General features: G+C 74.6%; 66 protein-coding genes (2 of these 66 cut by a window edge). 27 read left to right on the top strand and 39 right to left on the bottom strand.

Annotated elements, in window-relative coordinates:
* From O7628_RS27605 to O7628_RS27560, 10 genes are all read right to left on the bottom strand, one after another.
* Positions 1–494, bottom strand: partial view of a thioesterase domain-containing protein gene (locus O7628_RS27605; RefSeq protein WP_278135017.1) — the 5' portion only. It extends 529 nt beyond the left edge of the window; 494 of the gene's 1,023 nt are visible here — the first part of the coding sequence; it begins with the start codon at positions 492–494; its stop codon lies off the left edge, out of view.
* 8 nt (positions 495–502) lie between these two features.
* Positions 503–1,600, bottom strand: coding sequence for a class II histone deacetylase (locus tag O7628_RS27600; RefSeq protein ID WP_278135015.1), 1,098 nt, complete (start codon positions 1,598–1,600; stop codon positions 503–505).
* Between the two features lie 100 nt (positions 1,601–1,700).
* Positions 1,701–2,006 carry a hypothetical protein gene (locus tag O7628_RS27595; protein WP_278135013.1) on the bottom strand — a complete coding sequence of 102 codons (306 nt, stop codon included), beginning with the start codon at positions 2,004–2,006 and terminating at the stop codon, positions 1,701–1,703.
* Positions 2,007–2,103: 97 nt separating this feature from the next.
* Entirely contained in the window at positions 2,104–6,129 is a 4,026-nt protein-coding gene (locus tag O7628_RS27590; RefSeq protein ID WP_278135011.1) for a bifunctional SDR family oxidoreductase/pyridoxal phosphate-dependent aminotransferase family protein, read from the bottom strand.
* On the bottom strand, positions 6,126–7,247 hold the full coding sequence (locus O7628_RS27585) for a DNA alkylation repair protein (RefSeq protein ID WP_278135009.1): 1,122 nt from the start codon (positions 7,245–7,247) through the stop codon (positions 6,126–6,128). The genes O7628_RS27590 and O7628_RS27585 overlap by 4 nt, the downstream gene beginning before the upstream one ends.
* Entirely contained in the window at positions 7,244–13,591 is a 6,348-nt protein-coding gene (locus O7628_RS27580) for a type I polyketide synthase (protein WP_278135006.1), read from the bottom strand. Before O7628_RS27580 ends, O7628_RS27585 begins: the two co-directional genes overlap by 4 nt.
* 37 nt (positions 13,592–13,628) lie before the next feature.
* A complete protein-coding gene (locus O7628_RS27575; RefSeq protein ID WP_278135004.1) occupies positions 13,629–22,886 on the bottom strand; it encodes an SDR family NAD(P)-dependent oxidoreductase in 9,258 nt (3,085 codons plus the stop codon).
* Between the two features lie 10 nt (positions 22,887–22,896).
* Positions 22,897–32,436 (bottom strand): polyketide synthase, encoded by a 9,540-nt coding sequence (locus O7628_RS27570; protein ID WP_278135002.1) that lies wholly within the window; start codon positions 32,434–32,436, stop codon positions 22,897–22,899.
* Complete coding sequence (locus O7628_RS27565) at positions 32,433–33,593, bottom strand: aromatic ring-hydroxylating dioxygenase subunit alpha (RefSeq protein ID WP_218107376.1); 1,161 nt, start codon at positions 33,591–33,593, stop codon at positions 32,433–32,435. The genes O7628_RS27570 and O7628_RS27565 overlap by 4 nt, the downstream gene beginning before the upstream one ends.
* Positions 33,594–33,691: 98 nt before the next feature.
* Positions 33,692–34,927: an NAD(P)/FAD-dependent oxidoreductase gene (locus O7628_RS27560; RefSeq protein ID WP_074476073.1), complete on the bottom strand. Its 1,236-nt coding sequence runs from the start codon at positions 34,925–34,927 to the stop codon at positions 33,692–33,694.
* Between the two features lie 1,779 nt (positions 34,928–36,706).
* Between O7628_RS27560 and O7628_RS27555 the strand changes: the two genes are divergently transcribed.
* Complete coding sequence (locus O7628_RS27555) at positions 36,707–37,942, top strand: S8 family peptidase (protein ID WP_278135001.1); 1,236 nt, start codon at positions 36,707–36,709, stop codon at positions 37,940–37,942.
* Between the two features lie 68 nt (positions 37,943–38,010).
* Positions 38,011–39,225, top strand: a complete 1,215-nt coding sequence (locus O7628_RS27550; protein ID WP_278134999.1) for a S8 family peptidase — start codon at positions 38,011–38,013, stop codon at positions 39,223–39,225.
* A 63-nt stretch (positions 39,226–39,288) separates the two neighbouring features.
* Here O7628_RS27550 and O7628_RS27545 read toward each other — a convergent pair whose 3' ends face one another.
* Together O7628_RS27545 and O7628_RS27540 are read right to left on the bottom strand one after the other, a co-directional pair.
* Positions 39,289–40,245, bottom strand: coding sequence for a hypothetical protein (locus O7628_RS27545; RefSeq protein WP_278134998.1), 957 nt, complete (start codon positions 40,243–40,245; stop codon positions 39,289–39,291).
* 164 nt (positions 40,246–40,409) lie between these two features.
* Entirely contained in the window at positions 40,410–41,666 is a 1,257-nt protein-coding gene (locus tag O7628_RS27540) for a family 16 glycosylhydrolase (RefSeq protein WP_278134996.1), read from the bottom strand.
* 205 nt (positions 41,667–41,871) lie between these two features.
* Here O7628_RS27540 and O7628_RS27535 point away from each other — a divergent pair, with 205 nt between their 5' ends.
* The gene (locus O7628_RS27535; protein WP_278134994.1) at positions 41,872–42,954 is read left to right on the top strand and encodes an SRPBCC family protein; all 1,083 of its coding nucleotides are present in this window, start codon (positions 41,872–41,874) and stop codon (positions 42,952–42,954) included.
* 16 nt (positions 42,955–42,970) lie between these two features.
* Here the strand turns inward: O7628_RS27535 and O7628_RS27530 are convergent, their stop codons facing one another.
* On the bottom strand, positions 42,971–45,400 hold the full coding sequence (locus tag O7628_RS27530; protein WP_278134993.1) for a glycogen debranching N-terminal domain-containing protein: 2,430 nt from the start codon (positions 45,398–45,400) through the stop codon (positions 42,971–42,973).
* A 155-nt stretch (positions 45,401–45,555) separates the two neighbouring features.
* Here O7628_RS27530 and O7628_RS27525 point away from each other — a divergent pair, with 155 nt between their 5' ends.
* Positions 45,556–46,341, top strand: coding sequence for an alpha/beta hydrolase (locus O7628_RS27525; RefSeq protein ID WP_278134990.1), 786 nt, complete (start codon positions 45,556–45,558; stop codon positions 46,339–46,341).
* 27 nt (positions 46,342–46,368) lie between these two features.
* Here O7628_RS27525 and rpsD read toward each other — a convergent pair whose 3' ends face one another.
* The gene (gene rpsD / locus O7628_RS27520) at positions 46,369–46,977 is read right to left on the bottom strand and encodes a 30S ribosomal protein S4 (protein WP_278136424.1); all 609 of its coding nucleotides are present in this window, start codon (positions 46,975–46,977) and stop codon (positions 46,369–46,371) included.
* Between the two features lie 46 nt (positions 46,978–47,023).
* On the opposite strand from rpsD, the gene O7628_RS27515 reads away from it, so the two are divergent.
* Together O7628_RS27515 and O7628_RS27510 are read left to right on the top strand one after the other, a co-directional pair.
* Positions 47,024–47,758 carry a DUF2470 domain-containing protein gene (locus O7628_RS27515; protein WP_278134988.1) on the top strand — a complete coding sequence of 245 codons (735 nt, stop codon included), beginning with the start codon at positions 47,024–47,026 and terminating at the stop codon, positions 47,756–47,758.
* 47 nt (positions 47,759–47,805) lie between these two features.
* Positions 47,806–48,186 (top strand): YccF domain-containing protein, encoded by a 381-nt coding sequence (locus tag O7628_RS27510; protein WP_178064749.1) that lies wholly within the window; start codon positions 47,806–47,808, stop codon positions 48,184–48,186.
* A gap of 76 nt (positions 48,187–48,262) precedes the next feature.
* On the opposite strand, the gene O7628_RS27505 is transcribed toward O7628_RS27510, so the two are convergent.
* The 6 genes from O7628_RS27505 to kdpF all read right to left on the bottom strand — a co-directional run bounded on the left by O7628_RS27505 (position 48,263) and on the right by kdpF (position 56,496).
* The gene (locus O7628_RS27505; RefSeq protein WP_074476083.1) at positions 48,263–48,949 is read right to left on the bottom strand and encodes a response regulator; all 687 of its coding nucleotides are present in this window, start codon (positions 48,947–48,949) and stop codon (positions 48,263–48,265) included.
* Positions 48,946–51,570 carry a DUF4118 domain-containing protein gene (locus O7628_RS27500; RefSeq protein ID WP_278134985.1) on the bottom strand — a complete coding sequence of 875 codons (2,625 nt, stop codon included), beginning with the start codon at positions 51,568–51,570 and terminating at the stop codon, positions 48,946–48,948. The genes O7628_RS27505 and O7628_RS27500 overlap by 4 nt, the downstream gene beginning before the upstream one ends.
* A gap of 81 nt (positions 51,571–51,651) precedes the next feature.
* Positions 51,652–52,533, bottom strand: a complete 882-nt coding sequence (locus O7628_RS27495) for a potassium-transporting ATPase subunit C (protein WP_278134983.1) — start codon at positions 52,531–52,533, stop codon at positions 51,652–51,654.
* A complete protein-coding gene (gene kdpB, locus O7628_RS27490; RefSeq protein WP_278136423.1) occupies positions 52,533–54,719 on the bottom strand; it encodes a potassium-transporting ATPase subunit KdpB in 2,187 nt (728 codons plus the stop codon). The genes O7628_RS27495 and kdpB overlap by 1 nt, the downstream gene beginning before the upstream one ends.
* Positions 54,720–54,751: 32 nt before the next feature.
* A complete protein-coding gene (gene kdpA / locus O7628_RS27485; RefSeq protein ID WP_278134982.1) occupies positions 54,752–56,407 on the bottom strand; it encodes a potassium-transporting ATPase subunit KdpA in 1,656 nt (551 codons plus the stop codon).
* Positions 56,407–56,496, bottom strand: a complete 90-nt coding sequence (gene kdpF, locus O7628_RS27480) for a K(+)-transporting ATPase subunit F (RefSeq protein ID WP_278134980.1) — start codon at positions 56,494–56,496, stop codon at positions 56,407–56,409. Before kdpF ends, kdpA begins: the two co-directional genes overlap by 1 nt.
* Before the next feature lie 519 nt (positions 56,497–57,015).
* Here kdpF and O7628_RS27475 point away from each other — a divergent pair.
* Both O7628_RS27475 and O7628_RS27470 read left to right on the top strand, forming a co-directional pair.
* Positions 57,016–59,556, top strand: coding sequence for an alpha-L-arabinofuranosidase C-terminal domain-containing protein (locus tag O7628_RS27475; RefSeq protein ID WP_278134978.1), 2,541 nt, complete (start codon positions 57,016–57,018; stop codon positions 59,554–59,556).
* A gap of 22 nt (positions 59,557–59,578) precedes the next feature.
* Complete coding sequence (locus O7628_RS27470; RefSeq protein ID WP_278134976.1) at positions 59,579–61,033, top strand: family 43 glycosylhydrolase; 1,455 nt, start codon at positions 59,579–59,581, stop codon at positions 61,031–61,033.
* Between the two features lie 124 nt (positions 61,034–61,157).
* Here O7628_RS27470 and O7628_RS27465 read toward each other — a convergent pair whose 3' ends face one another.
* The 4 genes from O7628_RS27465 to O7628_RS27450 are packed head-to-tail and all read right to left on the bottom strand — an operon-like array spanning position 61,158 to position 64,318.
* Positions 61,158–61,520 (bottom strand): hypothetical protein, encoded by a 363-nt coding sequence (locus O7628_RS27465; protein WP_278134974.1) that lies wholly within the window; start codon positions 61,518–61,520, stop codon positions 61,158–61,160.
* A complete protein-coding gene (locus O7628_RS27460) occupies positions 61,517–62,380 on the bottom strand; it encodes an extradiol ring-cleavage dioxygenase (RefSeq protein ID WP_074476092.1) in 864 nt (287 codons plus the stop codon). Before O7628_RS27460 ends, O7628_RS27465 begins: the two co-directional genes overlap by 4 nt.
* A 16-nt stretch (positions 62,381–62,396) precedes the next feature.
* On the bottom strand, positions 62,397–63,197 hold the full coding sequence (locus tag O7628_RS27455) for a citryl-CoA lyase (RefSeq protein WP_278134970.1): 801 nt from the start codon (positions 63,195–63,197) through the stop codon (positions 62,397–62,399).
* Positions 63,182–64,318 carry a CoA transferase gene (locus O7628_RS27450; protein ID WP_278134968.1) on the bottom strand — a complete coding sequence of 379 codons (1,137 nt, stop codon included), beginning with the start codon at positions 64,316–64,318 and terminating at the stop codon, positions 63,182–63,184. The genes O7628_RS27455 and O7628_RS27450 overlap by 16 nt, the downstream gene beginning before the upstream one ends.
* Before the next feature lie 280 nt (positions 64,319–64,598).
* Between O7628_RS27450 and O7628_RS27445 the strand changes: the two genes are divergently transcribed.
* Positions 64,599–66,047 (top strand): amidohydrolase family protein, encoded by a 1,449-nt coding sequence (locus O7628_RS27445; protein WP_278134966.1) that lies wholly within the window; start codon positions 64,599–64,601, stop codon positions 66,045–66,047.
* Between the two features lie 56 nt (positions 66,048–66,103).
* Complete coding sequence (locus tag O7628_RS27440; RefSeq protein WP_278134964.1) at positions 66,104–66,907, top strand: IclR family transcriptional regulator C-terminal domain-containing protein; 804 nt, start codon at positions 66,104–66,106, stop codon at positions 66,905–66,907.
* 7 nt (positions 66,908–66,914) lie between these two features.
* Here O7628_RS27440 and O7628_RS27435 read toward each other — a convergent pair whose 3' ends face one another.
* From O7628_RS27435 to O7628_RS27420, 4 genes are all read right to left on the bottom strand, one after another.
* Positions 66,915–69,575: a DUF6493 family protein gene (locus tag O7628_RS27435; RefSeq protein ID WP_278134962.1), complete on the bottom strand. Its 2,661-nt coding sequence runs from the start codon at positions 69,573–69,575 to the stop codon at positions 66,915–66,917.
* Entirely contained in the window at positions 69,572–70,906 is a 1,335-nt protein-coding gene (locus tag O7628_RS27430) for an SWIM zinc finger family protein (RefSeq protein ID WP_278134961.1), read from the bottom strand. The genes O7628_RS27435 and O7628_RS27430 overlap by 4 nt, the downstream gene beginning before the upstream one ends.
* A gap of 63 nt (positions 70,907–70,969) precedes the next feature.
* Positions 70,970–72,178, bottom strand: a complete 1,209-nt coding sequence (gene manD / locus O7628_RS27425) for a D-mannonate dehydratase ManD (RefSeq protein WP_278134960.1) — start codon at positions 72,176–72,178, stop codon at positions 70,970–70,972.
* Positions 72,175–73,215: an acetylxylan esterase gene (locus O7628_RS27420; protein ID WP_278134959.1), complete on the bottom strand. Its 1,041-nt coding sequence runs from the start codon at positions 73,213–73,215 to the stop codon at positions 72,175–72,177. Before O7628_RS27420 ends, manD begins: the two co-directional genes overlap by 4 nt.
* A 226-nt stretch (positions 73,216–73,441) precedes the next feature.
* Here O7628_RS27420 and O7628_RS27415 point away from each other — a divergent pair, with 226 nt between their 5' ends.
* The 9 genes from O7628_RS27415 (at position 73,442) to O7628_RS27375 (ending at position 87,108) form a co-directional block, all read left to right on the top strand.
* Positions 73,442–75,847, top strand: coding sequence for a glycoside hydrolase family 3 N-terminal domain-containing protein (locus tag O7628_RS27415; RefSeq protein ID WP_278134957.1), 2,406 nt, complete (start codon positions 73,442–73,444; stop codon positions 75,845–75,847).
* A 29-nt stretch (positions 75,848–75,876) separates the two neighbouring features.
* Positions 75,877–76,875: an ABC transporter permease subunit gene (locus O7628_RS27410; RefSeq protein ID WP_278134955.1), complete on the top strand. Its 999-nt coding sequence runs from the start codon at positions 75,877–75,879 to the stop codon at positions 76,873–76,875.
* Positions 76,872–77,804, top strand: coding sequence for a carbohydrate ABC transporter permease (locus O7628_RS27405; RefSeq protein ID WP_278134953.1), 933 nt, complete (start codon positions 76,872–76,874; stop codon positions 77,802–77,804). Before O7628_RS27410 ends, O7628_RS27405 begins: the two co-directional genes overlap by 4 nt.
* Positions 77,805–77,854: 50 nt before the next feature.
* Positions 77,855–79,492 carry an extracellular solute-binding protein gene (locus O7628_RS27400; protein ID WP_278134950.1) on the top strand — a complete coding sequence of 546 codons (1,638 nt, stop codon included), beginning with the start codon at positions 77,855–77,857 and terminating at the stop codon, positions 79,490–79,492.
* 93 nt (positions 79,493–79,585) lie between these two features.
* Positions 79,586–81,202: a xylan 1,4-beta-xylosidase gene (locus tag O7628_RS27395; protein ID WP_278134949.1), complete on the top strand. Its 1,617-nt coding sequence runs from the start codon at positions 79,586–79,588 to the stop codon at positions 81,200–81,202.
* Complete coding sequence (locus O7628_RS27390; RefSeq protein ID WP_278134948.1) at positions 81,199–81,891, top strand: hypothetical protein; 693 nt, start codon at positions 81,199–81,201, stop codon at positions 81,889–81,891. Before O7628_RS27395 ends, O7628_RS27390 begins: the two co-directional genes overlap by 4 nt.
* Positions 81,888–84,032 carry an alpha-glucuronidase gene (locus tag O7628_RS27385; protein WP_278134946.1) on the top strand — a complete coding sequence of 715 codons (2,145 nt, stop codon included), beginning with the start codon at positions 81,888–81,890 and terminating at the stop codon, positions 84,030–84,032. The genes O7628_RS27390 and O7628_RS27385 overlap by 4 nt, the downstream gene beginning before the upstream one ends.
* A gap of 170 nt (positions 84,033–84,202) precedes the next feature.
* Positions 84,203–85,279 carry a hypothetical protein gene (locus O7628_RS27380; RefSeq protein WP_278134944.1) on the top strand — a complete coding sequence of 359 codons (1,077 nt, stop codon included), beginning with the start codon at positions 84,203–84,205 and terminating at the stop codon, positions 85,277–85,279.
* Between the two features lie 254 nt (positions 85,280–85,533).
* A complete protein-coding gene (locus tag O7628_RS27375) occupies positions 85,534–87,108 on the top strand; it encodes a DHA2 family efflux MFS transporter permease subunit (protein ID WP_278134942.1) in 1,575 nt (524 codons plus the stop codon).
* A gap of 104 nt (positions 87,109–87,212) precedes the next feature.
* Here O7628_RS27375 and O7628_RS27370 read toward each other — a convergent pair whose 3' ends face one another.
* The 9 genes from O7628_RS27370 to O7628_RS27330 form a co-directional block, all read right to left on the bottom strand.
* Positions 87,213–88,577 carry a glycoside hydrolase family 43 protein gene (locus O7628_RS27370; protein ID WP_278134940.1) on the bottom strand — a complete coding sequence of 455 codons (1,365 nt, stop codon included), beginning with the start codon at positions 88,575–88,577 and terminating at the stop codon, positions 87,213–87,215.
* Positions 88,578–88,655: 78 nt separating this feature from the next.
* Positions 88,656–89,930: a multidrug effflux MFS transporter gene (locus O7628_RS27365; protein WP_246384618.1), complete on the bottom strand. Its 1,275-nt coding sequence runs from the start codon at positions 89,928–89,930 to the stop codon at positions 88,656–88,658.
* Between the two features lie 171 nt (positions 89,931–90,101).
* Entirely contained in the window at positions 90,102–91,181 is a 1,080-nt protein-coding gene (locus O7628_RS27360; RefSeq protein ID WP_278136422.1) for a cellulose binding domain-containing protein, read from the bottom strand.
* 455 nt (positions 91,182–91,636) lie between these two features.
* A complete protein-coding gene (locus O7628_RS27355) occupies positions 91,637–94,774 on the bottom strand; it encodes a M48 family metalloprotease (RefSeq protein ID WP_278134937.1) in 3,138 nt (1,045 codons plus the stop codon).
* Positions 94,756–95,220 carry a hypothetical protein gene (locus tag O7628_RS27350; RefSeq protein WP_278134935.1) on the bottom strand — a complete coding sequence of 155 codons (465 nt, stop codon included), beginning with the start codon at positions 95,218–95,220 and terminating at the stop codon, positions 94,756–94,758. Before O7628_RS27350 ends, O7628_RS27355 begins: the two co-directional genes overlap by 19 nt.
* A gap of 200 nt (positions 95,221–95,420) precedes the next feature.
* Entirely contained in the window at positions 95,421–96,590 is a 1,170-nt protein-coding gene (locus O7628_RS27345) for a hypothetical protein (RefSeq protein WP_278134933.1), read from the bottom strand.
* A 50-nt stretch (positions 96,591–96,640) separates the two neighbouring features.
* The gene (locus tag O7628_RS27340; protein WP_278134931.1) at positions 96,641–98,149 is read right to left on the bottom strand and encodes a PQQ-dependent sugar dehydrogenase; all 1,509 of its coding nucleotides are present in this window, start codon (positions 98,147–98,149) and stop codon (positions 96,641–96,643) included.
* A gap of 96 nt (positions 98,150–98,245) precedes the next feature.
* Positions 98,246–99,289 carry a hypothetical protein gene (locus tag O7628_RS27335; protein ID WP_278134929.1) on the bottom strand — a complete coding sequence of 348 codons (1,044 nt, stop codon included), beginning with the start codon at positions 99,287–99,289 and terminating at the stop codon, positions 98,246–98,248.
* Positions 99,253–100,404, bottom strand: a complete 1,152-nt coding sequence (locus O7628_RS27330; RefSeq protein WP_278134927.1) for a transporter substrate-binding domain-containing protein — start codon at positions 100,402–100,404, stop codon at positions 99,253–99,255. Before O7628_RS27330 ends, O7628_RS27335 begins: the two co-directional genes overlap by 37 nt.
* 226 nt (positions 100,405–100,630) lie before the next feature.
* Between O7628_RS27330 and O7628_RS27325 the strand changes: the two genes are divergently transcribed.
* A complete protein-coding gene (locus tag O7628_RS27325; protein ID WP_278134925.1) occupies positions 100,631–102,271 on the top strand; it encodes a hypothetical protein in 1,641 nt (546 codons plus the stop codon).
* Here the strand turns inward: O7628_RS27325 and O7628_RS27320 are convergent.
* Positions 102,264–102,746, bottom strand: a complete 483-nt coding sequence (locus tag O7628_RS27320; protein WP_278134924.1) for a hypothetical protein — start codon at positions 102,744–102,746, stop codon at positions 102,264–102,266. The two genes, O7628_RS27325 and O7628_RS27320, sit on opposite strands and share 8 nt — an antisense overlap.
* A gap of 171 nt (positions 102,747–102,917) precedes the next feature.
* Between O7628_RS27320 and O7628_RS27315 the strand changes: the two genes are divergently transcribed.
* Complete coding sequence (locus tag O7628_RS27315; protein WP_074476115.1) at positions 102,918–103,151, top strand: hypothetical protein; 234 nt, start codon at positions 102,918–102,920, stop codon at positions 103,149–103,151.
* A gap of 54 nt (positions 103,152–103,205) precedes the next feature.
* Here O7628_RS27315 and O7628_RS27310 read toward each other — a convergent pair whose 3' ends face one another.
* Positions 103,206–103,598 (bottom strand): hypothetical protein, encoded by a 393-nt coding sequence (locus O7628_RS27310; RefSeq protein WP_278134922.1) that lies wholly within the window; start codon positions 103,596–103,598, stop codon positions 103,206–103,208.
* A 239-nt stretch (positions 103,599–103,837) separates the two neighbouring features.
* Between O7628_RS27310 and O7628_RS27305 the strand changes: the two genes are divergently transcribed.
* From O7628_RS27305 to sthA, 6 genes are all read left to right on the top strand, one after another.
* Positions 103,838–109,402 (top strand): pentapeptide repeat-containing protein, encoded by a 5,565-nt coding sequence (locus tag O7628_RS27305; RefSeq protein WP_278134920.1) that lies wholly within the window; start codon positions 103,838–103,840, stop codon positions 109,400–109,402.
* Between the two features lie 78 nt (positions 109,403–109,480).
* Positions 109,481–110,161: a hypothetical protein gene (locus tag O7628_RS27300; RefSeq protein ID WP_278134918.1), complete on the top strand. Its 681-nt coding sequence runs from the start codon at positions 109,481–109,483 to the stop codon at positions 110,159–110,161.
* Positions 110,158–110,925 (top strand): methyltransferase domain-containing protein, encoded by a 768-nt coding sequence (locus tag O7628_RS27295; RefSeq protein WP_278134916.1) that lies wholly within the window; start codon positions 110,158–110,160, stop codon positions 110,923–110,925. The genes O7628_RS27300 and O7628_RS27295 overlap by 4 nt, the downstream gene beginning before the upstream one ends.
* A 107-nt stretch (positions 110,926–111,032) precedes the next feature.
* Positions 111,033–112,523, top strand: a complete 1,491-nt coding sequence (locus O7628_RS27290) for a TIR domain-containing protein (RefSeq protein ID WP_278134914.1) — start codon at positions 111,033–111,035, stop codon at positions 112,521–112,523.
* A 429-nt stretch (positions 112,524–112,952) separates the two neighbouring features.
* Positions 112,953–114,962, top strand: coding sequence for a family 43 glycosylhydrolase (locus tag O7628_RS27285; protein ID WP_278134912.1), 2,010 nt, complete (start codon positions 112,953–112,955; stop codon positions 114,960–114,962).
* Between the two features lie 137 nt (positions 114,963–115,099).
* A protein-coding gene (sthA, locus tag O7628_RS27280; RefSeq protein ID WP_074476121.1) for a Si-specific NAD(P)(+) transhydrogenase crosses the window boundary here: on the top strand, positions 115,100–115,343 show its 5' end (the start). The gene runs 1,160 nt beyond the window's last position; 244 of the gene's 1,404 nt are visible here — the first part of the coding sequence; it begins with the start codon at positions 115,100–115,102; its stop codon lies off the right edge, out of view.

Genomic DNA, 115,343 nt, shown 5'->3' with positions numbered 1-115,343 from the left:
GCCCGGTGCAGCAGGTCGGGGGCGATGCCGCCGATGTCCACCAGGTGTTCCAGCAGCTCGGCGTCGGTGCGCCGGTGCCCGTACGGCGGCTCGCTGGGGAAGCAGGGCGGCTGCCGGGCCGACACGACGAGGTGCCGCGGCGGCAGTCCCGCCCGCTCCATCGCCCGGGTCAGCTCGTAGCCGAGCACGCTGCCGAAGCTGTGCCCGACGATCACGTACGGCAGGGGTGCCCGCTCGGCGAGGGCCCCGGCGAGGCCGTCGACGAGCGGCCCGACCCGCCGCAGCGGCGGTTCGGCGGCGCGCAGGCCCCGGCCGGGCAACTGGGCGACCAGGAACTCGACCCCGGCGGGGACGACCCGCGTCCAGGACCGGAACGCCGAGGGCCAGCCGCCGGCGTGCGGCAGCGCCACCAGCCGCGCCCACGGGGCGTCCGGCCCGGCTGCGGCGGCGGCCGGTCGCGCGCCGCCGCCCACCTTCAGCAACCAGGGGTTCATCGTCGTCCTCACGCCAGCAACGGATGGTGGGCTTCGAGGTGGGCCAGCACCCGGTTCTGGTGCGGTCGCAGGCGCTGCCCCGGCAGGTGCTCCAGCGAGTGCAGGAAGGGATCCGGCGGCTCGGGCAGGCCCGCGAGCGCCGACGCGACGGCCAGCACCAGCGTCGGCTGGTACCACGCCGAGTAGCCGCCCTCGTGGGCCAGGACGATCCGCCCGCCGGTCAGCTCGTCGGCGAGGGCGCACATCCGGGCCGTCATGGCGTGGAACGTCCGGCTGGTGCACATCATCCGGCCCATCGGGTCGTGGCCGCCCGCGTCGAGGCCCGCCGCGACGAGGATCAGCTCCGGGCCGAAGGCGCGGGCCGCCGGCTCGACCAGCCGGGTCAGCGCCGCCAGGTACGCCTCGTGCCCCGAGCCGGCCGGCAGCGGCACGTTGAGGGTGCGGCCCGCCCCGGCGCCCTCCCCCGTCTCGGTGACCAGGCCCGAGGCGGGCGGGAAGAGCCCCTCCTGGTGGATCGAGACGTAGAGGACGTCCGGGTCGGTGTAGAAGGCGCGCTGGATGCCGTTGCCGTGGTGCACGTCCCAGTCGAGCACCAGCACCCGGCGTGCGCCGTGCCGCTGGGCCGCCCGCGCGGCGATCGCCACGTTGTTGTAGAGGCAGAGGGCCATCGCCCGGTCGGGCTCGGCGTGGTGCCCGGGCGGCCGGACGAGGCAGTACGCCCGGTCGTGCCGCCCGTCGAGCACGGCGGTGGTGGCCTGCACGCAGGCGCCCACGGCCACCCGGGCGGCGTGGGCGCTGTGGTGGTTGACGTGCGCGTACACCCCGGCGTCGCCCGCGCCGAGCGCGGAGGCCGCCTCGACGCGGTCGACGTGCTCCCGGGTGTGCACGAGCAGCAGGTCGTCGTCGCCGGCCGGGTCGGGGGTGACCTGGGTGAAGTGGTCCAGCACCCCGGCCATCCGCACCAGCCCCTCGGCGCGGCGCAGGTCGGGGTCGACGGCGAACTGGCGCAGGGGTTCGATGCCCGGGCCGACCGGCAGGTAGCCCGACCCCTGGCCGGGGTCGTGCCAGAAGCAGACCTCGTGGCTGTACCAGGCGAGATTCGGCATGTGCGACGTCCTTGGCGCTCGGGTCGGAGGGGGCGGGTGGTCGCCGGCCGCGACGCCGACGGGGGGTGTCGACGCCGCGGCCCGCTCGGGGGGCGACCGGTTACGCGGCGACGGCCGCCCGGTCCCGGGCCTGCCCGGTCACCTCGGCGACGCGGCGCAGGTAGTGCTCCCGCTCCTCGGCCGGGGTGTGCTTGGTCCGGAACGTGGAGTCGAGCCAGGCGAGGACCTGGTCCACCTCGGCGGGGCCGAGCGGCCGGTCGCCCAGCTCCTTCTCGAACTCGCGGATGCGGGCCGTGGGCGCGAGCACGCCCTCGGCGTAGCCGGACTCGTCCGGGTTGTGGTTGCGGGTGCAGGCGATGGCCTTCAGGACGGCACCGAAGAAGGCCCTGCTGTCGATGTCGCTCACTGTGGTCTCCTCTCGACGGGGTTTCTTCCGCCGGCGCGCCCGCTGCGGGCGGCCGGCTACACGGGTGGTGTCGCGACCGGAACGCTCCCGGCTGCCCTCAGGCGATGAGCCCGACCCGCCGGCCGGCGTCGGCGAAGACGGCGACGGCGTGGTCGAGGTCGTCGACGGAGTGGCTGAGGTTGACGATGGTCCGCAGGCGCGGCAGCGCCTTGGGCACGGTGGGATAGACGATGGGCTGGACGAAGACGCCCTCGCGCTGGCAGAGCCGGGCCATCTCCTGGGCCTGGCCGGCGCTGGCGCAGATGATCGGCACCACCGGCGTCACGCTGCCGAGGGTGTCGAAGCCGAGGCCGCGCAGCTGCGCGCGGTACCGGTCCGTGCGCTCCCGCAGCTCGCCGGTGAGGTGCGGGGCCGCCTCCATGACCTCGACGGCCGCCCGCGCGGCGGCCACCTGCATCGGGGTGCCGGCGGCGGAGAACATCCAGCCCCGGGCGTTGTTCTTCAGGGCGAAGATCAGGTCGCTGGAGCCCGCCACGTAGCCGCCGGTGCTCGGCACCGTCTTGGACAGCGTGCCCATCTTCACCGCGATCCGGGCCGGGTCGATGCCGAAGTGCTCGGTGATGCCCCGGCCGGTGGCGCCCAGCACGCCGAGGCTGTGCGCCTCGTCGACCATCAGCGGCGCGTCGTGGCGCTCGCAGAGCTCCAGGATGCCGGGCAGGTCGGCGACGTCGCCGTCCATGCTGAACACCGCGTCGGTGACGACCAGCTTGCCGGCGTCGCCCGCCCGGCGCAGGGCCCGTTCCAGGTCGGCCAGGTCGTTGTGGGCGTACGTGATGACGGTCGCGCCGGACAGCCGGTAGCCGTCGAGGATGCTCGCGTGGTTGTAGACGTCGCCGATGACCACGTCGCCCGGCCCGACCAGCGCGGCGACCGTCGCCACGTTGGCCATGTAGCCGCTGGTGTAGACGATGGCGTCCTCGGCGCCGACGAACCGCGCGATGGCCAGCTCCAGCTCGCGGTGCAGGTGCAGGGTGCCGGCGAGCAGCCGGACGCCGTGCGCGCCGGTGCCGTGCCGCTCCAGGGCACGCTGCGCCTGGTGGTTGATGTAGTCGTGGCCGATGAGCCCCAGGTAGCTGTAGGAGGCGAAGTTGAGGAACCACCGCCCGTCGAACTTGATCCAGGCGCCCTTGGACTCCTCGATGACCGGCTCGTAGAAGTAGTCGTCCCGCGCGATGACGAGCCGGTCGTCCACCGACAGCGCGTCGATCCGCCGGTCGAGGAACGTGCCGTCGGGGCGGTCGGCGAGCCGGCCGGGCAGGGTGCGGCGGGGCACCGACCCGCCGGGGGTTGCGGCGACACCGGGCGGGCCGGCGGGCCGGGGCGCGGCCGGCGGCGGCCCGGCCGGCGCCGGGCGGTGGCCGGCGGCGAGGGCGGGCGCGGGCCGCCCGTTCGCCGCCGGGGGCTGCGCGGCGGCGGGCCGCCCGTTCGCCGCCGGGGGCTGCGCGGCGGCGGGCCGCCCGTTCGCCGCCGGGGGTCGTCCGTCGAGCGCCGCCGGCTCGGCGGCGCGCCCGGCCGGGCGGCGCACGACGGCGTCGGCGTCGGCGTCACGGAACCGGTCCCAGTCCGGGACGAACGCGTGTGCCGCCGGCCCGCCCGACCCGACGGCCGCGGGCGACGCGGCCACCACCGGGGGTACGGCGACCGGCGCGGACGGCGCGGTGGGGCCGGTCTCCGCAGGCGCGGCGGGCACGGCAGGGGCGGGCACGGGCGCGACGGGAACGGGCGACGCGGCGGGACGCGGGAGCCCCTCCAGGTGGCGCAGCAGTGCGCCGACGCCGGGGTGGTCGAAGAAGGTGGCCGGGTCGATCTCGACGCCCGCGCCGGCCAGCGCGGCGGAGACCTCGACCGCCATCATCGAGTCCAGCCCCAGGTCCAGCAGGTTGTCCTCCGGCGACACCTGGGCGACGTGCAGGGTCCGCTTCAGGATCGCCGACAGCTCCGGCCACAGCCGGCTGTCGGGATAGGTCACAGGGGTCGTCATCTCGTCGTCCTTCGGGGTGTCGACTGCGGACAGGACGTAGTTGCCGGGCGGCAGCCCGAGGGTGTGCCGCAGGAGCGCGACGCCGTCGTCGGCGGCGAGCGCCGGGATGCCACGCGCCGCCGCCGCGTCGGCGACCCGCTCCCCCATGCCGACGGCCCACAGGCCCCAGCCGAGGCTGTACCAGGCCTCCCCCTCGGCCCGGCGGCGCGCGGCGTAGCCGTCGAGATAGGCGTTGGCGCAGGCGTAGGAGCTCTGGCCGAGGTTGCCGTGCGTGGCCGAGATCGAGGAGAACAGCACCACGTAACCGGGGCGCGCCCGCGCGCCGAACGCCGCGTCGAGCGCGTGCACCCCGCCGATCTTCGGGGCGAACACCTCGTCGACGCGCTCGGGCGACAGGCTGCGCGCCAGCCCGTCGCGCAGGACGCCGGCGGCGTGGAAGACCCCGTCGAAGGGCTCCGCGTCGGCCAGCGCCTCGGGCAGGTCGCGCACGTCGGCGGCGAGGAGCCGCAGGTCGCAGGTGGCGGCGAGCTTGTCCAGCCGGTCCCGCGCCGGCCCCTGCGTCGGCACCGTCCGGCCCACCAGCGTGAGGTGGGCGCAGCCCGCGCCGGCCAGGGACTCCGCCACGTGCAGGCCGATGCCGCCCAGGCCGCCGGTGATCAGGAACCGGCCGCCGACCGCCCGGCCCGCCGGCTCGCCGGGGGCGGCGTCCACCGCCGGGTGCGCCGGGGCGTACCAGGTGCCGTCGCGCCAGGCCAGCTCCGCCTCGCCGTGGCGCACCTCGTCGAGCGTCGGCGGGGGCGTGGCACCGCCGAGGCCGAGGTCGACCAGGCGTACGCGGACCTGCGGGTGCTCGATGCGCAGGGTGCGCGCCAGCCCCCACAGCGCGGTCTGCACGGGCTCGACCGGCTCGCCGCCGGTGACCTGGTGGGCGGCGTTGGTGACGATCGTGAGCGCCGGCATCGGCGGCTGCGCGGCGAGCCGCCGGACCAGGGTGAACACGCCCTGGAGGACGGCGGCGGCCTCGTCGGCGTCGCGCACCCCGCGCGGCGCGACGTAGACCACCTCGGCCGGCGGGGTCTGCGCGCGCGCCCGGTCGACGTGCTCGTCGTGCAGGTCCGTCGGGTCGAGCAGCACGGGCCCGTCGTCGGGCGACCCGCCGGACAGCTCGCGCGACACCAGCCAGGTGTGGCCGCCCGTCGGCTCCGGCTCCGGGGTCGGGGTGACCGGCTGCCAGGTGACGGCGGTGACCGACCCGGCGGGGACCGGCCGGTGCCGGGCCGGTGCCCCCGCCGGGCGGTCGGATCCGCCGGCCCGCCCCGGCGCCTTCAGGACGATCCGGTCCAGTTCGAGCAGCACCTCGCCCTGCTGGTTGCAGACGGTGGCCCGCCCGCGCACCGACCCGCCGGACGCGCCCGGCGGGTCGGTGCGCTCGACCAGCGCCAGGACCGTGCCGGTGACCCGCCGCCGCACGCTGACCCGCCCCACGTACCAGGGCAGGCAGGGGCCGGCGGCGCCGTCGTCGAGCATCCCGAGGCACTGGAAGACGCTGTCCAGCAGCGCCGGCGGGACGAGGTGCGGGTCGGTCAGCCCGCCGGACGCGCGGAGCAGCGCCAGCATCCGGCCCGGCCCCTGGTGGGCGGCGCGGATGGCGTGGAAGGTCGGGCCGTACTCGATGCCGCTGCCCCGCCGCCAGTCGGCGACGGCGGCCAGCGGCACCTCGTCGACGCAGCCGGCGCGCAGCTCGGCCACGTCCAGGTAGTGCGGGGGCGGCAGCGCGGAGCGGGTGGCCCGGGCCCGGCTGTGCGGCGTCGGGCTGGACGCGCCCGGCGCCCACGAGCCGAGCGCGCACTCCCCGTCGTCGGTCAGCGTCGTCTCGACCTCGACGGTCGTGCCGGGCGGCACCCGCAGCGGCGCGAGGAACGCGACCTGTTCCAGGCTCCAGCTCCCGCCGGGCCGCGCCGCGTCGCAGGCGGTGAGCATGGCGTCGACCTGCGCCGCCGCGGCCAGCACGGGCGTCCCGCCGATCCGGTGGTCGCGCAGCACAGGGTCGTCGGCGGCCAGCGGGGTCCGGTGGGCGCTCACAGCCGCAGGTCGAATCTGTCGGTGGCCAGGACCTGGCCGTTGACCTGGATGTCGACGAGGTGCTCGCCGGGGTAGTAGCGCCGGGTGGAGACCTCCCGCACCGGGTGCGACTTCTCCACCGTCCGGCGCTCGCCGGGGGCCAGTTCGAGGGTGGTGAGCTTGAAGACCTTCGGGATGCTCTGGCCGTTCTTGCGCACGTGGTGCACGACGTAGTCGACGGCGACGGTGTGCCGGCGGCTATCGGTGTTCTCGACGTCGAGGCGGATCAGGGTCGACTCGCCGAGGGTCAGCGACCGGGGCGACAGCCCCATCGACGGCACCCGGATGTGCTCGCCGCCGGTGACGCCGACGATCGCGAGGGCCTCCTGGTTGCCCTTCTTGACCAGGGTGCGCAGCGCGTGCCGGACGATCCAGGCGGTCTCCGGCGTCGGGCTCTCCTGCTGCCAGCGCAGCGCGGTGGCCAACGCGACGTCGGGGGCGTCCTTGGAGATGTCGTTGAGGTTGTTCGCCACGGACTTGCGGACGTACTCCGACGGGTCGCTGCGCAGCGGTTCGAGGATCTCCAGGACGGGCTGCGGGTCCCTGACGAACATGGTGAGCGTGCGCGCCCAGGGCAGGCGGGGGCGGGTGCCCTCGCTGGCCATCCGGCGCACGTTGTGGCTGGGGTCGCGCGCCCAGTCGGCCATCCGCTTCATCGTCAGGTCGTAGTGCTGCTCGATGTACGGGCGGATGGCGTACTCCGCGGTGTGCCGCTTGGTGATCTCGACGAGGGCGTCGAGGGACACCTCCGGGTGGTCCAGGCCGTACTCCTCGACGAACCGGGCCACCGGCATGAGGTACCAGCTGACGTTGAACATCCCCTCCCCCTCGGCGAGCTCGTCGCCGAGGATCGACACGAGGATGCGCACGCTCTCGGGGTAGTCCTGCGGGAGCCGGCTGCGCAGCCCCTCCGCCAGGACGAGGACGCGGTCCTTCAACTCCTTTCCGGGGATCCGCCGTTCGACCTCGACGGCGTAGTCCTCGACATCGAACTCCGGGTGGACCTCGCGGATCTTTCCACCGATGAGGCGGGCGGCGTCACCGTTGAAGTGGCGCTTGAGTCCGTATTCGCCAGTCATTGCATCCGGTCCTTCACGACAGAGATTCCCTCAGCGGGCGGGTAGAGGTGGATCTTAGGTTTGCGTGTTTCCTCCCTCAAGGAAGGGGGACGGCTCGTCGCGACAATTTTCGACTCGTCCCGTCCACTGGGGACCCAGTACGTCCGGCGTTCGAACGGGTAGGTGGGAATGGTGGTCGTGCGATGCCCCTTGCCGGCGTGCACCCCGGCCCAGTCCACCTCACCCAGACCCCGGCTGTAGAACTCCGCCACCGCCGCATGCAACTGCGCCTGATCCGAACGCTCCCTACGCAACGTCGGCAACCACACCAACCCCGGATCCGGCAACACCTGCTTTCCCAGACCCGTCAACACCGGATGCGCACCGATATCCCAGAACACCCCACCACCAGCCGCACCCACCAACCCCAACGCCTCACCGAATAACACCGGCCGACGAATCCCCCCACCCCACAACCCGGCATCCGCCACCGACCCCGCGTCATGCCACCCGCCCGTGATCGACGACGCGAAACCAACCCGCGGCGCCGACACCACCACCCGCGACACCACCTCCGCGAACGGCTCGACCGCACCCGCCATCGCCCCCGAATGAAACGCATGACTCACCACCAACCGCTGACACCGCAAACCAGAATCCACACAGAACGCCTCCACCACCTCCGCCGGACCCGACACCGTCACACTCCGCGGCCCATTCCACGCCGCCACCTCCAACCCCGGATAAGAACCCACCGCCAACCCCACCTCGGCCGCCTCGGCGAACACCGCCGCCATCGCCCCACCCGACCGCTGCCCCTGCATCAGCGCACCCCGCGCCACCGCCAAACCCAACACATCCCCCAACCCGAACACCCCCGCCGCCCACCCAGCCGACAACTCACCCACACTGTGGCCCACCACCAACCCCGGCCGAACCCCCCACGACTCCAACAACCGCACCAACCCCACCTGCACCGCCACAATCCCCACCTGCGCAAACCGCGTCTGCACCAACTCCTGGCCCCGACCACCAAACAACAACTCCAACAACGGCACACCCAACGACGACACCAAATCCGCACACTCATCCAACGCCGACCGGAACACCGGCTCCACCCCATACAAACCCCGAGCCATCCCCGCATACTGCGAACCCTGACCCGAAAACATGAACACCGACACCGGCGCCGCATTCACCAACCGACCCACCGACCGAGACCCATCCGCCACCGCCGACAACTCCCGCGCCACACCCACACCATCCGCCCCCGACACCGCCACCCGGAACCGATGCGACGCCCGACCCACATTCGCCGTAAACCCGAAATCCCCCACACCACTCCTGTCGGCGCCCGACAACACCCGCGCATAATCAGCCGCCAACCGCCGCACACCCTCCTCACCCGACGCCGACACCCGCACCACAAACGACTCCTGCGGCACCAGCTCACGCGAAACCACGACCGGCGGCTCCTCCAGAATCACGTGCGCATTCACCCCACCCATCCCGAACGCCGACACCGCACCCCGCCGCGGCACACCCGTTGTCCGCGGCCACGGAAGGGCCTGATCCGCCACGAAGAACGGCGACTCCTCAAACCGGATATGATCATTCGGCCGCTGCACGTGCAACGTCGGCGGAATCAACTCCCGCTCAAACGCCAACAACACCTTCACCACACCAGCCAAACCCGCAGCCGGCTCCAAATGACCAATGTTCGACTTCACCGAACCAATCGCACAAAACTGCGTCCGCGACGTGAACTCCCGCCACGCCCGCGTCAAACCCTCCACCTCAATCGGATCACCCAGACTCGTGCCCGTCCCATGGGCCTCCACCATGCCGATCCCCTCCGGACCCACCCCCGCATCCCGCAACGCCGCCAGAATCACGTCCCGCTGTCCGGCGGGGCTCGGGGCGGAGTAGCGGGTGGTCCGGCCGCCGTGGTTGACCGCCGCGCCCTTGATCAGGCCCCGGATCCGGTCGGCGTCCCGCTCGGCGTCGGCGCGGCGGCGCAGCACGACCGCGACCGCGCCCTCCCCGGGCACGAAGCCGTCGGCGTCGACGTCGAACGCGCGGCACCGGAAGGTGGGCGACAGTGCCCGGAGGTCCTGCATGGACCGGAAGTACTCGGGGCTGATCGCGGCGTGCACGCCACCGATGACCGCCGTGTCGATGTCGCCGGCGCGCAGGTGCTGGAGCGCCGTGTGCAGGGCCACCAGCGACGACGAGCACAGCGTGTTGACCACGACGCTCGGTCCGTGCCAGTCCATCAGGTACGACAGCCGATTCGGGATCATCGCCTCCAGGCCGAGGCCACGCCCGTCGGGCACCCCGTGCCGGGACCGCTCCTCGTGGTAGTGGTCGTGGCTGTAGGCGATCCACAGGCCGATCCGGTTCTCCCGGTCGCCCCGCCCCATCCGCCCGGCGTCCTCCAGGGCCGCCCAGATGGTCTCGTACACGATGCGGGCCTGCGGGTCGATCAGCGGCGCCTCCCGGGCGGAGATCCGGAACGGCACGGGGTCGAACTCGTCGACCCGGTCCAGGAAGGACGCCTGCGGGACCGGGCCCTCCTCGGCGCGCTGCCAGCGGCCCTCGGGCAGGGCGCGGACGGTGTCGCGCCCCTCGGCCAGCAGGGACCAGTACCCGTCGAGGTCGTCGGCGGTGGGCACCCGGATCGCGGCGCCGACGACGGCGATGTCGCGCCCGGTGTCCGTACGCTCGGCGGCCCCCGGCGTGCGCTCGGCGGCTGGCGCGTTGTCGACGGCCTCGGGCGCGGTGGTGACCGGCGGCGGACCGGCGGGCGGCGTCGCCGCGACCGGCTCGGGGACCTCGACCGGCCGGGGGGCCTCGGCCGGCTCGCGGACCTCGGTCGACCCGGGGGGCGGGGCGGTGGCGGCAGCCGGGGCGACGGGTGGCTCCGGGGTCGGATCGGGGGCGCTCGCCGGACCCGCCGGGCCCGCCGGCGGTGCCGCCAGCGAGGCGACGAAGTCGGGGGCCTCGTCGACGAGGTGCTGGGCGAAGCTGCGGGGCGTCGGATACTCGAAGAAGACGGTCGGATAGAGCGACAGGCCGTGTTCCCGGGACAGCCGGTCGCTCAGCCCGACCAGGCCGACCGAGTCGAAGCCGGCCGAGAGGAACTCGGTGTCGGCGTGCTCGGCGTCCGTGCCGGACAGGGCCAGGAACCAGGCGAGCGCCCGCGCGACGGGCGACACCGACGCGACACCGCCGGCACGCGCCGCCGGGGGTGGTGCAGGAGTGGCGGCCGGAGCGGGCGGGGCCGCGGCGGGCTGACCGGCCGGGACGGCCGGGACCGGGGGCACCGGAGGCCGGGCCGCCGCGGCCGGGGCCGGGGCGGGCGCGACGGCCGCCGGGGCCGGGCGGGGCGCGGCGGGGGCCGGCGGCTGGTCGCTGAAGGCGAGCAGGGGCACCCGCTTCGACGAGATGTCGCCGAAGGTCAACAGGGGCACGCCCCGCGCGTCGAGGACGACCTGGGTGACCCGGCACGCCTCCTCGTTCCAGAAGGAGACCTCCGTGCGGACGTAGGCGGCGTCGTCGAGCGGGCCGTGCACGCTCACCCGGTCCGCCGACAGCGGGATGAACGCGGACGCGTGCTCGGTGCCGAAGACGGGGTTGTCCGGGTCGATGGCGGCGATGGTGACGCTGTCCAGCAGGCCCGGGAAGAGCTGGACGTCCGGCGGGTTCAGCGCGCGCTGCCGGCCGCCCTCGATGCGGGCGAGCGTGCCCCCGCCCGCGAGGCCGGCCACCCAGGAGATGTTGCGGTAGTACCGGCCGTGGTGGTAGCCGATGCGGCGCAGCCACCGGTAGACCGTGGAGCCGGCGTGCAGCCGCGAGCAGGCGGCGAGCAGCTCCGGCAGCGGCTCGGTGGTCGGGGCCGGGTCGGGCTGCGGGGCGTACCGGCCGGTGACGAAGGGCGTGCCGTCGGCGTCGGCGACCGTGAACCGGCCCTGCCCGTCGACCCGGCACAGCACGCGGTGCGCGCCGGTGGGGATCAGCGGCCGGTGGAACAGCACGTCCCGTACCCCGTGGAACGCGTCGCCGCGCAGCAGCGCGCCCTGGCGCAGGAAGTCGAACCAGGCGACGCCGGGGAGCATGATCCGGCGGTACACGGAGTGCTGGGCGATGGGCGTCTCGCCCGCCCCGAACACGCGGGAGAAGGCGTATCCGGCCGGTCCCTCGTCGGCGTCCAGGGTGGTCGGGCCGCCGGGCTCGGCGGAGCGCAGGGGTTCCCGCAGGTCCAGCGCGGGCCCGCGGGCCTGGGCGGCGGGCAACAGCCGCTTGCGCCACCCGGCCGGCCCCTGGAAGGCGGCCCAGTCGACGTCCGCGCCGGCCTCGTGCAGCTCCGCCGCGACGGCGGCGAGCAGCGCGGCGACGTCGCGCTCGGCGGTGGCGTCGGCCAGGCGGGCGCACAGCTCCGGGCCGGCGTCGGGGTCGGCGGCCGGCTCGACGTCGGTCGCCGCCGGGCCGGTCAGGACCGCGCTCAGCGCCTGCTCCAGCGTGGTACGCCCGTGCGCGAAGTCGGCGATCGGCGCCCAGCCGGGCGGCAGGTCCACCGCCTGTTCGGGGACGCCGGTGTCGCGCAGCGCCACAGCCAGCACGACCCCGGCGCAGATCCGCAGCAGCGGGCCGGAGAACGTCGTCACGGGGCTGCCGACAGCGGCCTCGAACCGGGCGACGATCTCCCGTACCGCCGGCACGGCCCCGGTGAGCGCGAGCAGCCAGGCCGGCGGGGCCGGCGCGGCGGCCGGGCGCACGGTGACGGCGGGCCGCCGCCGGGGGGTCTCGCCGAGCGGGGCGTCGGCGGCGAGCAGGCGGGCCCGCAGGGCGGCGGCGAGGCCGGCGGCGTCGGTGCCGGTGACGGCGCACCGCACGGCGCGGTGGGGCCGCCCGAGCCGGGCGGTGGCCAGCACGTCGGGCAGGTCGTCGGCGACCGTCGGGAGGAACTCCAGCCACTGCGCGGCCAGCTCGCGCAGGCCGTCCGGGCTGTCGGCGGACAGGAGCAGCACCTCGGCGGCGCGCCCGACGCCGGCCGGCGCGGCGGGCGGGCCGGCCGCCTCGGCGACGACGTGCGCGTTGGTGCCGCCGAAACCGAAGCCGCTCACCGCGGCCCGCCGGGTCGACGCCGCCGGCCAGGGCGCGGCGCGCGGCGGCAGGTGGAAGGGGCTGGCGTCCAGCCGCAGGCGCGGGTTGACGGCGGGCACCGGCACGCCGGGCACCACCCCGTCCCGCAGGCAGAGGACGATCTTGGCGAGCCCGGCCAGGCCGGACGCCGAGTGCAGGTGCCCGATGCGCCGCTTCAGGGAGCCCAGCGCGACGCTGCCCCGGGCGACGCCGTGCCGGCCGAACACCTCGGTGAGCGCCCGCACCTCGATCGGGTCGCCGATGGCGGTGCCGGTGCCGTGGGTCTCGACGTACTGGACGGTCGTGGGGTCGACCCGGTCGTAGACGCGGGTGAGGAGCTCGACCTGGGCCTCCAGGTTGGGGGTGGTCACCCCCATGGTGCGGCCGTCGTTGTTGACGCCGGTGCCGGTGATCGCACCGAGGATCACGTCGCCGTCGGCGACGGCCGCCGCCATCGGCTTGAGCACCAGGGCGACCGCGCCCTCCCCGGGGACGTACCCGTTGGCCTTCTCGTCGAAGGTCTGGCACAGCCCGTCCGGGGAGAGCGCGCCGGTGCGGGACAGCAGCACGAAGGTCAGCGGGTCGACCAGCAGGTCCACCGCGCCGACCACGGCGATCTCGCAGCTGCCGGCGGCGAGGCTCTGGCAGGCCAGCCAGACCGCCGTCAGCGACGACGAGCATGCGGTGTCGACGACCAGGCTGGGGCCGGCGAGGTCGAGCCGGTCGGACAGCCAGGCCGCGACGAAGTTCTGCGAGCGCCCCCAGAGGGCCGCCGGGACCGGCGGGCCGGCGGCCGGGGCACCGGCCCGGCCGGCGGGGGCGACGCCGCGGCCGTGGTCGAAGCCGTAGGAGTTCATCCGCGCGCCGACGAAGACGCCCGCGTCGAGCCGCCGCCGGGCGGCCAGGTATCCGGCGTCCTCCAGGGCGCGGGCCCCGACTTCCAGCATGACCCGCTGCTGCGGGTCGAGCAGGACGGCGTCGGCGGCGGTGAGCCCGAACGCCTCGTGGTCGAAGGAGAACGGGTCCTGGAGGAAGGCCCCCCGGTGGTGGGTGCCCTGGTGGTCGCCGTCGCCGAGGTAGAGGTCGCGGGCCCAGCGGCTGGGCGGGACCTCGTCGACCTCGACCGAGTCGTGGGTCAGCATCCACCGCAGGTCGGTCACGTCCTCGGCGCCGGGAAGCCGTACGGCCATGCCGATCACCGCGATCCGATTGTCCGTCATGGTCGCGTCGCTCCTTCCGTCCCGCTCGGTGGGCATGTCAGTGGCCCTGCTGCTGGCCGTGGACGAGCAGGGGCCGCAGCAGCGCGCCGAGGTCCGGGGCCGGCGCGGGGGCCGGTCCGTCCGCGTCGGGCGTCGGCGTGCCGGACCCGGCCGCCTCCTGCGGTGCGGCGGGCTGCGCGCCGGCTGCGCCGGGCAGCCGGGCCGCGAGGTCGGCCATGGTGCGGGCCCGCATCACCAGGGACGGGTCGACGGTGATCCCGCCGAGCCGTTCGATGGCGTTGGTGAGGTCGACGATGACCAGCGAGTCCAGGCCGAGGTCCGGCAGGGGGCAGTCGCCGGGGTCCTCGCCGAGCACGTCGACGAAGGCGTCGCGCACCAGCGTGTACGTGGGGCCGGGCGCGGCGGCCGGCGCGGGCTCGGCGGCGGGTCGCGCGGCCGACGCCGGTCGCGGTGCCGCCGGGCCCGGTGCTGTCGGAGCAGGGACCGCCAGGGCCGGTGCTGTCGGGGCCGGCTGGGCGGATGCCGTCGGGGGCGCGGTCGGCGGCGCGCTGTCCGGCGCGGCGGTGCCGGGGAACACGACGCCCCCGCCCGTGCGCAGGTGCGCGGTGAATCCGGTCAGCGCCTGGTCGAGGATGATCGAGTGCCCGGCGGCCACGGACTCGTCGGCCTCCATGCCGATGCCGACCCAGTTCGGCCAGGCGTGCGCGGTCACCGTCGTGCCGTCGTCGCCGGCGGCCTCGGCCAGCGCCAGCTGGTAGGCGTTGGCCAGGGCGTAGTCCACCAGTCCCCGGCCGGCGTGCGGCAGCGCGCCGGCGATCGAGGAGACCAGGGCGACGTAGCCCGCGCCCTGGGCGCGGGCGAGCCGCGTCACGTTGCGGGAGCCGGCGACCTTCGGCGCGGCCACCCGGGCCGCCTCCGACCAGGGCCGACGACGCAGCGACCCGAACGGGTTGACCCCGCCGGAGCAGTGCACCACGCCGAGCAGCCGGCCCCACCGGCTGCCGAAGGACGCGGCGGCGTCGGTGAGCGCGGCGGCGTCGGCGACGTCGCACCGGAGGTAGTCGACCTCGGCGTGCGGCCGCAGCTGCGCCAGGAACGCCTCGGCGCCGGGGTCGGCCGGGGACCGGCCGACGATGCCGACGCGTCGCGCGCCGCCGTGCACCAGGTGCGCGACGAGCCGCCGGCCGATCGCGCCGAGACCGCCGGTGACGAGGTGGTACCCGTCGCCGTCCAGCGGGGTCGCCGGGCCGGGCCGGGCCGGGACCTGCTCCGGGGCGTACCGGATGCCCCGCCGGTAGGCGACGGCGGTGTTGACGCCGGGGCGCAGCGCGGCGAACTCGGCGGCGATCTGCCGGGCGCGGGTCTCGGCCGGGTCGCCGGCGTCGAGGTCGAGGGCCGCGACGGCGAACCGGTGCTCGGCGGCGGCGGCGCGGACGGTGAACGCCCGCGCGGCGGCCGCCGGGTCCAGCAGGGCCCGGTCGGCCTCGTCGACCGGGACGGACCGGTGCTCGACCCAGACCACCCTCGCCTGCGCCGGGAGGGTCGCCGTGACCTCGCGGAGCTGCTCCCAGAAGCCGCTCAGGTCCGGTTCGGCGTCGGTGGGCGCGGCCGGGGCGGCGACCACGACGAGGGCGCGGGCGGGCGCGCCCGGGGCGGCGATGTCGGCGCCCTGGGCGGACAGCGCGGCGGAGACGACGCCCTCGATGGCCCGGTCGGCGGCGACCACCCGGACGGTGACGCCGTAGGCCGACCCGCCGGTGCGGGGCGCGGTGGCCCGCCACCGCGTGCACAGCGCCTCGGGCGCGGCGGCGGTGGCTGTAGGAGCGCCGGCAGACGCGGCGGGCTGCGGCGCGGTGGACGGCGGTGCGGCCGCCGTCGTCGCCACGGTCGCCGGGGCGCTGCGGGTGTGCCAGTAGTGGCCCCGGGCGAACGGGTAGGTGGGCAGCGCGACGATCCGGGAGCCCGGCGCGGACAGCGCCGCCCAGTCGATGCCGGGGTGGCCGCGCCGGGCCAGGTCGGCCAGCGCCTCGTGCCAGACGTCCGGCGGCCCGTCGGGGGTGGCCGGCGGCGCGGCGGCGGCCAGGGCGGTGTCGACGCGGGCCACCGGGAGGTGGCCGTCGGCGACGGCCCGGAGCTGCTCGGCGAGGGCCGGGCCGGTGGGGCCGGTGACCGCGCTCTGGTAGCCGAGGGGGGAGCGGCCGACGTTCGCGGTGTGGCAGAGGTCGGCGGTCCGCCGGTCGTCGTCGGAGGCGGCGAACACCTCGGCGTACGCGGCGGCGAGCCGGCGGACCGCCTCCTCGCTGGCGGCGGAGACCCGGACCAGGTGCGATCGCGGCGGCACCGGCTCGCGCGGGGCGGCGACGGGCGGCTCCTCCAGGATGACGTGGGCGTTCACCCCACCCATCCCGAACGCCGACACCGCACCCCGCCGCGGCACACCCGTTGTCCGCGGCCACGGAAGGGCCTGATCCGCCACGAAGAACGGCGACTCCTCAAACCGGATATGATCATTCGGCCGCTGCACGTGCAACGTCGGCGGAATCAACTCCCGCTCAAACGCCAACAACACCTTCACCACACCAGCCAAACCCGCAGCCGGCTCCAAATGACCAATGTTCGACTTCACCGAACCAATCGCACAAAACTGCGTCCGCGACGTGAACTCCCGCCACGCCCGCGTCAAACCCTCCACCTCAATCGGATCACCCAAAGACGTGCCCGTCCCATGGGCCTCCACCATGCCGATCCCCTCCGGACCCACCCCCGCATCCCGCAACGCCGCCAGGATCACGTCCCGCTGCGCCGAACTGCTCGGCACCGTCAACCCGCTCGTGCGGCCACCGTGGTTCACCGCCGTTCCCCGGATCACCCCACGGATCCGGTCCCCGTCACGCACCGCATCCGCCAGAGGCTTGACCACCACCGTGACCACACCCTCCCCCGGCACGAACCCGTCCGCCGCCGCGTCGAACGCCCGCGACGCACCCGTCGGGGACAGCGCGCGCAGGTTCCGCATCGCGGTGTAGTGCAGGGGCGACATGGCGAGGCGTACGCCGGCGACGATGGCCTGGTCGCACTCGCCGCTGCGAATGCTGCGCACCGCCGTGTGCAACGCCACCAACGACGACGAACACAACGTGTCGATCGTCATGCTCGGACCCGACAGATCCAGGAAGTAACTCACCCGGTTCGCCAGGAAGGCGTTGTGGTTGCCGAGGCCGGCGGCGGCGTCCAGCTCCGGCGGGATGTTGTAGTCCTTGTAGTGCTGGTAGCTGGCGCCGACGAAGACGCCGGTCGAGGCGGGCGTGGACAGCGGCGCGGTCCCGGCGGACTCCAGCGCCTCCCACGCGGTGCGCAGCAGCCAGCGGACCTGCGGGTCGAGCACCTCCGCCTGCTTGGCGAAGAAGTCGAAGAACCGGGCGTCGAACTCGTCGATCTGCGCGAGGAAGCCGCCCACCGGCGTGCCGTCGGGGTCGCCGGCGGCGGGCCAGCGGAACGCGGGCGCCGGGCCGACGCCGCTGCCCCCGCCCGCCAGCAGGGACCAGAACCCCTCGGGGTCCGTCGCGCCGGGCAGCGCGCAGGCGATGCCGACGATCGCCATGTCGCGGGCGTCCCCGCCCGTCGCCGCGGCCGACCCGGTGGAGGCGGAGTCGGGGGTGGGCGGCGTGTCGGGGGCGGCCGGCGCGGCGGGCTCGGCGGGCACGAGGGACGCCACCACGGCGGTGAGTGCGCGGCAGTCGCGTGCCTGGAGCACGTCGACCGGGCTCAGCGTCGCCCCGAGCCGGTCCTGCACCTCGGCGGCGACCATGGTGGCCAGCATGGAGTCGATGCCGGCGGCGGCGAGCGGGCTCGTCGCGCTGACCTGCGGGTCCCGCAGCACCGCCCGGACCAGGTCGACGACCGTCTCCTCCGTCACCCGGGGGCGGGACGGGGCCGGGACGGCACCGGCCGGCGGCTGGTCGACGGCGGGGCCGCTGGCCGGCGGGACCCGGTCGGGCGTGGGGGCGGCGGCCGGCGGGGTGACCCGGCCCGGATCGGGCGCGCCCGCCGTGACGGGCCGGTACACGACGTCGTCGAGGAGCACCAGGGCCCGGCCGGCGGCGTCCAGGAGGGTGGCGGCGGCCCGCCGGCTGCCGTCGGCGTCCTGCCCGGCGAGGCGCAGGTGGACGTGGCGGGTGCCGGCCGGGTCGCCCCAACGCACCGCCCGGCCGATCGAGACCGGCAGGTAGGTCAGCGTGGACGCGGCCGGGTCGGCCAGGGTCAGCACCGCCATGGTCTGCAACGCCGCGTCGAGGGCGGCCACCGCCCGCACGCCCGGGTCCGCGTCGGCGAGGTCGACCTGGGTGAGTACGCCGGTGGCGCCGTACGCGACGTGCCCGATGACGCGCAGCGGGGCCCCGAAGTCGACGTGCTTGGCGGCGAACCACGCGTACAGGCCGGCGGGGTCGAGCGTGCGGGGGTAGCCGGCGCGCAGCGCGTCCAGCGCCACCGGCTCGGGGGCGGGGTCGGCGGGTTCGGCCGCGCCGACGGTGAGGTGGCCGACGGGCCGCCCGCCGTAGGAGAAGATCGTCGTGTCGCCGGAGGCGTCGCCGGTGAGCCGGTGCCGGCCGGTGCCCCGCGCGGTGAACGCGAGCCGGCGCAGGACGGCGGCGCGGGCGAAGCCGCTGGCGACGAGGAACGCGGCCGGCAGCGTCTCCTCGCCGAAGACCCGGTGCGCGCCCAGCAGCCGGTCCAGGACGCGGTCGTCGGGCGCGGCGGGGCTGGCCGGGCGGGACGGGCCGGCGGGGCCCGGCTGGGCGGGGCCGGCGAGGTCGCGGAAGGGGTAGGGCGGCAGCGGCACCCGGCGCTGCCCGCTGCCCGCGTGGAACCGCCGCCAGTCGACGTCGCGGCCGGCGACGTACAGGTGGGCCAGGGCGGCGGTCGGCGAGCCGTCGGGGGTGCGCAGCTCGGCGGCGATCCGCTCGGCGGTCAGCGGCACGTACGCGGCGAGCCGGCCGGCGAGGTCGGGGCCGCAGGGCACCGGGTCGCCCGCCAGGACGGTCGCGCCGCGCAGCACCGTCGCCGACGGGTCCGGCCCGAGACGCAGGGCCTGGCGCAGGCCCGCGCCCAGCTCGTCGGCGGTCGCGCCGAGCACGGCGATCCGGTGCGGCAGGTGGGCGCGCCCGACCGACGCGGAGAAGCACAGCGCCCCGGCGTCGATCGACCGGTCCCGCCCGATCAGCCGCTCCACGTCGGCGATCCGCCGGACGAGCAGCTGCGGGGTGTGCGCCGAGAGGACGAGCAGGTGTTCGCGGGCGGGCTCGTCGGGGCGGGCGGCGACGCCGGTGGGGTCCGGGACGTACTCCTCGACGACGACGTGGGCGTTGGTGCCGCCCATGCCGAAGGCGCTGATGCCGGCCCGGCGGGGGCCGGCGGAGCGCCACGGCCGGGGCTCGGTGGGGATGGCCAGCCGGCCGGCGGGCAGCGCGATGTGCGCGCCGAGCGTCTCGAACCCGGCCAGCGGTGGGATCTCGCCGTGCCGCAGGCAGAGCAGGACCTTCACCAGGCCGGCCAGGCCGCTGGCGGGCTCCAGGTGGCCGATGTTCGCCTTGACCGAGCCGACGTGCACCGGCTCGGTCCGGTCGCCGGCGAAGACCTCGGCCAGGGCGGCGATCTCGATCGGGTCGCCCAGCCGGGTCGCGGTGCCGTGGGTCTCGACCAGGGAGATGTCGGCCGGGGCGAGGCCGGCGTCGGCCAGCGCGGCCCGGATCACCGCCACCTGCGCCTCGCTGCGCGGCACCGGCAGGGCGCTGCCCCGGCCGCCGTGGTTGACCGCCGCGCCCCGGATCACCGCGTGGATCCGGTCGCCGTCGCGTTCGGCGTCGTCGAGCCGCTTGAGCATGACCGCGACCGCGCCCTCGCCGGGCACGAACCCGTCGGCCCGGTCGTCGAACGGCCGGGGGCGGGTGGGCGACAGCGCGCCGAGCTGGCTGAGGCTGCGGTAGTACCAGGGGGTCAGTCCGACGTGGCAGGCGGCGACGATGGCCGCCCCGCACTGCCCGGTGCGCAGGCTCACCACCGCCTGGTGCAGGGCGACCAGGGACGACGAGCAGAGGGTGTCGACGGTCTGCGAGGGGCCGGTCAGGTCCAGCGCGTAGGAGATGCGGTTGGCCAGGACGGCGTTCATCGAGCCGAGGGCGGTGTGCGGGCCGACGGCGTCGAGGCCGGTGGCGTCGCGGTGGTGGGTGTAGGTGGCGCCGACGAAGACGCCGACGTCCCGCCGCCCGGCGCAGCCGCTGTCGTCGACGACGGACCAGGCGTGCTCCAGCAGCAGCTTCTGCTGCGGGTCCATCTCCTGCGCCTCGCGCACCGCGATGCCGAAGAACCTCGGGTCGAGGCGGTCGATCCCGGTGACGAACGCGCCGGTGCGGCAGTAGGTGCCGGTCATCTCGGGGCCGCGCCGCTGGAAGTGCTCGTCGATGTTCCACCGGTGGGCCGGGATCTCGGTGAAGGCGTCCGCGCCGGAGCGGAGCATCGGCCACAGGTCGGTCAGGTCGCGGGTGCCCGGCAGGTCGCCGGACACGGCCACCACCGCGATGTCGCCGCCGCGCGCAGCGGGCCCGGCGGCCGGCTCGGGGGCGGGCATGGACACCGACGCGGGTGTGGACACCGGCGCGGGCGCGGGCTCCGGCTCGGGAGTGGCCGGCGTGGGGGTGGCCGGCGCGGGCGTGGGGGTGGCCGGCGCGGGCGTGGGGGTGGGGGTGGCCGGGACGGTGGCCGGCGGCTCGGGGGCGGCGGGAGGTCCGGCCGCGTAGCGGGTGGCGAGGGCGGCGGCGAGCTCGGCGAAGTCGCCGTACTCGAGGAAGAGGGTCGCCGGGAGGGTGACCCTCCAGCGGCGGGACAGCTCCTCGGCCAGCTCGACGCTCATGATCGAGTTGATGCCGTAGTCGGTGAGCGGCGCGGTCCGGTCGAAGCCGTCGACGCCGAGCCGCTCGGCGAGGAACTCGGCGAGCCCGTCCTCGGTGCGCCCGGCGTCGACGTCACCGGCCGGGGCCGGGCCCGTCGCCGTGGCGGGCGCGGGGACCGGGGCCGCCGGGGCCGGCGGCGCCACCGGGGCCGGCGGCGCGGCCGACGCCGTGCCGGCCGCCGCCTCGGCCCGGGTGCCGGCCGGGGCGTCGGGGTGGGCGATGACGACCTGCCGGACGTCGTCACGCAGCACGGTCATCAGGGCGTCGAGCGCCTCGACGGTGCCCAGCGGCCGGACGCCACGACGGCGGAGCTGCTCGGCGACGCCGGTGCCCATGCCCACCTCGCCCCACAGTCCCCAGTCGACGCTGGTCCAGGGGGCGCCCCGCGCGTGCGCGTACGCGTCGAGGTAGGCGTTGGCGGCGGCGTACCCGCCCTGGCCGAGGTTGCCGAACGTCCCGGAAACCGAGGCGAACAGCACCGCGAAGTCCAGGTCGGTGCCGGCGACGGCGGCGGTCAGCTCGTGCAGCCCGTCGACCTTGGGGCGCAGCACCTGCGCCACGTCCTCGGCGGTGGTGCCGCGCAGCAGGCCGTCGCGGAGGGCGCCGGCGGCGTGCACCACGCCGTGCAGGTCGCCGAAACGGCGGCGGATCTCCTCCACCACGCCGGTCAGCGCGCCGGGCGCGGCGACGTCGGCGGCGAACGAGGCGATGCGGCAGCCGTACGACTCGATCCCGGCCAGGGCGTCGGCGTCGGCTCCGGTCCCGCCGGAGCGGCTGACCAGGGCGACGAGGCCGGCCCCGTCGCCGGCGAGGCGGCGGGCGACGGCGAGGCCCAGCCCGCCGTGCCCACCGAGGATCAGGTACCGGCCGTCGCGCCGCACGGGCGGCCGACCACCGTCGGACGCGCGCAGCGGGGCGCGGACCGGCACGTGCCGCCGGCCGGCGCGGTAGCCGACCTCGACCGGCCCGTCGCCGCCCAGCTCGGCCGCGAGCGCGTCGGCGGAGGCGGGGTCCAGGTCGAGGTCGACCAGGCGGGGCCGCAGCCCCGGGTACTCGATGGCGGCGGTGCGGACCAGGCCCCACAGGGCGGCGCGCGCGGGCTCGGGGGCGTCCCCGGCGGCGACCGGCTGGGCCCGTTCGGTGACGACGAGGAAGCGGCCCGTGCGCTGCCGCTGGCCGAGGGTCTTCAGGGCGGCGAGGCAGGCGTAGAGGCCGCCGCCCAGCTCGGCCTGCTCCGGTCGGGCCGGACCGGTGTTCCACAGGTGCACGACGCCCTCGACGGGCGTGGCGAGCTCCTCCCAGAGCTGCCGGAACGCGGCCTCGTCGGGCCGGGGCACGACCCGCAGGTCGGCCCCGGCCGCCGGGGCGGGCCCCTCGGGCAGCACCTCGACGACCCGGGCGCCGTCGGCGCGCAGGGCCCGCACCGTGGCCGCGCCCGCGGCGTCGGCGCCGCCGTTGTGCAGGACCACCCAGGTGCCGGTCGCCGGGCGGCGGGGCGCGGGGGCGTCGACGGCGGTCCATTCGATGCGGGTGAGCAGCCCGGGAGCCGTGGCGGACCGGTGCGCCGGCAGCCGGCGCATGCGTACCCCGGTCAGTTCGGCGACGACCTGGCCGGCGGGGTCCAGCAGCACGGCGTCCGCGACGGACCAGGCGTCCTGCACGGCGGTGCGGCGCACCCGTACGGTCACCCCGGTGGTGAGCGCGGACAGGTTCGCGTACAGGGTGAACCGCGCGACGCCGATGGGCAGCATCGGGCCGGGCGCGTCGCCGTCGGCGAGATCCTGGAGGGCGCAGCTGACCACCTGGAAGACGCCGTCGACGAGCAGGGGGTGGGAGTACCAGGGCACCGGCTGGGCCACCGTGGCGAGGCTCGCCTCGGCGGTGCCGGCGCCGACGGAGAGCCGGCGCACGGTGTGGAAGTCCGGCCCGTAGGTCAGGCCGGCCTCGGCCCAGCCGCGGTAGATCCGCTCGGGCGGGACCGGCACCGGGCAGGTCACCTCCCACGCGGCCGGCGGCCGGGCGTCGGCCGGCAGCGGCCCGCCGGTGCCGGTCGAGACGGCCTTGCGGCCGTCGGGGGTGGCCGCGCTCAGCTCGAAGCGGGTCCGCTCGGCGAAGGTCACGTCGAGTCGGCCGGTGACCCGCTCGCCGTCGGCGACGGTGAACGGCCGGACGAAGGCGACGTCGACGAGTTCGAGCGGGACGAAGGCCCGGCGCTGGGCGACCCCGAGCAGGGCCATCTCCAGTTGTACGGACGCGGGCAGGATGCCGAAGCCGGAGGAACGGTGCTGGGCGATGAACGGCTCGTGCCCCGCGAAGGTCTTCTCGTAGGTCTCAACCCGGTACGTCACGTTCCCTCGCTCAGTGCTCGTAGTGACGGTCGAACAGCGGATGGCCGCCGGCCTCGTCACCTGCGGTGGGTACGGAAACCTGTGCTTCGGGGCGGCGACGGTGCGCGGCGGCGGTCTCGTGGACGCGGGGCGCGCTCAGCTCGCGGCGTTCGAACGGGTAGGTGGGAATGGTGGTCGTGCGATGCCCCTTGCCGGCGTGCACCCCGGCCCAGTCCACCTCACCCAGACCCCGGCTGTAGAACTCCGCCACCGCCGCATGCAACTGCGCCTGATCCGAACGCTCCCTACGCAACGTCGGCAACCACACCAACCCCGGATCCGGCAACACCTGCTTTCCCAGACCCGTCAACACCGGATGCGCACCGATATCCCAGAACACCCCACCACCAGCCGCACCCACCAACCCCAACGCCTCACCGAATAACACCGGCCGACGAATCCCCCCACCCCACAACCCGGCATCCGCCACCGACCCCGCGTCATGCCACCCGCCCGTGATCGACGACGCGAAACCAACCCGCGGCGCCGACACCACCACCCGCGACACCACCTCCGCGAACGGCTCGACCGCACCCGCCATCGCCCCCGAATGAAACGCATGACTCACCACCAACCGCTGACACCGCAAACCAGAATCCACACAGAACGCCTCCACCACCTCCGCCGGACCCGACACCGTCACACTCCGCGGCCCATTCCACGCCGCCACCTCCAACCCCGGATAAGAACCCACCGCCAACCCCACCTCGGCCGCCTCGGCGAACACCGCCGCCATCGCCCCACCCGACCGCTGCCCCTGCATCAGCGCACCCCGCGCCACCGCCAAACCCAACACATCCCCCAACCCGAACACCCCCGCCGCCCACCCAGCCGACAACTCACCCACACTGTGGCCCACCACCAACCCCGGCCGAACCCCCCACGACTCCAACAACCGCACCAACCCCACCTGCACCGCCACAATCCCCACCTGCGCAAACCGCGTCTGCACCAACTCCTCACCCCGACCACCAAACAACAACTCCAACAACGGCACACCCAACGACGACACCAAATCCGCACACTCATCCAACGCCGACCGGAACACCGGCTCCACCCCATACAAACCCCGAGCCATCCCCGCATACTGCGAACCCTGACCCGAAAACATGAACACCGACACCGGCGCCGCATTCACCAACCGACCCACCGACCGAGACCCATCCGCCACCGCCGACAACTCCCGCGCCACACCCACACCATCGACACCCGACACCGCCACCCGGAACCGATGCGACGCCCGACCCACATTCGCCGTAAACCCGAAATCCCCCACACCACTTGTCTCGACACCCGACAACGCCCGCGCATAATCAGCCGCCAACCGCCGCACACCCTCCTCACCCGACGCCGACACCCGCACCACAAACGACTCCTGCGGCACCAGCTCACGCAGGGCGGCGACCGGCGGCTCCTCCAGAATCACGTGCGCATTCACCCCACCCATCCCGAACGCCGACACCGCACCCCGCCGCGGCACACCCGTTGTCCGCGGCCACGGAAGGGCCTGATCCGCCACGAAGAACGGCGACTCCTCAAACCGGATATGATCATTCGGCCGCTGCACGTGCAACGTCGGCGGAATCAACTCCCGCTCAAACGCCAACAACACCTTCACCACACCAGCCAAACCCGCAGCCGGCTCCAAATGACCAATGTTCGACTTCACCGAACCAATCGCACAAAACTGCGTCCGCGACGTGAACTCCCGCCACGCCCGCGTCAAACCCTCCACCTCAATCGGATCACCCAGACTCGTGCCCGTGCCGTGGGCCTCCACCATGCCGATCCCCTCCGGACCCACCCCCGCATCCCGCAACGCCGCCAGGATCACGTCCCGCTGCGCCGAACTGCTCGGCACCGTCAACCCGCTCGTGCGGCCACCGTGGTTCACCGCCGTTCCCCGGATCACCCCACGGATCCGGTCCCCGTCACGCACCGCATCCGCCAGAGGCTTGACCACCACCGTGACCACACCCTCCCCCGGCACGAACCCGTCCGCCGCCGCGTCGAACGCCCGCGACGCACCCGTCGGGGAGAACGACCGCAGCCGGGAGCCGAGCTGGAAGTACTGCGGGGACATCGCGAGGTGCACGCCGGCGACGATGGCCTGGTCGCACTCGCCGCTGCGAATGCTGCGCACCGCCGTGTGCAACGCCACCAACGACGACGAACACAACGTGTCGATCGTCATGCTCGGACCCGACAGATCCAGGAAGTAACTCACCCGGTTCGCCAGGATCGCGTTGTGGTTGCCGAGGCCGGCGGCGGTCTGCACGACGTCGCCGACGACCATGTCGCGGTAGTGCTGGTAGCTGGCGCCGACGAACACGCCCGTCGACCGGTCGGCGGCGCGGCCGGAGAGCCCGGCGTCCTCCAGGGCCCGCCAGGCGGACTGGATGAGGTGGCGCTGCTGGGGGTCGATCCACTGTGCCTCGGCGGGCGAGATCCGGAAGAACGCGGCGTCGAAGCCGGTCAGCTCGTCGACGAAGCCCGCGCGGCGCAGGTAGACGGTGCCGGGCTCGGCGTCCTCGGAGTAGTAGTCGTCGATGTCCCAGCGGGACTTGGGCACCTCGCGCAGGCAGTCCTCGCCCCTGGTGACGACCTCCCACAGCTCGTCCGGGCTGCCGGCGTTCGGGAAGACCCCGTCGACGCCGACGATCGCCATGTCGTGCCGGTCGGTCGCCTGCCGCGCCGCCGGGGCCACCGCCGCCGGGGCCACGGGGGCGGCGGGGGCGGCGGGGGCGGCCGCGACGGCGGGCGGCGGCGCGGCCGCCGGGGTGGGCGCGGGCGTCGGTGACCCGCCGGCCGGCGCTTCGGCCGGAGGCGCGGCGGTCGCCACGTCGGCCGGGGGCGCGACGGTCGGCGGCGCGGCCGGGGCGGCCTCGGCCCCGGGCACGGCGGTGACCCCGTACGTGTCGCGCAGCTCGGTGACGAGGTTCTCCACCGTCCCCACTTCGAGCAGCAGCGTCACCGGGATGTCGACGCCGAGCCGGGCGCGGATGTCCTGGGCCAGGGACACGGCGAGCATCGAGTCGAGGCCCTGGGCCTCCAGCGGGCGGTCCAGTTCGAGGGACTCGACGTCGGTCTCCAGCCCCTCGGCGATCCACCGGGCCAGCGCAGGCCCGAGGGAGGCGGAGGCGGCGGAGCCGTTGGCGCGGTGGTGGCCGCTCGGCACGGCGGGGTGCGCGGGCGCGGCCGGGGCGCGGCCGTTGCCGGCGGCGGTCGTCGCGGTGGCCGCGCCGTCGTGCCGGGCCCGGTCCTGCGCGCCGGCGGAGCCGGGCTGGCCGGGCGGCGGGGCCGGGGAGATCCGTCGCCAGGTGATGCCCTCGGCCGTGAGCACGGGCCGGTCGCCGTCGAGGACGACGAGGCTGGCGGTGAGCAGGCCCGCGTCGGGCGCGCTGCCGCGGTCGCGGCGGGCGTAGACGCGCACGGCGGCGGGGAGCGGGGCGTGCACGGTCAGCCGCGCGATGGTGAACGGCACGTACAGGCCCTGGGCCCCGCAGGCGGCGAGGGCCACCTGGAAGGCGCCGTCGAGCAGCCGGGCGTCGACCGCGCCGGTGGGGTCGCCGTCGGCGCGCAGGGCGCCGAGCGCCTGGCCGTACGCCGTGGACAGCGACCGCACGCAGCGGAAGCCGGGGCCGTAGCGCAGGCCGTTGCGGTCGAAGTCGCGGTACATCTCGTCGAGGCCGACCGGGGTGAAGCCGACCGCGCTGGCCGGGGGCGTGAGCGCCGGGTCCGCGGGCGTCGGCTCGGTCAGCTCCAGGTCGGCCACGACGCCGGAGGTGTCGTCGCGGAAGGTGATCCGGTACCCGGTGCGCTCGGCGGTGAGCGTGGCCGGGGGCTGCACGGTCGCCCGGAAGGTGAGGTCCCGCAGGGCGTACGCGGCGCGGCCGACGACCTCGGCGACCTTGCCGGGGTAGCCGGAGCCGGGCAGCGTGGGGTTGCCCAGGACGACGTGCTCGCCGGCCTCGGGGTGCTCGCTCCACGTCCAGCCACGCGGGCGTGGTGGGGCCGCCGTGAGCTGCGCGGGGGCGGGTTCGAGCCAGAGGTGCTTCTCCTCGTGGGGCGCGGTGGGGAAGCGCACGGGGGCGCGTTCGGTGGCCGGGAGGGTGTCGCCGGCGACGAAGCGGCGGGCCGCCGCGTCGAGGGCGTCGCGGTCGACGCCCGGCGGCGCGATGGTGCCGCCGGTCGCCGCCGGGTCGACGACGCCGACGTGCAGGTTGCGGGTGCCCTCGGCGCGGGCGAGGAACAGCATGAGCTTGTCGTCGAGCTGCTCGACGGTGTCGACGACGCAGGCGAGCCGGTGGGTCGCCGCGGGCCGCTGGCGGCTGGCCACGCAGAGCCAGGCCAGCGGCGGGCAGTACGGCGAGCGCAGCAGCAGGACCAGTCGGCCGGCGAGGGTCCGCAGCCCGTCGGCGGAGTCCGCCGACAAGGTGAGCAGGCCGGGGCCGGCGGCGACGGGGGCCGGGGCGGGTCGCGGCGCGGCCGCGAGCACGGCGTGGGCGTTGACGCCGCCGAAGCCGAAGCTGCTGACCCCGGCGACCCGGGGCCCCGTCCAGGGCACGAGCCGGTCGGGAACGAACAGCGGCGAGTCCTCGAAGCGGAAGCCGCGGTTGGGGAAGGTGAGGTTGGCCGAGGGCGGGATGCGCTCGGCCTGCAACGCCAGGATCGTCTTGATCAGCCCGGCGATGCCGGCCGCCGGTTCGAGGTGGCCGATGTTCGTCTTCACCGACCCGACGGCCACGGTGGCGCGGCCGGACCCGCCGAGGGCGGCGCGCAGCGCCTCCAGCTCGATGAGGTCGCCGAGCTGGGTGCCGGTGCCGTGCGCCTCGACGTAGCCGACGCCGTCGGCGTCGACGCCGGCCCGCCGCATCGCGGTGCGGATGACCGCCTCCTGGGCGGTGCTGCTGGGCGCGGTGAGGAACCCGGCGGCGCCGGTGTGGTTGACCGCCGCGCCCCGCACGACGGCGAGGACCGGGTCGCCGTCGCGCTGGGCGTCGGCGAGCCGCTTGAGGACGAGCACCCCGGCGCCCTCGCCGCGGACGTAGCCGTCGGCGTCGTCGTCGAAGGTGCGGCAGACCCCGTTGGGCGAGAGCATGCCGTTGCGCAGGAAGGACCGGGTCTTGGTCGGGGTGAGGACCAGGTTGGCCGCGCCGACGACGGCGGCGTCGATCTCGCCGGTACGCAGGTACATGGCGGCCTGGTGCAGGGCGACCAGTGACGACGAGCAGGCCGTGTCGACGGCGAAGCTCGGCCCGGTCCAGTTGAACGCGTGCGACAGCCGGTTGGCGACCATGGACACGGCGGTGCCGGTGGCCACGTGCGGGTCGCCGGGGCCGATGCTGCCGGCCACCAGCTCGGGGAAGTCGCTGGCGATGGTGCCGACGAAGACGCCGGTGGCGGTGCCGAGGGAGGCGGCGTCGTGACCGCAGCTCTCCAGCGCCTCGTCGGTGACGCTGAGCAGGAGGCGCTGCAACGGGTCCAGCCGCCGGGCTTCCCGGTCGGTGAGGTGGAAGCGGGCCGCGTCGAAGTACTCGACGCGGTCGACCCAGCCGGTCGGCACCTCGTCGGCGTCGGTCCACAGGTGCGCCCAGCCCCGGTGGCCGGGCGGCGCGTCGCCGACGCTGGTGACGCCGCCGGCGAGGTTGGCCCAGAACTCGTCGGGGGTGGCCGCGCCGGGGAAGCGGCAGGCCATGCCGATGACGGCGAGGGCGTCGCCGTGGTCGGCGGGGGCGTCGGCGGGAACGGCGGGGGCGTCGCCGTGACCGGCGCGGGCCGTGTCGTGGCCGGCGGGGGCCCGGCCCTGGCCGGTGCGGGTGTCGCCCGCGGCCGGGGCGGCCGGGGGCGCGGCCGGCGGCCGGGGGCGGGCCGGTTCCGGACGGTCGGCGGCCGGGGCGCCGGTCGCGGGCTGCTCCGCCGGGTCGGTCGCGGCCCCCGCCTCGGCGGCGACGACCGCCTCCGCGGCGGCGACGACCGCCTGCTCGGGGGTCTTGCCGGCGCCGCTGCGCACCGTGCCGGTCCCGGTGCGGGGCCGGTCGGCCGGGGCCGCGCCGGGCCGGAGCAGTTCGGCGAGCCGCTGCGGGGTGCCGGTGGCGAAGACGGCCGGCGGGGTCACCTCGACGCCGAACTCCTCGGTGAGGGCCGCCGCCGCGATCGTGACGTTGGCCGAGTCGCCGCCGAGGTCGAAGAAGTTGTCCGTGGCCAGGAAGACGTCGTGGCCGAGGACGGTGGCGAAGATCCGGGCGATGCGCTGCGCCGGCGGCTCGGTCGACTCGGCCCTCGGCTGCTCGACGGCGGCGACGGAGGGCACGCCGGTGCGGATGATCGTGTCCCGGGACGGCTGGGGCAGCCGCGACCGGGCGATCTTGCCGTTGTCGGTCAGCGGCATGGCGTCGAGGCGCACGTAGGCGTCGGGCACCATGTACTCCGGCAGGCGCTGCCCGACGAACTCGTCGAGGTCGGCCTTGACGAGGGTGCGGTCGGCGACCAGGTACGCGGTGAGCCGCGGCTCGCCGCGGCCCTCGAACGGGACGGCGATCACGGCGGCGGCGGTGACGCCGTCGTAGCCGCCGAGGACGCGTTCGATCTCGGCCGGCTCGATCCGGTTGCCCCGGACCTTGACCTGCGAGTCGGCGCGGCCCAGCCACTCGATCGTGCCGTCGGTGTGCAGCCGCACCGTGTCGCCGGTGCGGTAGAGGCGCAGGCCGGTGGCCGGGTGGGTGAGGAAGACCTCGGCGGTGCGGTCGGGGCGGTTGGCGTAGCCCCGGGCCAGGCCGACGCCGGAGAGGTGGAGTTCGCCGGTGCCGCCGGGGGCGACCGGGTTCAGCTCGGCGTCGAGGACGTGCAGGTCGAGGTTGGGCAGCGGCTCGCCGAGCGGCAGGTACGACCCGACGGCGTCGACCCGGTGGGCGGACGCCCAGATCGTCGCCTCGGTGGGGCCGTACAGGTTCCACAGGGCGCGGGAGGTGGCGTGCAGCCGCTCGGCGACGGCCGGCGCGAGGGCCTCGCCGCCGGACAGGACGGTGAGCCCCGGTCCGGGGGTCCAGCCGGTCTCCAGCAGCAGCCGCCACATGCTGGGGGTCGCCTGGGCGACGGTGACCTCGCCGATGAGGTCGGCCAGGCGGTGCGGGTCGCGGGCCACGGCCCGGGACGCGAGCGCGACCGTGCCGCCGACGGTCAGCGGCAGCAGCAGCTCCAGCAGGGAGATGTCGAAGGCGACGGTGGTGTGCGCGAGCATCACGTCGGCGGCGGAGGAGCCGAGTCGCCCGCCGATGCCGGTGAGGAAGTTCGCCAGCGCGGCGTGCCCGATCTCCACGCCCTTCGGCTCGCCGGTGGAGCCGCTGGTGAACAGCACGTAGGCGAGGTCCGCGCCGGTGACGGTGGGCGGCACGGCCAGCGCGGAGGCGTCCGGGCCGGGGATGGGCAGGACGGTCCCGACGGTCTCGCCGAAGGCGCGGCTGGGCGCGTCGGCGAGGATCAGGTCGCACTGGGCGACCTCCACGTAGCGGCGCAGCCGCTCCACCGGGTAGTTGGGGTCCAGCGGCAGGAACGCGGCCCCGGCGCGCAGGATGCCCAGCATCGCGGGGACGAGGTCGGGGCCGCGCTCGGTGAGCAGGCCGACGACGCTGCCGGCCTCGACGCCCTGGTCGTACAGGTGGGCGGCGACGGCGTCGGCCCAGGCGTCCAGGGTGGCGTAGTCGATGCTGCGGTCGCCGGCGCGCACGGCGACGGCGTGCGGCCGGGCGGCCACGGTGGCCGCGACCAGGTCGAGCACGGTGGGGCCGGTCGACGTCGGCGCCGCCCCGGCGGCGTCGGACGCCACGTTGTCGACCGCGGTGCTGTCGGACTCGGCGGCCGGCGCGGGGGTCGGTCCGGCGACCGGTTCGGGGGCCGGCGACACCGGCGCGGCGGCGCGCGGCGCGGCCGGACCGGCCGCGCCGGGGAGCATCGCGCCGAGGGCGATGTCCTCGACCCGCTCGGCGAAGTCGAGGGCGTCGTCGGCGGTCATCGCGGTCTCACGGACGAACACGATCGGCGGCCCGTCGTGCAGGCAGAGCAGGGCGATCTCGGTGTCCGGGTCGGTGGCGGCCTCCTCGTCGGGGTCGCGCTCCAGCACCATGACGCGGGTGAAGGTCGGCCCGTCGGAGCCGGGCGGGCGGTACGCCAGCCCGAGGCGGACCTCCAGGTCGGTGGCGTACCCGTGGCGGGCGGCGGCCTCGTCGAGCCGGTCGGCGAGGGCCTCGGCGTCGGCGGCGTCGAACCGGACCGGCACGCGCGCGGCGGCGAGCCCGCAGGTCGCCTCGGCCAACGCGCGGGCCGACGACGGCGACCAGGCGAAGTCGAAGGTGGGGGCCTCCATGCGCTCGGCGAGCACGGCGAGGAACGCGCGGACGACGCTGACGGTCTCGGCCCGGGTCCGGGGCAGGTAGGCCAGCTCGTAGCGGCCGTAGTGCGCGGCGGCTGCGGAGAAGTCGGCGGCGGGCAGCGGCGCGGGACGCAGGTCGGCCAGGCGCGCCTTCCACCAGGGCTCGTGCCGGCGCAGCGGGGCCTGCGCCCCGGCGATCGCGGCGAGCCGCTCGGGCGGCGCGGCGGGCAGCGGCCGACCCGGGGCGATGCCGAGGCGCTGGGCGGCGGCCCGCGCGGACAGCGCGCTGCCGTCGACGGCCACGAAGTCGCTCAGCAGCAGGTCGGCGTCGGGGGCGGACAGCGTCAGGGCCGAGTCGGTGACGGCCGTGGCGACGGTCTCGGGCAGCGGGTCCTCGCGGGGGATGCGGCGGACCTGGCGGGTGAAGACCGCGCCCTGGGCGGTGACGAGGGTCGGCACGCCGAGCGGGTTGGGGAAGGTGCCGTAGTCGAGGGCCTTGGAGATGCGTTCGGCCTCGGCGGCCGTGGTGCCGGCGTGGATGAGGCCACCGGCGGCGATGCGGTCGGACTGGAGGTAGAAGCGGCGCTCCCGGCCGCTGGTGTCGACGGGTTCGGGCAGCGTCCCCGCCGCGACGTGCGGGACGAGGTCGGCGAAGAGGGCGATGCCGACCTCGGCCGTCTCGTAGGTCAGCGACAGGGCGGTGGAGTGGGTCCGGATCGGGAACCACCGTTCGAGCAGGACGGCGCCCGCGTCGACGCGTTCGGTCATCCGGTGCCAGGTCGCGGCGTGCCGGGAGGCGCCCTCGTAGAGCGCCCAGGCGGCGACGTTGCTGCCGCCGTAGCGGGGCAGCGGGCCGTCGTGGAAGTTGACGGCGGCCACCCGGGGCAGCTCCAGCACGGCGCCGGGCAGGATGCGGAAGTTGACGATGCTGAACAGGTAGTCGACGGGGGTGTCGGTCAGGGCGGCGACGAGGTCGGCGCGCGGGTCGAGCACGGGCACGCCGTGTTCGGCCGCCCAGGCGGCGGCGGCCGGATCGTCGGTGAAGACGCCTTCGACGCGTACGCCGGCTGCGACGAGCTGGTCGGCGCAGCGGGCGAGGACCCGGGTGCCGCCGATGAGGAAGCAGTTGACCACGGCAGTCATCCCTCGTTCTCGACGGGGTCAGCGGTCTCCCGGGCCACCCAGGCGTCGATCTGGGAGACGACCTCCTCGTCGAGGGAGAGCTGGCCGGGCGACCACAGCGGGTTGGACAGGCCGCGGTGGGTGCGCTCGCACAGCTCCCAGTCCTCGTAGTTGGCCTTGTCCCAGAGGGCGAAGACGGCCTCGTGCGAGAAGTCGCTCTTGGCCGTCTCGGCGGGGTGGAACAGCCAGAAGTGCCGGACGATGCAGGTGCTGGGGCTCTCGGGCCAGACCCACTGCATCATCACGTAGTCGGCGGTGAAGCCGAAGAGCAGGTTCGGCAGGATCGTGATCCAGTTGATCTTCTTGAGGTCGGCCTCGGGGACCAGCGGCATGGGGGCGCGCTGGCTGCGCCCGGTCATGGAGACCGAGTTGTAGCTGTCCCGGATGACCTGCCACGCGCCGACGATGTCGCCCTTGAGCTCGTAGGTGCCCGCGTCGTCGAAGTCGGTGATGCGGTGCAGGTCCTTGTGGGCCGTCGGGAAGTGCAGGCTTTCGTTGACGTTGTGCGCCACGAGCTTCCAGTTGGAGGCGACCGGGTAGTCCTTGGCCTGCACGCACTTGAGGTCGGCCAGCTCGTAGACGCGGGCGAACTCGCCGAACTCGCCGAGGGAGGCGTCGAGGTCGGGGGCGTCGTCGGAGAAGGTGATGAAGACGACGCCGTACCGGACCTCGGTGCGCACCGGCAGCAGGCCGTTCTTCTCCTTGTCGAAGAAGTGGTCGAAGTAGGTGCCGTTGAGGCTCTTCAGCTTGCCGTTGCGGTCGTAGACCCAGCAGTGGTAGATGCAGACGAGGCTCTGCCGCTTGCCGGCGGCCTCCTCCACGAGCCGGTAGCCGCGGTGCCGGCAGTAGTTGTGGTACGCCTGGATGCCGTCGTCGCCGTTGATGATCAGCACCGAGCCGGTGCCGATGGTCAGGGTGACGTAGGACCCCTTCTCGGGGAACCGGGAGACGTGGTCCACCGGCAGCCACCGGCGGCCGTAGATGCGTTCCATCTCCCGGCGGTACTGCTCCTCGCCGGTGTAGAACGCGTGGGACCGGCCACGGCCGCCGGTGTCGTAGTAGGCCCGCTGGTCGTCCTGTTGGCCGATGAGGTCGAACATGCTGGACGCGCGCGTCATCTGCTTGACTCCTTGAGGATGAAGTGCACCGAACGAGGGGCGGAGGGCCGCGGCCCTCCCCCGTCGTGCCGCGCTCGCCCGGCGCGGCCTCACTCAGGTCAGGACGGTTCGTAGATGCGCTTGTGCTGGGGCACGCCGGCGTCGTCGTAGAGCCGGTCCAGGTTGTCCGGCGCGAAGATCTCGTAACCCTCCACCCCGCCGGCGATGATGCCGAGCATCTTGGTGGTCCACTCCTGGCTGGTGCTGATCGCGCCCAGCACCGTCTCCAGGTAGGGCGTCAGGGTGAGTTCGGCGACGCTCGTCGTGTAGTCGTAGACGGGGGCGGTCTCCTCGTCGCGCACCTTGACGTAGTCGGCGAGGGCGTCGTCCATGGTCCGCGCCCCCGACAGTCCCTCGTGGATGCGGTCGGCGAGCAGCTCGCCGTGCAGGAAGGCGTCGGTCATGCCCCAGCCGGTGATCGGGTCCTTGTGGTAGCCGGCGTCGCCGACGAGCGCCCAGCCCGGCCCGTGCGACTGGCGGTAGTAGTTGTCGGGGTAGCGCATCGGCCGCAGCGGCTCCTCGCGCCGGCCCTGGTCGCGCAGCTGCTGGGCCATCTCCGGCTCGACGTCGTCGAGGACCGCCAGGAAGCGGGCCTCGGGGTCCTGGCGGAACTCCTTGAGCTGCCGCCGGGTGCAGATGACGGCGACCATGTTCAGGTCGTCGTTGGTCGGCCAGGTGCCGTACCACTGCTCGTGGAAGCCGGTCTTGTGGTGCAGGCCCCAGTCCAGCCCGCTGTAGTAGGAGTAGTAGGTGAACCCGGCGGCGGGCCGCACGTTGTAGAGCTCCGCGCCGACCTTCCTGGCCACCGTGGAGTGGAACCCGTCGGCGCCAACGACGACGCTGGCCCGGAACTCCCGGTCCGGCCCGTCGCCCTCGCGCCCGCGGATGCCGACGACCCGGCCGTCGGCGAAGACCAGGTCGGACACGGTGAACTGCTCGAGGACCTCGACACCGGCGCGGCGGGCGGCGTTGACCAGGATCTCGTCGAGCACGATGCGCCGGGGGCAGTAGACCGCGTCGATCCCGTCGATGGGATCGGCGAAGCCCACCAGGGGGATGCCGTGGTTGGCGTAGTTCATCTTGCGGATGGCCGGGGTCTTCGCGTCGATCACCTCGTCGAGCAGGCCCCATGCCTGGAGGCGGGCGAGCCCGGACTGGTGGATGTAGTGGGTCGACACCGCGTCGCTCGGAAAGGAGGAGCGGTCGACCATCAGGACCCGGTGGCCGCGCCTGGCCAATAGCATTGCGACCGGCGAACCAGCGCAGCGCGCACCGACAACGATTACATCGAACATGGGCTTGCTCCGATCAGTCGTCAGCCCGAGATAAAGCAGCCGTCCAATGCGGGTGTGGGATGGCCAAGAGGCTAGTAACGGGGTTCCTTTCGGTCAATGGATAGGCATCGCACCCGGTTGCCGCGGGCACCTATCAGAACGGCCACCCAAGCGCCGATCCCCTGCACGTTGACCATGAACCCCGACAAATACCCGACCGAGATGTGACGCGCATCACACTCCTAAAATTTCCTGAAAGGATGCCGAGAACCCGCCTGACCAGCGGAAATTACCTACAGTAATAAGTAACGGTGCCGGAAATCGCGGCGCCGAACCAGGCGACACCTTGCCCGATCCCGACAGAAGCGGTCCTTGCCGGGCGAATCCCGCAGGCGGCGCGGATGCGCCCCATAAGGCGACCAACGGCCCGAGAAGGTGCCAGTAACGCCGTACACACCGAACGCTACATTCCCACCATGACCAGCCTGAGCTGGGAAAACAGGACCGCCATGGTTGACGGGGGGCAATTAATGGATGCGCCGCCGGGCCCGCCCCGTCGGTTGCCCGTAGCAATTTCTGCATCGGCAGATGGTTGCCTCGCCGAACATTTGCCCTGGATAACGACGGGGGCGGCGGGACGGCATCTGACGCGCCGACCGGCCGGCCCCGGCCGCGTCCCGGCACGCCGGCCAGCCCGGCCGATCCGTCGAGTGGTCGGGCAACGCGGGTCGACACCGGAACGATATTTCCGTCCATTATCGGGGGCGAGAAAGGCAGCGGCGGTAAGTTGCTTCGGTGAATCCTGCCCTCGCCCCCCGAATGCGAATGACGCGAGAATCGTCCGCCCCCGCGCACGACAGCGCGGAGACGATGGGAAGAGCCGTGTCGACCGAATCCGGGACGGGCCCGCCCGACGAGACCGACCACCGGAGTCCGCCTTTCGGGAGACCATTCCGCACGTTCTCCGGAACGCATGCCGAAAGCTGGCGCACGAAAGGCGCGGTCGACGGGCCCGAGCGAACCGGAACGGCCCGCCGTCGCACGGCGCCCGCGGCGGCGCGCGCCGCCGCGGGCCGCGCCGCGCAGCCGCCGGGGGCGGGCCCCGGAGACCCGGTGAACCGGCACCTCAGCAGGGCCGGGACGTGTCACTCGGGAGTGACACGTCCCGGCCGCCGGCCCCCGCCAGCCGGGAGGGGCTGGAGCCGTGCCCGTGACGCCCCCTCCGCGGCGCAATTCCCACCGATGACAATTCCGCGAGGTGGCCTCCCGGCACCCGGCACGGCTCCCGGCCACAGTCCGGGCCGCCCCCTTCCCCGGCCTCCCCCGTCGCGCCACCGGCGAAGGCCGCCGACTACGTTCCACAGCTCACGCACAGGATTGGCAACGAACCCGAAACACATCGAGGCATGACAATAGAATCCGGCCGCGTTCCACCTGGCGGACACCGCGCGGGGTGCCCACAATCAGATCCGCCCGGTATGCAGCGCACGATCGGCGGCCGTCGGGTAGGGCGGCCGCCCGCATCCGTTTGTCGTGGCCACCCCGGCGGATCACGCGATCGCGGTGCCCCGGCCCCGGTCGCCCGCCGGGCCGACCGGCCGCCCGCCGCCGCACGGCCGGCGGCGCGTTCGCCGCCCACCGGGGCCCGGGCCCGCCCCGGCACGCCATAGGGCAACGCTATGAACCGTTCGGTATATATAGATGTTCGCGGATTGACCTTAGGCTCCCCACAACCGCTCGGACCGGTCCTACGGGTTCACGACGGAGCCCGGGCCGGCCAGAACAAGGGAGGACCGGGAGATGACACTCCCCCGCACGAGCCCCCGCCGGTTGGCCGCCTTCGGCGTCCTCACCACCGCCGCGTTGGCCGCCGCCACGGTCGGTGCGCCGGCCAGCGCGGCGCCCGCCACCGGCGAGATCCTGTCCGCCGGCAGCGCCACGGCGGTCAAGGACAGCTACATCGTGGTGCTGAAGGACAGCGCCGTCGGTGGCCGGGCCGGCACCCGGACCGCCGTCGTCGCGAGCTCGGCCGGCACCCTCGCCGGCCGGTACGGCGCCACCGTCGGCCACGTGTACGGCGAGGCGCTCAACGGCTTCGAGGCCCGGCTGTCGGAGCGGGCCGCCAAGCGGCTGGCCGCCGACCCGGCCGTGGCGTACGTCGAGCAGAACCAGACCGTGACGGCCACCACGACCCAGACCAACCCGCCGTGGGGCCTGGACCGGATCGACCAGGCCGCCCTCCCGCTGTCGGGCACCTACAGCTACGTCAGCACCGGCTCGGGGGTCACCGCGTACATCATCGACACCGGCATCCGGACCACCCACAGCCAGTTCGGCGGGCGGGCCGTCGACGGCTACGACGCGGTCGACAACGCCCTGCCGGCCGCCGACTGCAACGGTCACGGCACGCACGTCGCCGGCACCGTCGGCGGGTCGACGTACGGCGTGGCCAAGAGCGTCCGGCTGGTGGCCGTGCGGGTGCTCAACTGCTCCGGCAGCGGCACCACCGCGGGCGTCATCGCCGGCATCAACTGGGTGACCTCCAACCACCAGGCCGGCCAGCCGGCGGTGGCGAACATGAGCCTCGGCGGCGGCCTCAACACCTCCCTGAACACCGCCGTGGCCAACTCGATCGCCGACGGCGTCACCTACGCGGTGGCCGCCGGCAACTCCAACGCCAACGCCTGCAACACCTCCCCGGCGGCGGTGCCCACGGCGCTCACCGTCGGCGCGACCCAGAGCGACGGCGCCCGCGCGTCGTACTCGAACTACGGCTCCTGCCTGGACATCTTCGCGCCGGGCTCGGCCGTGCTGTCCGCCTGGTACACCAGCGACACGGCCACCAACACCATCAGCGGCACGTCGATGGCCTCGCCGCACGTGGCCGGCGGCGCCGCCCGCGTGCTGCAGAACAACCCGTCGTGGACCCCGGCGCAGGTGGCGTCGTACCTGACCTCCACCGCCAGCACCGGCACGGTGGGCAGCCCCGGCAGCGGCTCGCCGAACCGCCTGCTCTACCTCGCCCCCACCAGCTGACCTGACGACCAGCCGCCGGCCCCGGGGTGACCACCCCGGGGCCGGCGCGTCGGAGGAAAGGACCGGACATGATCGTTCCTGGCACCCGACGCCGGCGGTCGCTGGCGGCCACCCTCGGCGTCGCCCTCGCGCTCGGCGCGGGCCCGGCCGCCGCGTCGCCGGCCGCCGCGGCCACCGGACCCATCCGGCACGCCGGCGGCCCCACCGCCGTGCCCGACAGCTACCTCGTGCTGCTGGACGACCGGGCCGCCGCCGGGTCGGCCGCCGCGGTCGCCGCCACCGCCGACCGCCTCGCCGGCAGGTTCGGCGGCGTACGCGGCCACGTCTACCACGCCGCCGTACGCGGCTTCGAGATCCGCCTGCCCGAGCGGGCCGCCCGCCGCCTCGCCGCCGACCCGGCCGTGGCGTACGTCGAGCAGAACCACGTGACGACGCTCGCGGCCGGCGTCCAGCTCAACCCGCCGTCGTGGGGACTGGACCGCATCGACCAGCGCGCGCTGCCGCTCGACGGCCGGTACGCCTACCCGAACACCGCGCCGAACGTGCGCGCCTACGTCCTGGACACCGGCATCCGCGCCAGCCACGTCGACTTCGGCGGCTCGGTGACCGGCGGATACGACGCGGTCGACGGGGCGCTGCCGGCCGACGACTGCAACGGCCACGGCACCCACCTCGCCGGCACGGTCGGCGGCCAGCTGCACGGGGTGGCCAAGGACGTCCGGCTGGTGCCGGTGCGGGTGCTCAACTGCACCGGCAGCGGCACCTGGGCCCAGGTCATCGCCGGCATCGACTGGGTCACCCGCAACGCGGTGAAACCCGCCGTGGCCACCATGGGCCTCGGCGGCAGCGCCAGCAGCACCGTGGACGCCGCGCTGACCGCCTCCATCGCCTCCGGCGTCACGTACACGGTGCCCTCGGGCAGCTCGTCCAGCGACGCCTGCAACTTCTCGCCCGCGCGGGTGCCCACGGCGCTGACGGTCTCCGGCACCCTCCCCACCGACGTGAAGATGAGCTCGGCCAACTACGGCGTCTGCGTGGACATCTTCGCCCCCGGCGGCAGCATCACCTCGACCTGGAACACCAGCGACACGGCCACCAACACGGTCAGCGGCAGCCCGATGGCCGCCGCGCACGTCGCCGGCTGCGCCGCCCTCGTGCTCTCCGACCATCCCACCTGGACCCCGGCGCAGGTGGCGGCGCACCTCGCCGCGACCGCGACCGTCGGTGTCGTCGGCAGCGCGGGCGCCGGCTCGCCGAACCGGATGCTCTACTGCGGCCCCTGACGCCCCGGTGACCGTCCCGCCCTCAGGCCGCGCGGGCGGGACGGGCCACGGCGGGCGGCCCGGTCAGCGCCGCAGCACGGTGACCGCCTCGGCCCCGCCGACCAGGTCCAGGTCGAGGCGGTCGGTGGCGGTCTCCCAGCCCGGGGTGGCGATGACCGCGCCGCCGGCCACGCCGACGCGCCGCTCGGCGTGCACGGTGACCGAGCCGGCCCCCCGGACGGCCCGCACCCGCACCGGCCGCAGGTCCGGCACGGTCACCGTGAGCTGGTTGGCCCCGGCCGTCAGCCGCACGGCAAGGCTGCCCGCCGCGGCCGGCAGCCGCAGCTCCGTGCGGTCGGTGCCCCCGGCGAGATCCACGCCGGTCAGCCGGCCGGCGCGCAGGTCGAGCAGCTGGGTGCTCGCGCCGCCGCCCATCACCAGCCGCCAGGCCACCCGCGAGGTGAGCCGGATCTGCACCGCCCCGGGGCCGGCGCGGCCGGTGGGCGTCAGGTGCAGCGCGACGCCCTCGGCGGTGCGCACCGGCCGCGGGACGCTGTCGCCGTCGACCGGGGTGCTGATCCGGTAGAGGTCCGCGCCGAGGTCGGCGAGGCGCAGGTCGACGGCGGTGGTGCCGGTGACCAGCTCGAACGCGGCCCGGGACCGCCCGCCCAGGGGCGCGGTGACCGTGTGCGGGAGGCCACCGCCGGCTGCCGGGCCGCCGCCGCCCACCGCCGGCCCGGTCCCCGCCGCGCGCAGGCCGGGCGGGCCCGCGGCGAGGGCGAACGCGCCGACGGCGAGCAGGGCCAGGATCACCCCGACTCCGACGACGCCGAGGACCGGCCGACGGCGGGGGGCCGCGCGGCGCCCGGGTTCGACGTCGATCACCGGGCCCGCGAAGAAGCCCGACCCGCCGTACGCGTCGGCCCGGCGCGCTGCGTCGACGTCGACGTGGGGATCGGGCTCCACCACCACCCCCGTGACGACACGCGGCCGGCGACCGTCGGCGTCGGACGGTGCGGGACGCGTCTCGGGTACGGACATGCGCTGAACCTCTCTCCCGGTGGACGGCACCGGGGAGTACGGATCCGGGGCCGGGATCGATCGACGCCCGGCGCGGCGAACCGAGCGTCGTCGCCGGCCGCCCCGCGCAGCACGGCCACGCCGCCGCCGGCACCCCGGCGGCGGCGTGGCGCGGGTGGGTCCGGTCAGTAACGCGACCACTTCTGGTTGGCCGCGCCCGTGCAGTCCCAGAGCTGGAGCTTGCCGCCGTTGGCCGGGTTCTGGTCGCGGACGTCGACGCAGCGGTTGGCGCTGAGGTTCACCAGGTCACCGTTGCCGTTGAGGGTGAACCGCTGGACCGGGTTGCCGTTGCAGGTGACGAGGTTGACCTCGGTGCCGTTCGCGGTGCCGGCCCAGGCCGGGTCCATGCACTTGCCCATCGCCCGCACGGTGCCGTCGGAGGCGAACGTCCAGGCCTGGGCGGCGGTGGTGTTGCAGTCCCAGATCTGGAGCTTGGCGCCGTCGACGGGGTCGGCGTTGGGGATGTCGACGCACCGGCCGCTCTGCGCGCCGCGCAGCCGGGTGGTGCCGGCCGGCGGGTTGCCGCCGGAGGTGTACCCGGACACCCGGACGTAGTCGACCAGCATCTGCTGCGGGAACTGCGTGGTGGCGTCGGGGTAGCCCGGCCAGTTGCCGCCCACCGCCACGTTGAGGATCATGAAGAACGGGTGGTCGAACACCCAGCGGTTGCCGCCGAGCCGGCTCGGGTCGACCCGGTGGTACTCGACGCCGTCGAGGTACCAGATGATCGAGTTGGGCTCCCAGTCGACCCGGTAGGTGTGGAAGGCGTCGGCCAGCGGGGCCCCGATGGTGCGGCTGTTGGTGATGCCGCCGCCACCGGAGTAGCCGGGGCCGTGGATGGTGCCGTACACGGTGTTCGGCTCGCGGCCGATGTTCTCCATGATGTCGATCTCGCCCGCGTTCGGCCAGCCGACGCTGCCCATGTCGTTGCCGAGCATCCAGAACGCCGGCCAGATGCCCTGACCCCGGGGGATCTTGATCCGGGCCTCGAACCGGCCGTACGCCTGGGTGAAGGTCGCGGCGGTCAGCAGCCGGGCGGAGGTGTACTCGCACCGGCCGTAGTGGCACTGGTAGTTGGCCGGGTTCTCCTTGCGCGCGGTGATGACCAGGTTGCCCTGGCCGTCGTGCACGGCGTTGCTGGTGCTGTTGGTGTAGTACTGCCGCTCGTTGTTGCCCCAGCCGCTGCCGCCGATGTCGAACCGCCACCGGCTCTGGTCGACGGGCGTGCCGGCCGGGGCGTTGAACTCGTCCTGCCAGGTGATCCCCCCGATGGCCGCGGCGGCGGGTTCGACGTGGCCGGGCAGGACGAGGGACACGGTGGAGGCGACGAGCGCGGCGGCGGCGAGGGCGAGCGCCCGGGGGACGGATCGGAGTCTGGTCACTGGGTCTCCTCGGTGGACGGTCCGGGCGGCGACGAGAGTGAGGCGGCCGCCCGGCGACGGCGCGCAGAGAGCGCTCTCTCTATAGCGAAGTCTGTCGATGTATCATCTTTCCGTCAAGACTCCTGCCAGTTCCGGAGGGTCACCGGGGGAACCCGGGGCGTCGCCCCGGCGGGCCGGCGGGCGGCGGAACCCGTAGAGTCTCGCCGTGATCGAGATCGGCGCACGGGTCGACCTGCCCCACCCCACCGGCCGGGTCTGGCGCGCGTTGACGGACCCGACGCTGCTGGCCCGCTGGTACACCGAGGTCGAGCCCGCCGCCGGCCGGCCGGGCCGGCTGCTGCTCTACACGGCGGGGCTGCCCGGCTTCGACGCCGCCGTCGACGCGGAGGTGACCGAGCGGCGGGAGCCGGACGCGCTCGTCCTGCGCTGCCAGGAGGCCGGCCGGCGCACCCTGCTGAGCTGCGCCGTCACCCCCACCGCCGAGGGCTGCCGGCTGACGGTCCGCGAAACCCTCGACCACGGCCCCTGGCCCGTCGAGCAGCGCGTGCGCCGCGAGCAGTTCTACCAGCAGGCGCTCGCCGGCCGGCTGCCCGCCATCCTCGACTGGCTGGCGTTCCAGCAGGTCGACCTGCTCCGCGACCAGGGCCCGCCGACGGCCGAGATGCCGGTCGTCGAAGCGGCCGGCCCCGCGCCCCGGGCGCGCCGTCGGCGCCGGGCCCCGCTGGTCGCGGCGCTCGGCGGCGGCGTGCTGGTCACCGGGCTCGTGACCTGGGCGCTGCTGCCGTCGGACCCGGACCGCGCCGCCGCCCCGGAACCGGCGACCGTCCCGCCCGTCGCGACCACCGCCGCCACCAGCGGTCCGCCCCGGGCCACCCCGACCGCCCGGCCCACCCGCGAGGCCACCCCCAGCGCCCGCCCGAGCCGCTCCGCCTCGCCCACGCCGTCGCGGACGCCCACCGCGGCCCCGACGCCGGCGACGCCCCTCGCCGCCCGCTACGAGACCGTGGACACCCGGTTCTTCGGCTACACCGGCGAGGTGGTCGTCGACAACGCGGCCGGCGCGGCGGCCCGCGACTGGACGGTGGTGCTCACCCTGCCCTCGGGCAGCACGGTCGACGACGTCGAAGGCGGCGAGTGGGAGCAGGACGGCCGGTCCGTGACCATCACCGGGCCGGCGGTGCCACCGGGCGGATCGCAGACCGTCCGGTTCGACGTCCGCGACGCCGACCCGTTCGTCAAGGCGCCCGAGGCGTGCGCGGTGGCGGACACCCCGTGCGCCGGCCTGTGACGGTCGCCGGGGCGGATCACCGGAAGGGCCGGCCCCGGCCCAGGGCGTCGGCGTACCCCCAGCGGCCCCGGATGTCGAGCAGCTCGATCTGGCCCATCTCCTCCGGCACCCCGGCGTCGACCGCCAGGTGGTCGTTGTGGGGTTCGAGGCCGAGCAGCGCGCGCAGCAGCAGCAGCGGCGCCCCGGCGGAGGGCGCGTACGGGTTGTCGGTGAAGTGGTGCGGCACGGGGACCCGGGTGACGGCCCGGTCGTAGCCGGCGAAGTACGGGGGCAGCGCGCCCTCGAAGTGCTGTCCCGCCTCCAGCAGCGCCAGCGCGATCCGGGCCGCCTCCTGGCGGAAGCCGTAGCGGCGCAGCCCCCAGACGATGAGGGAGTTGTCCGCCGGCCAGATCGCGCCGGTGTGGTGGCCCAGCGGATTGAACTGCCCCTCGGTGCTGGCCAGGGTGCGCACCCCCCAGCCGGAGAACAGGGCCGGCCCGAGGAGGTGGCCCACCACGCCCGCGGCGCGTTCCGGCGCGACGATCCCGCTCCACAGCAGGTGCCCGAGGTTGGACGCCAGCGCGTCGACGCGCTGGCCGTCGGCCTGCAACGCGAGCGCGTAGCAGCCCCGGTCGGGCATCCAGAAGTCCCGGTCGAACCGCTCCCGCAGCGCGACGGCGTCGCGTTCGAGCCGGTCGGCGTAGGCCGGGTCGTTCCAGAACAGCCGGGCCATCCGGGCCGCCCGCAGCCGGGCGTCGTAGGCGTACCCCTGGATCTCGCAGATCGCCTGCGGGTAGGTGGCGAGCCGGCCGTCGCGGAAGCAGATGGCCTGCGCCGAGTTGCGCCAGCTCTCGTTGACCGGCCCGGCCCGGCGCTGCCGGCGGCTGGACCAGACGTAGCCGTCGCCGACCGCGTCGGCGTAGTCGTCGAGCCAGCCGATCGCGGCGCGGACCTCGAACTCGTAGCGGCGGACCAGCTCGGCGTCGCCGGTCCAGCGTTCGTACTCGTCGAGCAGGATGACGAACAGCGGCGTGGTGTCGGCGGCGGAGAAGTCGGTCGCGTCGGGGGTGTCGGCGAAGGCGGCCGACTCGCCGTAGCGGCTCTCCTGGACGATCCGGCCCGGCTGCTCGCCGCGGAACGGGTCCATCCGGGCGCCCTGGCTCAGCGCCAGGATCCGCAGCGTGCTCACGGCCCGGTGCGGCAGGAACGGCAGCACCTGGAGGCTGCTGACCAGGCTCTCCCGGCCGAGCAGGGTCATCGACCAGGGCAGGCCGGTGGCGGGCAGCCGGTCGCGGTAGTTGAGGCCCTGGTAGTACAGGGCGGCCAGGTCGCGCACGCTGCGCCGGTACGCCTCGGCCAGCGGCCCGTGGTCGGCGCGCAGCTCGGGCACCCCGGCGACGATCTCGTCGATCTCCCGGCCGGCCTCGGCGCGGGACCGGTGGATGGAGCTGCGCAGCCGTTCCCGCAGGTCCCGTCGGCGCAGGTCCCGCACCAGGGTCAGCACGCGCAGCCGGACCGTCCAGGTGTCGTGCGGGGCGACGGAGACCACGAAGGAGAATCCACGCTCGTCGACGCTGGCGGGCGCGCTGGCCGAGACGACCGTCTCCCGGTGCAGGGTGTGTCTGCGGTAGTGCAGCCGCAGCGAGCTGTCGTCGATCGTGGTGGTCACCTCGCGGGCCCGGCGCAGGCCGTCGCGGATGTCCTGCACCTCCGCGAAGTCCGCCCCGACGTCCAGCCGGACGGTGTACCGCACCGGGTCCGCACCGTAGTTGAACAGGGTGACCTCCTCCTCGAAGGCCTCCCCCACGAAGCGGTGCCGCAGGATCGACGTGGTGGCGTTGACGTAGTGCGTGGGCTCGCCGGGCACCAGGGCGAACTTGGACTCGAAGGAGCGCACGTCGTCGATCGACAGTTCGGTGAGTCGTTCCCCGTCGAGGCTCAGCCGCCAGGTCGACAGGAAGCGGGTGTCGAAGAAGAAGAGGCCGAGCGGGGTGACCGGTTCGGCCACGACGTCCCCGTTGCGGGAGCTGATCATGAACATGTTGCCGTAGAAGATGCTGGTCGTGTCGTGTGACCCGACGCCGTCGCGCTCGACGTCGGGCAGCACGTCGGCGCCCGGTCCGGTGGCGCGGCTGTCGGCGTGGACGGGCAGCAGCCGGCGGAAGACCAGGAACAACGGCAGGTCGCCCTCGACGGACACCACGCCGCGAAAGAGCATCGCCACGCTGTGGTCGGCGCCGGCGACCAGCCGTTCGAACGTCTCGGGCCGCATCTCCACCAGGCAGTCCGGGTCGTGGCCGTGGCGGGCCACCCGGGCCCGCCCGCCGTCGAGGGTGACGAACCAGGTGCTGGTCGGCCCGTCGTCGGTGACGAAGCGGAACGCGATGAGCCCGGTGGGCGTGGTGGGCAGTCGGCCCCGGGACGCCTCCGGGAGGCCGGTGAAGAACCGGTCGAGTTCCGCGCTCACGGGGCGCTCCTGTCACCACGCACCCGCACACCCCTTCCGCTATAGCTGACGAAACGGATGTAATGGCACGAAGGCCACAGTACGCTATGGCGGCCCGCGACGGCCGCGCTTCAGTGGAACGAGAAGCTCACCCACCCACCGCCCGGGAGGGCCCGATGACCGACCGACACACCGCCGCCGGGATGCGCTACTGGACGTACGGACGCGGCCGGCGCGACACGTTTCTGCTGGTGCACGGCTGGTGCTGCGACCACCGGTTCATGGAGCCGGTCGCCCGGCACCTGGCCGGCCGACCCGCCCGGGTGATCGCGGTCGACATGCCGGGGCACGGGCAGAGCCCGCCGCCGCCCGAGGGCTACGGCGTGGAGCAGCTCGCCGCCCGGCTCCGGGCCCTGGCCGCCGAGCTCGACCTGCGGCGGGTGGTCGTGATCGGGCACAGCCTGGGCGGGGTCTGGTCGCTCGCCGCCGCCGCCGGCGACCGGGACCGCTTCGCCGGCCTGGTCATGCTCGACTCCGCCGTGGCCGGGCCGCCGGGTGCCGCCGCCGCGATCGAGGAGATCGCCCGGTCGCTGCGCGACGACACCACCGGCGCGGTCCGGGAGTCGATCGTCCGGTCGTACTTCCTGCCGCAGTCCGACCCCCGGCTGGTGGAGTGGGTGGTCTCGGCCATGGCGCGCCCGTCCACCGAGGTCGCGTACGCGCCGATCGCCGCCCTGGCCGCGTTCGTCGGCGACGGCGGCGACGAGGCGGCCCTGACCCGGTGGGACCGCCCGCTGCTCCTGGTCGGCAGCAACGCGCCGTTCGCCGACTACGCCCGGCTCGCCCGGCTGGCCCCGCAGGCGAACATCGGCCAGGCCGCCGGCTCGGGACACTTCGTCCAGCTCGAGGTGCCGGACCAGGTCAACGCGATGATCGACCGGCACCTGGAGCTCAGCGGCTGACCAGCCACCCGCGGGGGGCCCGCCCGGTCAGCGGGAGTAGTGCTCGACGACGAGCTGCTCGTCGCAGACCACCGGCACCTCGGCCCGCCGGGGCAGCCGGGTGAGCCGGGCGGCGAGGCCCGCCAGGTCGACGTCGAGGTACGGCGCGGGCCGCTGCGGCGCGTGCGCTCCCCCGGCGGCGACCAGGAACGGCGTCTTGCCCCGGCTGCGCGCGGCAACCGCGATCTCGTCGCCGGGGCGCAGCCGCGCCGACGGGCGGTCCACCCGGCGGCCGTTGACGGTCAGGTGCTGGTGGGTGACGAGCTGCCGGGCCTGGTAGATGGTGCGGGCGAACCCCGCGCGCAGCACGAGGGCGTCGAGCCGGGTCTCCAGGTCGACGACGAGCTCCTCGCCGGTCTTGCCCGGCCGGCGCGCCGCCCGGTCGAACGCCCGCCGCAGCTGCCCCTCCCGCAGGTCGTACTGCGCCTTGAGGCGCTGCTTCTCCAGCAGCCGGACCTTGTAGTCGCTGTCCTTGGTCCGGGCCCGGCCGTGGTCCCCGGGCGGGAACGGGCGGCGCTCCAGGTACCGCACGCACTTGGGGGTCAGGGCGATGCCGAGGCGGCGCGACCGCTTGGCCTTGGGGCGGGACTGATTCATCATCTGCCTCTCAGGTAAGGTAAGCCTAACCTAATAGGAGGTGCAGATGTCGGGCAACATCCCCCCGGCCACCGTCGCGGTGGCCGCCGGCACACCGGCCGAGCGGCTGCGTACCCTGCTCGTGGCCGCCGACTCGGTGACGCTGCTGACCCCGACGCACCGGGCCGAGCTCACCGGCCGGCACCGGGTGGGCCCCGACGGCCGGCTCCGCGTCGAGCTGCCGGCCGACTCCGGCGCGGCCCGGGAGCTGGCCCGGGAGGGGGACCTGCCCGCCGTCGTGCACGCGGCGGACCTCGCCCCGGTCCCGATGCCCGACCGGGTACGCGGCCGGGCCGCCCTCACCGGCTGGCTGACCGTCGAGGGGCTGCGCGGCCGGCGGCCCGACCTCGTCGCGGTGCTGCACCTCGCCACGGCCGGGATCACCGACACCGGCGGCACCACCCCGATCGACCCGGACGCGTTCGCCACGGCCCGCCCCGACCCGCTCGCCCCCGTCGAGACGGAGCTGCTGCGTCGCCTCGCCACCGACGCGAGCACCGTGGAACAGCTCACCGGGCTGGTCCCCGCGCGGCTGCGGCCCGCCGACGCCCGGATCCACCTGCTGCGGCTGGACCGCGCCGGCATCGTCCTGCGGGTGCAGGCCCCCGCCGGGTCCACCGCGCGTGCGCACGACGTGCGACTGCCCTTCGCCCGGCCGCTGCGCGACCCGGACCAGCTCGGCGCGCGCCTCGACGCGCTGCTCGGCCGGCCACCGCGCCGCGCCCTGCGCACCAGGGGGTGAGGGTCCACGCCCGACCGCCGGTGGCGGGCGTCGGTCATGCTCGAAGGGTGATTCGCTTTCTGTTGAACGTGTTGTGGCTCGTCTTCGGCGGCGGGATCGTCCTGGCCCTCGGGTACGGGATCGCGGCGCTGATCTGCTTCGTGCTGGTCGTCACGATCCCGTTCGGCGTCGCTTCGCTGCGCCTCGCCAGCTACTCGCTGTGGCCCTTCGGCCGGACGGTGGTGCCGAAGCCGGGCGCGGGCGTCGGCTCCGGTCTGGCCAACGTGCTGTGGGTGGTGCTCGCGGGCTGGTGGCTGGCCCTGTCGCACATCGTCGCCGGCGTCGCCCTCTGCGTCACGATCATCGGCATCCCGTTCGGGATCGCCAACTTCAAGCTCGTCCCCGCCGCGTTCTGGCCCCTGGGGCGGGAGGTCGTCGACGCGCCGTAGCCGCCGGTCGCCGGCCGGCCCCGAGGAGCGCGACGCCGCCGAGCCGGCGGCCCGGCGATGACCTGCGCCGTCGGGGTCAGGGGCGGTAGCGGTAGCCCATGCCCGGCTCGGTGATCAGGTGCCGGGGCCGGGCCGGGTCGTCCTCCAGCTTGCGCCGCAGTTGGGCCATGTACTGCCGCAGGTAGTTGGTCTCGTTCTGGTATTCCGGTCCCCACACGTCGTGCAGCAGCTGCCGCTGGCTGACCAGCTTGCCGGGGTGGCGCAGCAGCTTGTCGAGCACCGCCCACTGGGTGGGGGTGAGCCGCACCGGCGCGCCGTCGTCGCGGGTGACCGTGCGGTCGACCAGGTCGACCGTGTGCCGCCCCACGCGCGGGGCCGGGGTCGCGCCGTCCGCCGACGGGGTGGCGAGGCGGCGGGTGACGGCGCGGATGCGGGCGAGCAGTTCGTCGACGCCGAAGGGCTTGGTGACGTAGTCGTCGGCGCCCGCGTCGAGGGCGGCGACCTTGTCCTCGCTGCCGGCCCGGCCCGACAGCACGATGATCGGCACGCTCGTCCACCCGCGCAGGCCCCGGATCACCTCCACGCCGTCGAGGTCGGGCAGCCCGAGGTCGAGCACCACCAGGTCCGGCGGGTGGGCGGCGGCGGCCTTCAACGCGGCCGTGCCGGTCTCGGCGACCCGCACGTCATAGCCGCGGGCACGCAGGTTGATGCGCAGCGCGCGCAGGATCTGGGGCTCGTCGTCGACGACGAGGATGCGGCTCATCCCTGCGGCCCCTCCGGCTTCCCTTGTGCCTCCGGCTGGTGCTGCGCTTGCGGCCCATGCCGTTCCCCGGCCTCCGGCGGCCCGGGCCGGCCCGGTGGACCAGCGGCGGGCAGGCGCAGCACCATGGTCAGCCCCCCACCGGGGGTGGTCTCGGGGGTGATGGTGCCACCCATGGCCTCGACGAGCCCGCGGGACAGGGCGAGACCGAGGCCCACCCCGGCCTGGTTGTCGCGGTCGCCGAGGCGCTGGAACGGCAGGAAGACGTGCTCCCACTGGTCGGCGGGGATGCCGGGGCCGGTGTCGACCACCCGCAGCTCGACCTGGCCGGCGTGGGCGCTGGCGGCGACGGTGGGTGGGCGGCCGGGCGGGCTGTGCCGCAGGGCGTTCGCGACGACGTTGACCAGCACGCGTTCCAGCAGCCCGGGGTCGGCCCACGCGGCGGGCAGGTCCGCGGGCAGGTCGGTGCCGACGTCGGCGGCGGCCGGGCCGAGCTCGTCCAACGCCCGGGGCACCACGTCCTCCAGCCCGACGGCGGTGGCGGTGACGCCGAGCGCGCCGGCCTGCAACCGGCTCATGTCCAGCAGGTTCGCCACCAGCCGACCCAGCCGGTCGAGGGACTCGTCGGCGGTGGCGAGCAGCTCCTCGCGGTCGTCGGCGTCGAACTCGACGTCGGGGCTGCGCAGGCTGCTCACCGCCGCCTTCGCCGACGCCAGGGGCGTACGCAGGTCGTGGCTGACGGCGGCGAGCAGCGCGGTGCGCATCCGGTCGGCCTCCGCGAGGGGCCCGGCGGCGGCGGCCTGAACGGCGAGGCGTTCCTGTCGCAGCGCGACGGCGGCCTGGGCGGCGAACGCCTCGACGACGCGCCGGTCGGCGGCCGCCAACCGCCGGCCGGACAGCACGACGGTGAGCGTGTCGTCGACGGGCACGGCCGTCTCCCCCGCGTCGGGGCTGCCGGCCGGGGCGTCCCCGACGCTGGCCACCACCCGCCAGGCGGCCCGGTCCCGGTCCCGGTCGGGGCGGCCCCGCGCCTCGTCGACCAGCTCCAGGACGCTGACCGCGCGCAGCGCGAACGTCTCCCGCAGCCGGTCCAGCAGGGCCGGCAGCGGGCGCTCGCCGCGCAGCACGCCGCCGGCCACGGTGGCGAGGGTCTGCGCGTCGGCGGAGGCCCGGGCGGCCTCCCGGGTGCGTCGGGCGGCCACGTCGACGACCCAGCTCACGGCGACGGCGACGCTGACGAAGACGCCCAGCGCCAACAGGTTGTCGGCCTCGGCGATGGTCAGCGTGCGGTACGGCGGGGTGAAGAACCAGTTGAGCAGCAGCGACCCGCCGAGGGCCGCGACCAGCGCCGGCCAGAGGCCGCCGACCAGGGCCACCCCCACGACCCCGGCGAGGAACAGCAGGATGTCGTTGGTGAGGGTGAGATCCGGCAGGGTGCGCAGCGCCAGGGTGAGCGCCGGCATGCCGAGCGCCGCGAGGGCGAAGCCGAGCAGCCTGCGCCGCCGCGACAGGGCGGCCGGTGTGGCGGCGGCCCGCCGGCCGCGCCCGGCCTCGGGGTGGGTGACCAGGTGCACGTCGATCGGCCCGGACAGGGCGGTGGTGGTGACGCCGACGCCCCGGGAGAAGAGCTGGGCGAACCGGCCCCGCCGGCTCGCGCCGAGCACGAGCTGGGTGGCGTTGACACCCCGGGCGAAGTCGAGCAGCGCCGCCGGGACGTCCGCGCCGAGCACCTGGTGGTAGGTGCCGCCGAGGCCCTCGACGAGGACCCGCTGGCGGGCCAGCCGGGCGGGGTCGGCGCCGGCCAGGCCGTCGCTGCGGGCGACGTGCACGGCCAGCAGGTCCGCGCCCCGGCCCCGGGCGGCGATCCGGGCGGCGCGGCGGATCAGCGTGTCCCCCTCCGGCCCGCCGGTCAGGGCCACGACGACACGTTCGCGGGCCTCCCAGGTGTCGGAGATGCCCTGCTGGGCGCGGTACGCGCCGAGCTGGTCGTCGACGGTGTCGGCGAGCCAGAGCAGGGCCAGCTCGCGCAGGGCGGTGAGGTTGCCGACCCGGAAGTAGTTGCCGAGGGCGGCGTCGATCCGGTCGGGGCCGTAGACGTTGCCGTGGGCCATCCGCCGGCGCAGCGCCTCCGGGGTCATGTCGACGAGCTCGACCTGCTCGGCGGCGCGGACGACGGCGTCCGGGACGGTCTCGCGCTGGGTGGTGCCGGTGATCCGGGCGACCACGTCGTTGAGCGACTCCAGGTGCTGGACGTTGACGGTGGTCAGCACGGTGATGCCGGCGTCGAGCAGCTCCCGCACGTCCTGCCAGCGCTTGTCGTGGCGGGAACCGGGCACGTTGGTGTGGGCCAGCTCGTCGACGACGGCGACCTCGGGGCGGCGGGCCAGCACGCCGTCGAGGTCCAGCTCGGTGAGCTGCACGCCCCGGTGGGTGAGGATCCGCCGGGGCACCTGTTCGAGGTCGCCGACCATGGCGGCGGTGTGCGGGCGGCCGTGGGTCTCGACCAGCCCGATCACCACGTCGGTGCCGCGCGCGGCCCGCCGTCGGGCCTCTTCGAGCATCGCGTACGTCTTGCCGACGCCGGGCGCGGCCCCGAGGTAGACGCGCAGCTCTCCGGTGGGCACCGTGTTCCTCCTTCCGTGGGTCGACGTCGTCCGGGCGGGCATCGCCGGGGCGGGCCGGCGGTGGTCCGCCCCGGCGAGGGTTCACCGAGCGGGGAACCACCGGTCGAGGGCGAGGTTCAGCTCCAGCACGTTAACGCCGGGCTCGCCCAGGAAGCCCAGCGCCCGGCCGGTGGTGTGCGCGGCCACCAGCCGCCGGACGGCCGCCGGGTCCGCGCCGCGCTCGCGGGCCACGCGGGTGACCTGGAGTTCGGCGTACGCGGGGCTGATGTGCGGGTCGAGGCCGCTGCCGCTGGCGGTCACCGCGTCGGCGGGCACGGCCGGGTCGGCCGGGGCGTCGCCGCGCACCGGGACGATCACCGCCCCGGCCGCGACGTAGTCCTCGCCGGGCCGCGCCAGCTCCACCGCGACGCCCTGCCAGGCTGCCACGAACGGGGTGGCGGGTGCGGTCTGGTTGACGCTGACGACCCGGGTGACCGGGCCGGTGAACCCGTCGCGGTGGAACACGCCGAGGACCGCGCCGACCCCGTCGACGGTGCAGTACGGCCGCCGCCCGTCCACCCCGTTCAGCGCGCCGACGGCCCGGCTGCGGGCGCAGACCCGGGTGAGCAGGCTCGCCGACGAGTCGGCGGGGTCGGCGGCCAGGGTGTCGACGACGCTCTCCGGGCCGAGGTTGCTCGCCGCCGTGGCGGTGGGATCGTAGCCGTCGCCGGCCGCCGAGGGGCGGGACTGGAAGTAGCGCGGGACGGGGTCGCCGTCGGCGTCGGTGAACGCCTGGCCGATGACCGCGCTGCCGACGGTCCGGCCGCCGGCGGTGACGAGCGATCCGTCGGCGCGGGCGTCGAGGCCGGGCAGCCGGCCGGCGGCGACCAGGGCGAGCGGGTACGCGAGGCCGAGCAGGGCGGTGAGCACGAGCAGGGCGCGCAGGGCGGCCAGGTGTTGGGCGAGCCAGGTGGGTAGGCGCATCACGAGATCCCCGGGACGAACTGGACGAGCAGGTCGATGAGCTTGATGCCGACGAACGGCACGACGATGCCGCCGAGGCCGTAGACCAGCAGGTTGCGGCGCAGCAGCGTCGTCGCCGCCGCCGGCCGGTAGCGCACGCCCCGCAGGGCCAGCGGGATGAGCGCGACGATGACGATCGCGTTGAACACGACGGCCGAGAGGATCGCGGACTCCGGGCTGGCCAGCCGCATGACGTTCAGCGTGTCCAGGCCCGGGTAGATGCCGGCGAACATGGCCGGGATGATCGCGAAGTACTTCGCGATGTCGTTGGCGATGGAGAAGGTGGTCAGGGCGCCCCGGGTGATGAGGAGTTGCTTGCCGATCTCGACGATCTCGATGAGCTTGGTCGGGTCGGAGTCGAGGTCGACCATGTTGCCGGCCTCCTTCGCCGCCGACGTGCCGGTGTTCATGGCCACCCCGACGTCGGCCTGGGCCAGCGCCGGGGCGTCGTTGGTGCCGTCACCGGTCATCGCGACCAACCGGCCGCCGGCCTGCTCGCGCCTGATCAGGTCGAGCTTGTCCTCCGGCGTGGCCTCGGCGAGGAAGTCGTCGACGCCGGCCTCGTCGGCGATCGCCTGCGCGGTGCGGGGGTTGTCGCCCGTGATCATGACGGTGCGGATGCCCATCCGGCGCATCTCGTCGAAGCGCTCCCGCATGCCCGGCTTGACCACGTCCTTGAGGTGGATCACGCCGAGCGCCCGCGCCGGTGCGCCCCGGACGTGCTCGGCCACCACGAGCGGGGTGCCGCCGAGCCCGCTGATCTCGTCGACCACCCGGCCGACCTGCTCGGTGGGGTGGCCGCCGTGCTCACGGACCCACTTCGTCACGGCTGCCGCCGCGCCCTTTCGGACCCGCCGGGCGGGACCGGTGGCGTCGCCGTCCGGGGCGAGGTCGACGCCGCTCATCCGGGTCTGGGCGGTGAACGGCACGAACGTGGCGTGCGGCACGAGGCCCGGTTCCCGCTCCCGCAGCCCGAAGGCGTTCCTGGCGAGGACGACCACGGACCGGCCCTCGGGGGTCTCGTCGGCGAGGCTGGACAGTTGGGCCGCGTCGGCCAGCTCGGCGGCGTCGACCCCGTCGACGGGCCGGAACTCGGCCGCCTGCCGGTTGCCGAGGGTGATGGTGCCGGTCTTGTCCAGCAGCAGGGTGTGCACGTCACCGGCGGCCTCGACGGCCCGGCCGCTCATGGCCAGCACGTTGCGCTGCACCAGGCGGTCCATGCCGGCGATGCCGATCGCCGAGAGCAACGCGCCGATGGTGGTGGGAATGAGGCAGACCAGCAACGACACCAGCACCACGCCGCTGACGCCGGCCTCGGTGATCGCGCCGGTGTCCGGCGCCGCGCCCTGGTAGCCCTTCGAGAAGACGGCGAGGGGCTGGAGCGTGACCACGGCCAGCAGGAAGATGAGGGTGAGCGCGGCGAGCAGGATGTTGAGCGCGATCTCGTTCGGCGTCTTCTGCCGGTTCGCGCCCTCGACCAGGGCGATCATCCGGTCGACGAAGCTCTCCCCCGGCCGCTGGGTGATCCGCACGACGATCCGGTCGGAGAGCACCCTCGTGCCGCCGGTGACGGCGCTGCGGTCGCCGCCGGACTCCCGGATGACGGGGGCGGACTCGCCGGTGATGGCCGACTCGTCGACGCTGGCGATGCCCTCGACGACGTCGCCGTCACCGGGGATGATCCCGCCGGCGCGGACGAGCACGACGTCGCCCTGCCGCAGCTCGGCGGCGGGCACCGCCTCGTCCCGGTAGGCGTCGGCGGGCGCGCCCGCAGACCAGCCGACCAGCCGGGTGGCGATGGTCTCCTGCTTGGCCCGGCGCAGGGTGGCGGCCTGGGCCTTGCCGCGCCCCTCGGCGACGGCCTCGGCGAGGTTGGCGAAGACCACGGTGAGCCAGAGCCAGCCGGTGATGGCCCAGGCGAAGACCGAGGGGTCGGTCACGGCGAGCACGGTGGTGAAGGCCGCGCCGAGCTCCACGATCAGCAGCACCGGGTTGCGCCACAGGGTGCGCGGGTCGAGCTTGCGCAGCGCGTCCGGCAGGGCGGCCAGGAGCTGCCCCGGGTCGAGCAGGCCGCCGCCGGCCGGGTTGCCCCGGGTGGCGGGCGTGCCGGCGGTGCCCGCGTCGGCGGTGCCGTGCGGTGCCGGCATGGACGTTGTCATGTCCTTCTCTCTCATGGTGGTCACAGCCCCTCGGCGAGGGGGCCGAGCGCGAGGGCGGGCAGGAAGGTCAGCGCGACCAGAATCACCGTGACGCCGACGACCATCCCGACGAACAGCGGCCGGTGGGTCGGCAGGGTGCCCGCGGTGGCGGGGGTGGGCGCCTGGCGGGCCAGGGCGCCGGCCAGGGCGAGCACGAAGATGATCGGCAGGAACCGGCCCAGCAGCATGCACAGGCCCAGGGCGGTGTTCCACCACGGGGTGCCGACCGTGATGCCGGCGAACGCGGAGCCGTTGTTGTTGCTCGCCGAGGTGAACGCGTAGAGCACCTCGGACAGGCCGTGCGGGCCGGCGTTCAGGGCCGTCGAGTCGTTGCCGGTGGCGAAGGCAGCCGCCGTCCCGGCCAGCACCAACGCCGGGGTGACCAGGAAGTACAGCGACGCGAGCTTGATCTCCCGTGCGCCGATCTTCTTGCCCACGTACTCCGGGGTCCGGCCCACCATCAGGCCGGCGACGAAGACGGTGATCACCGCGAGGACCAGCATCCCGTAGAGGCCGGAGCCGACACCGCCGGGCGCCACCTCGCCGAGCATCATGTTGACCAGCGGCATCATCCCGCCCAGGGCCGTGTACGAGTCGTGGAACGAGTTCACCGCGCCGGTGGAGGTGAGCGTCGTCGCCGCGGCGAAGGTCGCCGAGCCCGACACCCCGAAGCGCACCTCCTTGCCCTCCAGCGCCGCCCCGACCGCCTGGGGCACCGTGCCGTGGCCGGCCAGCTCGAAAACGTTGGTCAGGGCGACGCTCGCCACCGCCAGGATCGCCGTGACCGCGACGATGGCGTACCCCTGCCGGTGCTGGCCGACCATCCGGCCGAACACCCGGGGCAGGCTGAACGGGATCACCAGGAGGAGGAAGATCTCCAGCCAGTTCGTCCAGGCCGTCGGGTTCTCGAACGGATGGGCGCTGTTGGCGTTGTAGAAGCCGCCGCCGTTGGTGCCCAGCTCCTTGATCACTTCCTGGCTGGCCACGGGCCCGCCGGTGATCGTCTGGGTCCCGCCGGTGAGCGTGGTGACGTCGGTGCCGGCGGAGAGGTTCTGCACCACGCCGCCGAGCATCAGCACGAGCGCCCCGAGCACCGCCACGGGCAGCAGGACCCGCAGCACGATCCGGGTCAGGTCGACCCAGAAGTTGCCCAGCTCACCCGTGCGGCCCCGGGCGAACCCGCGGACCAGGGCGACCGCGACGGCGATGCCGACGGCGGCGGAGACGAAGTTCTGCACCGCCAGCCCGGCCATCTGCACCAGGTGGCCCATGGTCGACTCGCCCGAATACCACTGCCAGTTCGTGTTGGTCACGAACGACACGGCGGTGTTCCACGCGCCGTGCGGCACCACCGGGGCGAAGCCCAGGGACAGCCACAGGTGGTCCTGCACGCGCTGGAACGCGTACAGGAAGAGGATCGAGACGGCGGAGAAGGCCAGCACCGCGCGGGCGTACACGCCCCAGGTCTGCCCGGCGGCCGGGTCGACCCCGACCAGGCGGTAGACGACCCGCTCGACGCGGGCGTGCCGGGTGCCCGCCACCACGCGGTACAGGTGGTCGCCGAACGGCCGGTAGGCGGCGGCCAGGGCCGCCACGAGCGAGAGCGCGGACAGCGCGCCGGCTGTCGTCGTGGTCATCAGAACCGCTCCGGGAACAGCAGGGCGATCACCAGGAGCACGCCCAGGCCGATCGCCAGCACCAGGCCGACGGCGTTGACGGCGTTCACAGCTTCTCCACGCCCCTCACCAGGAGGGCGAGCGCCGCGAACAGCGCCACCGTCACCAGCACGTACCCCAGGTCGGACACGGTCGTTTCCTCCTACCGGACACGGTCGCCGCGACCGGGCCGGCCGCGCCGGGCCATCACATCCCGCCACGCGGCGCGCGGACAGGGGCCATAACGCGACCGTGACGGCGACGGGCCGTTTCTTGACGCCGTTTTCACGCGGACCGGTCGCGGCCGTGAGGGCGGTCACCCCCGCCGGGCCGGAGCCGTCGCGCCGGCGCGGCCCGACGGGGAGGCGGCAGGGTGACCGCCCGGTCGCGCAGCGCCACGGAGCGGACGCTGAGCGCGGGAAAACGCGCTCCGGAGGTACTTCCCGGTAACCCGGCTATTGACCGGTTTTCAACGGCCCGCAATACTCCCCCGTGTTAGCGCTCACATCCAGGTCCGTCCGGCCGGGGCGCGGCGCGTCGGGCCCCGGGCACGGCGCGCCCGGGGCGGTGCCGATGTCCAGGAGGCACACATGTTCCGACCGCACCCACTGCTCGGCCTCGCGGCGGCCGCGCTGGTGGCCACCACCGTCGCCACCGCCGCGCCCGGCCTGGCCAGGACGCCGGCCCCGCAGCCCGAATACACCATCACCGTCGACCCGGCCGCCGCCGGCACCCCGATCAGCGACTCCATGTACGGGGTGTTCTTCGAGGACATCAACTTCGCCGCCGACGGCGGGCTCTACGCCGAGCTGGTCCGCAACCGCTCCTTCGAGTTCGGCCCGGCCGACAACCGGTCCTACACGCCGCTGACCGGCTGGACGCCCACCGCCGACGCCGGCGGCGTCGGCACCGCGTCCACGGCGGACGACGCCGCCCGGCTGCACGAGCGCAACCGCACCTACCTGCGCCTCGACCTCGACAACCCCGGCGGCGGCCGGTACGGCGTGACGAACGCCGGCTTCACCACCGGGATCGCGCTGCGCGCCGGCGGCGCGTACGACTTCTCGGTCTGGGCCCGCACCGACGCCGCCGCCGGGACCCCCCTGACCGTCACCCTGCACGACGCCGCGGGCCGGCCGCTCGCCGCGCCCCTGACCCGCGCCGTGCGCGGCGACCGCTGGACGAAGTACACCGGGACGCTGAAGGCGACCCGCACCACCGACGCCGGCCGACTGTCCGTGCGCGCGGGCGGCACCGGCGTCCTGCGGCTGGACATGGTCTCGCTGTTCCCCCGCGACACCTTCCGCAAGCGCCCCAACGGCCTGCGCCGCGACCTCGCCGAGAAGATCGCGGCGCTGAAGCCCGGCTTCGTCCGCTTCCCCGGCGGCTGCCTGGTCAACACCGGCAGCATGTCCGGCTACGACGCCGCCTCGAACTGGCCCCGGGCCCGCTCCTACCAGTGGAAGGACACCGTCGGCCCGGTCGAGACCCGCGCCACCAACGCCAACTTCTGGGGCTACAACCAGTCCTACGGCCTGGGCTACTACGAGTACTTCCAGTTCGCCGAGGACATCGGCGCGATGCCGCTGCCCGTCGTGCCCGCCCTGGTCACCGGCTGCGGCCAGAACCAGGCCACCGCCGACGAGGCCCTGCTGCAACGCCACATCGCCGACACCCTCGACCTGATCGAGTTCGCCAACGGCCCGGCCAGCTCCACCTGGGGCCGCCTGCGCGCCTCGATGGGGCACCCCAGGCCGTTCGGCCTGACCCACCTCGCCGTCGGCAACGAGGAGAACCTGCCGGACGCCTACTTCGCCAACTTCCAGAAGTTCCGCGCGGCGATCGAGGCGGCGCACCCGGGGATCACCGTGATCGGCAACTCCGGCCCCGACGACGCCGGCGGCACCTTCGACCGGCTCTGGCAGCTCAACCGCGACGCCGGCGTCGACATGGTCGACGAGCACTACTACAACAGCCCGGCGTGGTTCCTGCAGAACACCACCCGCTACGACTCCTACGACCGCGCCGGCCCGAAGGTCTTCCTCGGCGAGTACGCCTCACAGGGCAACAAGCTGGCCAACTCGCTGGCCGAGGCGGCGTACCTGACCGGCCTGGAGCGCAACGCCGACGTGGTGCGGATGGCCTCGTACGCGCCGCTGCTGGCCAACGTGGACAACGTCCAGTGGCGGCCCGACCTGATCTGGTTCGACAACGACGAGTCGTGGGGCTCCACCAGCTACCAGGTGCAGAAGCTGTTCATGAACAACGTCGGCGACCGGACCGTGCCGAGCCGGGTCACCGGCCCGTCCACCGCGCCGACGCCGATCACCGGCGGGATCGGCCTGTCGACCTGGGCCACCTCGGCGACGTACGACGACGTGCGGGTGACCACCCCCGACGGCACGGTGCTGTTCGCCGACGACTTCTCCGCCGGGGCCGACGCCTGGACGCCGCTGGCGAACCGGGGCTCCTGGTCGGTGGTCGACGGCGCGTACACCCAGTCGGACACCGGCGCGCAGGACACGCTGGTCAGGGCCGCCGACGTCACGGCCAGCGACTACGACCTGACGCTCAAGGCCCGCAAGAACGCCGGCGCGGAGGGCTTCCTCGTCGCGTTCGGGGTGAAGGACTCCGGCAACTTCTACTGGTGGAACCTCGGCGGCTGGAACAACACCCAGGGCGCGGTGGAGAAGGCCACCAACGGGGCCAAGGAGACCCTGGTCGCCAAGCCGAACCGGATCACCACCGGCACCACGTACGACGTGCGGGTGCAGGTGCGCGGCACGAAGGTCACGCTGTTCCTCGACGGCCAGGAGTGGGCCAGCTTCACCGACGACCGGGTGACCCGCACGTTCACCCAGGTCGTCACCCGCGACGACGCCACCGGCGAGCTGATCGTGAAGGTGGTCAACGCCCAGGACCGGCCCGCCGTGACCCGGGTGGACCTGGGCGGGCTGCGGGTGCGCGACCGGGCCCGGATGACCGTGATCACCGGCGACCCGGGCGAGCAGAACACCCGCTCGGCCGAGCCGATCCAGCCGGCCACCCGGACCGTCGGCGGCATCGCCGGCACGTTCACCCGCACCTTCGCGCCGAACTCCGTCACCTTCCTGCGCATCCGGACCAAGTGAGGTAGCCACGATGACGTACTCGATGAGCCGACGTGTCCTGCTGCGCGGCGGGCTGGGCGTGGCGGCGACCGGCATGGTCGCCGGGCTGTCCTCCGCGGCCACCGCCGGCCCCCGGCCGGGCGTGGCCCGCACCGACGCCGAGGTCTACGGCGTCACCACCGTCGACCCGCTGATCACCCAGCGCGCCGACCCGTTCATCACCCGCCCGGTCGCCGGGACGTACTACTTCACCGGCTCCGTGCCGGAGTACGACCGGATCGTCGTGCGCGGCGCGTCCACCATCGCCGGCCTGGCCACCGCGGCCGAGTCCGTGATCTGGCGGCGGCCCGCCAGCGGACGGATGGCCGGGCACATCTGGGCGCCGGAGCTGCACCGCATCGACGGGCGGTGGTACATCTACTTCGCCGCCGGGGACTCCGACAACGTGTTCCGCATCCGGATGTACGTGCTGGAGTCGGGGCTGGCCGACCCGCGCGACCCCGCCGGGTGGACGCTGCGCGGCCAGATCGCGACGGAGTGGGACGACTTCTCCCTCGACGCGACCACCTTCGCGCACGCCGGGCGGCGCTACCTGGTGTGGGCGCAGGCCGAGCCGGAGATCGCGGTCAACACCAGCCTGTACATCGCCGAGATGAACACGCCGTGGTCCATCCGCACCAAGCCGGTGCGCATCGCCACCCCGACGCGGGCGTGGGAGACGCAGGGCTTCGCGGTCAACGAGGGCCCGGCGGTGCTGGTGCGCAACGGGCGGGTGTTCCTGACCTTCTCCGCCAGCGCCACGGACGCCCGCTACTGCATGGGCCTGCTGACCGCCGACGCGGGCGCGAACCTGCTGGACAACCGGTCGTGGGTGAAGACCCCCGACCCGGTCTTCGCCACCTGGGAGCAGACCCGGCGGTACGGCCCGGGACACAACTCGTTCACCGTCGCCGAGGACGGGGTGACCGACGTCCTCGTCTACCACGCCCGCGACTACCGCGACATCACCGGCGACCCGCTCTACGACCCCAACCGGCACACCCGGGTGCAGCGGCTGTACTGGCACGGCGACGGCTCCCCGCTGTTCGGGGTGCCCGTGGGCGAGGGCGGCCCGATCGTGCGCCTGTCCCCCGCCGACGCCCGCGGCGCGTTCGTGCGGCACTGGGAGTACGTGCTGCGGGTCGACTCCGGCGTGCGCGAGCTGGCCGACACCCAGTTCCGGTTCGTGCCGGGGCTGGCCGGCGCGGGCACCGAGTCGCTGCGGTCGGTCAACTTCCCCGACCGGTACGTCCGCGTCGTCGACGGGACCGTCCAGATCGTCCCGGTGGCGGCCGGCAGCCCCGAGGCGACCTCGGCGAGTTTCCGTCGGGTGCCCCGCGACGGCGGCGGGATCTCCCTCCAGCTCGCCGGCGACGCCACCGCGTACCTGCGGCACGACCGGGGCCGGCTGATCGTCGGGCCGGCGGCCGGGAACCGGACGACGTTCCTGCTGAGCTGACCGGCGCGTGGCGGTGGCCCGGCCGGGCCACCGCCACGACGCGCCACTGATCGACGTACCCGAATGGGCGGGGCCGGTCGGTGTGAGCGCGCACATGGCGGTTCCCGGCCGCCGCGCCGACCCGTCAGGTCGCGATGTCCGGGTACGGCAGGTCGAAGTGGGCTAGCCTTGCGGCGTACGCCTTCTGGTACTCCAGCGGCTCGGTGTTGTCCCGCTCGAACATGGCGATGAACAGCGTCAGGGTGAGGAACGGGTGGGCGCCCAGCTGGAACAGCGCGACGTGGTCGTGGGCGATCAGCGCGGCCCGCTCGGCCGGGGTGAACCGCAGCCAGGTGCTCGCCTCGCCGGTGTGGCAGTTGAGCACGGCGTTGGCCCGCTCGGCCTCCCACCACCGCACCAGGGCCTCCGGGTCGGCCCGGTAGCGCTCCACCAGCTCCGGGTCCCGGTCGACGGTGTAGAGGAACTTGTCCAGCAGGTATTTGCTCATGCCGGCGCTCCGTTCGGGTACCAGGTGAAGTAGGCCTCCATCGTGTGGAACAGGTCGAGGGTGTCGACGTGGTCGGCCTTCGCGCCCGCGCCCGCGACACCCATCATGAGCATGAAGTCCATGAAGCCGTGGGTGGCGTTGCCGGGGGCGTGCAGGCTGTCGAGGGTCACCTCCGAGAGGCAGCCGTCGAGGTCGCCGTTGGCGATCCACTCCACGGCCCGGCGGTCGAACTCGGGGTCGGGGCCGTGCGGGCCGAACTGGCGGGGCCCGCCGAGCTCCAGCGACAGGTGGCCGGTGCCGATGATCGCCACCCGCAGGTGCGACGGCCACGACTCGACGATCTCGCGGATGGCCTGGCCGAGCTGGACGAAGCGCTTCGGCTGCGGCAGCGGCGGGGCGAAGATGTTGGTGTAGATCGGCACGATCGGCAGGTCGGCCTCGGGGCGCAGCGTGACGATCGGGCAGGTGATGCTGTGGTCGATGCGCAGCTCGTTGCTGAACGCCAGGTCGAAGCCGGCGTCCAGGCCGGCGCGCAGGATGTGCCCGGACAGGTCCTCCTGGCCGGTGAGCAGCATCCGCGGCAGCCCGAACTCGCGTTCCTCGTTGTACCAGTTCGCGTCGTAGAACGGAGCCTTGCCGACGAGGAACTGCGGCATGTTGTCGAGCCAGAGCTGGTGGAAGTGGTCGGAGCCGACCATCACCAGGACGTCCGGCCTCGCCCTGGTCAGGGTCTCCCGGAAGGCGAGGATCTTGCTGACCCACTCGTCGGCGAAGGGGGGACGGTCCGCGCCGGTGGCGGTGCTGGCCCGGTAGTAGAACGGGTGGTGGGTGGAGGCGATCACCGCGACGACGGTGGCCATGGCGGCTCCTTGACGGTCAGCTCTCGGGTGGTTGGTAGACGGCGTTGCGGTCGACGGCGAGGTAGACGTCCATGCCGATCGGGTCGCGGCGCTCCTCGGCGAGGTGGCCGAGCAGCCCGGCGGCGCGGGCGAGCAGGGCGAAGCCGCGCAGCAGCTCGACGGGCAGGCCCAGGTCGGCCAGCGCCGCGCCGCACACGCCGGCCCCGTTGAGCGGCAGGGTGCGCCCCAGCACCTGCGGGTGGACCCGGCCGATGGCCTCGAACAGGCGCAGGTGCGGCCCGCGCAGGCCCTCCTCCTCGGCGATGCGGATCAGCACCGGCGTGCGCGGGTCCCGCTCCTTGTGCACCGGGTGGCCCAGCCCGGGAACGAGGCGCCTGTCGGCGCGGGCCCGGCGCACCGCGTCGAGGGCGATGGCGTCCCAGTCGTCGGGCCCGGCGGCGGTCCCCGCGGCGTCGCCGGCGGCGGAGAGGGTGTCGGCGAGGAAGCGCCCGCAGTCCTCGGTGACGCCGAGGAAGCGGGAGCCGCCGCCGAGCAGGCCGGCGGCGAGCGCGCCCTGGAGGGACTCCGGCGCGCTGAGGTACGTCAGCCGGGCGGCGATCGCGGTCGGGGTGAAGCCGTGGTCGGCGAGCGCCACCAGCACGGCCTCGAACACGCGCACCTCGCCCGGGGTGGGGCGGCGGCCGGCGACCAGCCAGTAGGCCAGCTCGCCGAAGCCGACCGAGCCCATCAGGTCGGCCGCAAGGTCGTGGCCGAGCAGCCGGATCGTGGTCGGGTCGGAGGTGCCGAGGGAGGTGGGGAAGCTCAGCTCGTCAGCCATGCGCGGATCTCCTCGCCGTGCTCGTCGAGACCCGGCGGCGGCAGCTCGTACCGGGCCGGGGTGTCGGAGAAGGTGATCGGGTTGCGGACGCCGGGCACGTCGCCGACGGTGACCACGGGGTCGAGGCCGAGCTCCTCGGCCAGGGCGACCCCGCCGTCGATGGTGTTGATCGGGGCGCAGGGCACCCCGGCGGCGAGCAGGTCGCGGAACCACTCGTCCTTGGTGCGCCGGGCCAGCCGCTCGACGAGGATCGGGCGCAGGGCCTCGCGGTGGGCGGTGCGGTCCTGGTTGCGGCCGAAGCGGGGGTCGTCGGGCAGGTCGGGCAGGTCGAGCACCTGGCACAGCTTGCGGAACTGCCCGTCGTTGCCGGCGATGACGATGAGCTCGCCGTCGGCGGTGGGCAGCGGCTCGTAGGGGAACAGGCTCGGGTGGGCGTTGCCCATCCGGAACGGCACGGTGCCGCCGGCGACGTACCCGCTGCTGTGGTTGACCAGGCCGGACAGGGCCGAGGAGAGCAGGTTGACCTCGACGTGCTGGCCGGTGCCGGTGCGGGCGCGGTGGTGCAGGGCGGCGAGGATGCCGATGCTGGCGTGCAGGCCGGCCATCACGTCGAACACGGAGATCCCGGCCCGGTAGGGCGGGCCGTCGGGGTCGCCGGTGAGGCTCATCAGGCCGGAGATCGCCTGGACCATCAGGTCGTAGCCGGGGTAGTTCGCGCCCGCGCCGGCGCCGAAGCCGCTGATGGAGGCGTAGACGACGCGGGAGTTGCCGGCGGCGACGGTGGCGTAGTCCAGGCCGAAGCGGGTCAGGCCACCGGGCCGGAAGTTCTCGATCATGACGTCGGCGCGGGCGGCGAGCCGTCGGGCGACGTCGAGGTCGGCGGGGTCCTTCAGGTCCAGGGCGATCGAGCGCTTGTTGCGGTTGATGCCGAGGTAGTAGGTGGAGACCTCGTCGCGCACCGGCGGCATCCAGGTGCGGGTGTCGTCGCCGGCCGGGCCCTCCACCTTGATCACCTGCGCGCCGAGGTCGGCCAGGAGCATCGTCGCGTACGGCCCGGCGAGGATGCGCGAGAAGTCCGCGACGAGGAGCCCGTCCAGTGGCCCCGAGTGTTGCTCCCCCATAACCCGATCACCCCTCCTCGACCGCCAGGCGGACAGGCGTCCGCCGTTTCGCCAGTCTTGCCGCCCGCCGCGCCGCTGTCAACGGCTGCACGCTGGCAATACGCTGGACACATCGGGTGACCGGAATGCCGGGTAGAGGGTAGGGTGACCGGTACCGAAACATGTTCTTGACATGCCTCGTGGCCCGGAACACACTTGCGCCAATCGGCTCGCCGACCGCTGCACGGACATCCGTCCGCAGGATGGGCGGGCCCCGACCCGGGAAGGGGTGGTGGCCGCGATGAGCGCAGGCGACCCGACGGCGCACGGCCGGCCGGTGGTGTTCCGCAACGGGCTGGTGCTGACCATGGACGACCGGCACACGGTGCTGCCGGACGCCGACGTCCTCGTCGTCGGCGGCCGCATCGCGGCCGTGGGCGTCGGCCTCGAAGCGCCCGCCGACGCGGTCGAGATCGACGCCACCGGCGGGATCCTCATGCCCGGCATGATCGACACGCACCGGCACATGTGGCAGACGGCCATGCGCGGCTACGGCGCCGACTGGACCCTCACCCAGTACTTCGTCTGGTACTACCTGGACCACGGCCGGCTGTTCCGCCCCGAGGACGTGCACGCCGGCAACGTGCTCGCCGCCCTGGAGGCGATCGACGCCGGGGTCACCACCACCGTCGACTGGTCGCACGGCCTGCGCACCGTCGAGCACGCCGACGCGGCGGCCGACGCCCTCGAATCCGTGCCCGGCCGGTTCGTCCTCGCCTACGGCAACATCCAGCAGGGCCCCTGGGAGTGGGCCACCAGCCCCGAGTTCCGCGACTTCCACCGCCGGCGCGTCGACGGGGGCCGCCTCGGCTTCCAGCTCGCCTTCGACGTCACCGGCGACCCGTCGTTCCCCGAGAAGGCCGCCTTCGAGGTCGCCCGGGAACTGGACGTGCCGGTGACCACTCACGCCGGGGTCTGGGGCGCCACCAACGACGACGGCATCCGGCTCATGCACGAGCACGGCTTCATGACCCCGTCCACGGTCTACGTGCACGCCGCCACGCTCAACCCCGACTCGTACCACCGCATCGCCGCCACCGGCGGCTCCGTGTCGGTGTCCACCGAGAGCGAGCAGAGCGCCGGCCAGGGCTACCCGCCCACCTGGGCGCTGCGCCGGCACGGCATCGGCGTCTCGCTGTCGATGGACACCAGCGTCTGGTGGAGCGGCGACCTCTTCTCGGCCATGCGCGCCACCCTCGGCGCGGACCGCGCCCGGGAGCACCTCGACGCGCACGCCCGCCAGGAGACCGTCACCCACGCCCACCTGCGCGCCGAGCACGTCGTCGACTGGGCCACCCGGGGCGGCAGCCGCGCCCTCGGCATGGACTCGCAGGTGGGCAGCCTCCAGGTTGGCCGCAGGGCCGACGTGGTGCTGCTCAAGAACGACGCCTCGCCGGTGATGTTCCCGCTGCTCAACCCCTACGGGCACGTGGCCTTCCAGGCGCAGCGCGGCGACGTGCACACCGTGCTGGTCGACGGCCGGGTGGTCAAGCACGAGCACCGGCTGGTCGGGGTGGACCTGGCCGCCGCGCGGCGCGGGGTCGAGGCGACGGTGTCGTACCTGATGGACGCCATGGGCGAGGAGGCGTGGCGCACGGGCATGAACCCCGACATCCCGGCCACCGCGGTGCTCGACAACCCGTACACGTACACCGAGTGGGACGCCGGCTCGGCCCAGTGGAAGCATTAGCCTGCCGCCCGGGTGACCGCCCGGGCGGCCGGTCGAGCACGGACGGAGGGAGCCCGATGGCACGCGAGGCGGGACCGGACTTCATCGAGGCCCTGGCCCGCGGGCTCGACGTGCTGCGCTGCTTCCGGCCGGGCCAGGCGGTGATGACGCTCAGCGAGATCGCGGGCGTCACCGGTCTGGCCCGGCCCACCGTCCGCCGCATCCTGCTCACCCTGGAGGAGCTCGGCTACGTCCGGGTCGCCGACCGGGGCTACGCGCTCACCCCCCGGGTGTTGGAGCTCGGCATGTCCTACATCAACTCGCTGACCATGTGGGACGTCGCCCGGCCGCACATGCAGCGGCTCGTCGGGCAGACCGGCGAGTCCACCTCGATGGCCCAGCTCGACGGGGGCGACATCGTCTACGTCGCGCGGGTCGCCGTACCGAAGATCGTCACCCTGGCGGTGACCATCGGCACCCGCTTCCCCGCCCCCGCCACGTCGATGGGCAAGGTCCTGCTCGCCGCGCTCGACCCCGCCGACCTGGACCGGGCCCTGGCCGAGCCGGGCCGCTCCGGGGTCGTCTCGCGGTGGCAGCCGGACCGGGCCGAGCTGGACCGGGCGCTGCGCGACGTGCGGGCCAAGGGCTGGGCGCTCGCGGACCAGGACCTCGCCCCCGGCATCCGCTCGGTGGCCACCGGCGTGCGCAACGGCGACGGCCGCATCGTCGCCGCGCTGAACGTGACCGTGCACGCGGCGGACACCAGCGTGGAGACCCTGGTCGACGAGCACCTGCCGCGCCTGCTGCGCACCGCCGCCGACATCAGCCGCGACTGGGCGCTGCGCGACAGCGTCCCGCTCGCCGCCCCCGCCGCCGGCTGACCGGCGGTCAGCCGGCGGTCAGCGCCCGGTGCAGGCGGCGCGCCTCGGTCACCACCCGGCTCGACCCGCCGCGCCCGGCCACCTCGGCCAGCCCCGGCACCTCGACGCGCGCCCCGGTGGCCGTGGCCGTCTCGGCGGCCAGGGTCAGCAGGTCGGGCAGGCCCCGGGGCGGGGTCGGCGCGGCGAGCAGCGGCGGCAGCGCCGCGGCGAGCAGCCGCCACACGCTGCGCGGCGCGCCCGCGCCGGCCGCGTCGCGCAGCGGCTCGACGGCCCGGGTCAGCTTCACCAGCTGGCCCGCGCCCAGGTCACCCAGCCGCGCGCCCACCCCGGCGGCGTCCAGCCGGCCGGTCGCGGCCAGGCCGAGCAGGGCGTCCAGCGCGGCGACCCGGTCGACGCCGTGGCGCGCGGCGAGCCCGTAGGCCAGCGCCACGTCGACGGCGGGCCCGCCGGTGCCGCCGCACTCGGCGAGCAGGGGCAGCGCCAGCGCGCCGTCGCGCCGGTCCAGGTCGGCGGCGGCGGTCACCTGCGGCAGCACGTACGCGGCGACGACGCCGAGGTGGTGCGGCAGCACCGACGGCCACATCCGTGCCCAGGTGGCGTGGTCCGTCTCCATCGGCGGCGGGTCGACGGTCAGCAGCCCGTACGGGTCGGGGTGGCCGGCCGGGGGACGCAGCTCGACCGCGATCCGCCGGGGCGGGAACTGGCCGTGCTCCCAGTCGTGGCCGACCCGGCGGGGGCGGCGGGCCTGCGGGACGAGCCGGGCGACCGGGTCGGGCAGCCCGCCGGCGCGCAGCCAGGCGGCCATCCGGTCACCGGCCGGGGTGCGCAGCGCCTCCGCCTTGCCGGCGAGGGTGTCGTCGACGCCGGTGGGCAGCCGCAGCAGCGCCTGGGTGAGGTCCCACCGCCAGGGCTGGCGCTCGCCGAGCGCCGTGAGCCGTTCCAGCAGGGCCAGCGGGTCGAGCGCCCCGTTGGCCGAGGTGGGGGCGGCGAGCAGGCCGGGGTGGCCGGGCTCGCCGAGGTGGTGGCCGATCTCGGCCAGGCGGGCGCGCAGCAGGGCGTGCGGCGCCGGCACCCGGGGGTCGGTGCGGGTCAGCTCACGCGCCGGCCCCGCCGGGCCGGGGCGCCGCACGGCGGCGAGCAGCGCGGCCCATCGGCCGCGCTGCGGGGCGGCCGGGCGGGGCACGCCGGCGGTCTCCAGCAGGTCGCTGACGAGGCCGCACAGGCAGCACGGGTCCCAGGTGTGTTCGTTGGCCCAGGCCCAGTGCCGCCGGGCGAGGACCGGGTCGAGCGCGGCGCGCAGCCGCGGGCCGTCGGTGGGGGCGAGCCGGACCAGCCCGTCGAGGATCCGGTCGAGGGGCTCGCCGCGGTGTTCGGTGCCGACCAGCGCGGCGACCTCCTCGGTGAGTTCGTCGAGGTCGGTGATCGGGGCCGGCGCGGGCGCGGGCGGGCCGGGGTGGGGCAGGTCGTCGCCGCGCGCGCCGGCGACCGCCGGACCGCCGGCCGACGCCGGTTCGGCGGCCGGGGCGGCGTCGGCGGCGGCCGGGGCGGGGCCGTGCCGGGCGGTCAGGGCCGCGGCCCGGTCGCGCACATCGACGGCGGGGTGCCCCGCCGCGACGGCGATCACCTCGGCGATCTGGGCCGCGCGGTCCGGGTGCCGGCGGACGAGCCGGTCGAGCCAGGCGAGCTGGCCGCGCACCAGCGCCTTGTCGGGGCGCAGCAGCACCTCGCGGGAGGCCGCGAGCACCGCCTCCGGCTCGGGGTCGGGCAGGGCGCGCAGGGCCTTCTGCGCCATGACGGCGACGGGGGCCGGGGCGTCGGCGAGCAGCCGCAGGTAGTCGGTGGCACGGGCGGCGACCTCCTGCGAGGTGGGTTGCAGCTCGTGCAGCAGGACGGTGAACGCGCGCAGCGCCGCCGGGCGGTCGCCACGCAGGAGCCGGCCGAGCGCGCCGTCGAGCAGGGCGGCCCGGTCGACGACGCCCTCGGCGGCGAGCTGCGCGAGCGCGGTCGGCAGGACGTGACGCCGCCGGTTCTCCCAGTCGGTGTGGACCTCGTCGAACATCATCGGCCCGCCGAGCCCGTCGATCTCGAACAGCCGGGGCAGCAGCGCCGGCAGCAGCGGGTCGGCGCGGAGCCGGTCGACCAGCGGCACGGGCGCGCCGCGGCGGCGGTCGGGCATGCCCAGCGACTGCACCCACAGCTCGACGAAGCGCTCCCCGGTCGGCGGCGCGGCGTCGGCGGGCAGCAGCCCCGCGACGAACCGCCAGTGCCCGAGCCAGACGTCGCGGGTCAGCTTGTCGGCCAGCCGGCGGGCCAGCTCGGGCAGCCAGTCGATGCCCCGCTCGACGGCGACGACGCGGACGAGCCGGGCCGCCCGGTCGCCGTCGATGGCGACGGACCGGCGGCTCAGCAGCGCGGCGGCCTGGGCGGCCGTGGGCAGGCAGCCGACCACGGCGACGGCCAGGGCGGTGCCCTTGGCGCTGCCCCAGAAGGTGGACCGGCGCGTCTTGAACCACTCGGTCAGCTCGACGCCGACGGCCCGGCGGCGCTGCTCGGGCAGCCCGGTCAGGGCGGCGGCGACGAGGTCGGCCGACCCGGCGTCGACGAGGTCGAACAGGTCGCTGCTGCCGCCGGCCGCCAGCTCCCACCGACGCCGGACAGTGGACTTCACACCGCCTCCCGCTCGCCGACGCCGGCCATCCGGGTGGCCAGCGCGTGCTTGCACGGCCCGCGCTGGCCGCGGTGCTTGGCCCACCAGGGGCAGGTGCAGGTGTACGCGTCGTCGGCGAGCCGCCGGACCCGGTAGACCTGGCCCGCGCTGCGGACGGTGGCCCCGGCGTCGTCGGGGTCGACGGCGCCGGACTCGACCAGCGCCCGCGCGCCCACCAGGCGGGGGTTGTCGCGCTCGGCCCGGCCGGCGTCGTAGGGCATCACGCGGTGGAAGTACGCCGCCTCGGCGACGTCGTAGCCGACCCGGCCGGCGGTGCCGAGCTGGGCGAGGGCGCCCCGCACCCGGGCCGCGTCGAGGCCGGCGGAGGTCGCCAGGGCGTCCACGTCGATCGTCGGGTCCCAGGCCAGCAGCGCCGAGACCAGCTCGGCGTCGTCGGCGACGTCGTCGCCGGCCAGGGCGGCCAGCGCGGCGCCCTCGCCGGAGAAGCCCCGGTAGGGCTCGGGCGACAGGGTCAGCGACAGCCGCAGCGCCCCGGTGTCCAGCTCCCAGGTGCTGGGCAGCGCCCCGACGCCGGGCGCGACGGTCGGGCCGTAGACGGTCAGGGTGCGGGCGTGGCGCAGCAGGCCGCGCAGGGCGGCGAGCCGGCCCGCGCCGGCCAGGCAGACCGCGCCGGCCACGGGCCGGGAGGTCAGCCGCAGGCTCCGCCCGGCGGGCACGGCCCAGAGCACCGACCGGTCGGTGGCGGTGGGCAGCCGGCGCAGGAACGTCGCCGCCTCGGCCGCCGCGAGCTGGGCGCGCGGCTCGAACCCGGCGGCGAGCACCTGCACCTCGGCGAAGCCCCGCAGCCACCGCTGCGGCAGCGGCACCTTCTTCTCCACGACCGCGCCGTCCATCGTCTCCACGGTGAGGTCGTCGGGGCCGACGGACAGGCGCAGCGGGTCGAGGCCGCCGACGCGCGACAGCGCCTCGCGCAGCGGGTTGTTGACGTCCACGTTGGTGGTGCCGTGTTCCAGCACGTCGCCGTCGAGCCCCTCGGGCAGGGCGTCCAGGCGGGCGTAGACGCCGCAGCAGCCGGAGAACGACTCGAAGCGCAGCCGGTCGCGGCTGCCCGTGACCACCGGGTCGAGGCTGGCCGGGCTCACCGGCCGGAAGTAGCGGGTGCGGGCGACCTCGGCGACCGCGAGCAGCCCGACGGCGGCGGCCTGCGGCGTGGTGAGGAAGCCGCTGAAGAAGCGGGGGTTCGGCGCGGGCCCGCCGCTGGTGGACAGGGCGAGGCCGGACCGGCTCAGGGCGGAGGATCCGAGGTACCTGTACGTCTGTTGGGCGCTCACGGGCCCGGACGCTACAAGATCCCTCCGACACCGCGCCCCCGCGCGGCTTGCCGGCCGGCGGCGTCACCAGGGGTGCAGGGTGCCGTCCTCCAGCCGGTTGACCGGCAGGTACGCCGGGGAGTAGGGGTAGCGGGCGGCGGCCTCCTCGTCGATGTCCACCCCGAGCCCCGGGGTCTCGGCGGGGTGCAGGTAGCCGTCGGCGAAGTGGTAGCCGTGCGGGAAGACCGCGTCGGTCTCCTCGGTGTGCCGCATGTACTCCTGGAGGCCGAAGTTCGGGATCGCGAGGTCCAGGTGCAGGGCGGCGGCCAGGCAGACCGGCGACAGGTCGGTCGCGCCGTGCGAGCCGCTGCGCACGTGGTGCAGCGCGGCGTAGTCGAAGATGCGCCGCAGGTGGGTGATGCCGCCGGCCCGGACCACGGTGGTGCGGACGTAGTCGATGAGCTGCTCGCGGATGAGCGTGGTGGCGTCCCAGACGGAGTTGAACACCTCGCCGGTGGCGATCGGCGTGGTGGTGTGCTGCCGGATGAGCCGGAAGCCCTCCTGGAACTCGGCGGGGACCGGGTCCTCCAGCCAGGTCAGCGCGTACGGCTCCAGGCTGCGGCCGAGCCGGGCCGCCTCGATGGGGGTGAGCCGGTGGTGCACGTCGTGCAGCAGCCGCAGGGTCGGGCCGAACTCCTCGCGGACCCGGGCGAACACGTCGGGGGTGTGGGCCAGGTAGCGGGCCGTCGACCAGACCGTCTCGGTGGGCAGCGCCGCGTCGGCCGGCTCGTAGAACATCTTGTCGGCGCTCACGCCGTACGTCTTGGCCAGGCCCGGCACGCCGCACTGCACGCGCACCGCCCGGTAGCCGAGGTCGACGAAGCGGGCCACCTCGGCCAGCACCTCGTCCACGGTCTCGCCGTTGGCGTGGCCGTAGACGGTGACGCCCTCGCGGGAACGGCCGCCGAGCAGCTGGTAGACCGGCAGGCCGGCGACCTTGCCCTTGATGTCCCACAGCGCGGTGTCCACCGCCGCGACGGCGCTCATGGTGACCGGGCCGCGCCGCCAGTACGCCCCCTGGTAGAGGTACTGCCAGGTGTCCTCGATCCGGGCCGGGTCGCGCCCGATCAGCAGCGGCACCACGTGCTCGCGCAGGTACGCCTCGACGGCCAGCTCTCGGCCGTTGAGGGTGGCGTCGCCGACCCCGGTGACGCCCTCGTCGGTGACGATCTTGAGGGTGACGAAGTTGCGGCCCGGGCAGGTGACGATGACCCGGGCGTCGACGATCCTCACGCGGTCTCCTCCGTCGTCTCGGTGGCGGGGCCGGTGGCGTCGGCCGGCGCGGCGAGCACCCCGGCGAGCCACGCGAGCTGCCGGCGGACCTGCACCGCCTCCCCGCCCTCGTGGCCGTTGAACGGGTAGACGTGCATCACCCGCTGCGGCGGCCCCGGCCGGCCGTTGGCGGCGCCGTACTGGTTGTGGGCGGCGAACACGGTGCTCGGCGGGCACACGATGTCGCGCAGACCGACGCCGAAGTGCGCGGGCGCGACCGCCCGGCGGGCGAAGGCGACGCCGTCGACGTAGGACAGGGTGCGCCGCACCGCGTCCTCGGCCGTCCGGTCGGCGGCGAGGTAGCGGGCGATCTCGCCGTACGGCTCGGCGTCGGTGATCTCGATGGCCCGCTGGACGTGGCACAGGAAGGGCGCGGTGGTGATCAGGGCCGCCAGGTCGTCGACGAGGCCCGCCACCGCGAGGGCGATTCCCCCGCCCTGGCTGTTGCCGGCGACGACGACCCGGCCGGGGTCGACGCCCGGCAGCGCGCGGGCCGCTTGCACGGCCCGCACGGCGTCGGTGATCAACCGTCGGTAGTAGTAGTTCTCGGGCGCGAGGATGCCCCAGGTCACCGGCCAGGGGCCGCCCGGGGCGCCGGCGCGCGGGTCGGGGGTGTCGCCGGCCGCGTAGTGGCCGGACTGGCCCCGGGCGTCCATCAGCAGGTGCGCGTAGCCGGCCACCGGCCAGGTGAGGCGCTCGTGCGGCAGGCCCCGGCCGCGCCCGTAGCCGACGTATTCCACGACGGCGGGCAGCGGCCCGTCCGCCCCGGCGGGCCGGGTGTACCAGGCCCGCACCGGGTCACCGCCGTAGCCGGCGAACGTGACGTCCCAGGTGTCGACCAGGCGCAGGTGGGTCGGCTCGGGCCGGACCTCGCCGAGCACGGGGTGCTCGGCCGCCGCCGCGAGGGTCGCCCGCCAGAACGCGTCGAAGTCGGCGGGCTCGGCCACGGCGGGGACGTACTGCCGGAGCTGGTCGAGGGGCAGGTCGAACTGGGGCATGGAACCTCTCCGAAATTTTCGAGGACTGTATCATGCGCCATGCCCGGGTACGATGACCACCGTCGATCCGCTTCGGGCGGGACGAGCCTTGACATGCCCATTTAAGGCCCTTAAGTTGCCCGAAATAGGTCACGCGGAGATTTCCGAAAAATTTCGGGCCGGCTCGCCGTCGTCAGTCGTCGCGGGCCACCGGGGAGCCTCCCGGGCCCGGCTGAAGGGGTGTGGCATGAACAGTCAGCTGCCCGTGCACGACGCGGAGGCGTCCCCGGACGCCGCGCGGTGGCGCGACCCGCGGCTGAGCCCGACCGAGCGCGCCGACGCCCTGCTGCCGCTGATGTCGCTGGAGGAGAAGGTCGCCCAACTGGTCGGGGTGTGGGTCGGCGCCGACGCCTCCGGCGAGGGGGTCGCGCCACACCAGGCCGACATGGTCGACGGCGAGCTGCGGTGGGACGACGTCATCCGGCACGGGCTCGGCCAGCTGACCCGGCCGTTCGGCACCGCGCCGGTCGACCCCGTGGCCGGCGCGCGTTCGCTGGCCGCGTCCCAGGCCGAGATCGCGGCGGCGAGCCGGTTCGGCATCCCCGCGCAGGTGCACGAGGAGTGCCTCACCGGCTTCGCCGCCTGGCGCGCGACCGTGTACCCGACGCCCCTGGGCTGGGGCGCGTCCTTCGACCCCGAGCTGGTCGAGCAGATGGCCGGCCACATCGGCCGGTCGATGCGGGCGGCCGGGGTCCACCAGGGGCTCGCGCCGGTGCTCGACGTCACCCGCGACTACCGGTGGGGCCGCACCGAGGAGACCATCGGCGAGGACCCCTACCTCGTCGGCACGACCGGCGCGGCCTACGTGCGCGGCCTGGAGGCCGCCGGCGTCGTCGCCACCCTCAAGCACTTCGCGGGCTACTCGGCCTCGCGCGGCGGACGCAACCTGGCCCCGGTGTCGATGGGTCGCCGGGAGCTGGCCGACGTGATCCTGCCCCCGTTCGAGATGGCGCTGCGCCTCGGCGGCGCCCGTTCGGTGATGCACTCCTACGCCGAGATCGACGGCCTGCCCGCCGCCGCCGACGAGGGCCTGCTGACCCGCCTGCTGCGCGACGAGTGGGGCTTCACCGGCACGGTGGTCGCCGACTACTTCGCGGTGCGCTTCCTCCAGACGCTGCACCGGGTCGCCGCCGACGGCGTCGAGGCGGCGCGGCTGGCCCTGCGCGCCGGCATCGACGTGGAGCTGCCCACCGTGGACGCGTTCGGTCCCCCGCTGGTCGAGGCGGTCCGGGCCGGCGCGGTCGACGAGGCGCTCGTCGACCGGGCGCTGCGCCGGGTGCTGGCGCAGAAGGCCGAGCTGGGCCTGCTCGACCCGGGCTGGCGGCCGCTGCCCGACGGCGTGGACGGGCTGCGCCTCGACGACGCGGGCGCGCAGGAGGTGGCCCTGCGCCTGGCCCGCGAGTCCGTGGTGCTGCTGCGCAACGACGGCGGGCTGCTGCCGCTGGAGGCCGGCCGCCGCGTCGCCCTCGTCGGCCCGGTCGCCGACGACCCGATGGCGATGCTCGGCTGTTACACGTTCCCCTCCCACGTGGGGGTGCGCCACCCCGAGCACGGGCTCGGCGTGGAGCTGCCCTCCCTGCGCGAGGCCCTCGGCCGCCTGGTGCCGGGGCTCACCCACGCCCCCGGGTGCGCGGTCACCGGCGGTGACACCGCCGGCTTCGCCGCGGCCGTGGCGGCGGCCGCCGCGGCCGACGTGTGTGTGCTCGCCGTCGGCGACCGCTCCGGGATGTTCGGCCGGGGCACGTCCGGCGAGGGCTGCGACGCCACCGACCTGCGGCTGCCCGGGGTGCAGCCCGAGCTGGTCCGGGCGGTGCTCGCCACGGGCACGCCCGTGGTGCTGGTGCTGCTGGCCGGGCGGCCCTACGCGCTCGGTCCCGAGGTCGACGCCGCCGCGGCCGTCGTGCAGGCGTTCTTCCCCGGCCAGCGCGGCGGGCAGGCCATCGCCGAGGTGCTCACCGGCGCGGTGAACCCGTCCGGGCGGCTGCCCGTCGGCGTGCCCCGGGACGCCGGCGCCCTGCCGTCGACCTATCTCAACCCGCCGCTGGGCCGCCGGTCGGAGGTGTCGTCGGTCGACCCCACCCCGGCGTTCCCGTTCGGCCACGGGTTGAGCTACACGACGTTCGAGTGGAGCGACGCGGGCGTACGCGGGGTCGACGACGTCCCCACCGCCGACGCGGGCGGCGGCGACCGCCTCGACTGGGCGGTCGACGGCGAGGTCGAGGTCGACGTCACGGTCCGCAACACCGGCGACCGGGCCGGCGTCGAGGTCGTCCAGCTCTACCTGCACGACCCGGTCGCGCAGACCACCCGGCCGGTGGTCCGCCTGGTCGGCTACGCCCGCGTCCCGCTCGCGCCGGGCGAGAGCGCCCGGGTGACGTTCGGCGTGCCCGCCGACGTCACGTCGTTCACCGGGGCGCACGGCCGGCGCGTCGTCGAGCCCGGCGACGTGGAGCTGCGGCTGGGCCGCTCCAGCGGCGAGTTCGCCGCCGCCCTCCCGCTGCGCCTCGTCGGCGCCGAACGCGCCGTCGGCCACCACCGCCGGCTGGTGTCGACGGCGCGGGTCGCCCCGGCCGCCGTCCCGCAGTCCGCCTAGGCACCTCCGCCCCGTCCTGGAGGCCGTCGATGACCGTCCCCGACACCCTCGATCCCCCGCCGGTGCCCCCGACGCGGGACGCCCCCACGCCGGCGGGCCGCCCCGCGCCGCGCCGCCGGGGGCGACGCCGCACCTGGCGGCAGGCGCTGCGCAAGGACTGGCAGCTCTATTCCCTCGCCGTGGCGCCGCTGCTGTTCTTCCTGGTCTTCCGCTACCTGCCGATGGCCGGCAACGTGATCGCCTTCCGGAAGTTCTCCCCCGGCGGCAGCCTGTTCGGCGAGACCTGGGTGGGGCTGCGCTACGTACGCCTGTTCCTGGCCGACCCGACGTTCTGGGACGTGTTCACCAACACCCTCGTGCTGGGGACGCTGACCCTGCTGTTCTGCTTCCCGCTGCCGATCGTGCTGGCGCTGCTGCTCAACGAGGTCCGCGCCCGCCGGCTCAAGCGGTTCGTGCAGTCGGTGTCCTACCTGCCGCACTTCCTGTCCATCGTGATCGTGGCCGCCATGGTCATGCAGCTGACGTCGATGGACGGGACGGTCAACCAGATCGTGCGCGGCCTCGGCGGCGAGGCGGTGCCGTTCCTGCAACGGCCGGAGTGGTTCCGCACGATCTACGTCTCCTCCGAGGTCTGGCAGACCGTCGGCTGGGGCACCATCCTCTACCTCGCCGCGCTCACCACGATCGACGAGAACCTCTACGAGGCGGCCCGCATCGACGGGGCGAACCGCTGGCGGCAGACCTGGCACGTGACGCTGCCGGGCATCCGGCCCACGATGGTGACGCTGCTGATCCTCAACATCGGCACGTTCATGGCGGTCGGGTTCGAGAAGATCCTGCTGCTGTACAACCCGCTGACCTACCCGACCGGCGACGTGATCTCCACGTACCTCTACCGGATGGGCTTCGAGTCGAGCAACTTCAGCTACGCCGCCGCGATCGGCCTGTTCGAGGCCGTGATCGGGCTGACCCTGGTCCTGTCGGCGAACGCCATCTCCAAGCGCACGGTGGGGACGAGCCTGTGGTGACCGTGGAAGCCGCCGAGACCGGCGAGACCCGGCGGATGGCCCGCCGGCCGAAGGGGATCCGCCCCACCCGGGGCTACCGGGTCTTCCAGGCGGTCAACGCCGTCATCCTCACCGGCGTCGTGATCGTGACGCTGTACCCGTTCGTCAACATCGTGGCCCGCTCGCTCAGCGACGAGGCGTACATCATCGCCGGGCGGGTGAACCTCGTCCCGCGCGGGTTCAACCTGACGACGTACAAGCTGGTGATGTCCGACGCGTTGTTCTGGACGAACTACCGCAACACGGTGGTCTACACGGTGGTCGCCACGGTCATCTCCATCGTGCTGACCACCTGCTACGCGTACGTGCTGTCGAAGCCGCGGCTCAAGGGGCGCGGGGCGCTGGTCGGCATCGCAGTGTTCACCATGTTCTTCTCCGGCGGGCTGATCCCCAACTACGTGCTGATCACCAGCCTGGGCATGAAGAACACCATCTGGGCCGTGGTGGTGCCCAACGCCATCAACGTGTTCAACCTGCTGGTGATGAAGGCGTTCTTCGAGAGCCTGCCGGAGGAGCTGGAGGAGGCCGCCGCCGTCGACGGGCTGAACACGTACGGGACGCTGCTGCGGATCGTGCTGCCGCTGTCGAAGGCCATCATCGCCACGATGGTGCTGTTCTACGCGGTGTCGTTCTGGAACTCCTGGTTCACCGCGTTCCTCTACCTGGACCAGCAGGAGATGTTCCCGGTGACCGTCTACCTGCGCAACCTCATCGCGGGGGCCACCGGCGCCCAGTCGGCCGGCGGCGTGGCCGAGTCCGACGCCGTCCAGGCCGCCGCGACGTTGCAGGCGGTGACCATCGTGCTCACCACCCTGCCCATCCTGGCGGTCTACCCCTTCATCCAGCGCTACTTCGTGTCGGGCGTGATGCTCGGCGCGGTCAAGGGGTAGCCCAGCGAGGTTCCCCCTCCACCCCACCACCGTTTGCGAAAGGACGAGCCGTGCTCCACAGAACGTGGCGGCGCGCGGCCATAGCCGCGGCCAGTCTGCTCACCCTCACCCTCGTCGCCTGCTCCTCCGAGGAGGCCGGCGACGCCAAGGACCTGTCCGGCAACCGGGCCGGCGCCATGGCGGACTACGGCGTCGGGACCCAGTTCACGGCAACCGAGCCGCTCTCCTTCTCGATCCTCTACAACAACCACCCGAACTACCCCCTGAAGAACGAGTGGCTGTTCTGGTCGGAGCTGACCAAGCGGACGAACGTCAAGCTCGAACCGGTCGCCGTGCCGCTGAGCGACTACGAGCAGAAGCGCAGCCTGCTCATCGGCGCCGGCGACGCCCCGCTGATCATCCCGAAGACCTACCACCCGGCGGAGAACCAGTTCGTCTCGTCCGGCGCGATCCTGCCGGTCAGCGACTACCTGGACCTGATGCCGAACCTCAAAGACAAGATCGACAAGTGGGGGCTGAAGCCGGAGATCGACACGCTGCGCCAGTCCGACGGCAAGTTCTACCTGCTGCCGGGCCTGCACGAGAAGCCCTGGCAGGAATACACGGTCGCGGTCCGCACCGACATCCTCGACGAGCTCAAGCAGCCGGTCCCGAAGACGTGGGACGAGCTCTACACGGTGCTCAAGGCGATGAAGGCGAAGTACCCGGACTCGTACCCGTACTCGGACCGGTGGAGCAAGCCCAACCCCGCCGGCGCGCTGCTGCGGATCGCCGGCAACTCGTGGGGCACCCAGGCCGGCTGGTCGTTCCAGCACAACACCTGGGACCCGGCCGCCGGGAAGTTCGTCTACACCGGGGCCACCGAGCAGTACAAGCAGATGGTCCAGTACCTCAACAAGCTGGTCACCGAGGGGCTGCTCGACCCGGAGAGCTTCACCCAGAGCGACGAGGCCGCCCGGCAGAAGCTGGCCAACGGCAAGTCCTTCGTCATCACGAGCAACGCGCAGACCCTGGTCAACGACTACCGGCCGGACCTGGCCAAGACCCTGCCCAACGCGAAGCTGGTCAACATCCCGCTGCCGGTCGGCCCGGCCGGTGAGATCAACCCCGCCTCCCGGCTGGAGAACGGCGTGATGATCTCCAAGAAGGCCCGGGACAGCAAGAACTTCGTGGCGATGATGCAGTTCATCGACTGGCTCTACTACTCCGACGCCGGCCAGGAGTTCGCCAAGTGGGGCATCGAGGGCACCACGTTCGTCAAGGACGCCGCCGGCAAGCGGATGCCCGCCCCCGACGTCGACATGATCGGGCTCAACCCCAAGGGCACCAAGCACCTGCAGAAGGACTTCGGCTTCGCCAACGGGGTCTTCGCCTACGGCGGCAAGCTCGACCTGGTGCAGTCCTTCTTCTCCCCCGAGGAGCTGGAGTTCCAGAAGGTGATGAACACCCGCAAGCCGATCGAGGTGCCGCCGCCGGCACCGCTCACCGACGCCGAACGCGAGCAGGTGTCGCTGTGGGAGACGCCGCTGAAGGACTACGTCACCCAGAACACGCTGAAGTTCATCCTCGGCCAGCGGCCGCTGACCGAGTGGGACGCCTACGTCGGTGAGCTGAAGGCCCGCAACTCCGACAAGTACATCGACGTGGTCAACAAGGCGTACGAGCGGTTCAAGAAGGACAACGGCTGACCGTCCGGTCCCGGCCGGGCCCCGCCACCGGGGTCCGGCCGGGACCGGCGGCCCGGCCGGCACGACGAGCACGACGAGCAGGACAGGGACGAGATGCGGATCCACGTACCCGGGCGGCCCACGGGCCGGCTGACCGACGCCTGGCGGGCCTGTGTCGGCACCGGCCGGTTCGAGCTGGCGTTGCGGCGCGATTACCAGGACTCGCTGGCGCTCGTCCAGCGGGACATCGGCTTCCGGCACATCCGGGGGCACGGCCTGCTCAGCGACGGCGTCGGCGTGCACCGCCCCTACGAGCACGCGGGTTCGCGGCGCGTGCGGCACTCGTTCACGTACGTCGACCAGGTCGTCGACGCGTATCTGGAGCTGGGGATCCGGCCCTTCGTGGAGCTCGGCTTCATGCCCTCGGGCCTGGCCTCCGGCGACCAGACGGTGTTCTGGTGGCAGGGCAACGTCACCCCGCCGGCGTCCTGGACGGAGTGGGCGGACCTGGTCCGGGCCACGGTCACGCACCTGGTCGACCGGTACGGCCTCGACGAGGTGCGCGGCTGGCCCATCGAGGTGTGGAACGAGCCGAACCTGACGGCCTTCTGGCAGGACGCGGACCGCGACGCCTACCACCGGCTGTACGAGGTGTCGGCGCACGCCGTGAAGGAGGTCGACGCGTCCCTCCAGGTCGGCGGCCCGGCCATCTCCCCCGGCTCCGACGAGTGGCTGGTGCCCTTCGCCGAGTTCGTCGCCGCGCGCGACGTCCCGTGCGACTTCGTCAGCCGGCACGCCTACACCTCCGGCCCGGCGCAGCACGTGCCGTTCGGCACCCACCAGACCCTCGCCCCGGCGGAACACCTGCTGGAGCAGTTCGCCGCGCCGCGCCGGCTGCTGGCCGGCACCGCCCTGGCGGAGCTGCCCGTGCACATCACCGAGTTCAACTCCTCCTACCGGCCCGACAACCCGATCCACGACACCGCGTTCCACGCCGCCTACCTCGCCCCCGTGGTGGCCGCCGGCGGCGACCTGGTCGACTCCTTCTCGTACTGGACGTTCAGCGACATGTTCGAGGAGGCGGGGATCCCGACGGCGCCGTTGCACGGCGGCTTCGGCCTGCTCACCCACCGGCAGCTCAAGAAGCCCACCTACCACCTGTACGCGTTCCTGGCCCGGATGGGCGACGCGGTGCTGGCGCGCGGGGCGGACCACCTGGTCACCCGCGACGCCGACGGCCGGGTCACGGTGCTGGCGTGGGCGCCGGTGGACGTCACCGGCCGCGCGCCGACGCCCGAGCGGCACACGCTGGCGCTGTCGGTGCCGCTGGACGCGCCCGGGGCGACGTCGGCGTACCTGGCGCGCTCGTCGGTGAGCGAGGAGGCGGGCAACGTCCAGGCGGCCTGGGCCGAGATGGGCCGGCCCCGGTCCCCGCTGCCGCGCCAGCTCGACGCGCTGCGGGAGGCCGCCGAGCCGGCCCGCAGCCACCGGAGCCTGCCGGTGGTGGGCGGCCGGGTGGAGGTCGACCTCACCCTCGCCCGGCACGAGGTGACCCTGGTCGAGATCGACGCGGTACGCGACGAGACCCCGCCGTGGTGGGACGACGACCGGCTGCTCGGCCTGCCCGGCCGCGGCGTCGGCGGCCACGACGCAAACGGGCGAGACGGAAACGGCCACGACGGCGACGGGCGACGCGACGGCGTCCCGGCCGGCGGGGACGGGCGGCCGTGAGCGGCGACGCCGCGCGGGCCGCCCGGCAGTTCGGCGAGGGCCCGCTGTCGCGGTCCGCCGCGCGGGTCTACACCCTGCTCGTCGTCGAGTTGCTCCTGCTGCTGGCCTGCCTGCCCGGCCTGGTGCCGCTGGTCCTGCTCGACGCCGACGCGAGCAACATCCCGCTCTACGCCGCCTGCGCGTTGCCGCTGGGCCCGGCGCTGTCGGCCGCGCTGTACGCGCTGCACCACCAGCGCCCCGACCTGACCGACCTGCGGCCCGCCGCCGCGTTCCGGCGCGGCTACCGGGCCAACCTGGCGGGGGTGCTGCGGATCTGGGCGCCGCTGCTGGCGTTGCTCACCGTCGTCGCGGTGAACCTCGCCCACCTGGACGTCGCGGGCGTGCCCCGGTGGTGGGCGGTGCCGCTGGTCGGCGTCGCCGCGCTGGCGGCCCTCGTCGGGGTGAACGCGCTGGTGATCACCTCCCTGTTCGCGTTCCGGGCCCGCGACGTCGCCCGGCTCGCCCTGCACTTCACGGTCCGCGCCCCCGGGGTGGGCATCGGCACGGCCCTGGTGCTCGTGGCGGGAGCCGCCGTCACGGCGGTCACCTCGGAGGCGGTGCTCGCGCTCGCGGGCTCGGTGTGCGCCCTCGCGCTGCTGCGCGTGGCCGCCCCGATGGTCGAGACGATCCGCGAGGAGTTCACCGCATGAGCCTGCCCTCCGCCACGACCGGCCCCGCCACCGCCGGCCCCGACGCCGCGGGCCACGCCGCCGGCGACGACCCGGCGGGCCCCGGTGGGGACGTGCACGCCGCCTGGCTGCCGCCGGAGGCGTTCGCCCCGCTCGGCTCGCGCCGCGTCCTCGTGCGGGGCGACGGGGTGCTCGTCGACACCGTCTTCGACGAGGTCGAGCGGGCCTGCGCCCGGCACGGCGGCCGGGCGGACCGGACCGCCGGGGACCGGGCGGTGGACCTGGTGCTCGCCCTGCGCGACGCCGGTCCCCTGCCCGCCGCCGCGACCGCGCTGGCCCGGGCGGCCGGGGCCGACGGGCCGCTGGGCGGCGAGGGGTTCGCGCTGGCCCGCGCCGAGGGCGTGACCGTGGTGCTGGCCGACGCGCCGGCCGGCCTGCTGTACGGGCTGTTCCACCTGGTGCGTCTCGGCGCGGCGGCGTTCGAGGGCGACCACCCGGTCCGGCGGCACGCCCCCGCGATGGCGCTGCGCATGCTCGACCACTGGGACAACGTCGACGTGCACCCGGTGATGGGGCAGGTCGAGCGGGGCTACGCGGGCGGGTCGATCTTCTGGCGGGCCGGGGCGGCGCGCCGCGACCTCGACCGGGTCCGCGCGTACGGGCGGCTGCTGGCCGCGTGCGGCGTCAACGCGATCTCGGTGAACAACGTCAACGTCCACGCGACCGAGGCGCGGCTGCTCACCGACCGCCTCGGCGACGTCGCCGAGCTGGCCGACGCGCTGCGCCCCTACGGCGTGCGGGTGCACCTGTCGGTCACCTTCGCCGCGCCCGTCGTCCTCGGCGGCCTGCCGACCGCCGACCCGGTCGACCCGGCGGTGCGCGCGTGGTGGGCCGCCGCCACCCGCCGCGTCTACGCGCGCATCCCCGACTTCGGCGGCTACGTGGTGAAGGCCGACTCGGAGGGGCAGCCGGGCCCGTTCACGTACGGGCGCGACCACGCCGACGGCGCGAACCTGCTCGCGGAGGCCCTCGCGCCGTTCGGGGGCGTGGTGCACTGGCGGGCGTTCGTCTACAACCACCGGCAGGACTGGCGGGACCGCTCGACCGACCGGGCGCGGGCCGCGTACGACCACTTCGCCCCGCTCGACGGCCGGTTCCGCGACAACGTGGTGGTGCAGGCGAAGTTCGGCCCGATCGACTTCCAGCCCCGGGAGCCGGTGTCGCCGGTGCTGGCCGCGATGCCGGCGACCCGGCTCGCGGTGGAGTTCCAGGTCACCCAGGAATACACGGGCCAGCAGCAGCACGTGTGCTATCTCGCGCCCTGCTGGAGCGAGGCGCTGACGTTCGCGCCGTGGGGGCCCGGCGGGCCGACGGTCGCCGACGTGGCCGCCGGCTCCGGGCCGGGGCCGGCGGCCGGCGGCGGCCTGGCCGCCGTGGCCAACGTCGGCGACGACCCGTTCTGGACCGGGCACCCCCTCGCCCAGGCCAACCTGTACGCCTACGGCCGGCTCGCCTGGGACCCCGGCCTCGATCCGGTCGCCGTCCTCGACGAGTGGATCGACCTCACCTTCCCCGCGTCGACGGTCGGGGACCCGGCCCTGGTGCGCGAGACGCTGCACGCCGTCATGGACGACTCGTGGCGCACCTACGAGCGGTACACCGCCCCGCTGGGCGTCGGCTTCATGGTCAGCCCGGCCCGCCACCACTACGGCCCCGACGTCGACGGCTACGAGTACTCGCGGTGGGGCACCTACCACTTCGCCGACCGCGACGGGGTGGGCGTGGACCGCACGCGCGCCACCGGCACCGGCTTCACCGGGCAGTATCCGCCGCCGTGGTCGCAGGTGTACGAGTCGCTGTCCGACTGCCCCGACGAGCTGCTGCTCTTCTTCCACCACGTCCCGTACGGGCACGTGCTGCGCAGCGGGTCGACCGTCATCCAGCACATCTACGACACCCACTTCGCCGGGGTGCAGCAGGTGGCCGGGATGCGGCAGCGGTGGCGACGCCTCGCCGGGGTGATCGACCCGGCGGTGCACGCCCGGGTGGCCGAGCGCCTCGAGGAGCAGCTGCGCTGCGCGATCGAGTGGCGCGACCAGGTCAACACGTACTTCTTCCGCAAGTCCGGGGTGCCGGACGTGCGGGGGCGGACGATCCACTGAACGCAGGCGGCGGGCTGTCAATCATGTGACAGCTTCCCGGCCTCCGCCCCGCCCCGGCGCGGGTTCCCGCAGGTCGGAGGGCCCAGCGCGCGGCGGCGGGCCCGGGGCGACGCCGGCGGGCGGCCAGGACGACGTTCCCACGGCACCGCCCGCCTGCCTAGGCTCGCACGGTGATCGAACCCGCTGGCCCGGACCCGCTGCCGGCCGTGCCGGAGGACGACGGCCGCCGGGCCACGGGCGACCGGCCGCGCGTCCTGCTCGTCGTGCTCGTCGCTGCCCTCGTCTTCCTGGTGCCGGTGACCATCGTCTTCCTCGCCACCGAGGGGATCGACCGGGCGGACAAGTACGCGAGCGTGTTCGGGCTGTTCGCGGGGATCTCCAGCGTGCTCCTCGGCCTCGTGTCGCTCCTTCCGCGCCGGCGGGACCGGCCGGCGGGGCCCGGCGACGGCGCAGGCCCGGGAAGCAACGCCCCGGGAGGCGGCGGCACCGGGACCGGCGGCGGCCCCCGCTCGCGGCAGCGCAGCCGGACCTTCGGGTTCACCGCCGGCGTGGTGGGCACCACGATCCTCTCGTGCACCGTCGCGACGACCACGCAGTCGAGCCTGAACGCGCCGCCCCCGGTCGACGAGTCGCCGCCGCTCGCGGTCGTCGCCGCGGTCGACTGGGCGTGGTGCGACGGCACGGTGCTCGCCGCGACGTCGCCCGCCCGGCTCCCGGCCCCGCCGCGGCGGTACACGCCCGGGGACTGGGCCGACTGGTTCACCCGGCTCGGCGGCGCCCGGACCGGCGCCTCCTGGGTGACGCTGACCCTGCGGTCCCGCTCGGATGCCACCGTGACCGTCACGGACATCCGGGCTGCGGTGGCCGGGCGGAGCGAGCCGCCCGAGGTCTCGACCACCGTCGGCGTCGCCTGCGGGGGGCCCGGGGGCGACGAGCCCGGGGGCGACGCGCTCCGGTTCGACCTCGACGCCGAGCCCGCCCGATCGACCGGGGGCGTCCGCTTCCCGCTCGCCGTCACCAGGTCGGTGTCGGTGCTGCCCGTGCGGGCGCAGTCCGGCCAGCCCCAGGTCCTCTCCTGGCGGCTGGAGATCGACTGGGTGTCGCAGGACCGACGGGGGACCCTCACCGTGGACGAACTGGACGGGCTTCCGCTGCTCACCGGCGGCGAGGGGCGGTCACGCTGCTTCTACACGGAAACCGGCACGATCATCGAGAGCCTCTCCGGCGAGGGCTGCCCGACCCGCTGACCGCCCCGGCTGCCGTGATCGTAACCACAGTTCACGCGGCCGTATTGGGCGCGTGAAACCGTGGACCACCTTGTTACCGTTTCGCGGTGCGTTCGCGTGGCCGCGCGTCCACCAGGGGGGCGGTTGCATCCAACCGGGCGCACGGGGCCGCCGTGTGCGACAGCCCCGCCCGACAGGTAACCCACAACGTGCTGCCGCCCGAGGTGCGGCACGCGGCCGATCGGCGGCATCCGCCAGCTTCATCAGGAGATTCCGTGAGCAGTCAACCCGCGGCGCCGGCCAAGCTCGACGCCGCCGTACTGAAGATCGCCGGGGTCGTGGTCCTCGGTGCGATCATGTCGATCCTCGACGTGACCGTGGTCAGCGTGGCGCTGCCCACGTTCCAGACCGAGTTCGACGCCTCCTACGCCCGGGTCGCCTGGACGATGACCGGCTACACGCTCGCGCTGGCCACGGTGATCCCGCTGACCGGCTGGGCCGCCGACCGGTTCGGCACGAAGCGGCTCTACATGGCGGCGCTCGTGCTGTTCACGCTCGGCTCGGGCCTGTGCGCCACCGCCGACTCCATCGGCCAGCTCATCGGCTTCCGGGTGTTGCAGGGCCTCGGCGGCGGCATGCTGATGCCGCTCGGCATGACGATCATGACGCGGGCGGCCGGGCCGGAGCGGATCGGCCGGCTGATGGCGGTGCTGGGCATCCCGATGCTGCTCGGCCCGATCGGCGGCCCGATCCTGGGCGGCTGGCTGATCGACGTGGCGAGCTGGCACTGGATCTTCCTGATCAACCTGCCGATCGGCGTCGTCGCGCTGGCCTACGCGCAGTGGGCGCTGCCGAAGGACGCCCCGGAGCCGTCCGAGTCGTTCGACTTCGTCGGGATGCTGATGCTCTCGCCGGGCCTGGCCCTCTTCCTCTACGGGGTGTCGTCGCTGCCCGAGACCGGCACGTTCGCCGACCGGAAGGTGTGGCTGCCGATGCTCGTCGGCGGGCTGCTGGTCGTCTCGTTCGTCGTCTACTCGTTCAAGCCGAAGCACCCGCTGCTCGACCTGCGGCTGCTGCGTGACCGCAACCTCACCGTCGCATCCGTCACGATGGCCGTCTTCATGGTCGCGTTCATGGGCGCCGGCCTGCTGTTCCCGAGCTACTTCCTCCAGGTGCGCGGCGAGTCGACGCTCGACGCCGGCCTGCTGATGGCCCCGCAGGGCATCGGCGCGATGGTCACGATGCCGATCGCGGGCATGCTGGCCGACAAGATCCCGGTCGGCCGGACGGTGCCGTTCGCGCTGGTGCTGATCGCGGCCGGCTTCTTCGCGTTCACCCAGGTCGGCACCGACACGTCCTACCTGCTGCTGTGCGGCTCGCTGTTCGTCATGGGCCTGGGCATGGGCGGCACGATGATGCCGATCATGACCTCGGCGCTGAAGACGCTGACCAACCACGAGGTGGCCCGGGGTTCCACGCTGCTGAACATCCTCCAGCAGATCGCCGGGTCGGTGGGTTCGGCGATCATGTCGGTGATCCTCACCAGCAAGCTGAACGACGCGCCGGTCATCCCGGGGGCGGTCGACCCGAACACGGGCGCGCCGGTCACCGAGGCCGGGCTGGCCATCGCCGTCAAGCAGAACCCGGACCTGGCCCAGCAGTTCCCGGTCGACCCGGGGCTGCTCCAGCGGGGGCTGGAGTTCGTCGCCGACTCGTTCGCCACGACGTTCTGGGTGGGCTTCGCCCTGGTGCTGGTGACGTTCGTGCCGGCCTTCTTCCTGCCCCGCCGGCGTCAGGTGTCCCACCTGCTCGACGACGGGCAGGCCCCGGCCCCGGTGCTGATCCACTGAACCACTGAACCGCTGGTCCACCGATCCACCCGTCGCGGCGTGGGGCGTCCCGCCCCACGCCGCGACGGCGTTCCGGTCCGCGCCCACCCGGCGGGGCCGGGCGCTCAGGCCAGCGGGGCCACCGGGCGGAAGGAGCTGTCCGCCCGGAAGACGGCGGTGTCCTGGTACAGGTCGATGCGCAGCGCGTAGTCGTAGTGGCGCAGGTAGCGGCCGGGGAAGTTGTAGGACTCCAGCGAGACCGCCCCGCTGACCGAGCCGGGCCGGGCGCAGAAGGTGGCGTCCCGCCCGAAGATCGCGCTGCCGTCGTTGGCGTCGGCCCGGATCCGGTAGTCGTAGTGCCGCAGGTACCGGCCGTCGGCGGTGCGCAGCGAGTAGCAGTTGGCGTCGGCGAGCCCGGCGACGACGGTGAGGGTGGCGTCCTGGCGGGCCTGCGCCGGGCTGGCCGTGGAGACCGGGTCGAGGTAGCCCAGGTTGTCGGCGCGGCGGGCCACGTACCGGTCGGGGAAGTTGACCGACTGCAACGACCGGCCGCCGGTGGGCAGGGTGACGCCGCCGGGGACCGTCTCGCGGAGCACGGTGAAGTGCCGGGCGAAGCCGGACAGCCCGGGCAGCTCGGCCGGCGGGGTCCAGGTGCGCAGCCCGTCGGAGCTGTCGCTGAAGTAGTACTTGCCGACCGTGTACCCGTCGAAGTAGATCCGCCAGCCGCCGTTGTCGAGCGGCACCAGCGCCTGGCCCTCGCGCGGGCCGCCCCAGCCGGCCCAGTCGCCGGTCCCGACGAAGGTGTAGGGGCCGTTCAGGCTGCTCGCCGTCGCGTGCTCGATGTACTTGGTGGTCTCCTGCTTGGCGAACGCGTGGTACGTCGCGCCGACCTTCACCACGAACGTGTCGATGTGGTTGGGGCCGATCCCGGAAAGGAGCGTGGGTGTCGCGAACGCGGTGAGCGAGGAGTTCGTCGCGCGGAGCCGGTACGGCTTGAAGTCGGCCCCGTTGGTGGAGAGCGAGACGATCACGTTGACGCTGCCGTCGCTGTCGACGAACCACTCGGGGGCCCAGGTGTTCTGCACCGTCATGGGGATGGTGTGGTTGCGCAGGAACGTCCAGTTGACCCGGTCGGTGCTGGTGGCGAAGCCGATGGTGTTGCCGGTCCAGTTGGTGGTGTAGACGACGTAGTAGCGCCCGTCGGTGTGCCGGATGATGCTCGGATCGCGGATCAGCCCGGTCGGCGGCGTGTAGGCGGGGCCGCGCAGCAGCCGGTAGCCGGTGGCGTCGGCCGACTCGTAGACGTACATGTTCGATTCGCTGCTGTTGGTGAACGCCGTCATCGTGTAGCGGGAGGTCTGCCCGGCGGGGGGCGCGGCGGCCGCCGCCGGGGTGACCCCGACGGCCGGCAGCCCGGCGGCGAGCGACGCGAGGACGGTCGCGGCCGTCAGCGCCGCCCGACGCCACGACCGGCGGACGGTTCGGAACATCTGCCACCCCCACGTCAACAATCGAAGTTACTCGATGTTAACGCTCCCCTGACCGGGTGACAACGAGATCGTGCCCCGTCAGTGCGCCGCCACGACCACCGCGTCGGCCGGCAGGCCGGCGAGCCGGGCCGGCCGCACGACGACGAGCAGGACCACCGTGGCGGCCACCATCCCGCCCGCCACCACGAGGGCCATCGCCACCGCGCCGGTGCCGAGCATCCCCACCAGGGGCGCGGCCACCGCGCCGACGCCGAACTGCACCGCACCGAGCAGCGCGGAGGCGGTGCCGGCCGCCTCGCCGTGCCGGGACAGCGCCAGCGCCGGCGCGTTCGGCATCGCCAGCCCCGCCGCGGCGAGCACCGCCCACAGCGAGGCCAGCAGGGTCGGCAGCCCGCCCAGGCCGGTCACGGCGAAGAAGAGCAGCGCCAGCCCCGCCACGGTCCCCGCGCCCAGGGACGCCACGAGGATCCGCTGCGGGGAGTGGCGACGCAGCAGCCGCACGTTGAACTGGGTCGCCCCGATCAACCCCACCGCGCCCGCCCCGAAGGCCAGCCCGAACTGCTGCTCGTCGAGGCCGTACTGCTGTTGCAGGACGAACGACGACCCGGCCACGTACGCGAACAGGGCCGCCATGGCCAGGCCGGCGACCAGCACCAGGCCGACGAACGTGCGGTCGCGCAGCAGCGACCCGTACACGGCCAGGGTGGCGAGCGCCCCGCCGCGTCGCCGCCGCTCGGCCGGCAGCGTCTCGCGCAGGCCGAACACGGCGACCACGACGAGCGCCGCCCCGAAGACGGCCAGGGCCACGAACACGCCCCGCCAGTCCGTCCAGCGCAGCAGCCCGCCGCCGAGGGTGGGCGCGAGGATCGGCGCGGCCCCCATGACCAGCAGCAGCCGCGACAGCAGCGTGGCGAAGGCCGCGCCGCTGAACAGGTCGCGGACCACGGCCATCGCGACCACCGAGGCCGCCGCGACGCCCAGGCCCTGCACCACCCGCAGCGCGCCGAGGACGGCGACGTTCGGCGCGACCACGCACAGCGCCGACGCCACGATGTGCAGCGCGATGCCGGCGATCAGCGGCTTGCGCCGGCCGACCGCGTCCGACAGCGGGCCGATCAGGAGCTGGCCCACGGCGAGTCCGGCGAGCGTGCCGGTGAGGGTCAGCTGCACCGCCGCCGACGTGGTCTGGAAGTAGGCGACGAGCGCCGGGAAGGTGGGCAGGTACATGTCGATGGTCAGCGGGCCCACCGCGATCAGCGAGCCGAGCACGAGGACGAGCCGCAGGCGCTGCCGGCGTCCCATCGCGTCGCCCGGCGTCGACGGGGCCGCCGTCGCCACGGTGGCGGCCTTCATCGGGACGCTCCGGCGCGGCCGGCGCGCAGCCGGGCGGGAAATGATGCAACTGTCACAACAGGCTCCAAATCCGGGGCCCGGCTGCTGATTCCCCGTCCGGCGACAGGTAACGCAGGTCACAGGGCGGTGGGCCCCCCGCGAACGCTACGGGCGCAGGGGGCCCACCGGGCGTCAGACGGTCGAGCAGGCGGCGCCGTTGAGGGTGAAGGAGGACGGTTTGCCGGCGTTGCCGGTGTGGTTCGCCTGGAACCCGATCTCCACCGACCCGTTCGGCGCGACGCTGCCGTTGTAGGAGACGTTGCGGGCGGTCACCGCGCCGCTGGTGGGCGTGTAGGTGGCGTTCCAGCCGCCGGTGATGCTCTGCCCAGCCGGCAGCGTGAACGCCAGGGCCCAGCCGTTGACGGCCGCGGTGCCGGTGTTGGTGATCGTGACGGACGCGGTCAGGCCGTTGCCCCAGGCGTTGACCGTGTACGCCACCCGGCACGCACCGGACGCCGGGGGCGTGGTGGGCGGCGGGGTGGTGGGCGGGGGCGTGGTCGGCGGGGGCGTCGTGGGCGGCGGCGTGGTCGGCGGGGGCGTCGTCGTCGGGGGCGTGCCGCCGATGCTGCCCGGCACCGCGCGCAGCGCGTTGTACCAGGCGGTGGCCATCTTGCCGTAGCCCGTCGCGTTGGGGTGGATGCCGTCGGCGAGGTCGGCGTAGGTCAGCGCGCTGCCGATGTCCACGAGGTGCACGCGCCGGCCGGCGTTGACCTTGCTCTGCACGATGCCCGGGATGGCCGCGTTGTACGTCCGCACCGCGTTCTCGGTGCCGGAGCGCGGGATGATCGTCGCGACGAAGACGTCCGCCGACGGCGCGGTCGAGGTGATGCGGTCGATCAGCGTGGACAGGCGGGACGCGGCGGCGGTCGGGTCGCCGTACATGTCGTTCGTGCCGATGTGCAGCAGCACCGTGCGGGGGGTCGTCGCCCGCAGCCAGTTGACGACGTTGGCGTCGACCTGGGAGATGGTCCAGCCCGAGTGGCCCTCGTGGTCGTGGTCGCCGAGGCTGGCCGGCCCGTTGAACATCGAGCCGACGAAGTCGATCCGGTAGCCGCCGGCGGCGAACTTCTGCCACAGGTCGATGCGGTAGCCGCCGGGGACGTTGAAGCCGTCGGTGATCGAGTCGCCGAGCGGCATCACCCGGACGCCGCCGTTGGACTCGGCGTTGGCGGGGGCGATCGCGAACGTGACGGCGGTGGCGACGACCGCCATGACGGCCGCCGCGGCGCCGAACAGGCGATTTCTTCGTGTCATGCGTATCCTCCCGATGGTGGTTGCCCGGGCGAGGGACGTGCCGGGGCGAGGTGCGGAATCCGGGCGCGGCGTCGGCCCCGTCGAGGTCCGCCCGCGGACGGCGGGCGGGGGTGAACGGCGGCACGGCGGGTCGGCGCGCCACCGCAACTGCCGGGGGCGGCGCGGGAAGGCCAACCGTCAGCAGTGCCCGTGCGGCTGCGCCGCCGGCCCCGGTGTCCGGGCGGACGACCGGCGGCCCGTGGCTGGAGCGTGCCCTTCACCCTGGCCGCCGACACCATAACGTGTTACCGCTAACACCCACAATGGATCGTCAGCTGGCGATACTTCCAGGCGCGCGGCGGGCGGGACCGGGCCCCGGCTGCGGCGGCGGAACAGCGCGTGCCGGGCGCGGAGGAGGCGCGGCGGGACCGGCGTCAACGAGGGGTGGGCGACGGGGACGAGGACACCTGCGGGGTCGGGTCGGGCGGCGCGCCCAGCGGCCCGTCGAACACCACCGCCGGCCGTTGCGCGTCGCGCGCCCGGTGGAAGATCTCCATGCGCAGCCGCGCCGCGTCGGCGGGGACGAGGAAGGCGTAGTTGAGCCGCCGCACCGCCCCCGCGTCCACCGTCGGGCCGGCCTTCGGGTACTCCGGGTCGGGCACGACCAGCGCCAGGGTCTCCCGGTCGTCGACCAGCCCCCGGAAGGAGAACTCGTTGACGTCCAGCGCCCCGGGGCGGCCGTTGGTGAGGCTGGCGATCACCAGGGCGTACCAGGCGCCCTGGACCTGGACCCGGTGCGGCGCGGCGAGGGTGAGCGTGACGCCGTCGGGCCACGCGTACGTCTGCCCGAAGGCCAGCCGGGCCGGCGTCGGCACCGGCCCCGACGGGACGGGGTCCGGCGGCGGTGGGGTGGCCGGGCCGGGACGGCCGGCGGTGGCGGGCAGCCACCGGCAGTAGTTGGTGACGGCCACCTCCGCCGGGTCCTCGCGCCTTGCCTCGCCGCGCCGGGTCCCGTCGTAGAGCACCTGGCCCAGGGCGCGCAGCCCCGGCGCGTCGGAGCCGGCCGCCCGCCGGCCCACCTCGACGTGGGCGACGGCCCGCTGGTCGACCAGCAGCAGGCGGCCGGGCGCGGCCTGCGCGAACCGGCAGGCGTCGGCGGCGGCGACGGAACCGGCGGCCGGCGGGGGCGCGGCGGCGGCGACCTGTTCCGGCACCAGCGCCCCGGCCCGGCCCGGCAGGAAACCCTTCGTGGCCAGCCACATCGCGACGACCGGCGCGGCGTAACCGAGCACGAGCAGCCCGGTCACGACGGCCACGACGGCGCGCGGCCAGCCCCGGCCCCGGCGGAGCCCGGCCGGCCCCGCCGGGTGGCCCTGCGGCCACCGCGCGCGACGCCGCCGCGCCAGCCGGGCCACCGCCGCCACGACCGTGCCGGCCACCAGCGCCGCGGCCAGGCCGAACACCCCGACCACGGTGTACGCGCTGCCGATGGCCAGCACGCCCTGGTAGACGTCGCCGCAGCCGGTGCCCAGGCAGAGCTGGACGAACGTGATCGTGAGCAGCACCGAGACCAGCGCGTAGCCGGTGAGCACCGCCGCGACGAGGGCGTGCGCGGGGCCGAGCCCGACGTCGGCCCGGCCGCCGAGGGCTGCGGCGACGAACGCCACCACGAGCTGCCCGAGCGCGACCGCGCCGAGCAGCGCGTAGACGTTGAGCAGCGCCCGCTGGTAGCTGCCCGGGTCCAGCTCACGGCCCAGCCAGGTCGCCGCCGCCACCAGCAGCCGCCCGGAGGTGGCCTCGTTGACGGCCAACGCCACGACGAAGACCAGCACGGGCGGCAGCAGCGCCACCGCGGGCCGGATGCGCGGCCGGGGCAGGACGGCCGCGCCGTCGGCCCGGTCGAGGCGCACCGCCCGCAGGGCCCCGCCGCGCCGCGCGGCGGCCGTCAGCGGGTACGCCGCCGCCGCGAGCAGCGGCAGCAGCACCCACGGGTCCAGCGCGCTGGCGAACACGCCGACGGGCAACGCGACGGGCACGCCCGTGGCCGCCACCGAGGTCCCCGTCGACCAGGCCGTCAAACCGGCGCCGAAGGCGAGCGCGGCCAACGCCTGCCCCGCGCGGACGACCGGGGTCAGGGTGCGGCCGGCCGCCGACGGCAGCCACGCCGCCGCCGAGGCCACCGACCAGCGGGCGAACAGCAGGCAGCCCAGGGCGAGCAACGCCAGCGCGAGCACGCCCTGCACCGGGACCTGCCGCAGGATCGACGGCCAGGTCCCGTCGTCGCTCAGCGGCGCGGCGACGAGTTCGCCGCCCGCGATGCCGGCGGCCAGCGCCAGGCCAGGGCGCACGCCGGTGGGCAGCGGCGCGCCGGCCACCAGGGACACGAGGGCCTGCCGCCACAGGCCGGTGCCGACGACGGTCACGGTCAGCGCGCCGAGCAGCGCCGAGGCCAGCAGCAGGCCGTGCAGCCGGTCGCCGCCGAGCAGGTTGGTGGTGATGGTGCTCAGGTACGGCAGCGAGACGCCGACGGTCACGCCGGCCGCCAGCGCCTCGACGGTTCCGGCGCGCAGCAGCGCCTCGGGCCGGCGTACCACCTCGGCGCGGTCCGCGTTGGTCGGGTGCAGCCGCAGCAGCCGCCACCAGGCGCGCCGCGCCGGCCCGAGCGGCCCACCCGCCGGTGGCCGGCGCTCCGGGAAGGCCGGCGGGTGGAATAGCGGGTCGGCGCGGTCGGGGCCGGTCGCCGACGCGCGCACGTCGGCGTGGTGCTCCCGGGCGCGGACCACCGCGGCCCGGACGAGCCAGAGCAGGGCGACCGCGACGGCGAGCCGCCACCCGACGGGCCACAGCAGGGCGGGGCTCCGGACGGCCACGAACGCCAGCAGCGGCACGGCCACCACCAGCAGGAACGCCCAGCCGCTGAGCAGCGCCAGGACGGTGCGGTCGACGTCGCGGTTGCGCAGGTGGGCGAGTTCGTGCCGGACCACCGCCCGCAGCGCCAGCAGGCCGTCGTCGCTGGTGTCGTGCAGCAGTCCCCGGTTGAGGCGTACGTGGTAGTGGGGGTGGCAGCCGAAGGCCCGGCCGCCCGGCCCGGTGCGGTACGGGTTGACGACGAACCGGGGCGGGCGGGCCACCCGCGCCTCGTCGACCAACCGGGCGACCTCCCGCGCCGCGACCGGGTACACGGCCGGGTCGAGGGGGCGCAGCCCCTGCCGACGGATCAGCCGGCGGGGGTGCCGCCGGTAGCCGACGAACATCGCGGTCGCCACCAGCGTCGCCGCGCCCAGGCCGACTCCCGCGCGGCGCACGTCAACGGCCGAGTTGCAGGCCAGGTAGTCGTCGGTGACCCGCTGCGGCGAGGCGGTCGCGGCCGCCGTGTCGGCGGCGGCGACGCACCGCCGGTAACTGCTCTCCCAGCCGGTCAGGCCGCCGGCCACCGCGTCGTAGGTGTAGGCGGCGGCGCTGAGGGTCAGCGTCATCAGCAGCAGGAACAGCGAGGTGGTGGCGGGCGGGAGGGTGAACGGGTTCAGCCGTGCCCGGTCGGCGGCCGGGTCCGCTACGGCCGGGCGTTCCACCGCTTCACCAGCACGGCGGCGAGGTCGGCGGCGAGGGCTTCGGGCGCGCCCCGGTCGGCGGCGCGCCCGGCCGCCAGGGCCCTGATCCGCTCCTCCTGCCCGGGCGGGATCGGCGGGGCGACGCTGTCCTCGTCGACGGTGGGCCCGCGGAACGGCCACCAGCCCGCCGCCCGGTAGCGACGCCCGGCGGCCTTCGCGCCGGCGACGACGAGGTCCTTGCAGATGTCGACGACCACGGCCGCGGCGAGCACGCCGACGGCCTGGCCCGCCTCCTCCCAGCCGGCGGCCGTGGGCTCCGCGCCGGCCCGCCGCGCCCGGCGGGCGGCGGCCGGGTCGCGCAGGTAGGCGGTCGCCACGAAGTCGAAGTCCGCCAACTCGTCCGGTGCCACCTCCGCGACGATGTCGCGGGCGATGTCGATGACCTTGCGCTGTTCTGTGACCGGCACCACGTTCTCCCCTGAATCCGGAGTCAGGGGGGAGCGTGGCAGAGCGGCGCGGGGCGAGGTGTCGGCTGACCGACACAGCCCTCGCGTCCGCCGGATCGGCCGACCGTCGACGCAGCCGATCGGCCGGCGGCCCCCGGGCGGATGACGGCTCCCGGGCGGATGACGGCTCCCGATGTCGGGCGGGCGGCGGCGGCGGGCGGCTACCGCCCGCCGCGCGGGCGGGCGGCCCGCGCGCCGGCCAGTGCCAGGGCGGCCAGCGCCAGCACCACCGCGACGCCGCCCACCACGAGGGACGCGCCGTCGCGCCCGGCCCGGCCCGGCAGGTCGCGCCCGGCGGCGGCACGGTCGCCGCGCGCGCCGGTCCGGTCGGCTGCGCCCGGAGCGGCGGCGCGACCGGTCGGCCCCGCAACGCCGGGGCGTGCGGACGGGGTCGGGCCGGCGGGCAGGGCGTAGCGCAGGATCCGCGGTCGGGTGCCGGGTGGCTGGTTCGCCGTCTCCGAGACCGTCAGCAGGGACCGGCCGTCGCGGCTGTAGCTGACCGACTCCCCCTGCGGCTCGTCCGGCAGCGCGATGCTCCTCGGCCGGCCGGTGGTGAGGGCCGCGACGAGATCACCGTCGGGGACGTCGAACTCGAAGGCGTCGGCGTAGGTGCGCAGCACCACCCGCCGCCCGTCGGGCGCGTTCGCCCCGCCCGTGACCACCCGCCGCCCCAGGAAGGAGTACGGGTTGCGGGTCGTGGTGGACGGGAGTCGCACCTGTCCCACCCGGGCCAGCGGCACCGTCCCGCCCGCCCGCAGCGGCGCGGCCGGGCGGTACAGGCCCGCGCTGCCGCCCTGTTTCGTCACGACCACGGGCCGCCCGCCGTCGTCGACCAGGAGGGCCTCCGCGTCGTGGGCCCCGTCCGGGTACGTCATCCGGTGCAGCACCGGACGGGCCGCGCCGGGCGACAGCCGCCACAGGGCGACGGTGCGGCGGGCCCGGTCGTTGTCGCCGATGTCGGCGACCCAGATCGTGCCGTCCGCGCCCACGGCCAGGTCCTCGGTGTCGCGCGGGCGCGACGGGTAGCGCACCGCCCGCACCACCCGGCAGCTGGCGTCGAGGAAGAAGATCCGGCGGCGGGACTCCTCGTCGGCGCCGTCGTTGACCGCGACGAACCCGTCGTCGGTGGCGGCCAGCCCGGAGATCTCGGTCAACCGGTCGTCGCGGATGTCGCACACCGGCCGCCCTGCCGGCGGGGCGGGCGCGGCGCCGGGGCGGGCCGCCGCGACGACGGGGGCCGCCGCGACGACGGGGGCGAGGACGACGGCCACCGCGGCTGCGGCCACCGGCCACCGCCACCGGGGGTGCCGGGCCGATCCAGGTCTGGTCACCCCCGCATCATCGCGGCCGCACCGTCCATCGGGGAATCCGGTGCCGCCGCCTACTGATCCACCTGGCACGCGGCCCCGTTGAGCGCGAAGTCGGCGGGGCGCGGATTGCTCGCACCGGAGCTGGCCTGGAAGCCGAAGCTCGCCGTGGCGCCCTGCGGCAGGCTGGCGTTCCAGTCGACGTTGCGGGCGGTGACGGCGGCCCCGGACTGGGTGACCTGCGCGTTCCAGGCGTTGGTGACCCGCTGACCGGCGGCGAACGACCAGGTCAACGCCCACCCGTTCAGCGCCGGCCCCCGGTTGGTGACCCGCACCTCCGCCGTGAACCCGCCCGTCCACTGGTTGGGGGTCCAGGTGACCAGGCAGGTCGCCGGCACCCCGGTCGGCGGGGGCGTCGTGGGCGGGGTCGTCGGCGGGGCGGTCGTCGGCGGGGGCGTCGTGGTCGGCGGGGGCGTGGCGTCGCGCGGCGGGAAGCGCAGGATCCGGTCGTCGGTCGCGGTCGGCGAGCCGCGCCCGTCGCGGTTGCTGGTGGCGACCCAGAGCCACCCGTCCGGGCCGTACTCGACCGTGCGCAGCCGCCCGTAGGTGCCGACCAGCTCGGCGACCGGGGTGCCCGCGCCGCCGACGCCGTCGAGCGGCACGTTCCACAGCCGGGTCCCGCGCAGCGCGGCGACGAAGAGCCGGCTGCCGGCGATCGTCGCGCCGCTCGGGGACGCCTCGGCGGTCGTCCAGACCAGCAGCGGGTCGCGGAAGCGGGGGTCGTTGCCCCGGCCCTCCACCGTCGGCCAGCCGTAGTTGCCACCGGCGACGATGACGTTGACCTCGTCCCAGGTGTTCTGCCCGAATTCGGTGGCGTAGAGCCGGCCCTGGGCGTCCCAGGCCAGGCCCTGCACGTTGCGGTGGCCGAGGCTGTAGACCAGCGACCCGGGGAACGGGTTGTCGGGCGGGACCGACCCGTCGGGCCGCATCCGCAGGATCTTGCCGTTGCGGCTGGCCGGGTTCTGCGCGTTGGCGGTCTGCCCCGCGTCGCCGACGCCGGCGTAGAGCAGGCCGTCCGGGCCGAAGGCGATGCGCCCGCCGTCGTGGGTGCTGGCCCGGGCCAGGCCGGTGAGGATCGGCGTCTGGGTCTGCGGATCGGCGAGCCGGAACCGGACGATCCGGTTGTCCGTGGCGGTGGTGAGATAAACGTAGACGTAGCCGTCCTGGGCGTAGGTCGGCGAGACGGCGAGGCCGAGCAGGCCGCCCTCGCCGACCGGGGTCACACCGGAGATCTGGGCCACCGCCTCGGTCGGCTGGCCGGGCCGCACCCGCAGCACCTGGGCGGAGTTGCGCAGCGTCACCAGCGCGCTGCCGTCGGGCAGAAAATCCATCCCCCAGGGCACCGTCAGGCCGCTGGCGGCGACCTGGGGGCGGCTGAGGTCGAAGTCGCCGACGGCGAGGGCGACGCCCGCCACCGGGCGGGGGCCGGCGGCCGACGGCGGGTCGGCGAGGGCCGCCGCGCCGACGCCGCTCACCGCGAGGCCCGCCACGACCGCCGCCACCATCATCGACCGGGCTCTCACGGCACACCCCTCCCACCAGCCAGCCAACCATCGGCGTCAATATATCCGGCCGGCGGGGGATCCGACAGCGCGGCGACGCGGGCCGGGTGCCGGCAGTCACCGCGCGGCGGGGAGCCGGCCGTCGCAGCGCACGTCCGGGTCGGCGACCGGCCGCCGGGGCATCATCCAGTCCAGGACCGTCTCCTCCACCGGCCAGCCGTGCACCGACACCACGCTGTACGGCACCCGCGTCGCCTCCGGGCAGAGCACCTGCGACCGGACCCGGCCGTTCGGCAGGAACCGCACACCGGCCGCCCGGTCCAGCACGATCGTCGACGTGTCGGTGACCGTGATGAGCGCGCCGAGCACCACCTCCGGCCCCGTCCGGTCGGCCGGCGTCGGGTCCGCGCCGGTGCCCGCCTCGGCGTCGGCCGCCCCCGCCGGGGCCAGCTCGACCGCGGCGGTCGGCAGCACCGGGACCCGGAGGAAGACCGCCCCCATCACCAGCGGCAGCACGGCGGCGACCGCGTACGCCAGCCCGTGCGTCAGCACCGGGGCGCTCCAGCCGGGGATCGGGCCGGTGAGCAGCACCGCGGCGGCGGGCGGCACCGCCAGCAGCGCGGCCGTGGCCAGCTCGTCCTGCCGCAGGGCCGACCAGATCGCCGGGCCCAGCGCGGTGTACGCCAGCACGGCCGCCGCCAGCGGCAGCGCCACGCTCACCAGCAGGATCCGGGTCGGCTGGTCCGGGTGCAGGTAGCGGGTGCGCAGCGCGAGCAGCCAGAGCCCCAGCATCAGCAGCGTCGGCAGGAAGCGCAGCTGCCACGTCAGCGCCCCCAGCGCGACGGCGCCGGTGAGCACCCAGCCCGGGGTGCGCGCCGTCCCGGAGGCCAACAGCGACCGCTCCGGGTCGAACCGGTCAGGGGCGCTCAGCCGCAGCAGCCGACCGAGCACGCCGAACGTGAGAACCACCAGGGGAAAGGCCCAGACCAGCGCGATCAGCAGCGCGCTGAGCAGGCCGAGCGGGCTGACGTACTGCACCAGCAGCAGCATGGTGGACATGTCCTGCCGGCTGAGCTGCCACAACCGCAGCACCAGGAGCAGGACGGGGAACGCGGGCAGGAGCGTCAGCAGCCACTGCTGCGCCTGCCGCGCCCCCGCCATGCGGCGCGGCCGCCCCGACTTGCCGGGGCCGGCGGCGATCCGGGGTGCGCCGGGGCCGGTAGCGCGATCCTCTCCCACGGCCACTGCCGTACCTCCACCTTCCTCGGCTCGGGCTGCCGCTGTTCCGCGACGGACTGCGGGAGGTTGTACCGCTGCTGCCAGCGCAGGTTCGCGTCGTACGCGTTCTCCCAGGTCGAGTTCTCCTCGTCCTCGGCCGACGCGTAGAGGGCGAGGTCGACCAGGTCCCGCAGCGCCTCGTTGGGGCCGGTGTTGACGCCCCACTTCTCCTGCGCCGAGGAGCCGATGTCCCAGTGCCGCAGCGGCTTGGCGCCCCGCAGCTCGGCCGGGAAGCGCTGACCGTCGTCGTCGGGCCGGTCGCCGGTGACGAAGCCGGCGAGGATCGCGGCGTCGGTGGTGACCGCGTACACCTTGCCGTCGTAGAGCAGCTGGACGCAGTCGCTGATCCGGTTGCGGCCGATCGGCTTGGCGCCGGCCTCCCGTAGCCGCTGGGCGGAGGTCGAGGTGGTCAGCGTGCAGACCGTCCGGCCGCCCAGGTCCTCCAGGCTGCTCACCTGCTCCGCGTCGCCGACGCTGTCCAGGGTGATCACCGACTGCTCCGTGTAGAGGTAGGGGGCGGAGAAGACCGCGCCCTCCTCCTCCCGCTGCTTGGTGATGCTGTAGGAGGCGATCACCAGGTCGACGGTGACGAACCCGTCTCCGTCGCGGGCCTGGCGGCGGGCCCGGTCCTCGCTCTCGATCGGCAGGAACCGCACCTGGGACCGGTCGAAGCCGAGGTAGCCGGCGATCATGTAGGCGATGTCGACGTCGAAGCCCTTCCACACGTTGTTCGGGAACCGCTGGGAGATGCCGGGCTGGTCGTCCTTCACCCCGATGAGGAGCTGCTGCCTGCCCTTCATCCCGGCCTGCTCCAACAGCTCGTCGCGGGTCGGCGGGCCGAACGCGAGCACGATCGGGATCAGGGCCGCCGCGAGGACGGCCAGCGTGACCGCGAGCCCCACCAGCCGGATCTGTCGGACCCGCGTGACGCGCGGCGGGGCGTCCCCCGCCGTGGCCGGCCGGGCCGGGCCCGGCTCGCTTGCCTGACTCAACTGCATCCTCCCCCGCCACACGGCCACGTGACCGGCCCTCCATTGTGAGCCACCGCCCGGGTCACGGCGAGCCGCCATCCCCCCGGTGACCGGCCGGATACCGGACAGGCCGGCCGCCGGCCCGCCGGGCGGGCCCCGATTCGGCGGTATCGCCCCGGCGGCGGCGGCGATCGCGAGAGAGTCGGTGCCGAGAGGGTCGGTCCTGACCACCCGGCGAGAGGAGCAGGATCCCGTGCCACGATCCCGTCGCCTGCCGGCGCTGCTCGCCGTGGCCGGGGGCCTCCCGCTGGTCGAGGCCACGATCCTGACGTGGCTCGACTTCGTCTCGCCGCAGGCGCTGGCGCCGCAGGTCACGGCGGTCTGGCCGTACGACACCTACCACGACCTGCGGTGGCTGTTCGTCTACCACGACTCGTGGCCGACCTTCGGCCTCGGCCTGGTGGCGGCGATCGTGCTCCGGGGCGCCCTGTCCGCGCTGCTGGTCCTGCTCTCCTGGCCGGCGCAGGCGCCCCGCCCGCCCACCGGCGCGCTGGTCCGGCGCAACCTCGGGGTGGCCACGCTCACCGCCGCCATCGTCACGCCCTTCGCCGCGCTGTCGGTCGCGGCGTCGGCGGTGGCCCTGTCCTGGTACCTGTTCGTCTCGCTCGGCCCGATGATCCTGCTCGCCCCCTTCCTGCAACGGATGGCCGTCGTCCCCCACGGGTGGCGGGGCCTGCCGTCCGCGGAGCTGTTCGGCTGGTCGCTGCTGGACCTGGTGCTGCTCTCCGTGACCGGCGGCCTGGTCTGGAGCGCCGCCCCGGGCTGGACACCGCTGGTCGCGCTGGGTGCGGGGGTGTGCAACGGGCTGCTCTGGCACCAGACGGTGCGCGCGGCCCTGCGGCCGGCCCACGTGCGGTTGCCACGGCTGCCGGCGGTGCCGGTCGTGGTGGTGCTGGCGCTGGCCGTGCCGCTGGTCATGCAGATCCTCGCGGTGCCGCGCAGCGGCATGCGGGACTCGTTCGGCCCGCCGCTGTTCTCGCAGCCGCTCGCGGCGTCCGTCCCGTACGCGGTGCTCCTGCTCGCCGGGCACGACAGCACCTACGACGGCCGGCCGGCCGCGGACCCCCGGGTGTGGCGCTACTCCTACGCCGGGGTGGACGCCCGGGGCCGGCCGTTGCCCTACGCGGCGTTGGCCACCCACCAGTCGCTGGCGACCAGCTCGGAGCTCCTGGCCGCCCAGGTCGACGCGCTGCACCGGCTCACCGGTCGGCCGGTCGCGCTGCTCGGGGAGAGCGAGGGGGCCATGGTGGCGCGGACCTACCTGCGCGACCGGCCGGACTCGCCGGTGCGCGCGCTGCTCATGTTCAGCCCGCTGGTCCGCTCCGGGCGGGCGTACTATCCGCCGGCGGAGGCCACCGGCGGCTGGGGAGTCGGCACCGGCTGGGTGCTGCGCGCCATGTTCGGGCTCGCCAACCGCCTCGGCAACGGCACCAGCAACCCCGACGAGCCCTTCGTCCGCTCCCTCATCGACAACGCGCCCTTCTACCGCTACCAGACGATGTGCCCCGTCCCCGGGGTGCGGATGATCGCCTTCCTGCCGACCGTCAGCTCCGTGGAGGCTCCGCCGGGGCCGTTCACCAGGATCCCGGTCGTCGAGGTGCCCGCCTTCCACGCGGGGTTCCTCGGCCGGCGGGCCGTCGCCGACGAGATGATCGACTTCCTCTCCGGCCGGAACCTCGACAAGCCACGCGCCGAGTACGGCGTGCTCCAGCGCCTCGGGGCGGCCTGGCAGGCGCCGCCCCTGACGGTCACCCTGAACCCGGCCTGGCGAAGCCAGGTCCCGCCGGGCACGAAGCCGTTCCTGAAGTCGCAGCTCTGCGCGCCGGTCAGCTGATCCCCCGCCCGCCCGGCGCGGCGGGCCGCCGGCGGCCCGCCGCCCGCAGGCACCCGGCGAGCAGGCACACCGCCACGGCGGCGAGCAGCGCCGACAGCGCCCGCTCGACCGGATGGTAGGGCAAGAGCAGCACGGTGAGCAGGATGTCGAACGAGCCCGCGCCGGCCGCCGCGAGGACGGCGGCCCGCCGGTTCACGGTCAACGCCAGGGCCGCCGCGACCGTCGCCAGCCCCGCCGCGAGCTGGAGCCACGCCCACCCCGTGACATCGAGCCGCCGGAACCCCTCGTCGACCACCACGTACGGGTCCACCCGCACGACGCTCGCCCCGACCGCCCCGTCGATGGCGCCGGCCACGCCGAGGAGCAGCCCGGCGACGAGCCGGCCGCTGCGCCGGTCGTCCGGGCCCGCCCCGCTGTCCGGGGGACCGGCCCGGCGCGGAACGGGTCCGTCCGGATCCGATTGCTGTCCTCGCATGCCGCTCCAGCGTGGTGCGTCCCGGGCGCGCCCGGTGGGGCGGCCGTCGTGGCTCCCGTCGCCCTGCCGCCGGCAGGGCGACCGCCCTGTTGCCGAGGATGTCAGGTCCGCCGTCGAAGGCGGGCAGAAAGGCCCTATTTGGCGGGGCGCTGGCGGGCGTATTGTCGTCGTGTGGCACAACGGAGCGTCAGCCGCGCGCGGCCGGTCGTCGTCCTGGCCGGGATCAGCGTGACCGCCTCGGTCGCGATGGCGGTCGGGGTGTGGGGCAGCCGCCTCTGGGCCGGGAACTCGTTCGTGACCGCCTGCGTGGTCACGGCGCTCGTCGCGTCCGTCGGCGGCCTCGTCGTCGTGCCGTTGCTCAGCCGGTTCGCCGCGCGCGGGAACGGCCGGTCCTCGGCCGACTGACGCCCCGCAGGGCAGCGCCCCCCACCTCGCGCCGGGCGGCGGGCCCGGGCCGGGTCAGGGCGCGCGGCCGTCGGTGGGCGTCCCGCCGCCGCGCCGCCGGACCAGCCAGCCGACGGCGGCCCCGGCCCCCGCGCCACCGCTGGCGACGAGGGCGAGCTGCATGATCTGGTCGGCCTGCAGTCCGGCCCACTTGGCCATCGAGATGACCACGACGATCGGCAGCAGGGCCGCGCCGGCGTAGACGAGGAACATCAACGCCTGGTGCCAGCGCAGCCGGATGTAGAGCTGGTTCGTCGTCTCGTCGTCGGTCGCCCGGCGCAGGTGGTGGTCGCGGAACTCCAGCTCGTTCCTGGGGGGCTTGCTGTCGTAGGGGCTCGGCTTCCCGCGCCCGACGGCGCTCCGGCCGCGCGGTGTCCGATCGTTGTTGTTCGTCGCCGGGGCGCTCACTGTGCCCCCTCCCGGGGGATCGGAGGTTGTTCTGTGGGGGAGCAACATGTCCAGGCTACGACGACCACGACTGTCGCACAACGTGACTGCGAGCGTGCGTTCGCGTGTCGTCCTGCGTGACGCCCGACATCGCCGTCACCCGTCCGAGGGTATCTGCCAGAAACCAGCCGGGTGCCTGCTCCCTCATGGAGCAACACCGCGTACAGTGGAGACACCCCCTCCGAGGAGGTGTCGGCGTCATGGCCAGGCCGGAACTGACGAAGATCATCGCTGCCCGCATCCGCCGCCTGCGCGACGAACGCGGCTGGTCCGCCCGCCAGCTCGCCGAGCAGTGCGAGCAGCTCGGCACGTCCTCGCTGTCCCGCAGCGCGATCGCCAAGATCGAGGCGGGTCTGCGGGGGATCGACGTGGAGGAGCTGCACCTGCTGGCGACGGCGCTCGGGGTCACCTTCGACCAGCTCACCGCCGACACCGCGGTCACCGTGCTCCACCTGTCCCACCTGCGGTTCGCGCCGGGGCAGGCGTTCGGCGCACCGGTGCCGGCGGGCGCCCACGAGGAGGTCCTCGCGGCGTTGTGCGCGGACCTGGACCTGCTCGCCCGCAGCCTTCCGGGCGCCCGCCCGGACCTCGTCGTGGTCAGCGGCGACCTGGCGGTCACCGGCCGACCCCGGGAGTTCGACCTGGTCAAGTCCTTCCTGGAGGGGCTCGCCGAGCACCTCGGCATCGGCTTCGGCCGGATCGCGGTCGTGCCGGGAGAACGCGACGTCAACGAGGCGGCGGCGCGGGCGTACCTGGCGCAGTGCGAGGCCGACGACGTCGCCCCGGTCAAGCCCTACTGGCACAACTGGCGGCACTTCGCCACCCTGTTCGACGCCTGGCCGGAGGACCGCCAGCAGGCCCGGATGCAGAAGGAGCACCCGTGGAGCCTGTTCGAGCTGCCCGACCTGCGGGTGGTGGTCGCCGGGCTCAACTCCACGATCGACGCCGAGCCGGCCGCCGGGGCCGGCCCCCGGCCGGGCCGCATCGGCGCGGAGCAGGCCCGGCACGTGGCCGAGTCGTTGGCCACGTACGAGGAGCGGGGTTGGCTGCGGATCGGCGTGGTGCACCATGATCCGCACGGCCGCTCCGAGCCGGCCCACGAGCGGCTCGCCGACGCCGAGCTGCTCGACGGGGCCCTGGGCCACCGGCTGAACCTCCTGCTGCACGGCAACGGCGACGAGAAGGCCCCCGCCGGCGGCCAGTTGGCCGGCGGGCTGCCGACCTACGGGCTGGGCCCCCTCCCGAGCCCGGAGGCGGCCAGCCGCTACCAGCTGCTGCGGTTGACCGAGGACGGCCTGGTCCGGCTCAGCCGCCGGTTCGACCGGGAGCAGGCCCGCTGGCTGGGCGAGACCGCCGACGTGGTCGCGCGGCCCCGGTGGTCGCCGCCGACGCCGGTCGTCTGGCGGGCGGCGGAGAACACCTTCCCGGTGTCGTCGGCCCACCGGGTCGTGGCGCGCTCCGGGGACGGCTGGAGGCCCGCCGGCTCGGACTGGGATCAGCTCGACTCGCGGCGTCTGCTGCTGGACCAGATCGCCGACGTGTGCGTGGCGCGGCACTCGGGCGCGGTGGTGCACCGCATCAAGGGCGCGTTCCCCTACCTGCGGGTGACCTACGCCGACGGCGGGCGGGCGCGGCAGCTGCGCATCGGCGCCTGCGTGCGCACGGTCGACGAGCACGACGTGGACACCTTCCTGGAGCAGGTGCACGGCGCCGACCCCGACGTCGAGTCGGAACTCGTCTACCAGGGCGAGGAGCCGGCGCGGGCGCTGCGCGACTACGCCCGCCGACGCAAGGTGCGGCTGCGCAGCTTCCGCCAGTTCCAGGGGCTGCTCGACCTCACCGGCTACCTGCGGACGCAGTCCGAGGCGCTGCTGGCCGACCCCCGCTATCCCGCCCAGGGCTACGTCCCGCAGCGGTTCGTCGACAAGACCCACGCCGCGGCCCGCCCGCGCGTCGACGGCGACGAGACCCGCGAGGACCTGGTCGGGGAGCTGCTGGAGCTGGTGGGCGGCGACGAGGGCCGGTTCGTCCTGCTGCTGGGCGACTTCGGGCGCGGCAAGACCTTCGCGCTGCGGGAGCTGACCCGACGCATCGGCACCGAACTGCCGCACGTGCTGCCGGTCCTGATCGACCTGCGGGCCTCGGACAAGGCCAACACGCTGGAGGGACACGTCGCGGCGCACCTGGCCAACCACGGCCACGACAAGATCGACCTGCCCGCCTTCCGGTACATGCTGGACCACGGCCGGATCGTGCTGATCTTCGACGGCTTCGACGAGCTGGTGGCCCGGGCCACCTACGCCCGGGCGGCGGACCACCTCGGCACGCTGCTCGCCGCCGCCCGCGGGCAGGCCAAGATCATCGTTGCCAGCCGGACCCAGCACTTCGCCGCGCACTCGCAGGTCGCCACCGCGATGGAGGCACGGATCGGCAGCCTGCCCCAGCGCCGCGTGCTGAGCCTGTCGCACCTGTCCGCCGCGCAGATCCGCGCCCTGCTGGTCCAGCGCTTCGGTGGGCAGGTCGAGGAGGTCGACCGGCGGCTCGACCTCCTGGCGAGCATTCCCGGGCTGATGCCGCTGGCCACCAACCCACGGATGCTGGGCTTCATCGCCGACCTGCCCACGGACCGGCTGCGCGCGGTGTCGGCGGCGAGCGGCACGATCAGCCCGGCCCGCCTGTACGAGGAGATCATCGACGCCTGGCTCGGCTACGAGGGCGACCGGACGCAGGACATCCGGGGGGTGCCGGTCGGCCTCGCCGCCGGGGACCTGTTCGCGGCGGTCACCGCGCTGGCGCTGCGGCTGTGGGAACGCGGCGAGGCGCTGATGCGGGTCGAGGAGATCCAGGACCTGGCCGGCACGCTGACCGATCTCGCCGGCCGGCACCTGTCCGCCGAGCAGATCACCCATGCCATCGGCGCCGGCAGCCTGCTCATCCGCACGGACGACGGGGTGTTCAGCTTCATCCACGAATCCGTCACGGAGTGGCTGGTCGCCCGGCACCTGGCCGACGACCTCTCCGCCACCGGCCGCGAGCACACCGGCCGGTTGCACGCCCACCCGCTGTCCCAGCTCACCATCGACTTCCTGTGCGACCTGGCCGAGCCGTCGGTCTGCCGGCGCTGGGCGCAGGGGGTGCTGGACGACCCCGACGCCACCCCCGCCGCCCGGACGAACGCGGGGCGGATCATCGCCCGGTTCAGCACCTCCCCCGGGCTCAACCTGCGCTCGGCCCTGCTCAGCGGGCTGCACCTGACCGAGCGGTCGTGGCCGGCGGCGGACCTCACCGACGCGGACCTGACCGGGGCCCGGCTGGCGGACATGGTGCTCGCCGACGCCACCCTGCGCGGGGCCCGGCTGGCCGGCGTCGCCATCGAGGACAGCGACCTGTCCGGGGCCGACCTGCGGGGCGCGGACCTGTCGGGGGCCCGGATCGTCGGCAGCAACCTGGCCCGGGCCGACCTGACCGGGGCCGACCTGACCGACGCGCGGATCCTCACCACCGACCTGTCCGACGCGGTGCTGACCGACGTGCGGTGGCGGAGGGCGGCGGTGGTGTCGGCGACGGCCGCCCCGGCGGCCCTCGACGGGCTGCGCCGCCGGGGCGCGGTGGTGCTGCCCGGCAGCCCGCTGACCACGGCGGTCCGGCCGGTCGCGCTGGGCGTCCTGTTCGGCTTCGAGGAGGGCCGGCTGCCGCGCCCGGTCGGCTACGACGCCGAGGGCGCGCTGCTGGCGATCGGCTGCGAGGACGGCTCGGTGCTGATCTGCGACGCCCGGGACAACCGGCCGCTGCGCACGCTGACCGGCCACGAGTGGCGGACGTACTCGGTGAACTTCAGCCCCACCGAGCCGCTGCTGGCCACCGGCGCCCAGGACGGCCTCGTCCGCCTCTGGGACGCCACCACCGGCGAGTGCCGGCACGTGCTGTCCGGGCACCGGGAGTGGGTGTGGCCGCTGCTGTTCGACAGCAGCGGCACGCTGCTGGCCACCGGCGACAAGGACGGCGTGGTCCGGGTCTGGGAGGTCGCCACCGGGCGACTGCGGTGGGAGCTGCCGGGGCACCGGGCACCGGTGTGGACGGGCACGTTCAACCCGGACGGCTCGACGCTGGCCACCGGCGACGACGGCGGCGTCGTGCGGCTGTGGGACCTGCGCACCGGCCTGCTGCGGCAGCGCGCGGAGGCGGAGGACAAGCTGACGTACTGGCTGCGGCACGACCCGGGCGGCACCTTCCTGGCCGGTGGCGCGGAGGACGGCGTCCTGCGGCTGTGGGACCCCAGGACGGGCCGGCTGCTGCACCGGCTGACCGGGCACGAGGGGCCGATCTACACCTTCGACTTCCACCCCTCCGGCCGGCACCTCGTCAGCGCCGACGTCACCGGGTCGGTGCGACGCTGGGACCTGCCGGAGGGCGGCCACTCGCCGGTCGGCCGGGAGGTGGGCCGGCACAGCGGGGCCGTGTACCGGGTCGCGTTCAGCCCGCGCGGCACGATGTTCGCCACCGGCGACAGCGACGGGTGGGTCAGGATCTGGGACGACGCCACCTGCGAGGTGCGCCACGAGCTGGACCGCCACTACGCCTCGGTGTGGCCGATCACGTTCCGCCCGGACGGTGACCGGCTGATCAGCAGCAGCAACGACTTCACCACGAAGGTGTGGAGCACCGGCAGCGGCGAGTCGGCCGCCGTGCTGCGCGGCCACGGCCGGCAGATGCGGGCCGTGGCCTTCAACCGGGACGGATCGCTGCTGGCCACCAGCAGCAACGACGGGCTGGTCCGGTTGTGGGACCCGGTCGCCGGGGAGTGCCGGCAGGTGCTGGAGTCCAACCGGATGGACCGGCTGGTCTCGGTGGCCTTCGGCGCGGAGCCCCACCTGCTGGCCACCGCCAGCAACGACGGGCGGGTCTACCTGTGGGACGCCGAGGCCGGCGCGGAGGGCCGGCAGCTCGAGGTGTCGAGCGACGCGGTCTGGGCAATGGTGTTCGACCCGGCCGGGGACCGCATCGCCGTCGCCAACGACGACCACACGGTGCAGCTGCTGATCCGCACGACCGGGCGCACGATCGGGTGGCTGCGCGGCTTCCGGGGCCGGGTCCGGGCCCTGGCCTACTCCCCCGACGGCGCGACGCTGGCCACCGGCTGCGACGACGAGCTGGTCCGCCTGCACGACCCGGGCTCCGACGAGGCGCGGGTGCTGCCGAAGACGCACAGCGGCCGCATCGTGTCCCTGGCCTACCGGGCGGACGGGCGGATGCTCGCCTCGGCGAGCGCCGACGGCACGGCGGTGCTGTGGGACCCGCACGGGCAGGCCGTGCTGCGGGTGCTCCAGCCGGGGCGGCGCAAGTTGTGGACGGTGGCCTTCCACCCGGACGGCCGGCTTCTCGCCACGGCCGGCGACGACGGGGTCATCGACCTCTGGGACACGCGGACCGGCCAGCGGGTGCAGGAGCTGACGGGGCACACCCGCCGGATCTGGTCGGTGGCGTTCAGCCCGGACGGTGGCCTGTTGGCCAGCGGCAGCACCGACGGCACCGTGCGGCTGTGGCAGCCGGCGTCGGACGGCACGGCCGCCCACCGGTGCACGCTGCTGGGCCTGACCGAGCGTTCCTGGGTGGCGTTCACCCCGAACGGGCGGCACAAGTCGGCGGGCGAGGTCTCGGCCGACTTCTGGCACGTGGCCGGGATGTGCCGGTTCGAGGTCGGTGAGCTCGATCCGTATCTGGACAACGTGGGCCGGATACCGGCCGGTGTCCCCCTACGGGACTGACCCCGACCTTCCTTCGACCGGACCGCCGGTGTTCGCGCGCGCCCGGACGTGAATCACGTTTCCTCTCATTCTCAGGAGATGACCGTCATGATCTACGCGACGCTGGAGCGGGCGATCCGTAGCGGATCACCCGACCGGGTCGCCGAGCTGGTCCGGACCACCTGGCTGGATCCGATCGCCAACGGCGAGTCGACGCTGTCCGCGGTGCGCCACCCGCTGGGTTTCGCCTGCCTGCCGGTGCTGCGCGACGGCCGGCGGGGCGTCTGCGTGCACCTGTTCGGCGAGCGCCGCACACCCGTGCGGCTCTCCGTCTCGCCGTTCCACTGCCACAGCTGGGACCTGCTCAGCCACGTCCTCTACGGCCAGGTGGGCAACCAGCACGTGACGGTGGCGACCGGCAGCACGTACCGGGTGTTCGACACGCGTACCACGGCGGGCGGCGACCGGCTCGTGCCGACCACGCGCACCGTGGACGCCACGGCCGGCGCGCCGGAGCACTGGGCGGCCGGCAGCGCGTACGAGCTGGCCGCCGGGCACTTCCACGCGTCCACCGTCGTGGGCGGCGCGCCGGCCGCCACCGTCGTGCTCGGGCTACACCATCCGGAGAAGCCGGACCTCACCCTCGGCGCCCTCGACACGCCCGCGCACCGGCTGACCCGGCGGCTGCACGGCCGCGCCGAGACGGTCTCGCTGGCCCGGACCGCCCTCGACCGGCTGGCGAGGGACGCCGACCGGTTGACGCCGGCCGGCCAGCGGTGACCGGCGGGGGCCGCGCGGCGGAGGCGGCGCGGGAGGCCAACAGCCGGTGCTACGACGACGGCCGGGCGACCCGGGCGTACGTCGACGACCCGTACCACGCGGTGCGCCGACGCCTGGTCGGCGCGGCGCTGCTGGACGCGCTCGGGGGTCCCGACGGCGGCGACGGGTCCGGCGGTCCGGCCGGGGCCCTGCTGGAGCTGGGGCCCGGGGCGCGGAGCATCTTCGACGGCCTGCCCCGCCCGCGCCGGCCGACCGTGGTCGCCGACCTGTCCTGGGCGGCGCTGGCGGGGGCGCCGGCCGGTGGGCACCACCCGGTCCGGCTCGACGTCACCCGGCCGCTGCCGCTGGCGGACCGGTCGGTGGCCGGGGTCGTCGCGGCCGAGCTGATCGAGCACGTGTACCACCCGGGGGCCCTGCTGGCCGAGATCGCCCGGGTGCTGCGCCCCGGCGGCGCGCTGGTCCTGAGCACGCCGAACCTCGCCCCGCTCCAGGACCGGCTCCGGTTCCTCCTCGGCCGGTCGCCGCGTCAGGTCGATCCGACGCACCCGTACCTGCACCTGCACATCCGCCCGTTCACCGCGCAGATGCTGCGCCGGGTGCTGCGGGCCGCCGGCTTCGTCGACGTGTCGATCCGGTCGAACTACGTCGGCGTCCACGTCGGGCGGGGCCGGTGGCTCCAGTCCCGGCTGCTGGCCCGGCTGTTCCCGGGCCTGGGCGGGTCGCTCGTCGCCAGCGCCCGCCGCCCGCCGGGCGTCGACGGCTGAGCCACGGGCACCCCGCCCCGACGGCCCGGCCCGCCATTCGGGCCAGTCGTCGACGCCAATGCGGAGTGGCGTTCACCCCGCGGCCGACGGCCGGGCAGAATTGGCACATGACCGGCCAGTTCGGATACCCCGCCGACGCGGCTCATTTCCTGATCAGCTATTCACCGGCCGACGAGCGGTGGGCGACCTGGATAGCCTGGGAGCTTGAGCGCGCGGGCTACCGGACGATTCTCCAGGCCTGGGATTTCGTGGCCGGGACGAACTTCATCGAATTCATGGACCGGGCGATCTGCGAATCGATCGCCGTCATCGCCGTGCTGTCGCCCAACTATGTCCGGTCCCGTTACGGGCGGCTGGAGTGGCAGGCGGCGTTCCGCAGTGCGCCCGACGACCCGCAGCGGCGGCTGATCACCGTACGGATCGAGGACTTCGACCCGGAGGGGCTGCTGGCCACCATCACCTACGTCGACCTGGTCGGCGCGGCCGACGAACGGGACGCCCGGCGACGGCTGTTGCGCCGGGTCGGCGAGGCGATGCGCGGCCGGGCGAAGCCCACGGCGGGGCCGGGGTTCCCCGCCGGCCCTGCGGTCGGGCCGGGCGACGACGAGCTGCCGGCCGGGCAGCCACCCCCGCAGATCGCCGCGCACCACCCCCGGCTGCGGCTGCGGCACCCGCCGGCCTACCCGCCGCAGCGGTCGACGGGGCACGCCGCGGACACCGAGGTGACCCTGCTGCACCTGCCCGGCCCGCGGTTCGCCCGCCAGCCCTGCGCCGGGCCGGCCCCGCGCCAACGCGCCAAGGAGTTGCTCGACGCCGTCGGCTCCGGCGTCGAGCGGCTGCTCGCCACCGGCGGCACCGGTCCGGACGCGCTGCTGATCAGCGGCGACCTGACCGCGGCCGGCGGGATCCGCGAGTTCGACGAGGCGCTGGCGTTCCTGGCCCGGCTCCGCGACGTCCTCGACCTGGATGCGGGGCGGATAGCGGTGGTGCCCGGCCCGCACGACGTCAACCACGCGGCCTGCCGGGCGTACTTCGCGAGTTGCGAGGCCGACGAGGTGCGGCCGCAGCCGCCCTACTGGGACAAGTGGCGGCACTACTTCCGGTTCTTCACCGAACTCTACGACGGGGTGGACGGCCCCACGTTCGACCGGCACCGGCCGTGGAGCGTCTTCGAGATGCCCGAGCTCAACCTGGTGGTCGCCGGCATCAACTCGACGATGGCGGAGAGCCACCTTCCGGACGGCCACCACGGGTTGGTCGGCGCGGCCCAGGCACACTGGTTCGCCCGACGGCTCGACCGCTACCGGTCCGGCGGCTGGCTGACCGCCGGGCTGATCGGCCATCCGGCCGCGTCCGACGCCGTCCGGGACCACGACAGCGTCGCGGCGCTGCTGACGCCCCGGCTGCACCTGCTCGTGTCGCCGCCGCCGGGGTGCGGCGGGGACGCCGCGTCGGCGGGCGCGGGGCCGACCTTCATCCGGCTGTCCACCGCAGCGGACGACGGGTCGGGCGCGGCGGACGACGTCCGGTCCCGGGTGATCGCCGCCGGCCCCGGCCCGGCGACGCCGGGATCCCCGGACATCGTTTCAGGTCGATGACTTGCCGGTGTGAACGGTAACACGCTAGTGTCCGCTGCAGGAGCGAAGGGCGCGCTCCGACCGGCAGCACGGTGTCCGATCCGGGACCGGAGCCGGAGGCACGAGCGGCACCGACGACAGCTGTCCGGGGCCATCCTTCGGGCGTCGCACCATGCCAGGTGCCGGCCGGAGATGGCAGCCTCTGTCGGCCGGGCCCCGGGTTGATGTCGACAGACCCGTGACGTTGCGCAGCCACGATCGTCCAGTCTCACCAGCCCGGACCGTGCCGGGCCGCCACCCGACCGACTTCCGTCCGCCGGCCCACGCCGACGGGCGCGGCGTCGCGGCGGTCGCGGTTCCCGCTGATCCGGCGGCGCGCCCCGCACGCCAGGTCGGCTACCCGCCCGACGTGCCACGACCAGCAGATCCAGGATCGCACAGAGGAGAGGAATGGCAGTGAAACGCTCGCGTCTTCGGCTCTGGCTCGCCGCGACGACGGTCATCGCCGTCAGCGCCGCCGGGTCAACCCTGGCCGTCTCCGCCCAGGCCGCCGTCGGTTGCAAGGTCACCTACACGGTGACCAACCAGTGGCAGGGCGGCTTCGGCGCCAACGTCGTCGTGGACAACCTCGGCGACGCGATCAACGGTTGGCGGCTGACCTGGTCCTTCGCCGCCGGGCAGACGATCAGCCAGTTGTGGAACGGCACGGCCAGCCAGTCGGGCGCCCAGGTGACGGTGGCCAACGCCGACTTCAACGCCGCCATCCCCACCGGCGGCAACGTCAACTTCGGCTTCAACGGCACCTGGACGTCGAGCAACCCGGCGCCGACCAGCTTCGCCCTCAACGGGGTCACCTGCACCGGCTCGGTCCCCACGGGGAACCCGACCACGACGCCGCCGCCCACCACGCCGCCGCCGACCACTCCCCCGCCCACCACGCCGCCGCCGACCACGCCGCCGCCCTCGCCCTCGGGGTCGTTCACGAACCCGGTGCTGTGGCAGGACTTCGCCGACATCGACATCTTCCGCGTCGGTGACGCCTACTACTACTCGGCGTCCACCATGCACTACTCCCCCGGCGCGCCGATCCTGCGCTCCTACGACCTCGTCAACTGGGAGTTCGCCGGGCACTCGGTGCCCCGCCTCGACTTCGGCACCAAGTACGACCTCAACGGCTCGCACGCCTACGTCGACGGCATCTGGGCCTCGGCCATGAACTACCGCAAGAGCAACAACACCTTCTACTGGCTCGGCTGCATCGACTTCTCCAAGACCCACGTCTACAGCTCGACCAGCGTCGAGAGCGGCTGGAACCGCATCTCGACCATCAACAACTGCTACTACGACGCCGGCCTGCTCGTCGACGACAACGACACCATGTACGTCGCGTACGGCAACACCCAGATCAGCGTCGCCCAGCTCTCCGCCGACGGCAAGACGCAGGTCCGCGCGCAGCAGGTCTTCTCCACGCCGTCCAGCGTCGGCACCCTCGAGGGCGCCCGGTTCTACAAGCGCAACGGCAGCTACTACATCTGGCTGACCCGCCCCGCCAACGGCCAGTACGTGCTCAAGTCCAGCTCACCGTTCGGGCCGTACGAGATGCGCCAGGTCCTGCTCAACATGCCCGGCCCGATCTCCGGCGGCGGCGTCCCCCACCAGGGCGGGCTCGTGCAGACCCAGAACGGCCAGTGGTACTACATGAGCTTCATCGACGCCTACCCCGGCGGCCGGGTGCCCGCCCTCGCGCCGATCAACTGGACCTCCGACGGCTGGCCCCAGATCCAGACCGTCAACGGCGCCTGGGGCGGCTCCTACCCCAACCCCCTGCCCACCCGCCCGGTCAAGCCCATGATCGGCAACGACACGTTCCCCGGCACCACGCTCGGCCCGCAGTACGAGTGGAACCACAACCCCGACAACAGCAAGTGGTCGGTCAACAACGGGCTGCGGCTCCAGGCCGCCACGGTCACCACCGACCTCTACAAGGCCCGCAACACGCTGACCCACCGCATCCAGGGGCCGACCAGCACCGCCACCATCGAGCTCGACTACTCCACGATGCGCGACGGTGACCGCAGCGGCCTGTCCATGCTGCGCAACTCGTCCGCCTGGATCGGCGTCAGACGCGACAACGGGGCCAACCGGGTGGTCATGACCAACAACATCACCATGGACAGCAACTGGAACACCACGAACACCGGCAGTGAGATCGCCAGCGCGGCGATCAGCGGCGGACGCATCTGGTTGCGCGTCAACGCCGACATCAGACCGGGCGCGGGCCGGCAGGCCCGCTTCTCCTACAGCACCGACGGCACCAACTTCGTGTCCCTCGGCAACGCGCTCACCCTCGACAACAACTGGCCGTTCTTCATGGGCTACCGGTTCGGCGTCTTCAACTACGCCACCCAGGCCCTCGGCGGCAGCGCCACCGTCAGGAGCTTCAACATCACCACCCCCTGACCCGGTCCCCACCCGCGCCCCGGCGCGTCGGCCCACCGGCCGGCGTGCCGGGGCGTACGCCTGTCGGCGCCGATGGGCCGGGGGCCACCGCCGAACGTGCGGTGGCGGGGGTTGCGGGATCTTGCGAGGCTTACGGCGTGTATGACTACGACCTGTTGGTGCTGGGCTCCGGGCCCAGCGGTCAGAAGGCCGCGATCGCCGCGGCCAAGCTCGGTCGGCGGGTCGGCATCGTCGACCGCCGCGACATGATCGGTGGGGTGTGCATCAACACCGGCACCGTCCCTTCCAAGACGTTGCGCGAGGCCGTGCTCTATCTGAGCGGCATGAGCCAGCGCGACCTGTACGGCAGCAGCTACCGGCTCAAGGACGAGATCACGGTCG

Source organism: Micromonospora sp. WMMD956 (genome assembly GCF_029626125.1).
GTDB classification, from domain to species: Bacteria; Actinomycetota; Actinomycetes; order Mycobacteriales; family Micromonosporaceae; genus Micromonospora; species Micromonospora carbonacea.
This window is presented reverse-complemented; position numbering and strand designations above follow the sequence as displayed.

Bases quoted from the DNA above. Each gene is read 5' to 3' on its own strand.
- O7628_RS27600 (WP_278135015.1), bottom strand. From the start codon at position 1,600: ATGCCGAATCTCGCCTGGTACAGCCACGAGGTCTGCTTCTGGCACGAC.
- O7628_RS27585 (WP_278135009.1), bottom strand. From the start codon at position 7,247: ATGACTGGCGAATACGGACTCAAGCGCCACTTCAACGGTGACGCCGCC.
- O7628_RS27580 (WP_278135006.1), bottom strand. From the start codon at position 13,591: ATGACGGACAATCGGATCGCGGTGATCGGCATGGCCGTACGGCTTCCC.
- O7628_RS27570 (WP_278135002.1), bottom strand. From the start codon at position 32,436: ATGACTGCCGTGGTCAACTGCTTCCTCATCGGCGGCACCCGGGTCCTC.
- O7628_RS27565 (WP_218107376.1), bottom strand. From the start codon at position 33,593: ATGACGCGCGCGTCCAGCATGTTCGACCTCATCGGCCAACAGGACGAC.
- O7628_RS27560 (WP_074476073.1), bottom strand. From the start codon at position 34,927: ATGTTCGATGTAATCGTTGTCGGTGCGCGCTGCGCTGGTTCGCCGGTC.
- O7628_RS27555 (WP_278135001.1), top strand. From the start codon at position 36,707: ATGACACTCCCCCGCACGAGCCCCCGCCGGTTGGCCGCCTTCGGCGTC.
- O7628_RS27550 (WP_278134999.1), top strand. From the start codon at position 38,011: ATGATCGTTCCTGGCACCCGACGCCGGCGGTCGCTGGCGGCCACCCTC.
- O7628_RS27545 (WP_278134998.1), bottom strand. From the start codon at position 40,245: ATGTCCGTACCCGAGACGCGTCCCGCACCGTCCGACGCCGACGGTCGC.
- O7628_RS27525 (WP_278134990.1), top strand. From the start codon at position 45,556: ATGACCGACCGACACACCGCCGCCGGGATGCGCTACTGGACGTACGGA.
- rpsD (WP_278136424.1), bottom strand. From the start codon at position 46,977: ATGAATCAGTCCCGCCCCAAGGCCAAGCGGTCGCGCCGCCTCGGCATC.
- O7628_RS27515 (WP_278134988.1), top strand. From the start codon at position 47,024: ATGTCGGGCAACATCCCCCCGGCCACCGTCGCGGTGGCCGCCGGCACA.
- O7628_RS27505 (WP_074476083.1), bottom strand. From the start codon at position 48,949: ATGAGCCGCATCCTCGTCGTCGACGACGAGCCCCAGATCCTGCGCGCG.
- O7628_RS27495 (WP_278134983.1), bottom strand. From the start codon at position 52,533: ATGCGCCTACCCACCTGGCTCGCCCAACACCTGGCCGCCCTGCGCGCC.
- kdpB (WP_278136423.1), bottom strand. From the start codon at position 54,719: ATGCCGGCACCGCACGGCACCGCCGACGCGGGCACCGCCGGCACGCCC.
- kdpA (WP_278134982.1), bottom strand. From the start codon at position 56,407: ATGACCACGACGACAGCCGGCGCGCTGTCCGCGCTCTCGCTCGTGGCG.
- O7628_RS27475 (WP_278134978.1), top strand. From the start codon at position 57,016: ATGTTCCGACCGCACCCACTGCTCGGCCTCGCGGCGGCCGCGCTGGTG.
- O7628_RS27470 (WP_278134976.1), top strand. From the start codon at position 59,579: ATGAGCCGACGTGTCCTGCTGCGCGGCGGGCTGGGCGTGGCGGCGACC.
- O7628_RS27465 (WP_278134974.1), bottom strand. From the start codon at position 61,520: ATGAGCAAATACCTGCTGGACAAGTTCCTCTACACCGTCGACCGGGAC.
- O7628_RS27460 (WP_074476092.1), bottom strand. From the start codon at position 62,380: ATGGCCACCGTCGTCGCGGTGATCGCCTCCACCCACCACCCGTTCTAC.
- O7628_RS27455 (WP_278134970.1), bottom strand. From the start codon at position 63,197: ATGGCTGACGAGCTGAGCTTCCCCACCTCCCTCGGCACCTCCGACCCG.
- O7628_RS27450 (WP_278134968.1), bottom strand. From the start codon at position 64,318: ATGGGGGAGCAACACTCGGGGCCACTGGACGGGCTCCTCGTCGCGGAC.
- O7628_RS27445 (WP_278134966.1), top strand. From the start codon at position 64,599: ATGAGCGCAGGCGACCCGACGGCGCACGGCCGGCCGGTGGTGTTCCGC.
- O7628_RS27440 (WP_278134964.1), top strand. From the start codon at position 66,104: ATGGCACGCGAGGCGGGACCGGACTTCATCGAGGCCCTGGCCCGCGGG.
- O7628_RS27420 (WP_278134959.1), bottom strand. From the start codon at position 73,215: ATGCCCCAGTTCGACCTGCCCCTCGACCAGCTCCGGCAGTACGTCCCC.
- O7628_RS27415 (WP_278134957.1), top strand. From the start codon at position 73,442: ATGAACAGTCAGCTGCCCGTGCACGACGCGGAGGCGTCCCCGGACGCC.
- O7628_RS27410 (WP_278134955.1), top strand. From the start codon at position 75,877: ATGACCGTCCCCGACACCCTCGATCCCCCGCCGGTGCCCCCGACGCGG.
- O7628_RS27395 (WP_278134949.1), top strand. From the start codon at position 79,586: ATGCGGATCCACGTACCCGGGCGGCCCACGGGCCGGCTGACCGACGCC.
- O7628_RS27385 (WP_278134946.1), top strand. From the start codon at position 81,888: ATGAGCCTGCCCTCCGCCACGACCGGCCCCGCCACCGCCGGCCCCGAC.
- O7628_RS27370 (WP_278134940.1), bottom strand. From the start codon at position 88,577: ATGTTCCGAACCGTCCGCCGGTCGTGGCGTCGGGCGGCGCTGACGGCC.
- O7628_RS27365 (WP_246384618.1), bottom strand. From the start codon at position 89,930: ATGAAGGCCGCCACCGTGGCGACGGCGGCCCCGTCGACGCCGGGCGAC.
- O7628_RS27360 (WP_278136422.1), bottom strand. From the start codon at position 91,181: ATGGCGGTCGTCGCCACCGCCGTCACGTTCGCGATCGCCCCCGCCAAC.
- O7628_RS27335 (WP_278134929.1), bottom strand. From the start codon at position 99,289: ATGGCGGGGGCGCGGCAGGCGCAGCAGTGGCTGCTGACGCTCCTGCCC.
- O7628_RS27330 (WP_278134927.1), bottom strand. From the start codon at position 100,404: ATGCAGTTGAGTCAGGCAAGCGAGCCGGGCCCGGCCCGGCCGGCCACG.
- O7628_RS27320 (WP_278134924.1), bottom strand. From the start codon at position 102,746: ATGCGAGGACAGCAATCGGATCCGGACGGACCCGTTCCGCGCCGGGCC.
- O7628_RS27305 (WP_278134920.1), top strand. From the start codon at position 103,838: ATGGCCAGGCCGGAACTGACGAAGATCATCGCTGCCCGCATCCGCCGC.
- O7628_RS27300 (WP_278134918.1), top strand. From the start codon at position 109,481: ATGACCGTCATGATCTACGCGACGCTGGAGCGGGCGATCCGTAGCGGA.
- O7628_RS27290 (WP_278134914.1), top strand. From the start codon at position 111,033: ATGACCGGCCAGTTCGGATACCCCGCCGACGCGGCTCATTTCCTGATC.
- O7628_RS27285 (WP_278134912.1), top strand. From the start codon at position 112,953: ATGGCAGTGAAACGCTCGCGTCTTCGGCTCTGGCTCGCCGCGACGACG.